This is a genomic window from Escherichia sp. WS568 (assembly GCF_046486085.1).
Classification (GTDB): Bacteria; Pseudomonadota; Gammaproteobacteria; order Enterobacterales; family Enterobacteriaceae; genus Escherichia; species Escherichia coli.
This window is the reverse complement of sequence record NZ_JBJQMC010000007.1, coordinates 57672-173014: the sequence shown is the minus strand read 5'-3', so window position 1 is coordinate 173014 and position 115343 is coordinate 57672. Positions and strand designations below refer to the sequence as shown.

98 protein-coding genes and 2 pseudogenes (2 of these 100 cut by a window edge) are annotated in these 115343 nt (G+C 51.2%); 37 read left to right on the top strand and 63 right to left on the bottom strand.

Annotated elements, in window-relative coordinates; genetic code table 11:
• Window positions 1-376, bottom strand: partial view of a two-component system sensor histidine kinase RcsC gene (rcsC, locus tag ACJHWR_RS10390; protein ID WP_000876060.1) — the start only. Its footprint begins 2474 nt before the window's first position; 376 of the gene's 2850 nt are visible here — the first part of the coding sequence; its start codon is at window positions 374-376; its stop codon lies off the left edge, out of view.
• A gap of 166 nt (window positions 377-542) precedes the next feature.
• On the opposite strand from rcsC, the gene atoS reads away from it, so the two are divergent.
• The 6 genes from atoS (at window position 543) to atoB (ending at window position 7793) form a co-directional block, all read left to right on the top strand.
• The gene (atoS, locus tag ACJHWR_RS10385; RefSeq protein WP_001361611.1) at window positions 543-2369 is read left to right on the top strand and encodes a two-component system sensor histidine kinase AtoS; all 1827 of its coding nucleotides are present in this window, start codon (window positions 543-545) and stop codon (window positions 2367-2369) included.
• A complete protein-coding gene (gene atoC, locus ACJHWR_RS10380) occupies window positions 2366-3751 on the top strand; it encodes an acetoacetate metabolism transcriptional regulator AtoC (protein ID WP_000125293.1) in 1386 nt (461 codons plus the stop codon). Before atoS ends, atoC begins: the two co-directional genes overlap by 4 nt.
• Before the next feature lie 195 nt (window positions 3752-3946).
• Window positions 3947-4609 (top strand): acetate CoA-transferase subunit alpha, encoded by a 663-nt coding sequence (gene atoD / locus ACJHWR_RS10375; protein WP_000850545.1) that lies wholly within the window; start codon window positions 3947-3949, stop codon window positions 4607-4609.
• Window positions 4609-5259 carry an acetate CoA-transferase subunit beta gene (gene atoA, locus ACJHWR_RS10370; protein ID WP_000339065.1) on the top strand — a complete coding sequence of 217 codons (651 nt, stop codon included), beginning with the start codon at window positions 4609-4611 and terminating at the stop codon, window positions 5257-5259. Before atoD ends, atoA begins: the two co-directional genes overlap by 1 nt.
• Window positions 5256-6578 carry a TIGR00366 family protein gene (locus ACJHWR_RS10365; RefSeq protein ID WP_000580275.1) on the top strand — a complete coding sequence of 441 codons (1323 nt, stop codon included), beginning with the start codon at window positions 5256-5258 and terminating at the stop codon, window positions 6576-6578. The genes atoA and ACJHWR_RS10365 overlap by 4 nt, the downstream gene beginning before the upstream one ends.
• A 30-nt stretch (window positions 6579-6608) precedes the next feature.
• Window positions 6609-7793, top strand: coding sequence for an acetyl-CoA acetyltransferase (gene atoB, locus ACJHWR_RS10360; RefSeq protein WP_000786519.1), 1185 nt, complete (start codon window positions 6609-6611; stop codon window positions 7791-7793).
• 73 nt (window positions 7794-7866) lie between these two features.
• On the opposite strand, the gene ACJHWR_RS10355 is transcribed toward atoB, so the two are convergent.
• The 8 genes from ACJHWR_RS10355 to ACJHWR_RS10320 all read right to left on the bottom strand — a co-directional run bounded on the left by ACJHWR_RS10355 (window position 7867) and on the right by ACJHWR_RS10320 (window position 22963).
• On the bottom strand, window positions 7867-8643 hold the full coding sequence (locus ACJHWR_RS10355) for a YfaP family protein (RefSeq protein ID WP_001225848.1): 777 nt from the start codon (window positions 8641-8643) through the stop codon (window positions 7867-7869).
• 4 nt (window positions 8644-8647) lie between these two features.
• The gene (locus ACJHWR_RS10350) at window positions 8648-10297 is read right to left on the bottom strand and encodes a YfaQ family protein (RefSeq protein WP_001104561.1); all 1650 of its coding nucleotides are present in this window, start codon (window positions 10295-10297) and stop codon (window positions 8648-8650) included.
• Window positions 10298-14812, bottom strand: coding sequence for an alpha-2-macroglobulin family protein (locus ACJHWR_RS10345; RefSeq protein WP_000536593.1), 4515 nt, complete (start codon window positions 14810-14812; stop codon window positions 10298-10300).
• Between the two features lie 23 nt (window positions 14813-14835).
• The gene (locus tag ACJHWR_RS10340; RefSeq protein ID WP_012311709.1) at window positions 14836-15459 is read right to left on the bottom strand and encodes a DUF1175 domain-containing protein; all 624 of its coding nucleotides are present in this window, start codon (window positions 15457-15459) and stop codon (window positions 14836-14838) included.
• Window positions 15456-17144 carry a DUF2138 domain-containing protein gene (locus ACJHWR_RS10335; RefSeq protein ID WP_000012344.1) on the bottom strand — a complete coding sequence of 563 codons (1689 nt, stop codon included), beginning with the start codon at window positions 17142-17144 and terminating at the stop codon, window positions 15456-15458. The genes ACJHWR_RS10340 and ACJHWR_RS10335 overlap by 4 nt, the downstream gene beginning before the upstream one ends.
• 148 nt (window positions 17145-17292) lie before the next feature.
• Window positions 17293-19920 (bottom strand): DNA topoisomerase (ATP-hydrolyzing) subunit A, encoded by a 2628-nt coding sequence (gene gyrA, locus ACJHWR_RS10330; RefSeq protein ID WP_001281225.1) that lies wholly within the window; start codon window positions 19918-19920, stop codon window positions 17293-17295.
• Between the two features lie 499 nt (window positions 19921-20419).
• A complete protein-coding gene (locus ACJHWR_RS10325) occupies window positions 20420-21622 on the bottom strand; it encodes a mandelate racemase/muconate lactonizing enzyme family protein (RefSeq protein WP_001571680.1) in 1203 nt (400 codons plus the stop codon).
• A gap of 12 nt (window positions 21623-21634) precedes the next feature.
• Window positions 21635-22963, bottom strand: a complete 1329-nt coding sequence (locus ACJHWR_RS10320; protein ID WP_000098093.1) for an MFS transporter — start codon at window positions 22961-22963, stop codon at window positions 21635-21637.
• Window positions 22964-23156: 193 nt separating this feature from the next.
• On the opposite strand from ACJHWR_RS10320, the pseudogene ACJHWR_RS10315 reads away from it, so the two are divergent.
• Window positions 23157-23899 (top strand): annotated as a pseudogene (locus tag ACJHWR_RS10315) (GntR family transcriptional regulator).
• A 77-nt stretch (window positions 23900-23976) separates the two neighbouring features.
• The gene (gene ubiG, locus ACJHWR_RS10310; RefSeq protein WP_001091058.1) at window positions 23977-24699 is read left to right on the top strand and encodes a bifunctional 2-polyprenyl-6-hydroxyphenol methylase/3-demethylubiquinol 3-O-methyltransferase UbiG; all 723 of its coding nucleotides are present in this window, start codon (window positions 23977-23979) and stop codon (window positions 24697-24699) included.
• Between the two features lie 138 nt (window positions 24700-24837).
• On the opposite strand, the gene yfaL is transcribed toward ubiG, so the two are convergent.
• Window positions 24838-28602 carry an AIDA-I family autotransporter adhesin YfaL/EhaC gene (gene yfaL, locus ACJHWR_RS10305; protein ID WP_001220092.1) on the bottom strand — a complete coding sequence of 1255 codons (3765 nt, stop codon included), beginning with the start codon at window positions 28600-28602 and terminating at the stop codon, window positions 24838-24840.
• 424 nt (window positions 28603-29026) lie between these two features.
• The gene (ypaB, locus tag ACJHWR_RS10300; protein WP_001300064.1) at window positions 29027-29170 is read right to left on the bottom strand and encodes a protein YpaB; all 144 of its coding nucleotides are present in this window, start codon (window positions 29168-29170) and stop codon (window positions 29027-29029) included.
• A 127-nt stretch (window positions 29171-29297) separates the two neighbouring features.
• Between ypaB and nrdA the strand changes: the two genes are divergently transcribed.
• The 3 genes from nrdA to yfaE all read left to right on the top strand — a co-directional run bounded on the left by nrdA (window position 29298) and on the right by yfaE (window position 33113).
• Window positions 29298-31583, top strand: coding sequence for a class 1a ribonucleoside-diphosphate reductase subunit alpha (gene nrdA / locus ACJHWR_RS10295; RefSeq protein ID WP_001075170.1), 2286 nt, complete (start codon window positions 29298-29300; stop codon window positions 31581-31583).
• Window positions 31584-31728: 145 nt separating this feature from the next.
• On the top strand, window positions 31729-32859 hold the full coding sequence (gene nrdB, locus ACJHWR_RS10290; protein WP_000332036.1) for a class Ia ribonucleoside-diphosphate reductase subunit beta: 1131 nt from the start codon (window positions 31729-31731) through the stop codon (window positions 32857-32859).
• A complete protein-coding gene (gene yfaE, locus ACJHWR_RS10285; protein ID WP_000135038.1) occupies window positions 32859-33113 on the top strand; it encodes a ferredoxin-like diferric-tyrosyl radical cofactor maintenance protein YfaE in 255 nt (84 codons plus the stop codon). The genes nrdB and yfaE overlap by 1 nt, the downstream gene beginning before the upstream one ends.
• A gap of 53 nt (window positions 33114-33166) precedes the next feature.
• On the opposite strand, the gene inaA is transcribed toward yfaE, so the two are convergent.
• Together inaA and ACJHWR_RS10275 are read right to left on the bottom strand one after the other, a co-directional pair.
• Window positions 33167-33817 (bottom strand): lipopolysaccharide kinase InaA, encoded by a 651-nt coding sequence (inaA, locus tag ACJHWR_RS10280; protein WP_000301031.1) that lies wholly within the window; start codon window positions 33815-33817, stop codon window positions 33167-33169.
• An 80-nt stretch (window positions 33818-33897) separates the two neighbouring features.
• A complete protein-coding gene (locus ACJHWR_RS10275; RefSeq protein ID WP_000660219.1) occupies window positions 33898-35088 on the bottom strand; it encodes an MFS transporter in 1191 nt (396 codons plus the stop codon).
• Between the two features lie 151 nt (window positions 35089-35239).
• On the opposite strand from ACJHWR_RS10275, the gene ACJHWR_RS10270 reads away from it, so the two are divergent.
• A complete protein-coding gene (locus ACJHWR_RS10270; RefSeq protein ID WP_000176733.1) occupies window positions 35240-36139 on the top strand; it encodes a LysR family transcriptional regulator in 900 nt (299 codons plus the stop codon).
• 19 nt (window positions 36140-36158) lie between these two features.
• Here the strand turns inward: ACJHWR_RS10270 and glpQ are convergent, their stop codons facing one another.
• Entirely contained in the window at window positions 36159-37235 is a 1077-nt protein-coding gene (gene glpQ, locus ACJHWR_RS10265; protein WP_000779074.1) for a glycerophosphodiester phosphodiesterase, read from the bottom strand.
• Window positions 37236-37239: 4 nt separating this feature from the next.
• Window positions 37240-38598, bottom strand: a complete 1359-nt coding sequence (gene glpT / locus ACJHWR_RS10260) for a glycerol-3-phosphate transporter (protein ID WP_000948724.1) — start codon at window positions 38596-38598, stop codon at window positions 37240-37242.
• 271 nt (window positions 38599-38869) lie between these two features.
• On the opposite strand from glpT, the gene glpA reads away from it, so the two are divergent.
• The 5 genes and pseudogenes from glpA to ACJHWR_RS10235 form a co-directional block, all read left to right on the top strand.
• A complete protein-coding gene (glpA, locus tag ACJHWR_RS10255; protein WP_000857245.1) occupies window positions 38870-40498 on the top strand; it encodes an anaerobic glycerol-3-phosphate dehydrogenase subunit A in 1629 nt (542 codons plus the stop codon).
• Entirely contained in the window at window positions 40488-41747 is a 1260-nt protein-coding gene (glpB, locus tag ACJHWR_RS10250) for a glycerol-3-phosphate dehydrogenase subunit GlpB (RefSeq protein WP_001209943.1), read from the top strand. Before glpA ends, glpB begins: the two co-directional genes overlap by 11 nt.
• Window positions 41744-42934 carry an anaerobic glycerol-3-phosphate dehydrogenase subunit GlpC gene (gene glpC / locus ACJHWR_RS10245; RefSeq protein ID WP_001000381.1) on the top strand — a complete coding sequence of 397 codons (1191 nt, stop codon included), beginning with the start codon at window positions 41744-41746 and terminating at the stop codon, window positions 42932-42934. The genes glpB and glpC overlap by 4 nt, the downstream gene beginning before the upstream one ends.
• Before the next feature lie 192 nt (window positions 42935-43126).
• Window positions 43127-44086: an ISNCY family transposase gene (locus ACJHWR_RS10240; RefSeq protein ID WP_000140536.1), complete on the top strand. Its 960-nt coding sequence runs from the start codon at window positions 43127-43129 to the stop codon at window positions 44084-44086.
• A pseudogene (locus tag ACJHWR_RS10235) lies at window positions 44087-44284 on the top strand (hypothetical protein); the annotation flags it as partial. It abuts the gene before it with no gap.
• 40 nt (window positions 44285-44324) lie between these two features.
• Here the strand turns inward: ACJHWR_RS10235 and yfaU are convergent.
• The 6 genes from yfaU to ACJHWR_RS10205 all read right to left on the bottom strand — a co-directional run bounded on the left by yfaU (window position 44325) and on the right by ACJHWR_RS10205 (window position 50558).
• Window positions 44325-45128 (bottom strand): 2-keto-3-deoxy-L-rhamnonate aldolase, encoded by an 804-nt coding sequence (gene yfaU, locus ACJHWR_RS10230; protein WP_000992957.1) that lies wholly within the window; start codon window positions 45126-45128, stop codon window positions 44325-44327.
• A gap of 17 nt (window positions 45129-45145) precedes the next feature.
• Window positions 45146-46435 carry an MFS transporter gene (locus ACJHWR_RS10225; protein ID WP_012311861.1) on the bottom strand — a complete coding sequence of 430 codons (1290 nt, stop codon included), beginning with the start codon at window positions 46433-46435 and terminating at the stop codon, window positions 45146-45148.
• A gap of 56 nt (window positions 46436-46491) precedes the next feature.
• On the bottom strand, window positions 46492-47697 hold the full coding sequence (rhmD, locus tag ACJHWR_RS10220; RefSeq protein ID WP_001361551.1) for an L-rhamnonate dehydratase: 1206 nt from the start codon (window positions 47695-47697) through the stop codon (window positions 46492-46494).
• A gap of 14 nt (window positions 47698-47711) precedes the next feature.
• Complete coding sequence (locus ACJHWR_RS10215; RefSeq protein WP_000894183.1) at window positions 47712-48494, bottom strand: IclR family transcriptional regulator; 783 nt, start codon at window positions 48492-48494, stop codon at window positions 47712-47714.
• A gap of 219 nt (window positions 48495-48713) precedes the next feature.
• Entirely contained in the window at window positions 48714-49916 is a 1203-nt protein-coding gene (locus ACJHWR_RS10210) for a nicotinamide mononucleotide deamidase-related protein YfaY (RefSeq protein ID WP_000921612.1), read from the bottom strand.
• A 99-nt stretch (window positions 49917-50015) separates the two neighbouring features.
• Window positions 50016-50558: a YfaZ family outer membrane protein gene (locus tag ACJHWR_RS10205; protein WP_000717009.1), complete on the bottom strand. Its 543-nt coding sequence runs from the start codon at window positions 50556-50558 to the stop codon at window positions 50016-50018.
• A 277-nt stretch (window positions 50559-50835) separates the two neighbouring features.
• Here ACJHWR_RS10205 and nudI point away from each other — a divergent pair, with 277 nt between their 5' ends.
• Complete coding sequence (gene nudI / locus ACJHWR_RS10200) at window positions 50836-51261, top strand: nucleoside triphosphatase NudI (protein ID WP_001249884.1); 426 nt, start codon at window positions 50836-50838, stop codon at window positions 51259-51261.
• Window positions 51262-51299: 38 nt separating this feature from the next.
• On the opposite strand, the gene ais is transcribed toward nudI, so the two are convergent.
• A complete protein-coding gene (gene ais / locus ACJHWR_RS10195) occupies window positions 51300-51902 on the bottom strand; it encodes a lipopolysaccharide core heptose(II)-phosphate phosphatase Ais (protein WP_001306469.1) in 603 nt (200 codons plus the stop codon).
• Window positions 51903-52209: 307 nt separating this feature from the next.
• Here ais and arnB point away from each other — a divergent pair, with 307 nt between their 5' ends.
• From arnB to arnF, 7 genes are read left to right on the top strand one after another with little or no spacing between them, the layout of a single operon-like run.
• Window positions 52210-53349, top strand: a complete 1140-nt coding sequence (arnB, locus tag ACJHWR_RS10190; RefSeq protein WP_001388277.1) for a UDP-4-amino-4-deoxy-L-arabinose aminotransferase — start codon at window positions 52210-52212, stop codon at window positions 53347-53349.
• Between the two features lie 3 nt (window positions 53350-53352).
• Window positions 53353-54321: an undecaprenyl-phosphate 4-deoxy-4-formamido-L-arabinose transferase gene (gene arnC / locus ACJHWR_RS10185; RefSeq protein WP_000461641.1), complete on the top strand. Its 969-nt coding sequence runs from the start codon at window positions 53353-53355 to the stop codon at window positions 54319-54321.
• Window positions 54321-56303 (top strand): bifunctional UDP-4-amino-4-deoxy-L-arabinose formyltransferase/UDP-glucuronic acid oxidase ArnA, encoded by a 1983-nt coding sequence (gene arnA, locus ACJHWR_RS10180; protein WP_000860265.1) that lies wholly within the window; start codon window positions 54321-54323, stop codon window positions 56301-56303. Before arnC ends, arnA begins: the two co-directional genes overlap by 1 nt.
• Window positions 56300-57190 (top strand): 4-deoxy-4-formamido-L-arabinose-phosphoundecaprenol deformylase, encoded by an 891-nt coding sequence (gene arnD / locus ACJHWR_RS10175; protein ID WP_000169739.1) that lies wholly within the window; start codon window positions 56300-56302, stop codon window positions 57188-57190. The genes arnA and arnD overlap by 4 nt, the downstream gene beginning before the upstream one ends.
• Complete coding sequence (gene arnT, locus ACJHWR_RS10170; RefSeq protein ID WP_000844018.1) at window positions 57190-58842, top strand: lipid IV(A) 4-amino-4-deoxy-L-arabinosyltransferase; 1653 nt, start codon at window positions 57190-57192, stop codon at window positions 58840-58842. The genes arnD and arnT overlap by 1 nt, the downstream gene beginning before the upstream one ends.
• Window positions 58839-59174: a 4-amino-4-deoxy-L-arabinose-phosphoundecaprenol flippase subunit ArnE gene (gene arnE / locus ACJHWR_RS10165; protein ID WP_000638031.1), complete on the top strand. Its 336-nt coding sequence runs from the start codon at window positions 58839-58841 to the stop codon at window positions 59172-59174. The genes arnT and arnE overlap by 4 nt, the downstream gene beginning before the upstream one ends.
• On the top strand, window positions 59174-59560 hold the full coding sequence (gene arnF / locus ACJHWR_RS10160; RefSeq protein WP_000523864.1) for a 4-amino-4-deoxy-L-arabinose-phosphoundecaprenol flippase subunit ArnF: 387 nt from the start codon (window positions 59174-59176) through the stop codon (window positions 59558-59560). The genes arnE and arnF overlap by 1 nt, the downstream gene beginning before the upstream one ends.
• On the opposite strand, the gene pmrD is transcribed toward arnF, so the two are convergent.
• From pmrD to ACJHWR_RS10115, 9 genes are all read right to left on the bottom strand, one after another.
• Window positions 59554-59820 (bottom strand): signal transduction protein PmrD, encoded by a 267-nt coding sequence (pmrD, locus tag ACJHWR_RS10155; protein ID WP_001295285.1) that lies wholly within the window; start codon window positions 59818-59820, stop codon window positions 59554-59556. The two genes, arnF and pmrD, sit on opposite strands and share 7 nt — an antisense overlap.
• 109 nt (window positions 59821-59929) lie before the next feature.
• A complete protein-coding gene (menE, locus tag ACJHWR_RS10150; protein ID WP_000577583.1) occupies window positions 59930-61285 on the bottom strand; it encodes an o-succinylbenzoate--CoA ligase in 1356 nt (451 codons plus the stop codon).
• Entirely contained in the window at window positions 61282-62244 is a 963-nt protein-coding gene (gene menC / locus ACJHWR_RS10145; RefSeq protein ID WP_001255644.1) for an o-succinylbenzoate synthase, read from the bottom strand. The genes menE and menC overlap by 4 nt, the downstream gene beginning before the upstream one ends.
• A complete protein-coding gene (gene menB, locus ACJHWR_RS10140; protein WP_000639989.1) occupies window positions 62244-63101 on the bottom strand; it encodes a 1,4-dihydroxy-2-naphthoyl-CoA synthase in 858 nt (285 codons plus the stop codon). The genes menC and menB overlap by 1 nt, the downstream gene beginning before the upstream one ends.
• Before the next feature lie 14 nt (window positions 63102-63115).
• Window positions 63116-63874 carry a 2-succinyl-6-hydroxy-2,4-cyclohexadiene-1-carboxylate synthase gene (menH, locus tag ACJHWR_RS10135; RefSeq protein ID WP_000600538.1) on the bottom strand — a complete coding sequence of 253 codons (759 nt, stop codon included), beginning with the start codon at window positions 63872-63874 and terminating at the stop codon, window positions 63116-63118.
• Window positions 63871-65541 carry a 2-succinyl-5-enolpyruvyl-6-hydroxy-3-cyclohexene-1-carboxylic-acid synthase gene (menD, locus tag ACJHWR_RS10130; protein ID WP_012311923.1) on the bottom strand — a complete coding sequence of 557 codons (1671 nt, stop codon included), beginning with the start codon at window positions 65539-65541 and terminating at the stop codon, window positions 63871-63873. Before menD ends, menH begins: the two co-directional genes overlap by 4 nt.
• 88 nt (window positions 65542-65629) lie before the next feature.
• Window positions 65630-66925, bottom strand: coding sequence for an isochorismate synthase MenF (menF, locus tag ACJHWR_RS10125; protein ID WP_001191376.1), 1296 nt, complete (start codon window positions 66923-66925; stop codon window positions 65630-65632).
• 78 nt (window positions 66926-67003) lie between these two features.
• A complete protein-coding gene (elaB, locus tag ACJHWR_RS10120) occupies window positions 67004-67309 on the bottom strand; it encodes a stress response protein ElaB (RefSeq protein ID WP_000070621.1) in 306 nt (101 codons plus the stop codon).
• Window positions 67310-67363: 54 nt separating this feature from the next.
• Window positions 67364-67825, bottom strand: a complete 462-nt coding sequence (locus ACJHWR_RS10115) for a GNAT family N-acetyltransferase (protein ID WP_000574097.1) — start codon at window positions 67823-67825, stop codon at window positions 67364-67366.
• Window positions 67826-67889: 64 nt separating this feature from the next.
• On the opposite strand from ACJHWR_RS10115, the gene rbn reads away from it, so the two are divergent.
• Both rbn and elaD read left to right on the top strand, forming a co-directional pair.
• Window positions 67890-68807 (top strand): ribonuclease BN, encoded by a 918-nt coding sequence (rbn, locus tag ACJHWR_RS10110; protein WP_001571697.1) that lies wholly within the window; start codon window positions 67890-67892, stop codon window positions 68805-68807.
• A gap of 190 nt (window positions 68808-68997) precedes the next feature.
• Window positions 68998-70206 (top strand): deubiquitinase ElaD, encoded by a 1209-nt coding sequence (gene elaD / locus ACJHWR_RS10105; protein ID WP_000259168.1) that lies wholly within the window; start codon window positions 68998-69000, stop codon window positions 70204-70206.
• A 70-nt stretch (window positions 70207-70276) separates the two neighbouring features.
• Here elaD and ACJHWR_RS10100 read toward each other — a convergent pair whose 3' ends face one another.
• The gene (locus tag ACJHWR_RS10100; RefSeq protein ID WP_001244800.1) at window positions 70277-72043 is read right to left on the bottom strand and encodes a vWA domain-containing protein; all 1767 of its coding nucleotides are present in this window, start codon (window positions 72041-72043) and stop codon (window positions 70277-70279) included.
• A gap of 147 nt (window positions 72044-72190) precedes the next feature.
• Here ACJHWR_RS10100 and ACJHWR_RS10095 point away from each other — a divergent pair, with 147 nt between their 5' ends.
• Together ACJHWR_RS10095 and ACJHWR_RS10090 are read left to right on the top strand one after the other, a co-directional pair.
• Window positions 72191-73156: a M28 family metallopeptidase gene (locus tag ACJHWR_RS10095; RefSeq protein ID WP_059327135.1), complete on the top strand. Its 966-nt coding sequence runs from the start codon at window positions 72191-72193 to the stop codon at window positions 73154-73156.
• Between the two features lie 99 nt (window positions 73157-73255).
• Window positions 73256-73759, top strand: coding sequence for a YfbM family protein (locus ACJHWR_RS10090; protein ID WP_000525343.1), 504 nt, complete (start codon window positions 73256-73258; stop codon window positions 73757-73759).
• Window positions 73760-73826: 67 nt separating this feature from the next.
• On the opposite strand, the gene nuoN is transcribed toward ACJHWR_RS10090, so the two are convergent.
• The 14 genes from nuoN to lrhA form a co-directional block, all read right to left on the bottom strand.
• Entirely contained in the window at window positions 73827-75284 is a 1458-nt protein-coding gene (gene nuoN, locus ACJHWR_RS10085; protein WP_000156701.1) for an NADH-quinone oxidoreductase subunit NuoN, read from the bottom strand.
• Between the two features lie 6 nt (window positions 75285-75290).
• Entirely contained in the window at window positions 75291-76820 is a 1530-nt protein-coding gene (gene nuoM / locus ACJHWR_RS10080) for an NADH-quinone oxidoreductase subunit M (protein WP_000926441.1), read from the bottom strand.
• A gap of 163 nt (window positions 76821-76983) precedes the next feature.
• The gene (gene nuoL, locus ACJHWR_RS10075) at window positions 76984-78825 is read right to left on the bottom strand and encodes an NADH-quinone oxidoreductase subunit L (protein ID WP_001056618.1); all 1842 of its coding nucleotides are present in this window, start codon (window positions 78823-78825) and stop codon (window positions 76984-76986) included.
• Window positions 78822-79124: an NADH-quinone oxidoreductase subunit NuoK gene (gene nuoK, locus ACJHWR_RS10070; RefSeq protein ID WP_000612644.1), complete on the bottom strand. Its 303-nt coding sequence runs from the start codon at window positions 79122-79124 to the stop codon at window positions 78822-78824. The genes nuoL and nuoK overlap by 4 nt, the downstream gene beginning before the upstream one ends.
• A complete protein-coding gene (gene nuoJ / locus ACJHWR_RS10065) occupies window positions 79121-79675 on the bottom strand; it encodes an NADH-quinone oxidoreductase subunit J (protein WP_000393511.1) in 555 nt (184 codons plus the stop codon). Before nuoJ ends, nuoK begins: the two co-directional genes overlap by 4 nt.
• A gap of 11 nt (window positions 79676-79686) precedes the next feature.
• Window positions 79687-80229 (bottom strand): NADH-quinone oxidoreductase subunit NuoI, encoded by a 543-nt coding sequence (nuoI, locus tag ACJHWR_RS10060; protein ID WP_000172749.1) that lies wholly within the window; start codon window positions 80227-80229, stop codon window positions 79687-79689.
• 14 nt (window positions 80230-80243) lie between these two features.
• A complete protein-coding gene (gene nuoH / locus ACJHWR_RS10055; protein ID WP_000118507.1) occupies window positions 80244-81221 on the bottom strand; it encodes an NADH-quinone oxidoreductase subunit NuoH in 978 nt (325 codons plus the stop codon).
• Window positions 81218-83944, bottom strand: coding sequence for an NADH-quinone oxidoreductase subunit NuoG (gene nuoG / locus ACJHWR_RS10050; protein ID WP_001296257.1), 2727 nt, complete (start codon window positions 83942-83944; stop codon window positions 81218-81220). The genes nuoH and nuoG overlap by 4 nt, the downstream gene beginning before the upstream one ends.
• Window positions 83945-83996: 52 nt before the next feature.
• Window positions 83997-85334 (bottom strand): NADH-quinone oxidoreductase subunit NuoF, encoded by a 1338-nt coding sequence (gene nuoF, locus ACJHWR_RS10045; RefSeq protein ID WP_000789500.1) that lies wholly within the window; start codon window positions 85332-85334, stop codon window positions 83997-83999.
• Window positions 85331-85831: an NADH-quinone oxidoreductase subunit NuoE gene (gene nuoE / locus ACJHWR_RS10040; protein ID WP_000545042.1), complete on the bottom strand. Its 501-nt coding sequence runs from the start codon at window positions 85829-85831 to the stop codon at window positions 85331-85333. The genes nuoF and nuoE overlap by 4 nt, the downstream gene beginning before the upstream one ends.
• Before the next feature lie 2 nt (window positions 85832-85833).
• Window positions 85834-87636: an NADH-quinone oxidoreductase subunit C/D gene (gene nuoC, locus ACJHWR_RS10035; protein ID WP_000247878.1), complete on the bottom strand. Its 1803-nt coding sequence runs from the start codon at window positions 87634-87636 to the stop codon at window positions 85834-85836.
• Window positions 87637-87729: 93 nt separating this feature from the next.
• Window positions 87730-88392, bottom strand: coding sequence for an NADH-quinone oxidoreductase subunit NuoB (gene nuoB, locus ACJHWR_RS10030; RefSeq protein WP_000386733.1), 663 nt, complete (start codon window positions 88390-88392; stop codon window positions 87730-87732).
• Between the two features lie 15 nt (window positions 88393-88407).
• A complete protein-coding gene (nuoA, locus tag ACJHWR_RS10025) occupies window positions 88408-88851 on the bottom strand; it encodes an NADH-quinone oxidoreductase subunit NuoA (protein WP_000062997.1) in 444 nt (147 codons plus the stop codon).
• 629 nt (window positions 88852-89480) lie between these two features.
• On the bottom strand, window positions 89481-90419 hold the full coding sequence (gene lrhA, locus ACJHWR_RS10020; RefSeq protein ID WP_000622290.1) for a transcriptional regulator LrhA: 939 nt from the start codon (window positions 90417-90419) through the stop codon (window positions 89481-89483).
• A gap of 919 nt (window positions 90420-91338) precedes the next feature.
• On the opposite strand from lrhA, the gene alaA reads away from it, so the two are divergent.
• Together alaA and yfbR are read left to right on the top strand one after the other, a co-directional pair.
• Window positions 91339-92556: an alanine transaminase AlaA gene (gene alaA / locus ACJHWR_RS10015; protein ID WP_000074527.1), complete on the top strand. Its 1218-nt coding sequence runs from the start codon at window positions 91339-91341 to the stop codon at window positions 92554-92556.
• An 83-nt stretch (window positions 92557-92639) separates the two neighbouring features.
• Window positions 92640-93239 carry a 5'-deoxynucleotidase gene (gene yfbR, locus ACJHWR_RS10010; protein ID WP_000813860.1) on the top strand — a complete coding sequence of 200 codons (600 nt, stop codon included), beginning with the start codon at window positions 92640-92642 and terminating at the stop codon, window positions 93237-93239.
• A gap of 58 nt (window positions 93240-93297) precedes the next feature.
• Here yfbR and ACJHWR_RS10005 read toward each other — a convergent pair whose 3' ends face one another.
• The 4 genes from ACJHWR_RS10005 to yfbV all read right to left on the bottom strand — a co-directional run bounded on the left by ACJHWR_RS10005 (window position 93298) and on the right by yfbV (window position 96910).
• On the bottom strand, window positions 93298-95130 hold the full coding sequence (locus tag ACJHWR_RS10005) for an SLC13 family permease (RefSeq protein WP_001012889.1): 1833 nt from the start codon (window positions 95128-95130) through the stop codon (window positions 93298-93300).
• Between the two features lie 86 nt (window positions 95131-95216).
• Entirely contained in the window at window positions 95217-95867 is a 651-nt protein-coding gene (hxpA, locus tag ACJHWR_RS10000; protein WP_001203403.1) for a hexitol phosphatase HxpA, read from the bottom strand.
• Between the two features lie 10 nt (window positions 95868-95877).
• The gene (locus ACJHWR_RS09995; protein ID WP_000426124.1) at window positions 95878-96372 is read right to left on the bottom strand and encodes a YfbU family protein; all 495 of its coding nucleotides are present in this window, start codon (window positions 96370-96372) and stop codon (window positions 95878-95880) included.
• A gap of 82 nt (window positions 96373-96454) precedes the next feature.
• Window positions 96455-96910, bottom strand: coding sequence for a terminus macrodomain insulation protein YfbV (yfbV, locus tag ACJHWR_RS09990; protein WP_000106627.1), 456 nt, complete (start codon window positions 96908-96910; stop codon window positions 96455-96457).
• Window positions 96911-97247: 337 nt separating this feature from the next.
• On the opposite strand from yfbV, the gene ackA reads away from it, so the two are divergent.
• From ackA to yfcC, 3 genes are all read left to right on the top strand, one after another.
• Window positions 97248-98450, top strand: a complete 1203-nt coding sequence (gene ackA / locus ACJHWR_RS09985; protein WP_000095707.1) for an acetate kinase — start codon at window positions 97248-97250, stop codon at window positions 98448-98450.
• Window positions 98451-98524: 74 nt separating this feature from the next.
• The gene (gene pta / locus ACJHWR_RS09980) at window positions 98525-100669 is read left to right on the top strand and encodes a phosphate acetyltransferase (protein WP_000086733.1); all 2145 of its coding nucleotides are present in this window, start codon (window positions 98525-98527) and stop codon (window positions 100667-100669) included.
• A gap of 189 nt (window positions 100670-100858) precedes the next feature.
• Window positions 100859-102379 (top strand): putative basic amino acid antiporter YfcC, encoded by a 1521-nt coding sequence (yfcC, locus tag ACJHWR_RS09975; RefSeq protein ID WP_001274493.1) that lies wholly within the window; start codon window positions 100859-100861, stop codon window positions 102377-102379.
• Between the two features lie 32 nt (window positions 102380-102411).
• Here the strand turns inward: yfcC and yfcD are convergent, their stop codons facing one another.
• The 3 genes from yfcD to yfcF are packed head-to-tail and all read right to left on the bottom strand — an operon-like array spanning window position 102412 to window position 104263.
• A complete protein-coding gene (gene yfcD, locus ACJHWR_RS09970) occupies window positions 102412-102954 on the bottom strand; it encodes an NUDIX hydrolase YfcD (protein ID WP_000437935.1) in 543 nt (180 codons plus the stop codon).
• Window positions 102955-103011: 57 nt separating this feature from the next.
• On the bottom strand, window positions 103012-103563 hold the full coding sequence (gene yfcE / locus ACJHWR_RS09965) for a phosphodiesterase (protein WP_000772452.1): 552 nt from the start codon (window positions 103561-103563) through the stop codon (window positions 103012-103014).
• Between the two features lie 55 nt (window positions 103564-103618).
• Entirely contained in the window at window positions 103619-104263 is a 645-nt protein-coding gene (gene yfcF / locus ACJHWR_RS09960; RefSeq protein WP_000042412.1) for a glutathione transferase, read from the bottom strand.
• A 136-nt stretch (window positions 104264-104399) separates the two neighbouring features.
• On the opposite strand from yfcF, the gene yfcG reads away from it, so the two are divergent.
• From yfcG to ACJHWR_RS09945, 3 genes are read left to right on the top strand one after another with little or no spacing between them, the layout of a single operon-like run.
• Window positions 104400-105047, top strand: coding sequence for a GSH-dependent disulfide bond oxidoreductase (gene yfcG, locus ACJHWR_RS09955; protein WP_000566499.1), 648 nt, complete (start codon window positions 104400-104402; stop codon window positions 105045-105047).
• A 56-nt stretch (window positions 105048-105103) separates the two neighbouring features.
• Window positions 105104-105466, top strand: coding sequence for a dihydroneopterin triphosphate 2'-epimerase (gene folX / locus ACJHWR_RS09950; RefSeq protein ID WP_000068457.1), 363 nt, complete (start codon window positions 105104-105106; stop codon window positions 105464-105466).
• Between the two features lie 20 nt (window positions 105467-105486).
• Window positions 105487-106380: a TIGR01777 family oxidoreductase gene (locus ACJHWR_RS09945; protein ID WP_000706592.1), complete on the top strand. Its 894-nt coding sequence runs from the start codon at window positions 105487-105489 to the stop codon at window positions 106378-106380.
• Window positions 106381-106427: 47 nt separating this feature from the next.
• Here ACJHWR_RS09945 and rpnB read toward each other — a convergent pair whose 3' ends face one another.
• From rpnB to dedD, 10 genes are all read right to left on the bottom strand, one after another.
• On the bottom strand, window positions 106428-107330 hold the full coding sequence (rpnB, locus tag ACJHWR_RS09940; protein WP_000156126.1) for a recombination-promoting nuclease RpnB: 903 nt from the start codon (window positions 107328-107330) through the stop codon (window positions 106428-106430).
• Window positions 107331-107526: 196 nt separating this feature from the next.
• Window positions 107527-108300, bottom strand: coding sequence for a histidine ABC transporter ATP-binding protein HisP (gene hisP, locus ACJHWR_RS09935; protein ID WP_001293612.1), 774 nt, complete (start codon window positions 108298-108300; stop codon window positions 107527-107529).
• Window positions 108301-108307: 7 nt separating this feature from the next.
• Window positions 108308-109024 carry an ABC transporter permease gene (locus ACJHWR_RS09930; protein ID WP_000569958.1) on the bottom strand — a complete coding sequence of 239 codons (717 nt, stop codon included), beginning with the start codon at window positions 109022-109024 and terminating at the stop codon, window positions 108308-108310.
• Window positions 109021-109707, bottom strand: coding sequence for a histidine ABC transporter permease HisQ (gene hisQ, locus ACJHWR_RS09925; protein ID WP_000965518.1), 687 nt, complete (start codon window positions 109705-109707; stop codon window positions 109021-109023). Before hisQ ends, ACJHWR_RS09930 begins: the two co-directional genes overlap by 4 nt.
• Before the next feature lie 89 nt (window positions 109708-109796).
• Complete coding sequence (gene hisJ, locus ACJHWR_RS09920) at window positions 109797-110579, bottom strand: histidine ABC transporter substrate-binding protein HisJ (RefSeq protein WP_000737621.1); 783 nt, start codon at window positions 110577-110579, stop codon at window positions 109797-109799.
• A 220-nt stretch (window positions 110580-110799) separates the two neighbouring features.
• The gene (gene argT, locus ACJHWR_RS09915; RefSeq protein WP_000748252.1) at window positions 110800-111582 is read right to left on the bottom strand and encodes a lysine/arginine/ornithine ABC transporter substrate-binding protein ArgT; all 783 of its coding nucleotides are present in this window, start codon (window positions 111580-111582) and stop codon (window positions 110800-110802) included.
• Window positions 111583-111847: 265 nt separating this feature from the next.
• Window positions 111848-112417 (bottom strand): flavin prenyltransferase UbiX, encoded by a 570-nt coding sequence (ubiX, locus tag ACJHWR_RS09910; protein WP_000825700.1) that lies wholly within the window; start codon window positions 112415-112417, stop codon window positions 111848-111850.
• 94 nt (window positions 112418-112511) lie between these two features.
• Window positions 112512-114029 carry an amidophosphoribosyltransferase gene (gene purF, locus ACJHWR_RS09905; RefSeq protein ID WP_000334226.1) on the bottom strand — a complete coding sequence of 506 codons (1518 nt, stop codon included), beginning with the start codon at window positions 114027-114029 and terminating at the stop codon, window positions 112512-112514.
• 36 nt (window positions 114030-114065) lie between these two features.
• On the bottom strand, window positions 114066-114554 hold the full coding sequence (cvpA, locus tag ACJHWR_RS09900) for a colicin V production protein (protein WP_000262113.1): 489 nt from the start codon (window positions 114552-114554) through the stop codon (window positions 114066-114068).
• A 235-nt stretch (window positions 114555-114789) separates the two neighbouring features.
• A protein-coding gene (dedD, locus tag ACJHWR_RS09895; RefSeq protein ID WP_000157003.1) for a cell division protein DedD crosses the window boundary here: on the bottom strand, window positions 114790-115343 show its 3' portion. 109 nt of this gene lie beyond the right edge of the window; the window shows 554 of its 663 coding nt (coding positions 110-663); its start codon lies beyond the right edge, outside the window; its stop codon occupies window positions 114790-114792.

Sequence of the window (115343 nt, the reverse complement as noted above, 5' to 3'; positions counted from 1 at the left end):
CCAATGACTCCAGAGAACCTCGCCAGGTGTTACTCATTGCGGAACAATCAGAGTCAGCAAACAGCGGTTCAAACGCAGGCACATCCGTCTGCGTTTCTCGTCCACGCGGGGAAAGCACACCGTTTTCTGCCGATAAGCGATTTTCGGCGATGTACTTCAGCTCTTTCATCACATCAGAGGTGCGTTGAATAAAGCGCTGAGCCTGATCGGAACTCAGATTAAATTCCTGACGAATTTCCGATTCTCGCTGATGTAACGCATTAACGATGTAAAAAACGGATGAAAAAGCAATCAACAGCCAGAGCACTAACGCCAATGCTCTGAACATGTAGCGCGAGGCTTTCAGGGTTGTACGAAAAGAAGCAAGGTATTTCAAAGGGGCGAAGCTCCGCCTCAGGTGACCGATGGAGTGTGGTTAAGGTAGCGGTAAAAGCGTGTTACCGCAATGTTCTCTCTTCTCTGGAATATGATACACCGCCGAGAAATCATCACCTTAACCTCTGATAATCGTCATATACCGGACAAGACTAGTGGATTTCAGCATGCATTATATGAAGTGGATTTATCCACGCCGCTTACGCAATCAAATGATCCTGATGGCAATCCTGATGGTCATTGTCCCAACGCTTACTATTGGTTATATCGTAGAAACGGAAGGACGTTCAGCAGTCTTATCTGAAAAAGAGAAAAAACTTTCTGCCGTGGTCAACCTGCTTAATCAGGCACTAGGCGATCGCTATGATCTCTACATCGACTTACCACGTGAGGAGCGTATCCGCGCATTAAATGCAGAACTTGCCCCCATTACCGAAAATATCACTCACGCCTTCCCTGGCATCGGCGCTGGTTATTACAACAAAACGCTGGATGCGATAATCACCTACGCGCCTTCAGCGCTATATCAGAATAATGTCGGCGTTACCATTGCCGCAGATCACCCTGGTCGCGAAGTCATGCGTACAAATACCCCTTTGGTTTATTCAGGCAGGCAGGTGCGCGGCGATATTTTGAATTCAATGATTCCCATTGAGCGTAATGGTGAAATCCTCGGCTATATCTGGGCCAATGAATTAACCGAAGATATTCGCCGCCAGGCCTGGAAAATGGATGTGAGGATTATCATTGTGCTCACCGCCGGTTTGCTGATAAGCCTGCTGTTGATTGTCCTTTTCTCCCGTCGCCTGAGCGCCAATATAGATATCATCACCGATGGCCTCTCGACTCTGGCACAAAATATTCCCACTCGATTACCACAATTGCCCGGTGAAATGGGGCAAATCAGTCAGAGTGTTAACAACCTCGCCCAGGCACTGCGTGAAACGCGGACACTTAACGATCTGATTATTGAAAACGCTGCCGATGGCGTCATTGCCATTGACCGCCAGGGTGATGTAACCACCATGAACCCGGCAGCAGAAGTCATCACTGGCTATCAACGTCATGAACTGGTAGGGCAGCCTTACTCCATGTTGTTCGACAATACTCAGTTCTACAGTCCAGTACTGGATACGCTGGAACATGGCACCGAACATGTGGCGCTGGAGATCAGTTTTCCAGGCCGTGACCGCACCATTGAACTCAGTGTCACGACCAGTCGTATTCATAACACGCACGGTGAAATGATAGGTGCTTTGGTGATTTTCTCTGATTTAACTGCCCGCAAAGAAACCCAGCGCCGCATGGCGCAAGCAGAACGCCTCGCCACACTGGGTGAGCTGATGGCTGGCGTGGCGCATGAAGTACGTAATCCGCTAACGGCTATTCGTGGTTATGTACAGATCTTGCGCCAACAAACCAGCGACCTAATACATCAGGAATATCTGTCCGTAGTACTCAAAGAAATTGATTCAATTAACAAAGTTATTCAGCAATTGCTCGAATTTTCACGTCCACGCCACAGTCAATGGCAACAAGTCAGCCTCAATGCATTGGTTGAAGAAACTCTGGTACTGGTACAAACCGCCGGCGTACAAGCGCGGGTCGACTTCATAAGCGAACTGGATAATGAATTAAGCCCGATTAACGCCGATCGTGAACTGCTCAAACAGGTACTACTGAATATCCTGATCAATGCCGTCCAGGCTATCAGTGCACGAGGGAAAATTCGCATTCGAACCTGGCAATACAGCGACTCACAACAGGCCATTTCGATAGAGGACAACGGCTGTGGCATTGATCTCTCGCTGCAAAAAAAGATCTTCGATCCCTTTTTCACCACCAAAGCCTCAGGAACCGGGCTTGGTCTGGCGTTAAGTCAACGCATCATTAATGCCCATCAGGGTGATATTCGCGTCGCCAGTTTGCCGGGCTACGGCGCAACCTTCACGCTTATTTTACCGATCAACCCGCAGGGAAATCAGACTGTATGACTGCTATTAATCGCATCCTTATTGTGGATGATGAAGATAATGTTCGCCGTATGCTGAGCACCGCTTTTGCACTACAAGGATTCGAAACACATTGTGCGAACAACGGGCGCACAGCATTACACCTGTTTGCCGATATTCACCCTGACGTGGTGTTGATGGATATCCGCATGCCAGAGATGGACGGCATCAAGGCACTCAAGGAGATGCGCAGCCATGAGACCCGGACACCCGTTATTCTGATGACGGCCTATGCTGAAGTGGAAACCGCCGTCGAAGCACTACGCTGCGGAGCCTTCGACTATGTTATCAAACCGTTTGATCTCGATGAGTTGAATTTAATCGTTCAGCGCACTTTACAACTCCAGTCAATGAAAAAAGAGATCCGTCATCTGCACCAGGCACTGAGCACCAGCTGGCAATGGGGGCACATTCTCACCAACAGCCCGGCGATGATGGACATCTGCAAAGACACCGCCAAAATTGCCCTTTCTCAGGCCAGCGTCTTGATTAGCGGTGAAAGCGGCACCGGGAAAGAGTTGATTGCCAGAGCGATTCACTACAATTCGCGGAGGGCAAAGGGGCCGTTCATTAAAGTCAACTGCGCGGCACTGCCGGAATCGTTGCTCGAAAGTGAACTGTTTGGTCATGAAAAAGGCGCATTTACTGGTGCACAAACCTTACGTCAGGGATTATTTGAACGTGCCAACGAAGGTACTCTGCTCCTCGACGAAATTGGCGAAATGCCGCTGGTACTGCAAGCCAAATTACTACGCATTCTGCAGGAACGGGAATTTGAACGGATTGGCGGTCATCAGACCATAAAAGTTGATATCCGCATCATTGCTGCCACCAACCGCGACTTGCAGGCAATGGTGAAAGAAGGCACCTTCCGTGAAGATCTCTTTTATCGCCTTAACGTTATTCATTTAATACTACCGCCTCTGCGCGATCGCCGGGAAGATATTTCCCTGTTAGCTAATCACTTTTTGCAAAAATTCAGTAGTGAGAATCAGCGCGATATTATCGACATCGATCCGATGGCAATGTCGCTGCTTACCGCCTGGTCATGGCCGGGTAATATTCGAGAGCTTTCCAACGTCATTGAACGCGCCGTCGTGATGAACTCAGGCCCGATCATTTTCTCTGAGGATCTTCCGCCGCAGATTCGTCAGCCAGTCTGTAATGCTGGTGAGGCAAAAACAGCCCCTGTCGGTGAGCGTAATTTAAAAGAGGAAATTAAACGCGTCGAAAAACGCATCATTATGGAAGTGCTGGAACAACAAGAAGGAAACCGAACCCGCACTGCGTTAATGCTGGGCATCAGTCGCCGTGCATTGATGTATAAACTCCAGGAATACGGTATCGATCCGGCGGATGTATAACGCCAAAACTTGCTATGCAGAAATTTGCACAGTGCGCAATTTTCTGCATAGCCGCTCATTCTCCTTATAAACCCCCATCTAATTTATCCTTTTCTATTCAATTAGTTAAATAACAACCCCCAATAATCTCATTCTGGCACTCCCCTTGCTATTCCCTGACTGTACCCACAACGGTGTATGCAAGAGGGATAAAAAATGAAAACAAAATTGATGACATTACAAGACGCCACCGGCTTCTTTCGTGACGGCATGACCATCATGGTGGGCGGATTTATGGGGATTGGCACTCCATCCCGCCTGGTTGAAGTATTACTGGAATCTGGTGTTCGCGACCTGACATTGATAGCCAATGATACCGCGTTTGTTGATACCGGCATCGGTCCGCTCATCGTCAATGGTCGAGTCCGCAAAGTGATTGCTTCACATATCGGTACCAACCCGGAAACAGGTCGGCGCATGATTTCTGGTGAGATGGACGTCGTTCTGGTGCCGCAAGGTACGCTAATCGAGCAAATTCGCTGTGGTGGAGCTGGACTTGGTGGTTTTCTCACCCCAACAGGTGTCGGTACCGTCGTAGAGGAAGGCAAACAGACACTGACACTCGACGGTAAAACCTGGCTGCTCGAACGCCCGCTGCGCGCCGACCTGGCGCTAATTCGCGCTCATCGTTGCGACACACTTGGCAACCTGACCTATCACCTTAGCGCCCGCAACTTTAACCCCCTGATAGCCCTTGCGGCTGATATCACGCTGGTAGAGCCAGATGAACTGGTCGAAACCGGCGAGCTGCAACCTGACCATATTGTCACCCCTGGTGCCGTTATCGACCACATCATCGTTTCACAGGAGAGCAAATAATGGATGCGAAACAACGTATTGCGCGCCGTGTGGCGCAAGAGCTTCGTGATGGTGACATCGTTAACTTAGGGATCGGTTTACCCACAATGGTCGCCAATTATTTACCGGAGGGTATTCATATCACTCTGCAATCGGAAAACGGCTTCCTCGGTTTAGGCCCGGTCACGACAGCGCATCCAGATCTGGTGAACGCTGGCGGACAACCGTGCGGTGTTTTACCCGGTGCAGCCATGTTTGATAGCGCCATGTCATTTGCGCTAATCCGTGGCGGTCATATTGATGCCTGCGTGCTCGGCGGTTTGCAAGTAGACGAAGAAGCAAACCTCGCGAACTGGGTAGTGCCTGGGAAAATGGTGCCCGGTATGGGTGGCGCGATGGATCTGGTGACCGGGTCGCGCAAAGTGATCATCGCCATGGAACATTGCGCCAAAGATGGTTCAGCAAAAATTTTGCGCCGCTGCACCATGCCTCTCACTGCGCAACATGCGGTGCATATGCTGGTTACTGAACTGGCTGTCTTTCGTTTTATTGACGGCAAAATGTGGCTCACCGAAATTGCCGACGGGTGTGATTTAGCCACCGTGCGTGCCAAAACAGAAGCTCGGTTTGAAGTAGCTGCCGATCTGAATACGCAACGGGGTGATTTATGATTGGTCGCATATCGCGTTTTATGACGCGTTTTGTCAGCCGGTGGCTTCCCGATCCACTGATCTTTGCCATGTTGCTGACATTGCTAACATTCGTGATCGCGCTTTGGTTAACACCACAAACGCCGATCAGCATGGTGAAAATGTGGGGTGACGGTTTCTGGAACTTGCTGGCGTTTGGTATGCAGATGGCGCTTATCATCGTTACCGGTCATGCCCTTGCCAGCTCTGCTCCGGTAAAAAGTTTGCTGCGTACTGCCGCCTCCGCCGCAAAGACGCCCGTACAGGGCGTCATGCTGGTTACTTTCTTCGGTTCAGTCGCTTGTGTCATCAACTGGGGATTTGGTTTGGTTGTCGGCGCAATGTTTGCCCGTGAAGTCGCCCGCCGAGTACCCGGTTCTGATTATCCGTTGCTCATTGCCTGCGCCTACATTGGTTTTCTCACCTGGGGTGGCGGTTTCTCTGGCTCAATGCCTCTGTTGGCTGCAACACCGGGCAACCCGGTTGAGCATATCGCCGGGCTGATCCCGGTGGGCGATACTCTGTTCAGTGGTTTTAACATTTTCATCACTGTGGCGTTGATTGTGGTGATGCCATTTATCACCCGCATGATGATGCCAAAACCGTCTGACGTGGTGAGTATCGATCCGAAACTACTCATGGAAGAGGCTGATTTCCAAAAGCAGCTACCGAAAGATGCCCCACCATCCGAGCGACTGGAAGAAAGCCGCATTCTGACGTTGATCATCGGCGCACTCGGTATCGCTTACCTTGCGATGTACTTCAGCGAACATGGCTTCAACATCACCATCAATACCGTCAACCTGATGTTTATGATTGCGGGTCTGCTGCTACATAAAACGCCAATGGCTTATATGCGTGCTATCAGCGCGGCAGCACGGAGTACTGCCGGTATTCTGGTGCAATTCCCCTTCTACGCTGGGATCCAACTGATGATGGAGCATTCCGGTCTGGGCGGACTCATTACCGAATTCTTCATCAATGTTGCGAACAAAGACACCTTCCCGGTAATGACCTTTTTTAGTTCTGCACTGATTAACTTCGCCGTTCCGTCTGGCGGCGGTCACTGGGTTATTCAGGGACCTTTCGTGATACCCGCAGCCCAGGCGCTGGGCGCTGATCTCGGTAAATCGGTAATGGCGATCGCCTACGGCGAGCAATGGATGAACATGGCACAACCGTTCTGGGCGCTGCCAGCACTGGCAATCGCCGGACTCGGTGTCCGCGACATCATGGGCTATTGCATCACTGCCCTGCTCTTCTCCGGCGTCATTTTCGTCATTGGTTTAACGCTGTTCTGACGGCAACCCTACAGACAGAAGGAATATAAAATGAAAAATTGTGTCATCGTCAGTGCGGTACGTACTGCTATCGGTAGTTTTAACGGTTCACTCGCTTCCACCAGCGCCATCGACCTGGGGGCGACAGTAATTAAAGCCGCCATTGAACGTGCAAAAATCGATTCACTACACATTGATGAAGTGATTATGGGTAACGTGTTGCAAGCCGGGCTGGGGCAAAATCCGGCGCGTCAGGCACTGTTAAAAAGCGGGCTGGCAGAAACGGTGTGCGGATTCACGGTCAATAAAGTGTGTGGTTCGGGTCTTAAAAGTGTGGCGCTTGCCGCCCAGGCAATTCAGGCAGGTCAGGCGCAAAGCATTGTGGCGGGGGGTATGGAAAATATGAGTTTAGCGCCCTACTTACTCGATGCAAAAGCACGCTCTGGTTATCGTCTTGGAGACGGACAGGTTTATGACGTAATCCTGCGCGATGGTCTGATGTGCGCCACTCATGGTTATCATATGGGGATTACCGCCGAGAACGTGGCCAAAGAGTACGGAATTACCCGAGAAATGCAGGATGAACTGGCGCTACATTCACAGCGTAAAGCGGCAGCCGCAATTGAGTCCGGTGCTTTTACAGCCGAAATCGTCCCGGTAAATATTGTCACCCGGAAGAAAACCTTCGTCTTCAGTCAAGACGAATTCCCGAAAGCGAATTCAACGGCTGAAGCGTTAGGTGCATTGCGCCCGGCCTTCGATAAAGCAGGAACAGTCACCGCCGGGAACGCGTCTGGTATTAATGACGGTGCTGCCGCTCTGGTGATTATGGAAGAATCTGCGGCGCTGGCAGCAGGCCTTACCCCCCTGGCTCGCATTAAAAGTTATGCCAGCGGTGGCGTGCCCCCCGCATTGATGGGTATGGGACCAGTACCTGCCACGCAAAAAGCGTTACAACTGGCGGGGCTGCAACTGGCGGATATTGATCTCATTGAGGCTAATGAAGCATTTGCCGCACAGTTCCTTGCCGTTGGGAAAACCCTGGGCTTTGATTCTGAGAAAGTGAATGTCAACGGCGGGGCCATCGCGCTCGGGCATCCTATCGGTGCCAGTGGTGCTCGTATTCTGGTCACACTATTACATGCCATGCAGGCACGCGATAAAACGCTGGGGCTGGCAACACTGTGCATTGGTGGCGGCCAGGGAATTGCGATGGTGATTGAACGGTTGAATTAACCAATAAAAACACCCGATAGCGAAAGTTATCGGGCGTTTTCTTGAACATCGACGGCGAAGGTAACCCCATTAATCACCAGTCAAAACTTTTCACCAGCGTCAGCTCGCCAGCATTACGCATCGGTACAATAAATGTTTCCTGTTTCTCATTGACCGATCCTTCATCGGTGATCAGCGTCAGTTGGGCGGTGGTTAATTCCGTTTCGCTGCGTCCGCCATAGTAGTTGATATACACCTGATAGCGCCCGTGAACTGGCGCTGGCATGGCGAAAATCTCGGGGCCGTACCCCGTCGTGACATCCATATCCAGTGCACCACTGTTGTTCAGCACGGTGTTACCGTACCAGGCGTGTTCGCCATCGGGCGTAACAACGTGAAGGTCGAGGTCGGTATCGTCCGTATCCCACGAGAGAACCAGTCGTAAACGCGCGCGGATCACTCCAGCACCCGGCGTTGAGTAAAACTGCATTTTTTGCCGGCTTTGCCCATCCGGGCTGATGACCTGCACGCTGTTGCTGCCTTCCGTGAAAATATAAGGGCGTGCAAATGAACCATCGGATTCAATTCTCTGCGGCATACTGGCACCGTTGACCACCAGCCGGCCCTGCTGAACTTTACCCGCCGCAGCATAATTCTTTATTTTGCCGCGGATCTGCGCTGAGATATTTTGATCATCTGCCATGTTGACGGACGACGCCGGGTAATTGATCGATTGTGAAAAACTGGCATCTTCGCCCTCTGCCGGATGCCAGCCAGAGAGCGGTGCATCAATCTCGACTTCCTGCACACCTTCACTGTGAGCGACAGGCGAAAGCGCCACCAGTAACAACGGAAGAAAAATCTTTCGCATAGCATTAGTCCATTAATAATTGTCGGGTCAGCGTTTCGATATAGTTCTCATCAAGCCCGGTGGGATAACCATCAAAGGCCAGGTGCAGATACTCATGGGTTAAATCCAGCCGATCCTGAAGCGTAAAGAAGTTACGAATAAACAGCCGTTTCTGCTGCCGATCGGTATAGGGGAAACCTGAGACTAAACGACAGACCGCAAACACGTCTGGTTCGTTGTAGCCCGTCTCGCCTTGCAATATACGCCGCCACTGCGGCATTTTTTTCGCCAGCCAGGCTTTCGCTTTGGGTAATAACTGACAGGTTGAGCGTGGCGCTCCCCAGCGGCTAAGGCTGTTATCGGGATAAGCAAACGCGAGTATCTGGTCGTAACGCTCTCCCTGCCCCGCCTGGGCCGTGGCTTGCCGCCAGGAAAGCGTCCCTTCGGTAGCGCGACTGCCGTGATAATGAACCGGATCGCCCGCATAGATAAGATCCTGCGTCCAGGCGGTCATCGTTCGCGCCCCCGTGGTCGCTGGCGAAGCCGAAACACGCTGTGTGGCGCTGCTGTCAGAGATGGTCAGGCAATCGCCTTCCCGATTGGCGTTTTGCTGTAAAAAAGTGCGTATCGCCACGGTCATGGCTTTCGCTGCCTCAGGGGGCGTACTTTTCGCCTCGCGATCCAGAACTCTGGCAACATACTCTTCACGATCGAGATGCGACTGCAATTTCAGTTTGCCCTTTTCGCTCAGTAAGGTCGTCTCACCGTGGCTGACAAACGTAATGTGGTTACCATTGGCGAACGTCACACGATAGCGCCCATTAAGTACGCCGGGTTTTACTGCCGTCGTACTCTTTTCCGCTGCGATTTTCTTCAGCGGATAGCGGGCAAACAGCTCCACCAGGACACATTGCCCACTGGCAACCTGCGTCGGCACTGGCAAAACCCGATTAAGCACCGTCGCATAACGGGTCAGTACCGTTTTGCTGGTGCCACTGCCAGTCACCCACAGCGGTGTACCATCGGTTAACCAGCCGGCAAAACCACCCTGACGGATTTCCTGTTTATCATCGGCAAACCAGCTCCAGGTTTTCACCCGTACCCGACTACCGAGCATGGATGCGACACCGATTTTCGCCTCGTCCAGCACCACATCCAGTAAAACTTCCTGAGCTTTGTTTTGCGCAGGTAACGTCGCTAATGAATCAAGCAGCGATTTAACCGTTACCGAGGTTTCTGGCTTCAGCGTAGTAAGAGACGCTAACCACGCAGGTGCCTGACGCTGTTGCCAATATTGCCCCCACACATCTGCGCCAATATGCAACCGCTGCGGCGCAAAATAGAGCCCACAGGAACGTACCAGCGCGGTATCGCGCGTTATACTCTCCCCAGCCTGACAACAATAAACCTCTTCCGGGGAGTTTCCGCGACACTGGTAGGGCTGCTCCGGTTGATGGGTATCCTCCAGCCAGGCGTAAACATACAGTTTCCACAAACTCCCTAACGGCGTGGTGAGCGTGTCAGGTAATGCCGAGACTTTGGTCACGCCTGACGACGATAACTGATACAGTTGGTCATGCTGCGCGCCCCGCAGCGCCAGTTGTAACGACGTCTCCTCCGCAAGCGTTGGCAGAGTAACCAACGCTAATAGCCAGACGATTCTGCGCCAGTTCACTTATTTCACCTGCATCCCGGTCCATTCGCTCCCTGCCGCAACACTTTGCTGTGCAGGTGCATAGGAACGCACATAACGAGCAGGAGGCAGAACGAATTGCCCTTTTTGCGAGAAGCGCAGCAAATGGCGGAAAGTGACCGTTCCCGTCAGTTCTTTCACCGGCACCATATAGGCCAGTTCGCCCATTTCATTTCGCGCTTTTTCCAGCAACTGCCCCTGCTGTTTTCCAGCGTTCGGTTTATTGACCGAAATGCCCCACGTAGTCCTCTCAACGTCAGCCCCTGGCGGGAGCGGTACTTCCACCTGACCGTAGCGCAGAACGGCATCCTGCTCGCTGGTAAGCGTAATTTCATCGAGATACAGCGCATCGCTGTCAATCTCATTGCTGGTCACCGGCTGCAGAGTAAAGCTCATCTCTTCTTCACCGGGGATAAGCCGATACAACTGGCGTTCAACGGTCACCGGAATGTTACTTTGTTGAGCCGTTTTTGCCGGTTCACGCCAGCGGACCTGCACATTTTGCGGCGACAATTCATCACCAAAAGAGAGAATGTCCGGCACGCCCTGACCAACCCAACGCCAGTATTCGCCCCCTCCAGTTAACTTATGTTTGGCCCATGCGCCCGCAGGCGCAGGCAACACAACCGGAGGCATTGTCGCCATATATTTCGCCAGCCAGTTCATGGCCAGCGCGCGCTCAATAGTGGATTGCTCAGCGGTCAAACCACTTAAAATAGCAGCAGCCTGGGTAGCGTCGCCCCCGCTATTGAGCAGCACAACCGTGTGCGCCAGCGGCTGATTGCTGTTTGCCGCTTTATCCCACGCATATTGCTGAACCTGTGGCATCACAGTGGACTTCAACTGCGCTTTTTTCAGCAACGTCATGGTTAAGACGTTTGCCACCGCATCTGCCAGTGGAGATTCAGGTGTATCGAGGATCAGACTGTCATTGATATCGCTGGTGTCTGCCTCAGAGAAATCTTTAGTTTTAGTTCCGCGCCGGGCGATAGCTTCATCCAACCCTTTCAACAACGTTTTGCACGGCAGATTCATCTCCTGCGCCCACGCCAGCACCAGCGCCCGATGCAATAACGGCATGTTATCTGCCTGCTCGGCATAACTGTCGAGCATATGCTGCCAGTATTCCGGTTGTTGCGTTACGCCGAGCGCCTGGCTGGCCTGCCAGTCGGCGTACCATGCCCATGCCGTGAGGAAGGCGTCACCATTGCCATCTTCACCCCACCAGGTAAAGCGCGCACCGGGCCCTGCCAGTTGCATCAGCCGCAGACGGTTATCCTGAATCATCTGACGAATGTCGTTAGCGGCGGCACTTTGATGATCGGCAAGCGAACGCCAGGCGAGACTGATCGGGATCAGACGGCTACCGGTGTTGATCACGCCACCCCACGGTTCATCGACTAACGCATCAAGATTGTTACGGAAAATCTCCTGCGGCGTTTCACTACTTTGTAGCCGGATATTGCTCGCCTGCTCGGGCAACATCAGCGCATTATCGCCACCGCCGAGCATGACATTTTTCTGCTGTTCAACGGGCCAGCTGTTATCCACAAAAGACAGTTTTGTGCTAATGCTGTCCTGCACTTGCCCATTTTGTTGCAGTTCTGCGCTTAACAAGCCAGATTGCTGAATATTCTGCGTCAGCGAAATATAATTCGCCCCTTTGTGCAGCGTCAGCGTCTGGCGCATCTCAGCGCCTGCAAATTTAGTCACCAGCGCCACCGGTTCGTTATCCTGCTGACTGAAGATAAACAGTCCTGCCGCCGGTTTGTCGCCCACGCGATACACCGTTGGCATACTCCACTTCATGTAGAGATTTTTTTCCGAACGCAGATAAGCACGCCCCTGCCCGACCAGCCCGTCGCCGTTCATCCCACGCGCGGTGATACGCCAGCGGGTTAACGAATCAGGCATCAGGAACGTGAAATACGCTTTGCCTTGTTTATCGGTTGTGAGTGACGGCATCCATGCCGCGGTATCCACCTCTTCACGCCGTGGACGTTCAAGCATTTTTACTCGCCGCTCGCTGCGGTTAGTTGCGCCAGGCGCAACCGGCTCGCTGGAGAGCGCCTGGTCGTAGCTGATAAACGACAAACTGGAGCTGGTACGCACATTGTTACGCCCCAGCGGATAGAAAAATTTGCCGATATTCGGCGCGATTTCCGGTTGCAGCGCGTAGATCATTTCATCGACCACGCCTACCGTTAACTGCGCAGAAACAGGTTTACCTTTCAGCGACGAGGTTAATTCGACATTGACCAGTTCACCAGGCTGGTAATGGGTTTTGTCCGTTTTCACCCGGATATCCAGCTGGGGAACGGCAACTTTGATCCCGGCGTTCTGAAAACTGTACTGACCGTTACGGGTATACAGCACCGAAAAAGTGATGTTAGGCGCAAAGGAATTGCTCACTGGAACCCGGGCTTCATACTGGGTATCGTTTAAACGTTGTAACGTCAGCCAGTTTGCCGGATGCGAAAGCAGCGACTGCTGTTCCACGCGATCGCGTTCCAGCGTCAATAATGCTTCATCAATTGGCTCCGGAAAGGTAATCAGCATCTTCGCAGTTTCGCCTGGCTGATACAGCGTTTTATCCGCCACGATATCTACCGTACCAGTATGCGCCGTGCTGCCCTTACCGCTGACGGCATGACTTAACCCAGCGAGAATTAAGCCGTCTTTATCGCGTAATGTCAGATTGTAGTTGCCAGGTTTAGCGAAATTGACGGTAAAGGATTGGCCGCCTGACGGTAGCTCTCCGCTATGGCTCGTGCGGTCTTCGAGACGCAACCATTCATACGTAACAGGAACCTGTTTTGAAGATTCCAGCGCGGCATAACGGAACACAACCGATTCACCGCTATTACTGTATTGTGCGGCAGTACTTAATGAGTAATGTGCCAGTCCACGTTCAATGAGGATCTCTTTGGTGGTGGTGACACGATACGCCGCACCGTCACTGGCGGAGACGGTTAACAAATAGCGGCTTGGTTTATCAGCGGCGGGGAGATTTAACGCCACATGACCGCTATCGTCGGATACCGTTTCACTGCCTTCCAGCGACACGGGAAAACGTCCGGCATAACGCAAATCGTTACCGACCATTGATAATTGCTGAGCGCGCAAACTTAACTGCACACGGGCATCTTTTACCGGCTCACCATCCGGGTAGAGCAGTTGCAGTTTGCCGCTGACCGCTTCGCCAGTTTTGAACTCTTTTTTGTCGAGAGCTAAGCCAATCTCGAAATGTGGCTTGATGTAGTTTGCCACGCGAAAACTACTGCTATAGACCTGATTGCGGTAAGCAAGACGCAACTCATAACCTCCGGCAACGGCATTTTCTGGCAGGCGGAAACTCCCCTGCCCGCCATTGCGCGCATCCAGCGTGACATTGATGGTTTGCAACAGACTGCCGTTAGCGTCCAGCACCGAAAGCTTCGCCGGGGCGCTGACGATGGGGGATGAATGCAACGGATCGTGGAACTCGCGCCCCATCACTTTAACATCGACACGATCGCCTGCGCGATATAGCGGGCGATCGGTAAAGATATACAAGCGGGTGTTGTAGATTTCACTTTCGTAGAAAAAGTTCTCGGAGACAAAAACGCCGCCTTCAGCATCCTTACCCAGAATGTATGAACGTTCTGGCGATATATGTTGTAACTGCAAGGTACCGCTGTCATCGGTCACACCGCGAGTCATCACGCCAAGACCGTCAGTCCACAGGATCTCTGAGCCTGGCTTCGCTTCACCCTGTTTTTTGCCCGCGGTCCACACCAGAAGTTCGTTGCCTGACACTTTGCTAAGCGCCACTGTATCGGAGACAAATACCACCGTCGTTGCCCGATACCCACCGACCATCGCTTCGACGAGATACAGTCCCGGCTCTTGTTTGCCGAGAGGAATATAGATGTTACCCGGCTGCGGCGAGATGAAATTGCTGGATGCGCCTTCCAGTTTTACCCCTTGCTGCGGCTCGACTGGTTTAGCCTGCCATAATGGGTAACGGAACTGTTCCACCAGTGGATATTTTTTCAGCGGTGAAAACTGGCTGTTCTGTACATAACGGGAAGGTTTAACAATGGCATTACCGAGCTGTAATTCGGGTAACGCCTGAGTCACATTCTGCCGTGACTGAGAAGAGAAAGTACGCTGCATTACACGGCGAGATTTGCCATACCAGTTATCCCACAGCCAGGTCAGCGTATTGTTTAGCCCGTCGCCCAGATATTTCGGTTGCACCACAATGCGATGCAGGTTTTTCTGCTGGCGCAAAAATGCCATCGGGTCAGGAATACGATACAGGCGAACGTCCACGCCACCGTACTCTTCCATCTGATAGCGTCGATAATCACGCCCCGGCGCTTCCAGTCGCACTTTCGCCTCTTCACTGCTGCTAAAACTGCTGTCAGCGAGCAAAAAGAATGTTCCCCCGCCGGGCGGCGCATAGTTACTGGAAGGAAGCGAATCATCAGCATTAGCAAGCCCTGTTCCCACAAGAGACAGGCAAAAGCACGCTGCTATCGCGCCAGAAAATTTAAACGATAAATGCCAATGAAATTGGGATTGGAATCGTTGGGTATCCATCGGGTGTCCTTCCATGTCATAAGTTGTTGCAGACTGACTGCGCGCATTCCGTTGTCAGTTTTCGTGGCGCTTCCGGTGTGGTAGATGACGTAACGCCCCATCCAGACCATTAAGTGCTGGGCATCGCCCTGATCGAAAAAAATCATATCGCCAGGCAGCGCCTGGTTTATGTCCTGGCCAATAAATTGGCTGTTGTACTGAATCAAATTAATCGCGGTCACATAGGGGCCAGTTTTTCCGTTCCCATGATTCCAGTTTTGCGCCAGTTGACGCTGTTCAGGTGTTAGCGTCATTTCAGGCGGCAAATATTGACTTGCTATACCGTTACTTTTTAGCCATTTGCTGTCGTGAATTTTCAGCGCCTCGTTCGCCGAAAATCGCACCAGGCCCGCACAATCCTGCTGATACCAGCGCGGACTTGGCCCCTGGCGGAGCTGTTCCTGTGCAATGCGTACAAACCACGCGCGAAACAGCCCGGATTGTTCGACATTCAGCATTTCGCTATGGGCAACAACACAACACAGCCAGCAAATCAGCGCCAGCAGTCCGTGCCTCATAGCGGCTGCCAGGTTATGGGTAGCCACTGCCAGGCGGCACCGGGTTCCATCTGGGCCAGCTTCATGACATAACGCGGTTGTTGAGATAAAGCGTCCAGCTTCGGCATTAATAAAGTTTGTGCGGCGTTATAAAAAACCGGTTCGAGATTCTTCGGCAAACTGGTCAGCGTTTCGTTACGCAGCAGTTTCGCCACGCCTTGTGGATTGATATAGAGCGGAACGATGCCTTCAGTGGGTATCACATCCACCATTGCCGGGCGGGTTTTATTCAGTGTTTGCAGCGCGTTATTAACCAGCGTGTCATCGAGGGAGAAAAGCAGCGTTTTGTTTTGCATCGCCAGCGACACGCGGAAAAAATAATCCGACATTAATTGATCGGGTTGCGCCGCCTGCGCTTTCGGATACTGGCCGTATCGGGAACTCACTTCGCGACGCCAGATTTGCGCTTCGCCCTGCTGAGTCTGGTTTACCGGCAAAACACCTTCTGGCGCTTTGCTTTCGTGCGCACCAATATTTTGCGTAAACAGTTTTCCTGGCAATTGCACTTGTTCGGCAGAACCATCAAACTGACCGACAAACAGCGGAGTTTGCAATTTTGAATCTTCATACCAGCACAGCCCGGCTGCACCATCTAACGCCCCGTTCAGCTTGTCGTTTTCCTGGCTGATGTGCGAAAGCATCTCTTCGGCAATACCATGCGAATACGGCACCGCCACACAGAAGCTGGCCCCGGCAGGCATACTGTTCCATACCGGCGTAAAATCGAAACTGGCATCTACGCTGGCGGATTCATCATTTAACGCCACAAAGCTATGCCAGCTGTCGTTGCTCATTTCGAAGCGTACGCCAGCAAAAGAAGGCATTAATCGCTGGTAGCCAAACCCCAGCAACCTGGCGCTGACCACGATGCGCTGGCGTACTGGCGTTTTTTCAGCAGCACGCTCTTCCAGGCCAAAGCTGGCTTGCCAGCGTTTTTTACCGCTCAACAAATCACTTGCGATCGCCGTGGCTTCGGTATCCTGCTGATCATCTTTAAACAGCATATCCGTGCTGGAAAATACCAGCATCTTGTCCTGATAAGTTGCGAACATCAGGGCGTTATTGCCGTTATAGCGCAACTGATAAACCGGGATGGTTTCACTATTTAGCTTAATACTACTGATTTCCGTTTTACTTAACTGGCTGTCGCTGGTAGCGGCAAACAGCAATGGCTCCAGCAGCTTGCTTAAACCACTTCGCTGGATCAGCACCATATAATGAGAAAGATGGCCTTGTTTATCGTGCCATAGCGCCGCCTGCGCGGGCTGATCTAAGAGTGACGAAAAGAGCTTATCTTTTAGTGTGAGATCGTGTTCGTAGACAATGCGGCGAATGCTGCCTTCAATGCCCAGACGATCGGCATGATTCTGATAATAGAAAACGAAATCTTCACTCAGAACATCGTGGAGAAACGGAATGGTAAGGAGGTCTTTGGGAAGCTGGCTCAGAGAGTCGCTGTCGAGAAAGAGGTCCGGCTCATTGAGATCGATTTGCAGATTGTTGTGCACCACCAGCGGCGACAACGTTTTTTCTGGCCCACTGCCAGCATATTGCAACGCCCAGACGCCAGCGGAAAGCAGTACTATTGCGCCCAAACCTACAAGACCATAGAACCGCCAGCCTTTCGCCTTTTTTTCACCACTCATTGCCACATTCCTTGTGTAAAGCCAGCCATTTTTTACGAGCACAGCAAAACTTTACCGCGCCCTAATACGACAAAAGCCCAGACTTTGCAGCCTGGACTTTTCAATTCAAACAAGGGAGATATCTCCCTTTTGGCATGAAGACGTAAAATTATTCTTCTTCTGGCTCGTCGTCAACGTCCACTTCCGGAGCGATTTCATCGTCCCCTTCCGCGGCACTGCCGTCGATGGTATCCAGATCTTCCTCGTCAACCGGTTCAGCAACACGTTGCAGACCCACTACGTTTTCATCTTCCGCAGTACGGATGAGGATCACGCCCTGGGTGTTACGGCCCACGATGCTGATTTCTGAAACGCGAGTACGTACCAGCGTACCGGCATCGGTGATCATCATGATCTGGTCGCAGTCATCTACCTGCACCGCGCCAACCACTAAACCGTTACGTTCGGTAACCTTGATGGAGATAACCCCTTTCGTCGCACGCGACTTGGTTGGGTATTCCGCCACTGCGGTACGTTTACCATAACCGTTCTGCGTTGCGGTGAGGATTGCGCCATCACCACGAGGTACGATCAGAGAGACGACTTTATCGCCTTCGCCTAAACGAATACCGCGAACACCGGTGGTGTTGCAGCCCATCGCACGGACAGAAGACTCTTTAAAGCGCACCACTTTACCTTCGGCGGAGAACAGCATTACTTCATCTTCGCCGCTGGTCAGGTCAACGCCGATCAGCTCATCGCCATCAACCAGTTTGATCGCCACTTTACCGGCGGTACGCAGACGGTTGAATTCGGTGAGGACGGTTTTCTTCACGGTCCCGTTAGCGGTGGCCATGAAGACTTTCACGCCTTCTTCAAACTCGGTCACCGGCAGGATCGCGGTGATACGTTCGTCCTGCTCCAGCGGCAGCAGGTTGACGATCGGACGACCGCGCGCGCCACGAGTAGCTTCTGGCAACTGGTAAACCTTCATCGAATAGACGCGACCACGGCTGGAGAAGCACAGAATATGGTCGTGGGTATTCGCCACCAGCAGTCGGTCGATAAAGTCTTCTTCTTTAATACGTGCGGCAGATTTACCTTTCCCGCCACGACGCTGCGCTTCGTATTCAGAAAGCGGCTGATATTTAACGTAGCCCTGGTGAGAGAGCGTCACGACCACATCTTCCTGGGTGATCAGATCTTCCAGGTTGATGTCTGCGCTGTTGGCGGTGATTTCAGTACGACGTTTGTCACCGAACTGTTCACGAACCAGCTCCAGCTCTTCGCGGATCACTTCCATCAGACGATCGGCGCTACCAAGAATACGCAACAGTTCCGCGATCTGATCCAGCAGCTCTTTGTATTCGTCGAGCAGTTTTTCGTGCTCAAGGCCGGTCAGTTTCTGCAAACGCAGATCCAGAATCGCCTGAGCTTGCTGTTCGGTCAGGTAGTACAGACCGTCACGCACGCCGAACTCTGGCTCCAGCCATTCCGGACGCGCAGCATCGTCGCCGGCTCGTTCCAGCATCGCGGCAACGTTGCCCAGCTGCCACGGATTAGCAACCAGCGCCGTTTTCGCTTCTGCAGGCGTCGGCGCATGACGGATCAGTTCGATGATCGGGTCAATGTTTGCCAGCGCGACGGCTAATGCTTCAAGGATATGAGCACGATCGCGCGCTTTACGCAGTTCGAAAATAGTACGACGGGTCACCACTTCACGGCGGTGACGAACAAACGCCGCGATGATGTCTTTCAGGTTCATGATCTTCGGCTGACCATGGTGCAATGCCACCATGTTAATACCGAAAGAAACCTGCAACTGGGTCTGGGAATAGAGGTTGTTGAGCACCACTTCACCGACCGCATCGCGTTTCACTTCAATCACGATGCGCATACCGTCTTTGTCAGACTCGTCACGCAGCGCGCTGATACCTTCCACGCGTTTTTCTTTTACCAGTTCCGCAATTTTTTCGATCAGGCGAGCTTTGTTCACCTGATACGGAATTTCGTGGACGATAATGGTTTCACGCCCGGTTTTGGCGTCAACTTCCACTTCCGCACGGGCGCGGATATACACCTTGCCACGACCGGTACGGTAAGCTTCTTCAATACCGCGACGACCGTTAATGATTGCCGCCGTCGGGAAGTCCGGCCCCGGGATGTGTTCCATCAGCCCTTCAATGCTGATGTCTTCATCATCGATATACGCCAGACAACCGTTGATGACTTCCGTCAGGTTGTGCGGCGGGATGTTGGTTGCCATACCTACGGCGATACCGGAAGAACCGTTCACCAGCAGGTTAGGAATTTTGGTTGGCATGACGTCCGGAATTTTTTCCGTGCCGTCATAGTTATCAACGAAATCGACCGTCTCTTTTTCGAGATCGGCCATCAGTTCATGGGCAATTTTCGCCAGACGGATTTCCGTATAACGCATTGCCGCCGCAGAGTCGCCGTCGATGGAACCGAAGTTACCCTGACCGTCTACCAGCATGTAACGCAGCGAGAATGGCTGCGCCATACGGACGATCGTGTTATAAACCGCCAAGTCACCATGGGGATGGTATTTACCGATTACGTCACCAACGACACGGGCAGATTTTTTATAGGCTTTGTTCCAGTCATTGCCTAGTACGTTCATGGCGTAAAGTACGCGACGGTGTACCGGCTTCAGGCCATCTCGGACATCCGGCAGCGCACGGCCAACAATGACCGACATCGCATAATCCAGATAGGAGCTCTTCAGCTCTTCCTCAATGTTGACCGGTGTAATTTCTCTCGCAAGGTCGCTCATCTAACCGCTATCCCTCTACTGTATCCCGGATTCAAAGGTCGGAGATTATAACACAATCGCTTGCGGACGGGTAAACGTAATGCAGGCTTCCGGGCGCTGTAGATCTACTGCGTTTTACCCCACCGCCAGCACACATCGCGCTGGCGGTGAACGACAAAGGAACAAAGACCGCAACACGCTTCCTGTGCCTCAATAAACACCAGAAATAATGGCTATACTCGTCATACTTCAAGTTGCATGTGCTGCGTCTGCGGGTTATTCGGCCCATCCATGGACCTCACCCCTTACGGGGCCGCTGCAAGCAGCGTTCAAATCCGCTCCATGCGGATTTGTCGCTCACCCCAGTCACTTACTTATGTAAGCTCCTGGGGATTAATGAGAGACATCCATGTCTCTCACCGAAGGCCAGCCTGCGGCTGGGCAAATTCGTTCCTGACGAATTTGTCACTCGCTTGTCGCCTTCCTGCAACTCGAATTATTTAGAGTATATAAATCGCCGTTATTTGATCACATAGGCAAGATATTGTTGTACGATTTCATCGTTTAATTCCTGACCAAGCCCAGGCAACTCTGGCGCGACATAATAGCCATTCTCGGGTTGATAATCGTAAGTACAAAGTTCCCGAATACATGCTTTCATCGCATTGGTATGATGTTCATGAATAATAAAGTTAGGTATTGCAGTTTCCATATGCAGCGCCGCTACTGTTGAAACAGGCCCGCCACAAACATGTACCTGAACGGTTGTGTCATATATATTGGCATAATCACAAATTTTCTTTCCCTCTGTAATGCCACCACAAAGACACAAATCAGGTTGAGCTACCGCAATTGATTGTTTTTCCAGTAAATCACGATATCCCCAGCGAGTATAAGAACGCTCACCTGTTGCTATCGGAATCGATGTTGAACGGGCAACTTTCTGCATATTATCCGAATTTAATGGATGAATTGGCTCCTCATAGAGAAAAATACGATATTTCTCTATTGCTTTGGCAAACTGGATCGCTGAATTTGTTCCTAGAAGAGAATGAATCTCTACAATAATATCAGCATCGTCGCCCATTGCTTCACGCATAGCGGCAATTCTTGCCTCGCCCATTTTTAATTGTTCGGCCAGTAATAAGCCAGAGTAATTTCTATTTTTGTTCTGAAAGACACAATCGCCGCCATGCAGATCGATTTCAAGCGGATCAACTTTTATCGCATTATAACCTTCTGCAATAGCGGCACGCGCTGCCTCTGCATACTCTTCAGGCGTTACTAATATTTGCCTTTTTTCGCCCCAACCAAATTGTAACTGACTGGCGTAAGTTCTCAATTTATCGTTAGTCTTTCCCCCCAGTAGTTGATAAACCGGCACGTTTAAATATTTACCTTTAATATCCCATAAGGCAATATCAATAGCGCTCATACCTGCGTAAAAAACATTACCACCGCCCATTCCCCAAAATGTTTTCCTGAAGAGGAATTCCCAAATCTTCTCAATGTTCAACGGATCTTCACCAATGATGAGAGGGGCTAAATCTCTGATAATACCAACACCAGATTTTGCACCTGCACCATAGGCTAATCCTACTTCGCCAACACCACTTATTCCAGCATCGGTATTAACCCGAATAAGTACTGGATTATAAGAGGCCATAGTTTGATCTCTTTTTTTGAGTTCGCAGTCAAAAATTTCTACAGATGTAATCTTCATAAATAACCTCATTTATTTAGCATGTGAAATAACATTGTCTTTCTGGGCGTTATCTTTTTTATTATCAATTTTCATTGATAACAAAATAGCTACGGCGATAAAGCAAAGAATCGCCTCAACAATAAATATCCCCGTGGCTCCATAATGTGTAGAAACATAGCCAAGTGATTTATTGATCAGAAAACCACCCAAACTTGAACAAGAGTTAATAAACGCAATACTGATTGCCAGGCCTGATGGTGAAAGTAAAGCTGAGGGTAAAGCCCAGTACGGACCGTAATAACTGAGAATGCCTACACCGTATAATGTTAATCCCATCATGCGCAGCGTCATCGAAGGTACAAGTGCGATCATTAAAAAACCGCAACCTGCAACCAACATCGGTAGTGCGGCATGCCATTTCCTTTCATTCTTTTTATCGGAATGCCATCCCCATAATGGCATACTGAACATCGCGAAAATAAACGGAATACTCATAATCAAACCGACATCGGTATCTGTGAAATCCGATGAAAATCCTTTAACCAACCCCGGTAACCAGTAATTTGCCGCCAACGCCGCTGCCTGAATAAACATATAAGCAAATGAGAGTTGTAGTAATACTGGATTTTTAATGATTGACAGAAAAGATGCATTTGTATTTTTATTTAATGCTGCGGCTTTTTCGTTATCAGAATTAAGTTTATCGACCAATGCGGTGACTTGCGATGGTGTAAGCCAGCGGGCTTTTTCCGGACGATCTGGCAGTAAATAAAAGGTCAGCGCCCCCAATAACACCGTAGGAATGCCTTCAATAGCAAAAAGCCAGCGCCATCCTTCATAGTTACCGGTATTCATATGTTCAATAATCCAACCAGACATTGGTGCCGCCAGCACAGATGCAACTGCGATTGATAACATAAAAAAGCTATTCACTTTTCCACGTTCACGCGCCGGGAACCAACATGCCAGGTAGTAAACCATGCCAGGGAAAAACCCCGCTTCAAATATTCCCAAAAAGACCCGAGCGAGCAATATATGCTGGGTGTCTTTGGCAAAGAAAATTAACGTTGTTACTGTTCCCCAACCAACAATAATGGCGCTAATCCATTTTCTTGCACCTAACTTTTGCAATCCAATACTGCTCGGAATTTGAAAAATCAAATAGGACACAAAAAATATTGAAGATATATTAGCAAAATCCTCTGGTGTAATACCAAGGGATTCATTCATGCGTAAAGCGGCAAATCCGATGTTAACACGATCCATATAGTTAAAAAAATACAGAATAAATGCTAACGGAATAATCTTCCTTTTCACAATAGAAATGGCTTCATACAAATCTTTCTGAGGACTGCTCATTTTGTTTCACCTTTTGTGGTTCAATGAATAAGAGTACTGCCCGAAGTGGATATTACGTAAAAAATAATCCAGTTCAAAAGGTGATGTGTTATATCTGATATATCAGCTTGATCATTGATTGAAACACTAAGCTACAACAATAAGATATATCATTTTTGTCATATCTGATATATTAGATACCTTCATTGATAAAATGATTACATATAATGGACCAGCAGCTTAATAAGGGGCAAAGGAATGAGAGATAAAGCGAAACGTGACTTAAGTCACATATCAATTGAGATACCAAAATCCGTAACACAGGTCATCAAAGAAAAAATCAGGGATATGATAATTCATGGCGATCTCAGTCTTGGGCAACCGATAAGTGAAAATGAACTTTCGAATATTCTGGCGGTAAGTAAAACACCTATTCGTGAAGCTTTTATTTTACTTAGTCACAATGAAAATCTGATCAATATCATTCCACGCAGCGGAACATTCGTTTTTTCCGTAACAGATAAAGATATTAATGACCTCATAAAAATGCGAGTAATTCTGGAGCAGGGTGCAATTAGTGAAGCAATGGAAAAGAATGCAAACAATGTCATCATTGAACTAAATAGTATACTATCAAAATCAGCAAAAATTAATGCCGAGCGCGATACTCAGGCTTATCTTAAACTGGATCATGATTTTCATTATGTGTTTGTTAAATACGCTGATAATAAATACATCTCTCAGGCACACCAATTGATATCCGCACGTTTACTTGCTATCCGTTATCGACTGGATTTCACTACGGAATATATCACCAATTCAAATCGTGGCCATGCGACTATTTTAGATATGCTAAAAAATAATAACGTTGAAGGTGTTTGTAATTTTATTACTCATCACGTAAGTAGTGGATTTACCGAGCGCGCACGAAAAATTCTCTCGTTATCTACACAGTAAAATGTGAATGAGTTTATAACACTGGCACTTTTCACCTGCTATACTGCCCGACAACCTTTATAGACTCTTATGTAACAATGAACACTGAAAATCTCCTTAAAAACAATAACGTAGACCACGAAGAGATCGCTAAATTTGAAGCCGTCGCCTCCCGCTGGTGGGATCTGGAAGGTGAGTTCAAACCGCTGCACCGTATTAACCCGCTGCGTCTGGGCTATATTGCCGAGCGTGCTGGCGGTTTATTTGGCAAAAAGGTGCTCGATGTCGGTTGTGGCGGCGGCATTCTGGCCGAGAGTATGGCGCGCGAAGGTGCGACGGTGACCGGTCTGGATATGGGCTTTGAGCCATTGCAGGTGGCAAAACTGCACGCACTGGAAAGCGGCATTCAGGTGGATTACGTGCAGGAAACCGTGGAAGAGCACGCGGCAAAACATGCCGGGCAGTATGATGTGGTGACCTGCATGGAGATGCTGGAGCACGTCCCCGATCCTCAGTCAGTGGTCAGAGCCTGTGCGCAACTGGTGAAACCGGGCGGCGATGTCTTTTTCTCGACGCTCAACCGCAACGGCAAGTCATGGCTGATGGCGGTGGTTGGTGCTGAATATATTTTGCGCATGGTGCCTAAAGGTACACATGATGTGAAGAAGTTTATTAAACCGGCAGAATTGCTGGGCTGGGTGGATCAGACCAGTCTTAAAGAACGGCATATGACCGGGCTGCATTACAACCCTATAACTAATTCCTTTAAGCTCGGCCCCGGCGTTGATGTGAACTATATGCTGCATACGCAGAATAAGTGAGGTTGTTGTTTGGATTCATCCGACGACCGAGCCAAGCCTGATGCGACGCTTGCCGCGTCTTATCAGGCCTACAAATGCTCCCGTAGGCCAGATAAGGCGTTTACGCCGCATCCGGCAACAGTGCCGGTCAGACAGCGATTACCATTTCACTGTCATCGACAAAAACCCTGCCGTCTGGGCAAAATCATCACTCCCTTTCTGCCACGCCACGCTACCACGCAGCGAAACTCGCTGACTGATATTGCCCGTTATTCCCACTTTTATTTCACCCCGTTGCTTCACCGCATCGTCACTGATAGTGCTGCCATCTTCTTCAATTTCCGTCGCATGGGGATCGTGATAATAATTCAGATCTAATGTTGGTATGACACCAACCGCGGTACGCCATTCGCTGTGTAAACCCAGCCGCGTTTGAATATCATCACCCTGCGATTGTGACACCCGCGCATGGTTAGCGGCGGTAAAATCATCCTGCTGCACGCCCTGATAAATCACCTGCGCCTGTGGTTCAATCACCACTCCATGCCCCGGTAACCACTGATACCCGGCTTCCAGCGAGGCGATAATCCCCGATGAGTGGTAATGATCCGCGCCATCTTCATGTTCGGAAACATCATTGTTAAACCACGCGTATTGCAGCCAGCTATCCAGCCAGGCCCCCTGCTTCTGATTACCGTGCTGGAACCAGCTTGAGGTCAGACCAACGGCATAACCGTGGTTCTGGTTATCGGCGCGAGTTCCGGTCATATTCGAGCGGCTGTCGCCCTGGTTATCACTGTAGCCACCAACCGCCCCAAGCATCCACTCGCCATCCATGCCCCAGCGCCCGCTAAACAAGTCGCCGCTAAGCTGCACCGTAGAAGTGTCTTCATGCTGAGCCAGTTGCCCCGCTGCTGTGTAATGATAATCTCCGCCGATAACACGTAAATTCAGCGTCTGACCATCGCCACCAGCGTGATCGCGTCGCTCCATCACAAATGCCTGATTTGCCGCACGTAGGTTATTGAGATAGCCACCAACTTTGGCATTCAGCACCGGCTGGTAGGCAGGCGTAGGGGCTGGAGCCGGGTCGGGTGTTGGATCAGGATCCGGCGTAGGATCAGGATCTGGAGTCGGGTCTGGATCAGGTGGCGATGGTGGCGTTACTTCTTGCGATCGCAGATACCAGTCGTTGTTATCTTCCACCAGCGTGTAGTCATACGCTCCCATATTGACGTAGCCGCTGCCCGCCAGACTGAACTGCGCATTGTTTTGAAATTGCGTTGGATCGGCTGCGAAATCAACCACTTTAATGCCCGTAGATGTCGGCTCACCAATACCCGTAATGGGATTAATTACCACGGTCGTATTGCCAGCAGTATTACCGTTCAACACCAGTTGGTCGCTTGCCGAGTCATCGCCGTTTAATTCGCTGTCGAGAAACAACGTACCGCCACCGGTGTAATCACCGTTTACCGTGAGCGTGTCGCCAGCAACGCCATTTTGCAGACTGACAGCACCGGAAGTATTAGTTAGATCACCATTGACCGTCACGTCTGAAAGATAAGTCAGGCTGTCAGTTTCAAGGTTGGTATTAAGCTCGCCTGTCAGCGTCACACCATCGGTGGCATTCACCAACGTACCGTCGCCGCTAAACAGCGAGGCATCCAGCGCCTGGTTCGTATCCTGCTGCGTCAATCGCAACACAGTACCATCGGTTATGTCGATATCGCCGCCAGAGGTGGCATCGATTGAACGAATATCCTGATTTTTCCCGGTTTCAAAAACACCGTCTTCCCCCACCCACAGTGAAGAAACATAAGGAATAATATTCTCCGCTTCACCTTTTAGCGTTCCGTCCTCCACACGTACCGCAGACGTCGCAGTGCCGCTGGCGGTCAACTCCAGCGTCCCGCCGCCACTTTTAGTCAACGTGCTTACGCTATCCAGTTGTTGCCCGGTACTATCCGCCATCAACCCGCCCCATTGCGTATCTACGCCATCCTCAACGTGTATTTCGCCATCAGCGCGCATTTCAATATTCCTGCCCTGACCTGTTGTAGCCGAGCGAGTGTCAACATCAGTCGTCACATCCATTTCACTGTGTTGTTGGGGATCTGTGAAGATCACTGAACGGTTGTAACTTGTGTCCCCCAATTGCGAATTATCGCTGACTTCAAGCGTACCGGAGGCGATTTGCGTATTACCGAGATAACCGTTGTTATTCGCCAGCGTTACGCGCTGATCCCCCGCATTAATGACGACATAAACGCCATTCTGGCTGGCATCACTGCCGCCAATATGTAAATCATCGCCACTGCTGATATCAACGACATCATTACTGCCAATCACTGTCCCCCCACTGCCGCTGATTTGCAGACCGTCATTGTATGAGCTATCGCCATCCCAAGTGGTGAAATCAGAGAGATCCAATACTCCGCCATTTAGCACGATCGATTGCGGATCGCTCTGCATTGCCCGTAAATCGGCCTGATTCCCCGCTAGCGACAATACGGCGTTATCTTCCACCACAATATCGCCGGTTAATGCCATCGACTGCTCCCCTGTCAGGAGATAGCTGCCATCTTGCGCTACCGTCAACTGTCCTTCACCCTGAATCGAGCCGGAAAAACCGCCCTGGTTTACGGTAACATTGCCGCCTGCGTCGATATTCAAAATGCCATTAGCAAAACCGGTTAATGAGTGCACAAACGTTTGTTGTGTATTGCCAACATTCAGTTCTGCCTGATACTCAGAATGAACAGTGCTGCCGACCATCAGACCAAAGCAATCCTGCGGATCGCTCTGACAGTGCGTGTCGCCGACATTCATTAACTCATCGCTGCGCCCCAGCGTCACCTCGCCATTCTGGATACTCATCTCGCCGGTAAACGCATTATTGTCGGCATTGAGGACTAACTCTCCCGCTCCCTCTTTCACGATGACTCCCGTTCCGGCAAGAGAATCAATCGCGCCATCGTTGCTGGTATTGCCTATTACCAGCGTTTTATCGGCGGCAATGTTAAATTCAGCCACACTATGACCGATATACATAAAGCCCCCCGCCGCTGCCGTCGCCGAATGGTCATATCCCGAGGCGCTGTTATTTTCATCAATCATCACACCATTGTTTTGGTCATAATTATCATCAACAGAAATATCAATAAGATACGGGGATGTGGTGCTGCTGGTATAAATTGCTCCGCCATAACCTTCTGCATAGTTATTGGTAAAGGAGGTATTATTAATTATCGTTTTTCCTGAAAGATGTGTGTTATCCGTACTATTATCCGTAACATCAATGGCACCGCCGTCCCCATCACTATAGCTGGTTGATGTATATGCCTGATTATTATCAAAAATGACATCACTTAAATAAATATCATTATTGATAGAATAAATAGCGCCACCTTTACCATCATTGGCGATATTATTCGCAAATATTGCATTAGTGATATTTAAATCCATATCACCGGCATCGTTTGTTCCCGCAGAATAGATTGCTCCGCCATAGCCTCCTGCAACGTTACTGTCGAAAATAACATTCGCAAGATTTATCGTTGAGTTTTCTTTAGCAAAGATAGCTCCGCCATTATTATATTCGCCACTAATCGAGTTATTAGCAAACAGGGTCATCCCTGTTTCATTTTGTGGTGATATCGTAAATTCAGCACTTTGCTGCAAAAATACGGCACCACCGCTGGCATTATTGGCCATACCCGAAAAAATCACCCATTGCCCATCGGCGATGCTCCAGTCCTGCGTAATGCCTGAAAGGCTTTGCCTGCTGGCCTGACAACTCGCTTTGATATCATATCCCTGGCATGAATCCAAAACCTCCGCGACACTGTTAACAGAGAAAAGAGATGCAATCATTGACGGGAGTAAAGATAAATACTCCTTGCGTAGAAAAATAATCCGCATATTAATCTGACCATCATTTTCTATAAGACGGCATATTTAATCGCATTATACGATATGGGTTATTTTTCTTTTGTAAATTGTTCAACCCGGTGCAATGGCTATTTTGTTATTATTTCATGAATAATATCAGTGCGTCATAATTCAAGTTAATCACCTTAAGGGATATCAGTTATGTTTAAACTGAATTAAAGTAATGAATAATTTTCTTATAATATAAGGTAAATTAACAAAATGGCTTCGCATTTAACAACAACCGAAGAGAAAACAACCATTTCGACATCAACAATCGCTTACATTCGCTTATATATTGACCATAACTGATACATCAGATTATGTGATGACTCGTGCTTAGATCAATTTTTGCAATCATTAGCAAAAAGATTAATAAACCATCTATATCAATTTATCTAACCTATTCTTCCGTTCAAGAAATCGCCGAACAGTTATTTTTAACAAATTTTTCTCTTCCCATTGACTTTCCCGGACACCTTGTCTGACCTAAGGTGCGCGAAAGCCACTTTTTCCTTCCTGAGTTATCCACAAAGTTATGCACTTGCAAGAGGGCCATTTTCACACTATCTTGCAGTGAATCCCAAACATACCCCCTATATATAGTGTTCTAAGCAGCTTCCCTCACTACAGGTAGTCTGCATGAAACTATTGCGGAAAGAATTCCAAAAACAGGTACGACATACATGAATCAGAATCTGCTGGTGACAAAGCGCGACGGTAGCACAGAGCGCATCAATCTCGACAAAATCCATCGCGTTCTGGATTGGGCGGCAGAAGGACTGCATAACGTTTCGATTTCCCAGGTCGAACTGCGCTCCCACATTCAGTTTTATGACGGTATCAAGACCTCTGACATCCACGAAACCATTATCAAGGCTGCCGCAGACCTGATCTCCCGTGATGCGCCGGATTATCAGTATCTCGCCGCGCGCCTGGCGATCTTCCACCTGCGTAAAAAAGCCTACGGCCAGTTTGAGCCGCCTGCGCTGTACGACCACGTGGTGAAAATGGTCGAGATGGGCAAATACGATAATCATCTGCTGGAAGACTACACGGAAGAAGAGTTCAAGCAGATGGACACGTTTATCGATCACGACCGTGATATGACCTTCTCTTATGCTGCCGTTAAGCAGCTGGAAGGCAAATATCTGGTGCAGAACCGTGTGACCGGCGAAATCTACGAAAGCGCCCAGTTCCTTTATATTCTGGTTGCCGCGTGCCTGTTCTCGAACTACCCGCGTGAAACGCGCCTGCAATACGTGAAGCGTTTTTACGACGCGGTTTCCACATTTAAAATTTCGCTGCCGACGCCAATCATGTCCGGCGTGCGTACCCCGACTCGTCAGTTCAGCTCCTGCGTACTGATCGAGTGCGGCGACAGCCTGGATTCCATCAACGCCACCTCCAGCGCGATTGTTAAATACGTTTCCCAGCGTGCCGGGATCGGCATCAACGCCGGGCGTATTCGTGCGCTGGGTAGCCCGATTCGCGGTGGCGAAGCGTTCCATACCGGTTGTATTCCGTTCTATAAGCATTTCCAGACAGCGGTGAAATCCTGCTCTCAGGGCGGTGTGCGCGGCGGTGCGGCAACACTGTTCTACCCGATGTGGCATCTGGAAGTTGAAAGCCTGCTGGTGTTGAAAAACAACCGTGGGGTGGAAGGCAACCGCGTGCGTCATATGGACTACGGGGTACAAATCAACAAACTGATGTATACCCGTCTGCTGAAAGGTGAAGATATCACTCTGTTCAGCCCGTCCGACGTACCGGGGCTGTACGACGCGTTCTTCGCCGATCAGGAAGAGTTTGAACGCCTGTACACCAAATATGAGAAAGATGACAGCATCCGCAAGCAGCGTGTGAAAGCCGTTGAGCTGTTCTCGCTGATGATGCAGGAACGTGCGTCTACCGGTCGTATCTATATTCAGAACGTAGACCACTGCAACACCCACAGCCCGTTTGATCCGGCTATTGCACCAGTGCGCCAGTCTAACCTGTGCCTGGAAATCGCCCTACCGACCAAACCACTGAACGACGTCAACGACGAGAACGGTGAAATCGCGCTGTGTACGCTGTCTGCTTTCAACCTGGGCGCAATTAACAGCCTGGATGAACTGGAAGAGCTGGCAATTCTGGCGGTTCGCGCACTCGACGCACTGCTGGATTATCAGGATTACCCGATCCCGGCCGCTAAACGTGGAGCGATGGGGCGTCGTACGCTGGGTATTGGTGTGATCAACTTCGCTTACTACCTGGCGAAGCACGGTAAACGCTACTCCGACGGCAGCGCCAACAACCTGACGCATAAAACCTTCGAAGCCATTCAGTATTACCTGCTGAAAGCGTCTAATGAGCTGGCGAAAGAGCAAGGCGCGTGCCCGTGGTTTAACGAAACCACTTACGCGAAAGGGATCCTGCCGATCGATACCTATAAGAAAGATCTGGATGCCATCGCTAATGAGCCGCTGCATTACGACTGGGAAGCACTGCGTGAGTCAATCAAAACGCACGGCCTGCGTAACTCCACGCTTTCTGCTCTGATGCCGTCAGAGACCTCTTCGCAGATCTCTAACGCCACTAACGGTATTGAACCGCCGCGTGGTTACGTCAGCATCAAAGCGTCGAAAGACGGTATTCTGCGCCAGGTGGTGCCGGACTACGAGCATCTGCACGACGCCTATGAACTGCTGTGGGAAATGCCGGGTAACGATGGCTATCTGCAACTGGTGGGTATCATGCAGAAATTTATCGATCAGTCGATCTCTGCTAACACCAACTACGATCCGTCACGCTTCCCGTCAGGAAAAGTGCCGATGCAGCAACTGCTGAAAGACCTGCTCACCGCCTACAAATTCGGGGTTAAAACGCTGTATTATCAGAACACCCGTGACGGTGCAGAAGACGCACAAGACGATCTGGTGCCGTCAATCCAGGACGATGGCTGCGAAAGCGGCGCATGTAAGATCTGATATTGAGATGCCGGATGCGGCGTGAACGCCTTATCCGGCATACGGCTCGGTTTGTAGGCCTGATAAGACGCGCCAGCGTCGCATCAGGCACAGGATGCGGCGTAAAATGCCTTATCCGGCATTAAACTCCCAACAGGACACATTCATGGCATATACCACCTTTTCACAGACGAAAAATGATCAGCTGAAAGAACCGATGTTCTTTGGTCAGCCGGTTAACGTGGCTCGCTACGATCAGCAAAAATATGACATCTTCGAAAAGCTGATCGAAAAGCAGCTCTCTTTCTTCTGGCGTCCGGAAGAAGTTGACGTTTCTCGTGACCGTATCGATTACCAGGCACTACCTGAACACGAAAAACACATCTTTATCAGCAACCTGAAATATCAGACGCTGCTGGACTCCATTCAGGGTCGCAGCCCGAACGTGGCACTGCTGCCGCTGATCTCGATCCCGGAACTGGAAACCTGGGTAGAAACCTGGGCGTTCTCAGAAACGATTCATTCCCGCTCCTATACCCATATCATCCGTAATATCGTTAACGATCCGTCAGTTGTCTTTGACGATATCGTCACCAACGAGCAGATCCAGAAACGTGCGGAAGGGATCTCCAGCTATTACGATGAACTGATCGAAATGACCAGCTACTGGCATCTGCTGGGCGAAGGTACCCACACCGTTAACGGTAAAACCGTAACCGTTAGCCTGCGCGAGCTGAAGAAAAAACTGTATCTCTGCCTGATGAGCGTTAACGCGCTGGAAGCGATCCGCTTCTACGTCAGCTTTGCTTGTTCCTTTGCCTTTGCAGAACGCGAACTGATGGAAGGTAACGCCAAAATTATTCGCCTGATTGCCCGCGACGAAGCCCTGCACCTGACCGGCACCCAGCATATGCTGAATCTGCTGCGCAGCGGCGCGGATGATCCGGAGATGGCGGAAATTGCCGAAGAATGTAAGCAGGAGTGCTATGACCTGTTTGTCCAGGCGGCACAGCAAGAGAAAGACTGGGCGGATTATCTGTTCCGTGATGGTTCGATGATTGGTCTGAATAAAGACATCCTCTGCCAGTACGTTGAATACATCACCAATATCCGTATGCAGGCAGTCGGTTTGGATCTGCCGTTCCAGACGCGCTCCAACCCGATCCCGTGGATCAACACTTGGTTGGTGTCTGATAACGTACAGGTTGCTCCGCAGGAAGTGGAAGTGAGTTCTTATCTGGTCGGGCAGATTGACGCGGAAGTGGACACCGACGATTTGAGTAACTTCCAGCTCTGATGGCCCGCGTTACCCTGCGCATCACTGGCACACAGCTGCTGTGCCAGGATGAACACCTTTCCCTTCTGGCGGCGCTGGAATCCCACAATGTGGCGGTTGAGTATCAGTGCCGCGAAGGTTACTGCGGTTCCTGTCGCACACGCCTTGTTGCAGGCCAGGTGGACTGGATTGCCGAACCGTTAGCCTTTATTCAGCCGGGGGAAATTTTGCCCTGTTGTTGCCGGGCAAAAGGCGATATTGAAATCGAGTTGTGATCGGGTACTAGCGCCAGATACGACGCTTACGCGTATTATCTGGCCTACAACGATTACATGGCGTAGTAATACGCTTTCACCTGCTCCCAGTCCGCTTTAGGGATCGGCTCCAGATATTTTTCCAGCTGGCGGAAGTCATGATTAATCGCTTTATCACGACGCAAACGGCGACGACTTTTCTCCAGGTCAAGAAATCCAGCTTCTGCCTTACCTTCTGTTTTCACATAGATATGGCGAACATAACAACAGCCATGCTGACGATTAACGCTATGCATTTTCTTAAACGCCAGCGCCACTGCTTTCAACATGGCTTGCCGTACTTCGTCAGAATAAGGCGATACTGCATGCCGGGCATACCAGTCAGCAATGCTGATGAACCCCGCCATATCTTCAGTCACCAGCAACGCGCGCCATTCCCCCTCAATTTTCACCGCTTCACCAAAAACGATCTTCGGCACGATGACACCAGCCCGTTCCAGTTCTTTAATTACCGCAACCTCACGGACAATCGTTGGTCGACCGAACGGATAACGTACGGAATGAAACAGATGATGCGTCATGCGCTTTACATATAGCTTTTTGCCGTTGCGCTCGACGCATTGCACCCCGCTCATACCATTACGGCGATAGTTAGGCTCTTCAACCCAGTCGCCCTCTGTTGCCCACCAGTGATTAAATTCGTCGTGCTTTGCTGAAACTGCCATACCCTATCGCCTGTCATTTTTTATTTACGACAATGACTATAGGTGGTTACCTGCGAAAAATCTTAATGAAACGTGTCGTATTAATGAATTTCTTTTGCCGCTACTAGCATGACACCGCTTTTGCCCTTCATTTGCAGCTCATAGACTCCACCAGCCACTACCACTAATAGTGCACCCAGCAGATAAATCATTCGGTAGCCAGTATGTGCAACCATCATCCCCATCACACAGGCTCCCAGCGCCAGGCCTGCATCCATCGCATTGAAGAAGAGGGAGTTTGCGACACCGATTTTATGCGGTTCCACTGAACTGATAATCTGCGTCTGAAAAACTGGCGTCACGGAACCATACCCGATACCAATCAACGCGCCAGAAACAACCATCATTATGCTTCCCTGGGTGTAGCCGAGAACCACCAGTCCAACCGTAAAGAACACAAGGCAAGGGTAAACCACATATTTCGGTCCTTTTTTGTCGCAGACATTGCCGGTAAAGGTACGGCAGATCATCAGGAAGATAGCGTAGCAAAGCAGGAAATTACTGGCTGCCGACATCAGGTTAAGTTCGCGTGCATAAAGCGCCAGAAAAGCAGAAACCCCGGCATACGAAAAGGTCATAAAAAAGGTGACCATCGCAAATGGCAACGCCGCGCGATCGAACATGGCGGCGAAGCCCATTTTCGGCGTTGAACCATCAGCATGGCTGATAACCGGCGGCACTGTCATAATCAGCGACAGAATAATCCCCACCGCTGCCACGCCGGTGCATAACCAGAAAGCCATATTAAAGGCCTCCCAGCGCGCCATATTCAGGCCAATCCACGGCCCGACCACCATTGCCAGCCCCATTGCCAGAGAGAAAAAACTGATGCCCTCCCCACGTCGGGAGGCCGGGATCAGCCGCGCGGAAATCGTTCCTTTTACCGTAGTGATAACCCCGAAGGTAATACCATGAAGCACCCGAATAAAAAGCAGTGATTCAATTGAGTGGCAAAAAGGATACAGCGCAGTGACCACCAAGAAGGCCAGAGAAGAGAGCCCCAGAATAGTTTTATTCGAATATTTACCCACCCATTGCCCGGCAAAGGGGCGAATAACAATGGCGGCAATTAAAAATAAAGTCACCAACAAACCTGCTTTATCAGGAGAGGCATGCAAGCGGTCTGAGATATAAATTGGCAACAATGTTAGTAAAACATAAAAGACGAAGAAAATAATAAAACTGATGATGGTTATTGCCCAAAAATCCTTCGTCCATAACTTCTCTTTCATACCCTACCGCCTGTCAGGATGACGCACGCAGACAACACTCCCGTTACTGCGGTTACGTCAAATTGTGATGTACTTTGCAGAACAGAAGTATAAATGGCGGCATGCTATTAGAGAAATTAATCGTTTTAATATTATTGATTAGCAAACTCTAATGACTCTTACCCAAATAAATTCTTTACTCGCCGTGCTGGATTACGGTGGCTTTACTGAAGCCAGCAAGCGATTGTTCATGACGCAGTCGGCGGTAAGTCAGGCAATTGCTGCCCTCGAACAAGAACTTGGCGTGAATATACTGTTACGCGATCGCCGTAAAGCTATACAACTGACCTCTGCAGGTCACCGCATTATGCATCATCTGCGCGCCATTAATCGGGAAGTGAACGCAGTAAAAGAGATAGCCGAGCAGGAAAAGCAGAACCCTCAAAGAACGCTGAGACTTGGTTGTTTCCCCAGCGTCTGTGCCTGTATCTTACCGGCTGTGATTCGCTACTTTGAAATTCATCATCCGAATATAAAAATTATTCCTTTTGAGGAAAATAGCACAGCGATTATTGATTCCCTTCAGAATGAATCCATTGATGCCGGTTTTGTTCATTTTCCGGTGAGCGGAATGTACTCCGTGCCCATTTATCAGGATAAATTCACCGTAGTGTTACCGCCCAACCATGCTCTGGCAAAAAACAGCACTATTACAGTGGAAGAGTTAATGGGTGAACCATTAATTATTAGTAAAGGACGCTATGAATTAAGCATTATGGCACTATTTAAAGAAAAGAATATTACCCCACAGATAAAATATGAATTTAATCACCCGGATACAGCGATCAGTTTTATTCGACAGGGATTAGGCATCGCCTTATTACCAGAGTTAACGCTGAAAACCATTGCAGATGAATTGTGTTCCGTTCCTCTCGAACCAACCTTCTATCGACAGATTTCGTTGCTGGCTAAAGAAAAGCCGGTAGAAGGCAGTCCACTGTTTTTACTACAAATGTGCACAGAACAATTAGTGGAGAGTGGAAAATTTGATATGAGACAGGATGGCGCATGAACGCCATCCTGCAGTAGCATTACTCTTTATTAAGGAATTTTACTGCCTTATCAGGGAAATCAGTAAACAGCCCATTTACACCCGCTTTGTTATACAGAGCATCATATAACTGATTCACATCAGTAGTGTATTCAGGCAGCTTATCTGACCGCACGGTGTAAGGATGCACTACCAGTTTATTCTGCTGAGCATCTTGCACCATGCCAGTGAGTTTGATATTACCTGGCTGCGATGTCTCCTCAATCAACATATGGTAATCCGGACCAATACCATCAGCATATTCCGCCACCTGTTTCATGGCCCCCGGCTTAAACATCCAGTCGTAGTTGTAATTAACCCAGCTTCCGTCCGGCTGTTTCTGCTGAGTTTCGTTCCAGTCGGTATAGGCAATCAGCTGTACCAGATTGAGGTCCATGCCCATTTTAGGTTCCAGCTCATTCTTAATACGCTTCAGTTCATCGGCATCAAAACATTGCAAATAAACTTTGTCGTCCTTACCGGTGTAACCATATTTCTTCAGCACTTCCAGCGTTTTTGCCGCAATATCCTTCCCTTCCTGATGATGGAACCACGGCGCTTTAATCTCCGGGTAGATACCAATATTTTTCCCGGTAGAGTGATTTAACCCCTGAACAAATTCAATCTCTTCTTCAAAGGTGTGCACCCGGAAGTCGGACTTACCCATTGGGAAACGCCCCGGATAAGTCTGTACTTTCTTACCGTTTTCAATATCGAAACCTTCGGTAAATTTCAGTGACTTAATTTCATCGAGCGTGAAATCTATCGCGTAGTAACGACCGTCTTTGCGCGCCCGATCCGGGAAACGATCGGCAACATCAGTAACACGATCGAGATAATGGTCATGCAGAACAACCAGATGGTCGTCTTTGGTCATCACCAAATCCTGTTCCAGATAATCCGCTCCCTGCGCATACGCCATCGCTTTTGCTGGCAGCGTATGCTCCGGCAAATATCCACTGGCACCGCGATGGGCGATGACTATTTTTTCGTTGCTGTCCGCCGCCATTGCACTGCTTCCCATGATCATTCCACTCATCATGATCGCCATGCTAAGGTTTTTCAGCGTCAATTTCATGCCATTAGCCTCCGTTGCGTTTTTGCAGTAATTCCTGATGGCGACGTTTTTCGCCAATCATCACAACAATCAATAAGATAACCGCCAGAATGCTGCCGCCAATCATTACCATAAAGCCGCCATCCCAGCCGAAGAAGTCCACGGTGTAGCCAACAATCGCGCTCGCCGCCACCGAACCGCCGAGGTAACCAAACAGCCCGGTAAAACCCGCTGCCGTACCTGCCGCTTTTTTCGGTGCCAGTTCCAGCGCATGTAGACCGATCAGCATCACAGGGCCATAGATCAGGAAGCCGATAACAATCATACAAATCATATCGACGGTTGGGTTACCTGCCGGGTTCATCCAGTAAACGATAGTCGCGATGGTCACCAGTGTCATAAAGAAGACACCGGTGGCCCCACGGTTGCCACGGAAGACTTTATCCGACATCCAGCCGCACAGCAGGGTGCCCGGAATGCCCGCATACTCATAGAAGAAGTAGGCCCAGGAGGATTTATCCAGCGCGAAGTGTTTCACCTCTTTCAGATAAGTCGGTGACCAGTCGAGGATGCCGTAACGCAGCAGATAAACGAACACGTTGGCGATAGCGATGTACCACAGCAGTTTGTTCGGCAGCACGTACTGCATGAAGATTTGCTTCGCCGTCAGCTCCTGTTCCGCTTTTTCGTTATAGTCGTCCGGATAATCATTTTTGTACTCTTCGATCGGCGGCAGGCCACAGGATTGCGGGGTATCGCGCATCATCGCAAAGGCGAACAGTGCCACCAGAATGGCGCAGAAAGCGGGCATATAGAGCGCCGCGTGCCAGTCATTGAACCAGGCCATCCCCAGCAGGAACAGCAGCGGCGGAATACCACCACCGACGTTGTGCGCACAGTTCCACACTGACACAATGCCGCCACGTTCTTTCTGCGACCACCAGTGCACCATAGTACGACCGCACGGCGGCCATCCCATCCCCTGGAACCAACCGCAGAGGAACAACAGTACAAACATCACCGCAATGCTCGACGTCGCCCACGGCACAAAGCCCATAAACAACATCACTGCCGCCGCCAGAATCAAACCTGCGGGCAGGAAAACGCGCGGATTCGAGCGATCCGATACCGAACCCATGATGAATTTCGAAAATCCATAAGCAATCGAGATCCCCGAAAGGGCAAAACCTAAATCACCGCGTGAGAATCCCTGCTCAACCAGATAAGGCATAGCGAGCGCAAAGTTCTTACGAACCAAATAGTAAGCAGCATAGCCAAAGAATATCCCCAGGAAAATTTGCCAGCGCAATCGACGATAAGTCGGATCGATCTCCGCAGCAGGTAAGCGCGCTTTGTGTGGCGCTGGTTTAAAAATACTCAACATTGAAAGCCTCCGTGGCCCGTGGTCTTATTTATGATTAACAGACTGATTCAGTGGGAGAACCTGCCGTTTCTTGAGTTGCCGCGATGTTAAGAAAACATTCATAAATTAAATGTGAATTACCGCACACATTATTAAATACGATGGTTTAAATGTTCAGAATGACGCATGAAATCACGTTTCACTTTCGAATTATGAGCGAATATGCGCGAAATCAAACAATTCATGTTTTTACTATGGCTAAATGGTAAAAACGAACTTCAGAGGGATAACAATGAAAACTCGCGACTCGCAATCAAGTGACGTGATTATCATTGGCGGCGGCGCAACGGGAGCCGGGATTGCCCGCGACTGTGCCCTGCGCGGGCTGCGCGTGATTTTGGTAGAGCGCCACGACATCGCAACCGGTGCCACCGGGCGTAACCACGGCCTGCTACACAGCGGTGCGCGCTATGCGGTAACCGATGCGGAATCGGCCCGCGAATGTATTAGTGAAAACCAGATCCTGAAACGCATTGCGCGTCACTGCGTTGAACCGACCAACGGCCTGTTTATCACCCTGCCGGAAGATGACCTCTCCTTCCAGGCCACTTTTATCCGCGCCTGCGAAGAAGCAGGGATCAGCGCAGAAGCTATAGACCCGCAGCAAGCGCGCATTATCGAACCTGCCGTTAACCCGGCACTGATTGGCGCGGTGAAAGTTCCGGATGGCACCGTTGATCCATTTCGTCTGACCGCAGCAAATATGCTTGATGCCAAAGAACACGGTGCCGTTATCCTTACTGCTCATGAAGTCACGGGGCTGATTCGTGAAGGCGCGACGGTGTGCGGTGTTCGTGTACGTAACCATCTCACCGGCGAAATTCAGGCACTTCATGCGCCTGTCGTAGTTAATGCCGCCGGGATCTGGGGGCAACACATTGCCGAATATGCCGATCTGCGCATTCGCATGTTCCCGGCGAAAGGATCGCTGCTGATCATGGATCACCGCATTAATCAGCATGTGATCAACCGCTGCCGCAAACCTTCCGACGCCGATATTCTGGTGCCTGGCGATACCATTTCGCTAATTGGCACCACCTCTTTACGTATTGATTACAGCGAGATTGACGATAATCGAGTGACGGCAGAAGAAGTTGATATTCTGCTGCGTGAAGGGGAAAAACTGGCCCCCGTGATGGCGAAAACGCGCATTTTGCGAGCCTACTCTGGCGTACGCCCGCTGGTTGCCAGCGATGACGATCCGAGCGGACGTAACGTCAGCCGTGGCATCGTGCTGCTCGACCATGCTGAACGCGATGGTCTGGACGGGTTTATCACCATCACCGGTGGCAAACTGATGACCTACCGCCTGATGGCGGAATGGGCTACTGACGCGGTGTGTCGCAAGCTGGGCAACACGCGCCCCTGTACCACTGCCGACACGCCGTTGCCTGGCTCACAGGAACCGGCAGAAGTCACGCTGCGCAAAGTGATCTCCCTGCCCGCTCCGCTGCGCGGTTCCGCAGTTTACCGGCACGGCGATCGCACACCAGCCTGGCTGAGCGAAGGCCGCCTGCACCGCAGCCTGGTATGTGAGTGCGAAGCGGTAACTGCGGGTGAAGTGCAGTACGCAGTAGAAAATTTAAACGTTAACAGCCTGCTGGATTTACGCCGTCGTACCCGTGTAGGGATGGGTACCTGCCAGGGCGAACTCTGCGCCTGCCGGGCTGCCGGACTGCTGCAACGTTTTAACGTCACGACGTCCGCGCAATCTATCGAGCAACTTTCCACCTTCCTTAACGAACGCTGGAAAGGCGTGCAACCCATAGCATGGGGAGACGCACTGCGCGAAAGCGAATTTACCCGCTGGGTTTATCAGGGACTGTGTGGTCTGGAGAAGGAGCAGAAAGATGCGCTTTGATACTGTCATTATGGGCGGCGGCCTCGCCGGATTACTCTGTGGCCTGCAACTGCAAAAACACGGCCTGCGCTGTGCCATTGTCACTCGTGGTCAAAGCGCGCTGCATTTCTCATCCGGTTCGCTGGATTTGCTGAGCCATCTGCCGGATGGTCAACCGGTGACAGACATTCACAGTGGACTGGAATCTTTGCGTCAGCAGGCTCCAGCCCATCCTTACACTCTTCTCGGGCCACAACGCGTACTCGATCTCGCTTGCCAGGCGCAGGCATTAATCGCTGAAAGCGGTGCGCAATTACAGGGCAGCGTAGAACTGGCCCACCAGCGTGTTACCCCGCTCGGTACCCTGCGTTCTACCTGGCTAAGTGCGCCAGAAGTCCCCGTCTGGCCGCTGCCCGCGAAGAAAATATGTGTAGTAGGAATTAGCGGTCTGATGGATTTTCAGGCGCATCTTGCGGCGGCTTCGTTGCGCGAACTCGACCTTGCCGTTGAAACCGCAGAAATTGAACTGCCGGAACTGGATGTGCTGCGCAACAACGCCACCGAGTTTCGCGCGGTGAATATCGCCCGTTTCCTTGATAACGAAGAGAACTGGCCGCTGTTACTTGATGCGCTTATTCCTGTCGCCAATACCTGCGAAATGATCCTGATGCCCGCCTGCTTCGGCCTGGCCGATGACAAACTGTGGCATTGGTTGAATGAAAAACTACCTTGTTCACTGATGCTTTTGCCAACGCTGCCGCCTTCCGTGCTGGGCATTCGTCTGCAAAACCAGTTACAGCGCCAGTTTGTGCGCCAGGGTGGCGTGTGGATGCCAGGCGATGAAGTGAAAAAAGTGACCTGTAAAAATGGCGTAGTAAATGAAATCTGGACGCGCAATCACGCCGATATCCCGCTGCGTCCACGCTTTGCCGTGCTCGCCAGCGGCAGTTTCTTTAGCGGCGGACTGGTGGCGGAACGTAACGGCATTCGAGAGCCGATTCTCGGCCTTGATGTGCTACAAACCGCCACGCGGGGTGAATGGTATAAGGGCGATTTTTTTGCGCCGCAACCGTGGCAGCAGTTCGGTGTAACCACTGATGAGGCACTACGCCCGTCGCAGGCAGGGCAAACCATTGAGAACCTGTTTGCCATCGGTTCGGTGCTGGGCGGATTTGATCCCATCGCCCAGGGATGCGGCGGCGGTGTTTGTGCCGTCAGTGCTTTACATGCCGCTCAACAGATTGCCCAACGCGCAGGAGGTCAACAATGAACGACACCAGCTTCGAAAACTGCATTAAGTGCACCGTCTGCACCACCGCCTGCCCGGTGAGCCGGGTGAATCCGGGATATCCGGGGCCAAAACAAGCCGGGCCGGATGGCGAGCGTCTGCGTTTGAAAGATGGCGCACTGTATGACGAGGCACTGAAATATTGCATCAACTGCAAACGTTGCGAAGTCGCCTGCCCGTCCGATGTGAAGATTGGCGATATCATCCAGCGCGCGCGGGCGAAATATGACACCACACGCCCGTCGCTGCGCAATTTTGTGTTGAGTCATACCGACCTGATGGGTAGCGTTTCCACGCCATTCGCACCAATCGTCAATACCGCTACCTCGCTGAAACCAGTGCGGCAGCTGCTTGATGCGGCGTTAAAAATCGATCATCGCCGCACGCTACCGAAATACTCCTTCGGTACGTTCCGTCGCTGGTATCGCAGCGTGGCGGCTCAGCAAGCGCAGTATAAAGACCAGGTCGCTTTCTTTCACGGCTGCTTCGTTAACTACAACCATCCGCAGTTAGGTAAAGATTTAATTAAAGTGCTCAACGCAATGGGTACCGGTGTACAACTGCTCAGCAAAGAAAAATGCTGCGGCGTACCGCTGATCGCCAACGGCTTTACCGATAAAGCACGTAAACAGGCAATTACGAATGTAGAGTCGATCCGCGAAGCTGTGGGAGTAAAAGGCATTCCGGTGATTGCCACCTCCTCAACTTGTACATTTGCCCTGCGCGACGAATACCCAGAAGTGCTGAATGTAGACAACAAAGGCTTGCGCGATCATATCGAACTGGCGACCCGCTGGCTGTGGCGCAAGCTGGACGAAGGCAAAACGTTACCGCTGAAAACGCTGCCGCTGAAAGTGGTTTATCACACTCCGTGCCATATGGAAAAAATGGGCTGGACGCTCTACACCCTGGAGCTGTTGCGTAAAATCCCGGGGCTTGAGTTAACGGTGCTGGATTCCCAGTGCTGCGGTATTGCGGGAACTTACGGTTTCAAAAAAGAGAACTACCCCACTTCACAAGCCATCGGCGCACCACTGTTCCGCCAGATAGAAGAGAGCGGCGCAGATCTGGTGGTCACCGACTGCGAAACCTGTAAATGGCAGATTGAGATGTCCACAAGTCTTCGCTGCGAACATCCGATTACGCTGCTGGCCCAGGCACTGGCTTAAACTCCCTTCTGATGCCCGGTAAGCATGTGGTTACCGGGCATTTTTGCGCACACGATTCCGTGCCCAATGTATACGTTGCAACGCAGTGAAAATTCCTCTGAAAACGTCTCGCAAAGGCTGAAACTGGCAGATGTCAAAGGCCCGGGATAACCGTAATGTCGCGTCATCATAAATATCAGGTGACGGACAACCATGACCGAATCAACAACCTCCTCCCCGCATGATGCGGTATTTAAAACCTTTATGTTCTCGCCCGATACGGCGCGAGATTTTCTGGAAATACATCTACCAGAGCCGCTGCGCAAGCTTTGCAACCTGCAAACCTTACGCCTGGAACCCACCAGCTTTATTGAAAAAAGTTTACGCGCTTACTACTCGGATGTTTTGTGGTCTGTGGAAACCAGCGAGGGTGACGGTTATATCTACTGCGTGATTGAACATCAAAGCTCTGCAGAAAAGAATATGGCTTTTCGGCTAATGCGCTATGCCACTGCCGCCATGCAGCGTCACCTGGACAAAGGCTATGACAGAGTCCCGCTGGTGGTACCATTGCTGTTTTATCATGGCGAAACCTCGCCCTACCCGTACTCACTCAACTGGCTGGATGAGTTTGACGATCCGCAACTTGCCCGGCAGTTGTACACCGAAGCTTTTCCGTTGGTGGATATCACCATCGTACCTGACGATGAGATCATGCAACATCGGCGTATAGCTCTGCTGGAACTGATTCAAAAGCATATTCGCGACCGCGATTTAATCGGTATGGTCGACAGGATCACCACGCTTTTGGTTAGAGGCTTCACTAATGACAGCCAGCTACAAACGCTGTTTAATTATCTGCTGCAATGCGGCGATACCTCCCGTTTCACCCGTTTTATTGAGGAGATTGCCGAACGTTCACCACTACAAAAGGAGAGATTAATGACTATTGCTGAACGGCTGCGGCAGGAAGGGCATCAAATTGGCTGGCAGAAGGGTAAGATTGAAGGTTGGCAGGAGGGGAAGTTGGAGGGTTTGCAGAAAGGCAAAGTAGAAGGTATGCATGAACAAGCCATTAAAATTGCCTTGCGCATGCTGGAACAGGGCTTTGAACGTGAGATTGTGCTGGCGACAACCCAACTCACTGATGCTGATATTCCGAACTGTTATTAAAAGGAGAGATTAATGACTATTGCTGAACGGCTACGGCAGGAAGGACACCAAATTGGCTGGCAGGAGGGTAAATTAGAAGGCATGCATGAACAAGCCATTAAAATTGCCTTGCGCATGCTGGAACAGGGCATTGATCGTGACCAGGTGCTCGCGGCCACTCAGCTAAGCGAAGCCGATCTGGCAGCGAATAACCACTAATTAACACAGGCCCACAGCCGATCCCCATGGGCCTTTGATATCAATAACTACCTTTTACGCGTGGCCCATTTTTGCCTGATTTAAACATCGCCAGTCGTTGATCCAGGGCATCGCTGTAGAGCATCGTGTCAACGCCAACAGCGACAAAGTTCGCTCCCCACGCCAGGCATTGCTGCGCCATATCAGGAGCCACAGCCAGAAAACCAGCAGCTTTACCCGCAGCACGGATCCGCCGAATGCTGGTTTCAATAATTCGCTGCACTTCCGGGTGCCCGGCGTTATCCGGGTAGCCCAACGAGGCAGAAAGATCCGCAGGTCCAATAAACACGCCATCAATTCCTTCGACGCCGAGGATTTCGTCCAGGTTATCCAGTGCCGTCTTACTTTCCACCTGCACCAACAGACAAAGCGAATCGTTGACGTGCGCCATGTAATTCTCAATGCGTCCCCAGCGAGCAGCCCGTGCCACACTGGCCCCAACACCACGCTCACCGTAGGGAGGATAGCGCGTGGCAGACACCACCTGACGTGCCTGATCGGCAGTATCGACCATCGGGATCAGTAGAGTTTGCGCGCCAATATCCAGGACTTGTTTAATCAGCGACTTACTGGCTTCCACCGGACGGATCACGGGTTGGCTGGCATAGGGCGCTACCGCCTGTAGCTGGTGATAAAGATCCTGAATGGTGTTTGGCGCGTGCTCCCCGTCAATCAGCAACCAGTCATAACCGGAGGTGGCGGCAATTTCTGCCATATAAGAAGTAGTCGAGCTTAACCACAGACCAATTTGCACTTCGCCCTTGCGTAAACGTTCTTTAAAGGGATTGCTTAATAATGCGTTCATCGTGTTCCTTAACCTATTTAATGATGTGCCACGTCGGTCTGCGCAACAGTGCGATTTACACGCAGAGTGAAAATAATCAGCGAACCGATGACCGCCACCGCTGCCAGCGTCAGTAATCCCGCCGCATCGCTGGAAAATAACGTTTCTGCTTTCACGCGCAGGATCGGGGCAATAAACCCGCCCACTGCACCAAACAGGTTTACAAAACCAATCCCCGCAGCCAGCGCCGTACCGGAAAGCAGTTGTGTCGGCATCGTCCAGAACACCGGCTGCACGGCAATAAACCCGATGGCTGCAACACACAGCGCTACGATCGCCAGTACTGGAGAAAGCAGCCCGGACAGACCAATACCAATGCCCGCCGCCAGTAATGTCAGCGCTGCGACATTACGCCGTTCGCCGGTTTTATCGGAATAGCGCGGAATAAGCCAGGTTCCAAACAAGGCCGCAACCCACGGAATGGCGGTGACCACCGACGCCGTAAAGCCCACTTTTGTCCCCAGCAATGCAGCAACCTGGGTCGGCAGGAAGAAAATTAATCCGTAAACCGCTACCTGAATGGTCAGGTAGATAATCGCCAGTTGCCAGACTCGCCCATTACGCAGCGCATCGCTCAGTCGGGAAGTCACTTTCTGTTGTTCTTCACTTGCCAGTTGGTTGATAAGCAACGTTTTTTCTTCTTTACTCAGAAAACGTGCCTGCTCCGGTGTGTCATCAAGCCAAAAGAATGTGAATACCCCAGCGCCGACTGCCAACAATCCTTCAATAACAAACATCCAGAACCAGCCGGGATGCCCCATAAATCCATGCATCTCCAGCAGCGCGCCAGAAAGCGGTGATCCCAGTGTTAACGCCAGCGGTGCGCCCATATAGAACAGCCCCATAATGCTGGCGCGATTACGCTGCGGAAACCATTGCGAGGTGAGATAAATCATACCAGGGAAAAACCCAGCCTCCGCAGCACCAAGCAGAGTGCGAACAATCAGAAATTTCGCTTCAGTATCGGCCCATGCCATGGCAGCCGAAAGAAATCCCCACAGCAGTGTTGTCGTACCAATCCAGGTTCTTGCCCCCAGTTTGCGCATCAAAAGATTCGCCGGAACCCCCAGAAACGCGTATACCACAAAGAAAATGCCTGCTCCCAGCGCATAAGCTTCATTACTCAGCCCGGTATCAATCTGGTAGGTCTGTTTGGCAAAACCAATATTCGAACGGTCGAGAAACGCCAGCACATACAGCGCCAACATAAACGGAATTAAACGCGCGCGGTTTTTCTTCACCACGGCGTCAAGCAAAGCGGTGCTCATAAAAAGCTCCTTAGAATATGTGGGCGTTACCGTTGTCACAGCAACGCCCGGAGTGATTAGTGGCTGTAGGGGCGTTTCAAATTGCAGTCACGATTGAGTTCAACGCCGAAACCGGGTTTATCAAGCACTGATTTATGAATACGACCATTCACCGGAACCGGCTCATTAAGCAGAATCGGATCAAATTGCGGACGCATCGTTGAACAATCCGGGCTGGTCATCAGGAATTCACTGAATGGCGTATTGGTGAAGGTGATCACCGCATGGTGGGAGTAAACAGACGAACCGTGCGGCACCACCAGTTGCCCCCTGGATTTGGCGATTGCGGCAATTTCCACCAGCGTGGTTAAGCCACCGCACCAGCCAACATCCGGCTGCATAATGTCGATACCGGTTTCTGAAAGCGTACGGAAAGATTGCAATGTGCCGTGGTGCTCACCGCTGGTGACCATCATCCCCGCTGGTGCGTTGCGTTTCAGTTCGCGATAACCTTCATACTGCTGTGGCGGCAGGCACTCTTCGATCCATTTCAGGTTATAGGGCGCGCAAGCGTGGGCCAGTTTGGTGGCATAGTTCACGTCCTGACTCATCCAGCAGTCGAGCATTAACCAGAAATCCTCACCGCATTTTTCACGCATATCCGCGACCATAGCGGCATCTTTGCGGATCCCCGCATCGCCATCATGTGGCCCCCAGTGCGTCGGCATTTTGCCACCGATAAAGCCCATCTCTTTTGCCAGATCCGGACGCGCACCTGTGGCGTAGAACTGAATCTCATCACGAACTGCGCCGCCTAAAAGTTTATAAACCGGAAGCCCGACCACTTTGCCGAACAGATCCCACAGAGCCAGATCGACACAGGAAATCGTATTCATCACCAGGCCACCAGAGCCGGAGTAATACAGGGTGGCATTGAGCATTTGATCGTGGATCAGTTTGATATCACTGACACATTTACCCTCAATGAAACGGTTAAGGTGTTTTTCGACAATAAAACAGCCCATTTCACCGGCTGTCGAAACGGCGAATCCGGTCTGGCCGTTTTCTGCTTCGACTTCAACAATCAACGTGCCAAGAACGTTAATGCCAAATGACTGGCGTGACTGCTCGTAATCGCGGTATTTACTCATCGGGGTGGCAATATGATCGTCAATCCAGTGATTCGCCCCCTGGTCGTGATAATCACCACCGCCAGCGCCTTTTTCTGCTGTCGCACCGCCAGTAAACCAGGCGCGAACCTGTTTGATTTTTGGTAGGGTCATGCTGTTCTCCATTGTTATGAGGCCTGTAAGTCAAAGGGACTTTTCCATCCCAACAGACGTGAAATATCCCTGGCGCAGGCAATGGCCTTGCCCGCCAGATAATCACGGTATTCTTCATTGATTTGTAAGCGGGTACCGACCACCGAGATCGCAGCGGTAAGCTCGTTATTGGCGTTAAAAACCGGCGCAGCGACACAACGGACATCGGCGTAATCTTCGCCGTTGTCATAGCTCCAGCCCTGACGGCGAATACGCGCCAGTTCTTCGTGAAGTTGCTGTGGATGAGTAATCGTTGTGGGTGTCGCCTGCTCCCAGATCAGCCCTTCGATAATACTTTGCTGTACAGCTGCAGGTTGCCAGGCAAGCAGGCATTTACCTATTCCGGAGCGATAAAGCGAAAGGCTTTTTCCTTCATGGGAACGCACGCTGATAGTGGCTGATGACTCCACTTTCAAAATGTAATAAGCGCTGCCGTTATCAATAATCCCCAGGTGACATAACAGCCCGGTGGTATCCATCAGTTGCGTCAAACGCGGTCGAGCCAGTTCCCGGAGATCCATCTTGCTTAACGCATGACCGGAAAGCTCCACCAGCCTGGTCCACAAACAAAAATTTTCCTGGTGATCAAGGCTAAGAAAACGCTGACGCCTGAGTTCATTAAGCAGCAAATAGGCCGTGCTTTTAGGGATCCCCAATGTGTCAATGATCGTCGCAGCACTACAGGGGCCAATGCGGGCAATCAAATTGAGAATATCAATAGCCCGTGTCAGGGCGGGAACTTTGCTTGATTCCAACATACTGGACTCCAGTCTTAGATACTGGAATCAGTCTCGTTGCTCAGGGGGAGTAAAATTGTGAAGCGCATCAAATCCCGCTCCTCGTCCAGCGGACTGGAGAAATTACGCACAAATTTGTGAATTAGCGCACGGATTTTTTCTTATTGAGTACAACAGGTTGGACAAATTTTGCCGGAGGGGGAATGTGCCGGTGCAGTAAACCGGCACAGAGTGGCGGAATCAGACAGATAAGGTCATGGACTCAACAACCTCAATCCAGCCATGCTCACTGGCGATGTCCTGGTCGTTTAACCAACGGCGCAGCATATTCAGTGCCATCATTGCGCACACTTCCTGACGGATAGCCTGGCTGTAGCGCGTAGTGCTGAAACGCACACGCAGAGCGAAAGTGCCGTCTGGCGTGGCTAGCGCAAAGTTGAGATGCTCGTTCTCGAAACCCGAAACAGCCAGTGCCAGCCCGGCAAAATGGTTGGCCCGCCGTTCTGTAATCCAGTGCGCAGTTTGCGCCAGGGTTTCTTCCTGTGAAGGAACCACTTCACACGCCAGCAATGGAGCACCTGCGCGAGAAAGTTGCAAAGCCAATAAACCACCGGTGAATTGCTCGCTCAACGTCAGGCTGAACTGGCGGCTCTGCAATTCGCGACTGATCTGCGCGGGCAGTCCTTCGGTGCCTTCGAAAATCACGCTCTGTCCGGCAACACGTTTAACGTCCAGCCACAGTTTTTCCATCGCCTGTTCCTCGCTTGCCGGTCCGGTGAGTTTCAGTTCGATAATCGGCATTGAGGAGCGATAGCCCATTGTTACGCCCGGCGGCAGTTGCAGGGAGTCCAGGCTTTGCGCCAGATCGCTTTCCGAACGACCAAAGGTAGTTAAACGCAGACAAACCGGCGGCTGCGGTAAAGAAAAACGCTCGCGCAGGCGCGGCAGGATTTCGTGCTCGACCATCACCTTAAATTCTGACGGTACGCCGGGGGTAAAGAACATCAGGCAACGATTGAGCTGCACGGCAAAACCACAGGCGGTGCCTACCGGGTTATTGATAAATTCAGCACTGGCAGGTAGCTCCGCTTGTTTACGGTTGCTCGGTGCCATTACTCGTCCACGTTCGTGGAAATAGCGTTCCATCTCTTTGAGCCAGGCTTCATGCAACACCAGGCCTTCACCTTTTGCTGTCGCAGCGGCGAGTGCGCTTAAATCATCACTGGTCGGCCCCAGCCCGCCGTTAACGATCAGCACATCGGCGTGCTGACTCCGTTCGCGAAGAATGGTGACTAAGTCATCAAGGTTATCCCCCACCGTATTGCGGCGAGATAATGGCAACCCCTGATGAAAGAAAAAATCGGCCAGCCAGGCAGCGTTAGTGTCAACGATTTGCCCGTGTAACACTTCATCCCCGGTGGATAACATTTCCACTTTTAACATGGTTATCTCCTGCTTTTGTTATCGAATCACTATAACGCAAAGGGAGATAAGGCGTAGTAAGAAACTGAATGGCGCGGCAGAATGCCGCGCCGGAAGGGATCAGAAACTGGCGTTAACCCCAACATACGGGCCGTCAGCCACGGCGTTGTCGCGGTTACCGTCTTTACCAGAAAGGTTCAGGTAGCGATAGCCCGCCTCAATACTGACTGGACGCATAATGGTGTAACGCGCGCCCGCATTCGCTTCCTCATAACTTTGAATACCGCTGGAGAGCGAATCCGGGGAGTAATAATACTCGCCAAACAGACGGAAACTGTTGCCAATTTTCCACTGCAAACCACCTCCTACCGCTGCGGCATAACCTTCATCGCCGTAATTCGGGTTGGTGTAAACGCCTTTTCCGCCAACGGTCGCCATTAACGGCCCGAGAGGCAGATTCAACCCCAGCCCCACGCCCGCGACGTCACCGTCGTCGTCGTTATGTGTCCAGTTACCGCTTAACGCCAGGCCCGTCGATTCAGTCCCAAAACCGACACCAATATTGGTGTATTCTTTACCCGCCTGACCGCTGATGCTCATTGCATTGACCGATGCAGAAACCAACAGCATTCCGGCCAGACCTGCTAGCGCAATTTTTTTCATATCCCCTTTCCCACAAGCAATTAATCAAAATTCCCAAAGCTGCGGGATTGTACTGCCTGGCGCAGAGGATTCAATGAGCGAAAAAAGGGATCTAGTCACTTATTGTAACTAAATACTTCTTAAATAATTAAACGCCGCAAAAATAAACACACTTTATCGATACACACAAAAATAATAATAAGTACAGTTATCATCGCAAAAGAGATTACTGTCACTTTCACATATTTCTGAGTTACCGTATTCTCATGGTTTCTTTTTATTTATAAGGAATACCCCTGTGCGACAACGGACTATTGTATGCCCTTTGATTCAAAATGATGGTGCTTATTTGCTGTGTAAAATGGCCGACGATCGCGGCGTTTTCCCCGGTCAATGGGCGCTTTCGGGTGGCGGCGTAGAGCCTGGCGAACGAATTGAAGAGGCACTACGCCGCGAAATTCGCGAAGAACTGGGAGAACAGCTGCTTTTGACAGAAATCACGCCGTGGACCTTCAGCGATGATATTCGCACCAAGACGTATGCAGATGGTCGCAAGGAAGAGATTTATATGATTTACCTGATTTTTGACTGCGTTTCTGCCAACCGAGAAGTGAAAATAAACGAAGAGTTTCAGGACTACGCGTGGGTAAAACCTGAAGATCTAGTGCACTATGATTTGAATGTCGCCACCCGAAAAACGTTACGTTTGAAAGGTCTTCTGTAACAATGATGACAGCCATTACTGGCTGTCAGATTGAAAATTTAGTGGTTAACGAATTCCCCATCCAGATAAACTTTGCCTTTTTCCACATGCATGACTAAACCATCCAGATAATCAGGTTTAAATGTCGCATCACGCTTATCTTTAGCAATATATGTCAGGCAATGATTATGGGTAAAAATAACGATATTTTTATCAGGTGCTTTGCTTTGTAAGTCCTTAATTGCACTATAAATCTCATTACCGCATTGAAGAAGTCGTTTATCTACCGTCAATTTTTTACCCGCTGAAAACCAGGTCGCCGACTGAATGGTCCGGACGGTATTACTGGAATAAAGATCGAAATCAGGGATATCAGCACTAAAAGCGTTGCCCAGTTCACGGGCATCCTGGGTACCTTTGACCGTAATACCTGTTTTATCTGACAAGCATTGATTGGTTGAACGATCGCAACGTTCAGCATGGCGAAACAAAACGACAACCGGGTGCTGCTGTGCCAGTCTGGCCAGCGTTTTATTGTCGATACGTGGCAAACCATTGCTACTCCAGGCGGCATGAGTACCCAGTCCGGCAATTGCAGCGAGCGCCAGTAAAATGATGAAATATTTTTTTGACTTCAACGAAGAGCGGCAAAAAGCTAACACGTAAACTCCACCTATAGACAAGCGCAACCAGACAATTACCGTGAAATTGAGCGACATTTCTGGCGATAATTAGCAGTTGGTGTAATATTAAAAATCCTGCGATGCCGGCAAAATGCCTCAAAATTTTGCCAAATGCAAAGCCTAAATAAGAAAAAATATAAAAATTTCAATATTTACGTCTAATATTAGTTTCTTAAGGTTAAGTTAATATTCTATCCTTAAAATTTTGCTCCAAATGGCAAAATATACACAACACTCTTTATAGCAAATATAAGTGGACAGGTATTCAATGGCGGAAGGAAAAGCAATGTCAGAATTTTTGCCTTTTTCGCGACCAGCAATGGGCGTGGAGGAACTCGCTGCAGTTAAAGAGGTTCTCGAATCCGGTTGGATCACAACCGGTCCGAAGAATCAGGCGCTTGAACAAGCCTTTTGCCAGTTGACGGGAAATCAGCATGCCATCGCGGTCAGTTCAGCCACCGCCGGAATGCATATCACGCTAATGGCGTTGGAAATAGGCAAGGGCGATGAAGTGATTACGCCTTCCCTGACCTGGGTTTCAACCCTCAATATGATCTCCTTGTTGGGTGCAACGCCGGTAATGGTGGATGTCGACCGCGATACGCTGATGGTCACGCCTGAAGCGATCGAGTCAGCCATTACGCCACGCACTAAAGCCATCATTCCGGTGCATTATGCCGGTGCGCCAGCAGATATTGACGCCATTCGCGCCATTGGCGAACGTTACGGCATCGCAGTTATCGAAGATGCTGCCCATGCCGTCGGTACGTATTACAAAGGGCGACATATTGGCGCAAAAGGTACCGCTATTTTTTCATTTCATGCCATTAAAAATATTACCTGTGCTGAAGGTGGCCTGATTGTAACTGATAATGAAAACCTTGCCCGCCAGCTACGGATGCTGAAATTTCACGGTCTGGGTGTCGATGCCTATGACAGACAAACCTGGGGCCGTGCACCGCAAGCTGAAGTCTTAACACCGGGCTATAAGTACAATCTGACCGATATTAACGCCGCGATTGCCCTGACACAGTTAGCAAAATTAGAGCACCTCAACACCCGTCGGCGCGAAATTGCCCAGCAATATCAGCAAGCACTGGCAGCTCTCCCCTTTCAGCCATTAAGCCTTCCCGCCTGGCCGCACGTTCACGCCTGGCATCTGTTTATTATTCGTGTCGATGAACAACGTTGTGGTATCAGTCGCGATGCGTTGATGGAAGCGTTAAAAGAAAGAGGTATTGGTACCGGGTTACATTTCCGCGCCGCTCACACACAAAAATATTATCGCGAGCGTTTTCCCACGCTGTCGTTACCGAATACCGAATGGAATAGCGAACGCATCTGTTCGTTGCCGCTGTTCCCGGATATGACTACCGCCGATGCCGACCGCGTCATCACAGCCCTTCAGCAACTCGCAGGACAATAAGCCATGTTTGAAATCCACCCTGTTAAGAAAGTCTCGGTGGTTATTCCCGTTTATAACGAGCAGGAAAGCTTACCGGAATTAATCAGGCGCACCACAAAAGCCTGTGAATCACTGGGGAAAGAGTATGAGATCCTGCTGATTGATGACGGCAGTAGCGATAATTCCGCGCATATGCTGGTCGAAGCCTCACAAGCGGAGGGCAGCCATATTGTGTCTATTTTGCTTAACCGCAATTACGGGCAACATTCAGCGATTATGGCGGGATTCAGTCACGTCACCGGCGACTTAATTATTACCCTCGATGCCGATCTCCAGAATCCGCCAGAGGAAATCCCCCGTCTGGTGGCAAAAGCCGATGAAGGTTACGACGTGGTAGGGACTGTACGCCAGAACCGCCAGGACAGCTGGTTTCGTAAAACCGCTTCGAAGATGATTAACCGGCTTATTCAGCGCACCACTGGCAAAGCGATGGGTGACTATGGTTGTATGCTGCGCGCCTATCGCCGTCATATTGTCGATGCGATGTTGCACTGCCATGAACGCAGCACCTTTATCCCGATTCTGGCGAATATCTTCGCCCGCCGTGCCATTGAAATTCCAGTGCATCATGCCGAGCGTGAGTTTGGTGAATCCAAATACAGCTTTATGCGCCTGATTAATTTGATGTACGACCTGGTGACCTGCCTTACCACTACGCCGCTACGTATGCTGAGTCTGCTCGGCAGCATTATTGCGATTGGCGGTTTTAGCATTGCGGTGCTGTTGGTGATTTTACGCCTGACCTTCGGACCCCAATGGGCGGCAGAAGGCGTCTTTATGCTATTTGCCGTGCTGTTTACTTTTATTGGCGCTCAGTTTATCGGCATGGGATTGCTCGGTGAATATATCGGCAGGATCTACACCGATGTCCGCGCCCGCCCCCGCTATTTTGTTCAGCAAGTTATCCGTCCATCCAGCAAGGAAAATGAATAATGAAAACCGTCGTTTTTGCCTACCACGATATGGGATGCCTCGGTATTGAAGCCCTGCTGGCTGCCGGTTACGAAATTAGCGCCATTTTTACCCATACTGATAATCCCGGTGAAAAAGCCTTTTATGGTTCGGTGGCTCGTCTGGCAGCGGAAAGAGGCATTCCGGTTTATGCGCCGGATGACGTTAACCATCCGCTGTGGGTGGAACGCATTGCCCAACTATCACCAGATGTGATTTTCTCTTTTTATTATCGCCATCTTATTCACGACAAGATTTTGCAGCTCGCTCCTGCAGGCGCATTTAATCTGCATGGTTCACTGTTACCAAAATATCGTGGTCGCGCGCCGCTGAACTGGGTGCTGGTGAACGGTGAAACGGAAACTGGCGTGACATTGCACCGAATGGTGAAACGTGCCGATGCTGGGGCCATTGTAGCCCAACTGCGCATTGCCATTGCGCCAGACGATATCGCCATTACGCTGCATCATAAGTTATGCCATGCCGCGCGACAGCTACTGGAGCAGACATTACCCGCCATTAAAGACGGTAATATTCTGGAAATCGCCCAGTGCGAAAACGAAGCCACCTGTTTTGGTCGCAGAACGCCAGAAGACAGCTTCCTCGAGTGGCACAAATCGGCAGCAGTATTGCATAACATGGTGCGTGCAGTCGCCGATCCGTGGCCGGGTGCCTTCAGCTATGTTGGTAATCAAAAATTTACCGTCTGGTCGTCACGCGTACATTCTCATGCGCCCGCAGCACAACCGGGGAGCGTGATTTCTGTTGCGCCACTGCTGATTGCCTGTGGCGATGGCGCGCTGGAAATCGTCACTGGACAGGCGGGCGGCGGCATTACTATGCAGGGCTCGCAATTAGCGCAGACGCTGGGCCTGGTGCAAGGTTCACGCTTGAATAGCCAGCCTGCCTGTGCCGCCCGACGCCGTACCCGGGTACTCATCCTCGGGGTGAATGGCTTTATTGGCAACCATCTGACAGAACGCCTGCTGCGCGAAGATCATTATGAAGTTTACGGTCTGGATATTGGCAGCGATGCGATAAGCCGTTTTCTGAATCATCCGCATTTTCACTTTGTCGAAGGCGATATCAGTATTCATTCCGAATGGATTGAGTATCACGTCAAAAAATGTGATGTCGTCTTGCCTTTGGTGGCGATAGCCACGCCGATTGAATATACCCGCAACCCGCTGCGCGTATTTGAACTCGATTTCGAAGAGAATCTGCGCATTATCCGCTACTGCGTGAAGTACCGTAAGCGAATCATCTTCCCGTCGACTTCAGAAGTTTATGGGATGTGTAGCGATAAATACTTCGATGAGGACCATTCTAATTTAATCGTCGGCCCGGTGAATAAACCACGCTGGATTTATTCGGTGTCTAAACAATTACTTGATCGAGTGATCTGGGCCTATGGCGAAAAAGAAGGTTTACAGTTCACCCTCTTCCGCCCGTTTAACTGGATGGGGCCACGACTGGATAACCTTAATGCAGCGCGAATTGGCAGCTCCCGCGCTATTACGCAACTCATTCTCAATCTGGTAGAAGGTTCACCGATTAAGCTGATTGATGGCGGAAAACAAAAACGCTGCTTTACTGATATTCGGGATGGTATCGAGGCGTTATACCGCATTATCGAAAATGCGGGAAATCGCTGCGATGGCGAAATTATCAACATTGGCAATCCTGAGAACGAAGCGAGCATTGAAGAACTGGGGGAGATGCTGCTGGCGAGCTTCGAAAAACATCCGCTGCGCCATTACTTCCCACCGTTTGCGGGCTTTCGTGTTGTCGAAAGTAGCAGCTACTACGGCAAAGGATATCAGGACGTAGAGCATCGTAAACCGAGCATCCGCAATGCCCGCCGCTGCCTGGACTGGGAACCGAAAATTGATATGCAGGAAACCATCGACGAAACGCTGGATTTCTTCCTGCGCACCGTTGATCTTACGGATAAACCATCATGACCAAAGTCGGCTTACGCATTGATGTCGATACCTTTCGTGGCACCCGTGAAGGCGTGCCGCGTCTGCTGGAAATCTTGAGTAAGCATAATATTCAGGCCAGCATTTTTTTCAGCGTCGGCCCGGACAATATGGGCCGCCATCTCTGGCGACTGGTGAAGCCACAGTTTTTGTGGAAGATGCTGCGCTCAAACGCGGCATCGCTTTATGGCTGGGATATTTTACTGGCAGGTACGGCCTGGCCAGGTAAAGAGATTGGTCATGCCAATGCCGATATCATTCGTGAAGCGGCTAAATACCACGAAGTCGGCCTGCACGCCTGGGATCACCACGCCTGGCAAGCCCATAGCGGCAACTGGGATCGGCAAACGATGGTCGACGATATTGCACGAGGCCTTCGTACCCTGGAAGAGATTATCGGCCAACCAATAACCTGCTCCGCTGCCGCTGGCTGGCGTGCCGACCAACAGGTGATCGAAGCAAAAGAAGGGTTCCATTTGCGCTACAACAGCGATTGTCGTGGGGTGATGCCGTTTCGTCCCTTGCTCGACTCAGGAAAACCCGGCACTGCGCAAATCCCGGTGACCTTACCCACCTGGGATGAAGTGATTGGTCGGGATGTGAAAGCAGAAGATTTTAACGGTTGGTTACTCAACCGCATCCTGCGAGATAAAGGCACGCCGGTTTATACCATTCATGCAGAAGTTGAAGGCTGCGCTTATCAGCATAATTTTGTGGATCTCCTCAAACGCGCAGCTCAGGAAGGCGTGACATTTTGCCCTTTAAGCGAACTGTTATCAGGGATGTTGCCGCTCGGACAAGTTGTTCGCGGAAATATTGCCGGACGTGAAGGCTGGCTGGGTTGCCAACAAATTGCGGGTAGTCGCTGATGAAATCGGTACGTTACCTTATCGGCCTCTTCGCGTTTATTGCCTGCTATTACCTGTTACCGATCAGCACGCGTCTGCTATGGCAACCCGATGAAACGCGTTATGCGGAAATCAGTCGAGAAATGCTGGCATCCGGCGACTGGATTGTGCCCCATCTGTTAGGGCTACGTTATTTCGAAAAACCCATTGCTGGATACTGGATTAACAGCATTGGGCAATGGCTATTTGGCGCGAATAACTTTGGTGTGCGGGCAGGCGTTATCTTTGCGACCCTGTTAACTGCCGCGCTTGTGACCTGGTTTACTCTGCGCTTATGGCGCGATAAACGTCTGGCATTACTCGCCGCAGTGATTTACCTCTCATTGTTCATTGTCTATGCCATCGGCACTTATGCCGTGCTCGATCCGTTTATTGCCTTCTGGCTGGTGGCGGGAATGTGCAGCTTCTGGCTGGCAATGCAGGCACAGACGTGGAAAGGCAAAAGCGCGGGATTTTTACTGCTGGGAATCACCTGCGGCATGGGGGTGATGACCAAAGGTTTTCTCGCCCTTGCCGTGCCGGTATTAAGCGTGCTTCCATGGGTTGCAACGCAAAAACGCTGGAAAGATCTCTTTATTTACGGCTGGCTGGCGGTTATCAGTTGCGTACTGACGGTTCTCCCCTGGGGACTGGCGATAGCGCAGCGGGAGCCTGACTTCTGGCACTATTTTTTCTGGGTTGAGCATATTCAACGCTTTGCAATGGATGATGCTCAGCATAGAGCTCCGTTCTGGTACTACTTGCCGGTCATCATTGCCGGTAGCCTGCCGTGGCTGGGATTACTCCCCGGAGCACTGTACGCAGGCTGGAAAAACCGCAAGCATTCCGCAACCGTCTATTTGTTGAGCTGGACGATAATGCCGCTGCTGTTTTTCTCCGTCGCTAAAGGCAAATTGCCCACCTATATTCTTTCCTGCTTTGCACCTCTGGCAATGCTGATGGCGCATTACGCTTTGCTGGCAGCAAAAAATAATCCTCTGGCGCTGCGGATTAATGGCTGGATTAACATCGCTTTTGGTGTCACTGGCATTATTGCTACGTTTGTGGTCTCCCCATGGGGACCAATGAACACGCCAGTGTGGCAAACCTTCGAGAGCTATAAAGTCTTTTGTGCCTGGTCGATTTTTTCGCTATGGGCATTTTTCGGCTGGTACACCTTAACAAACGTCGAAAAGACCTGGTCTTTTGCCGCGCTTTGCCCGCTGGGGCTGGCGTTGCTGGTAGGATTTTCAATTCCTGACAGAGTCATGGAAGGAAAACATCCGCAATTTTTTGTCGAGATGACACAAGAATCACTGCAGCCAAGCCGCTATATTCTTACTGACAGCGTGGGCGTTGCCGCAGGTCTGGCATGGAGCCTGCAACGCGATGACATCATCATGTATCGCCAGACGGGTGAGTTGAAATACGGCCTTAATTATCCGGATGCGAAAGGGAGGTTTGTCAGCGGTGATGAGTTCGCAAACTGGCTTAATCAACATCGTCAGGAGGGGATTATTACACTCGTGCTTTCGGTTGACCGCGATGAAGATATCAACAGTCTCGCCATTCCGCCCGCAGATGCCATCGATCGTCAGGAGCGTCTGGTGCTGATTCAGTATCGTCCCAAATGATCTGGCTAACATTAGTCTTTGCCAGCTTGCTTAGCGTTGCCGGGCAGTTGTGTCAGAAACAAGCAACCTGCTTTGTGGCGATAAACAAACGGCGCAAACATATCGTGCTGTGGCTGGGACTGGCGCTGGCTTGTCTTGGTCTTGCCATGGTGCTCTGGCTGCTGGTCTTGCAGAACGTACCGGTAGGCATTGCCTACCCGATGTTAAGTCTGAATTTTGTCTGGGTGACGCTGGCTGCAGTAAAACTGTGGCACGAACCGGTATCGCCGCGTCACTGGTGTGGGGTGGCGTTCATTATTGGTGGCATTGTGATCCTCGGGAGTACCGTGTAATGGGCCTGATGTGGGGATTATTCAGCGTCATTATCGCCTCCGCTGCGCAATTAAGCCTGGGTTTTGCGGCGAGTCATCTGCCGCCGATGACGCACTTATGGGATTTTATCGCGGCGCTGTTAGCTTTTGGCCTGGATGCCCGGATACTGTTACTCGGGCTGCTGGGTTATCTGCTTTCCGTTTTTTGTTGGTATAAAACACTACATAAACTTGCACTAAGCAAAGCCTATGCCTTGCTCAGTATGAGTTATGTGCTGGTATGGATTGCTTCAATGGTACTTCCCGGCTGGGAAGGAACTTTTTCGCTGAAAGCACTACTGGGAGTAGCCTGTATTATGAGCGGGTTGATGCTGATTTTCCTGCCCACGACAAAACAACGTTACTGAGTTTTCCCTGCCACTTTACACTGCCGTTCCCACTCATCGGGGCTATAACTGCTTGCCGAGAGGACTTTCACCGTATGCAGCTTTTCACGATTAATACAATAAAGCGCATTCTGCAAAGGCGAGAGTAAATCCCCCACTTTCACGGCGAAGTCACTCTTCACTTCGGCGATCATTTTTATCGCGCCGCCAGCATCGCAGAGCATAAGTACATGTCTGTTATCTTGTTTATTGCAGCACGATTTTTTGACCAGCCATTCCATTGCATTATCCTGTTTGATAAGAGTTTTCACATCAATTTACAGATTAACAGATAAACCTATTATCAACGGCAATGGAATGGCAAAATTGCGAAGTGAAACTAATGATTTCTTAATCCTGGCGTTGCACCCACTCTTTTAACGCCTGACGTGAAATTTTAATACCGCCGTTTTTCAGCTCCGGCGGCAAAGTCAGCCAGCGCACCGGTTGTTGAAAACGAGCCAACTTGTCTTTCACCCATTCGTCAAGATCAACGGTTTGCTGGTCATACTCCACCACCGCTACCGGCCGATGACCAAACTCCTTGTCGGCAACGGGGACGATAAACACCTGCAAAACCGCAGGATGTGCAGCAATAACGCGCTCGACTTCTTCCGGCTGAATACCCTCACCGCCACTGAAGAATAGATTGTCTAAACGTCCGACAATGGTCAGCTTGCCATTATGCATCTCACCGCGATCGCGCGTGGCGTACCAGCCTTCGTCATTAACCAGTGGAACCCGTTGCCCGTTACGCCAGTAACCTTCTGCCATACTGGCAGCCCGCAGCCACACTTCATCATTAACGATTTTCACTTCCCGACCCGGCAGCGGCGAACCAACGTCTGCCAGACCGTCGGCTTCTTTCGCACACACCGTGGAGGCAAACTCGGTCAGACCATAGCCGCAAAAGCAACGAATCCCCTGCTCGCGCGCCTGTTCCGTCAACTCGACCGGGATAGCCGCGCCGCCAAGTAAAACCGCTTTCAGGGAAACGGAACTACGGTTAACCAGCAAACGCCAGAGTTGTGTTGGTACCAGTGAAGCGTGAGTACAGCCTGCCAGCATTTGCTCCAGGGGCTGTTTATCACGTACCGTCATCCGCGCACCAGCGTATAACCAGCGCCACATAATTCCCTGACCGGAGACGTGAAACAGCGGTAAAGAGAGCAACCAGTCATCGTGCTCGCCAAACGGTATCAGCGATAACACACCTTGCGCACTGGCAAGATGGGCCTGATAAGTATGAACAGCGGCTTTCGGCAAACCGGTAGAGCCGGAGGTCAACGTCATTGAGCACAGACGCGTCGGCTGCCACGCAGCGGCATGTGCGCCTTCAACCAGCTGAATGTGCAGCGACGTTAACGCCGGAAACGTGTTTTCCCCATCCGGCACCAGCGCAAATTGCAGCGTCAGATTGGGCAGCAATTCTTCAAGCAACGGTTGCGGCAGCTGAGGGTTCACGGGCAACACCCGCGCCCCGCATTGCAGTAACGCCAGCCAGGCGAGCAGCGTTTGCGGCGTATTCCACGCCCGCAACATCACGCCGCTGCCCTCAACAACGCCCTGCGCCACAAAGCCGGAGGCTAATTCATCGACGCGAGCACAAAGCTCGCGCCAGTTAAGTTGCTCGTCATTAAGACGTAAGGCGATGGCTTCTCCCCGCACTTGCCGCCAGTGACGCCACGGCCAGTCAGAGAAGATCATAACAGCCGCTCCAGTGCATCAACTTCCACTAACGGTAGCGGGCTACCCGGCCAGCGACGAACCTGCTGCGCCTGCATCAGATCCAGCGTGTCCAGCCCCGGAATGGTGTCTGGCGTTAACCAGGCGGCAATCCGCGCCAGTTGCGTTAAGCCTAAGCTCGACTCAATAGAAGAACTGATCACCGCCGTCAGCCCCAACGCGTGCGCCGCCTGCACCTGCTCGCGTACTTTATCCAGGCTGCCCGTGAGCGTGGGTTTGATAACTACCGCGCGCACACCTTTTTCCGCCACAAAGGCAAAATCCGGCTCACGCAGGCTTTCATCCCAGGCAATGGCAATGCCGGTTTCACGGGCAAACGCACGCGAATCATCGCGGGTTTTGCACGGCTCTTCGAGAAAAGCAATGCGGTGGCGATAATCCGGGTTAACGTATTTGGCAAACTGCTGGCCTTTCAGCGGTGTCCAGGCGCGATTCGCGTCAAGACGCAAATGCAGATCCGGAATTGCCTCCAGCAACAGATTCACCACCATGCCGTCGCGCACGGCTTCGTACAATCCCACTTTGACCTTCGCCACTTTCTCACCAGGCATATCGGCAAGTTTGAGGATCAGATCGTCAGGATCGCCATTACACAGTGGTGCCGCACGGTAATTGGCCGCCTGCGGGAGCGTATCTGCCAGCTCCGCCAATGCACAGCTTACGCCAAAGGCCACGGAAGGCATCTGCGGTAATTCGCAATCGCCTGCCAGCCAGTTATTTACCCAGGCAAGCAGCACGCTTTGCGCCTCTTCCCAGGTTTCCTGGCTGAAGCCCGGCAGTGGGGAGATCTCCCCCCACCCTTCGCGCTCGCCCTCACGCAGGCAAACGTACAGCCCTTCGCGGGTTTTTAACCGCCTGTCGCGCAGAACCACCCCCGCGTCCATGGGGATCTGCCAGCGGTATACCTGCGCGCTACGCATTACGGATTCCGTTTAAATTTGCTGAAGTCAGGCTGACGTTTCTGGTTGAAGGCGTTGCGACCTTCCTGACCTTCTTCCGTCATGTAGAACAGCATGGTGGCGTTGCCCGCCAGCTCCTGCAGACCTGCCTGACCGTCACAGTCGGCGTTCAGTGCAGCTTTCAGGCAGCGCAGCGCCATCGGGCTGTTTTGCAGCATTTCACGGCACCAGCGCACGGTTTCTTTTTCCAGATCCGCCAGCGGTACCACGGTGTTTACAAGGCCCATATCCAGCGCCTGTTTCGCGTCGTACTGACGGCACAGGAACCAGATTTCACGCGCTTTTTTCTGTCCGACGATGCGAGCCATGTAGGAAGCGCCCCAGCCGCCGTCGAAGGAACCGACTTTCGGGCCAGTCTGACCGAAGATGGCATTATCTGCCGCGATAGTCAGATCGCACATCATGTGCAGAACGTGACCGCCGCCGATGGAGTAGCCAGCCACCATCGCGACAACTGGTTTCGGACAGGTACGAATCTGACGCTGGAAGTCCAGCACGTTCAGGTGATGTACGCCGGAATCATCTTTATAGCCGCCGTAATCACCACGCACTTTCTGGTCACCACCGGAGCAGAACGCTTTATCGCCTGCGCCAGTCAGAATGATCACGCCGATGTTGTCGTCATAACGCGCATCTGCCAGTGCCTGGATCATCTCTTTTACCGTCAGAGGACGGAAGGCATTGCGCACCTGCGGACGATTAATGGTGATTTTTGCGATACCGTCGGCAGATTTTTCATAACGAATGTCCTCGAAACCTTCGGAGCAGTCGTGCCATTCAACCGGTGCGTAAAGCATTGCTTCATCAGGATAAATCATATTGTGTCCTTTAGTCAGAAACGCAAGATCTGCGCCAGACTTGCGATTACGCCAGCGGGATTTTCCCGATGCGCGTTATGTCCGGCGCGAGGAATGACATGGCATTCGGCAGCCAGTTCCGCCGCCAGGGCGCGGAATTTGCTGTCACGTTCACCACATAAATAATAAAACGCAAATGTGCGGGCGCTAAGGTTAGCACGTAAATCGGGCTGGACGGCGAGAGAAGTCGCCTCCAGCATGGCGGCAAGCGTTGCGCCATTATTGTTGCTGCGCAGCGCAACCAGCTCCCGGCGTTGTTCGTCATTGAGTGAGGCAAAAACAGGCTGTTGATACCAATCAGCAAATACCGCCGTTAACGGTTCTGTGCGAAAACGCTGCGCCCATTGGCGATCGGAACGCTGACGTTGCGTGCGTTGTTCAGCATTTTGCAACCCAGGATGCCCGCCTTCGACAACAACCCCACAAAGCCCCGCCAGCCCCTGGCAAGCCGCCATCATCGCCACCCGTCCGCCAAGCGAGTACCCCACCAGCCAGAAGTCAAGGATGTTGTAACTAACCAAGGTTTTACACAGTAAGCCGGTGACATCATCAAATCCATCGACGCTAATCGCCGCCGAACCACCGTGACCAGGGAGATCAACATACAACCGTGAGTAGTCGGCAAACACCTCGCCCACTTCTTGCCATTCATGGCAATCGCCGGAAAAACCGTGCAAAAACACCAGCCAGGGTAAACCTGGTTTACCGTGTTTTGCCTGCGCGTGCAGGATCATAAATGGCTTACCTGCGCCAGCAGTTGCTGGAGGGTTTGCGCACCATCGGTGTCGTTAACCACCATTTCAATTACCGTGGTGGTCGGCGTGCGCCAGGCGTCGACAAGTGCCGTTTCAAGTTCCTGCCAGTTTTGCGGACGATGATATTTCAGCTCGAACATCGCGGCGGCGTGCTCAAAATGGACGTTTTGCGGCATCAGATAGAAACGCTCGCGCTCGTTTTTCGGCGTTGGCAACAGCGAGAAAATTTGCCCGCCATTGTTGTTCACCACAATTAATACCAGCGGCGCGGAAACCTGACGTAATAACGCCAGCGCGTTGAGATCGTAAAGTGCTGAGAGATCGCCCACAATCGCCAGCGTCGGTTTGCCACTGGCCCGCTGAACGCCAGCGGCGGTCGAGAGCAGCCCGTCGATACCGCTGGCACCTCGGTTGCTGTACACCGGGTAACCTGCCGGAAGTTGCGAAAGCGCATCAATCAGACGTACTACCAGGCTGTTACCGACAAACAATTGCCCCTGTTCAGGCAGATAGTCGCTGATGCGATGCGCCAGTTGGGCTTCGCCAAACGCATCGCGACGGGCAATAACCGCCTGCATTGCCTGTTCCGCCAGGCGCGGGATTTCAACGCACCAGGGCTGGCGTTTTTCTGCCGGATGTTGCTCCAGCCAGTCGGCAATATTGGCAATTAAGCGACGTCCGCGATGGTGTGCCGGATCAAGTCGCCCTTCAATGTCATCAACAATCCAGTACTCTTCGGGTTCACAGCTTGCCTGCCATTGCAGGAGCCGTTTGCCCGTCAGGCTGCTTCCCAGTTGCACCACAATTTGCGCCTGTTGCAGTTCGCTGGTCGCTTTGGCATTGCCTAACCAGAGATCGGCACACGGCAGCGGCTGTCCGGTTTGCGACAGCACATCGCCAATCAGCGGCCAGCCAAGAGTTTGCGCCCACAGTGCGACTTTTTTGCCCTCTTCCGCACTCATGCGCCCGGCAACCACCACGCCGCGCTTTTGTCGCCAGAAGAACCAGTCGCGCTGTTTTTCACTTTCCAGACGAGGCGCTTCACGCAGCCACGGCTTATCGTCCTGCCACCAGTCGCCCAGACGCTGTTGCCAGCTAAGCCCGGTGTCGTCCATTTCGCCATACAGCGGTTCAGCAAACGGGCAGTTGATATGGACTCCGCCCGCATGAAGCGTACCGAGAGCATGGTCGATGGTAGAAACCAGCCAACGTGCGGGGATATCCTGGGTCGGGCGCGGCAGTGAAATACTGTGCGTGGGGTGAGAGGCGAACATTCCCGGCTGACGAATTGCCTGATTCGCGCCGCAGTCAATGAGCTCCGGCGGGCGATCGGCGGTTAACAGGATCAGTTTTTCTCCGGTTAACCCGGCTTCAATCAGTGCCGGATAGAGATTTGCTACCGCCGTGCCGGAGGTCACAATCACCGCCACCGGCTGCTTGCTGACTTTCGCCAGCCCCAGCGCCAGATGCCCCAGTCCACGCTCATCGAAATGGGTGTGGTGAATGAATGCGGAATTCTCCGCCGCCGCTAACGTTAACGGTGTAGAACGCGAGCCAGGGGCGATACAGATGTGTCTGACGCCTTGACGCGTTAATGCTTCCAGAATGACCGCCGCCCAGCGTCGGTTAAATGCGCTTACTGACATGAGTTTGTCCGGTATCAATATTGCGGCTAAGTATAAGGAGCTACAAAAATAGATTATTGATATGAATCGGTAATGATGCGACTCATTACTATTCCATTTGTAATAAAGTACGCAGCCCTGCCGCTTTGTTGTCGATTTCCTGCCACTCTTGCTCGGGGTCGGAACCACGGACAATGCCCGCGCCAGCATATAGACGCACGACATTGCCGCTAATTTTTGCTGAGCGCAGGGAAACGCAGAATTCGCTTTGTTGTAATGAGAGATAGCCCGCAGAACCGGCGTACCATTCTCGGGTGAACGGTTCGTGACGGGCGATAAACTGTCGCGCCAGATCGCGCGGTAAGCCAGCAACTGCTGCCGTTGGCTGCAACTGATGTAAACAGATCACATCATCCGCTTTGTTGAGTGCAGTCCAGATACAGCGGCGAAGATGCTGCACTTTACGCAGACGCAGTACCTGCGGCGGTAAAACATCCAACGTCTGGGTATCGGCCTGCAATCGTTGGCAGATATCCTCCACCACCAACATGTTCTCGCGCTGGTTTTTATCATCCGCCATCAGCCACTCACCCAACCGCTGCGCCTGCTTATCATCAGGATGATTTGCTACCGTTCCCGCCAGCGCTTCAGTACGCAGCGCTTTGTCACGCCGCCACCATAATCGTTCCGGTGAAGAGCCAAGAAAAGCATTTTCGCCATCAAAGGCCATGTAAAAATGGTAGCAATTCAGATTCAGTCGACGACTGGCAGCCATCATCGCCGCCGCATTGACCGGACTTGCGAAATGCAGGTCAGTTGCCCGAGCAAGCACCACTTTGTCGAGCTCGCCTTCGGCGATGGTTTTCGTTGCCAGTTCGATTAATTGCGTCCAGCCCGTTTTGTCCGGCCAGTGTTGTTCTCGGGTGGTGGTTAAATGTAACCCAGGCAAGGGTTTAATACTCACCAGTGTGGCGATAAATTCTTTTGCCTTAATCGCATCATGCTGAAGGGATCTTTCGCTGAATAGCGTCAGCCGCAGCGTGGCTTTACCGCCACAGCGTCGCCATTCGAGGCGTGGTAAAAGTAAATTGCCCTGCGACGGGTCAAACGCATTCAACCCCCAGATGCGTAAGTCGGCGTGTTCCGGGTGCTGGCGAAGAAAACGTTGTGCCTGGTCCAACGACGTAAAACGGGTTATCGCACCCAGGACGGCAGCTTCTTCATCACCATTACGTTGTTGCCAGTAGAATTGCGGATACACCTGCTGACTGGCCAGCCAGTTCAAGGCATCAAAAGCGTCTTTGAGAGGGAAAGGAATATCGATAACCCGAATGCCGGGTGTCGCCGGAATCTCTTGCGACAAATGGCGCAGTAGATTTTCCAGCGCCGTAGTAAGTGATTGCACGCGGACCTCTCCCTGTTAAAAGCCTCACATTATACGGGGTACGACAAAAAAAATGCAGTACCCCGGTGTAGGGAGGTTTTAACGGCGTGCCAGCAACAGTCCTAGTACCAGCCCAACGGCCGCACCCACACCAATTCCTTGCCAGGGTTTTTCGTGGACGTAGTCATCAGCACGATAAACTGCCTGCTTCGCCCGATAGTAATAACTGTCTGAAGCCTGGCTAACCCGTTTTTTCACATCATCCAGCGCTTTTTCTGCACGCGCTTTCAGCTCAACATATTTCTGATCGGCGGGATCGCCAGAGGAGCGGAGCACCTCTTCCAGTGTTTCACTAAGCAGCGTCAGGTCGTCATCGATACGTGTATCACCAAACTGATTAGACATTCTCGTTCTCCATTTGCGTAAAACCTGTCACTAACTATAGACAATGGTTATTGATTACGCCTGAATTACCTCGCGTGCCATCCCAATGTGTGGGATACCATCTTCTTCATAGACCTCCGTCACAGGGATAAAGCCAAAACTTTGGTAGAAGTTTTGCAGATGCGCCTGCGCCCCGAGGTAAACAGGCTTATCAGGCCAGTGGTGCGCGCATGTTTCGAGTGTTTTACTCATCAGCTGCTGCCCCACTTTTTCGCCACGCAACGCTTCACTGACAATCACCCGACCAATAACGACCGGTTCAAGATCATCATCACTTTTCAGAATCCTCGCATACGCCACCAGTTCATCATTTTTCCAACCGAGAATATGGCGATTATCCCTCGTCAAATCATCACCATCGATATCCTGATAAGGGCAATTCTGCTCAACAACAAACACCGCGCAACGCAGTTGTAATAAGGCATAAAGCTGGGAAACCGATAATTCAGAGTGATGCAGATCTTGCCATTCAATCATAATGCTCTCCTTTTAGATGTATGCCTTATACTAGCCGGAATATTTTTTGAAACGTGATGAACTCATGGAATTAATTTTTTTAGGTACTTCAGCCGGTGTGCCAACCCGTACGCGCAATGTCACGGCAATATTGCTTAACCTGCAACATCCGACCCAGAGCGGTCTTTGGTTGTTTGACTGCGGTGAAGGCACCCAGCATCAGCTACTGCATACCGCCTTTAACCCTGGAAAACTGGACAAGATTTTTATCAGTCACCTTCATGGCGATCATCTCTTTGGTTTACCCGGCTTGCTGTGCAGTCGTTCTATGTCTGGTATTGTCCAACCCTTAACGATTTATGGTCCGCAAGGTATCCGTGAATTTGTGGAGACCGCGCTGCGGATTAGCGGCTCATGGACCGATTATCCGCTGGAAATTGTCGAAATTGGCGCTGGCGAAATTTTCGATGATGGCCTGCGCAAAGTGACCGCTTATCCGCTGGAACACCCACTGGAATGCTATGGCTATCGTATTGAAGAACATGATAAACCGGGTGCATTAAATGCCCAGGCATTAAAAGCTGCTGGCGTACCGCCTGGCCCACTGTTTCAGGCATTAAAAGCGGGCAAAACAATCATGCTGGAAGATGGAAGGCAGATTAACGGCGCAGATTACTTAGCCGCTCCAGTGCCAGGTAAAGCGCTCGCTATTTTCGGCGATACCGGCCCCTGCGATGCCGCACTTGACCTGGCTAAAGGTGTCAATGTCATGGTGCACGAAGCGACGCTGGATATAACCATGGAAGCCAAAGCCAATAGTCGCGGCCACAGCTCTACACGCCAGGCTGCGACACTGGCCCGTGAGGCTGGAGTCGGTAAGCTAATCATTACCCACGTCAGCTCGCGCTATGATGACAAAGGTTGTCAGCACCTGTTACGTGAATGTCGGTCAATTTTCCCGGCGACTGAACTGGCGAATGATTTCACCGTGTTTAACGTTTAACTCTGCTTATTATTAAAAACAGGGCTAAACTTGCCCTGTTATCGCAACCCACGCCACATATATCCACCCACACGGGCATATTGAGCGATTTTTGATATTTATTCATCTCCTTACGCACTATATTCAGAGCAATAAGTTGCCTCTTTTTATCTTCATTCAGCACAACCTTTGCAACTAAAAGGAGCCTATAATGGTTACAGTTGTCAGCAATTATTGTCAATTATCTCAAACCCAACTCAGTCAGACATTTGCAGAAAAATTTACTGTGACCGATGAATTACTGCAGTCTTTAAAAAAAACAGCGTTATCCGGAGATGAAGAAAGTATTGAGTTACTGCATAACATTGCGTTAGGTTATGATGAATTTGGGAAAAAAGCTGAAGATATTCTTTACCATATTGTTAGAAACCCAACAAATGAGACCCTATCGATTATCCGACTTATTAAAAATGCCTGTTTAAAATTATATAATTTGGCACATACCGCAACCAAACACCCCCTCAAATCACATGATTCAGATGATCTCTTGTTCAAAAAACTATTCTCCCCTTCGAAATTAATGACAATTATCGGTGAGGACATTCCTCTTATATCAGAAAAACAGTCGCTTTCAAAGGTACTTTTAAATGATAAGAATAATGAACTGAGCGATGGGACAAACTTCTGGGATAAAAATCGTCAATTAACCACAGATGAAATAGCTTGCTATCTTAAAAAGATAGCCGCTAATGCAAAAAATACTCAAGTCAATTATCCTACTGATTTCTACCTCCCCGATTCCAACAGCACTTACCTGGAAATCGCTCTCAATGATAATATTAAGAGCGATCCATCATGGCCGAAAGCAGTCCAGTTATTCCCCATAAATACTGGCGGACACTGGATATTAGTTTCGCTACAAAAAATAGTTAATGAAAAAAATAACACACAACAAATAAAATGCATCATATTCAATTCATTACGTGCACTAGGCCATGAAAAAGAAAATTCACTTAAGCGCATCATTAATAGTTTTAATTCTGAACTCATGGGAGAAATGTCGAATAATAATATAAAAGTTCATTTAACTGAACCCGAGATAATATTTTTACATGCCGATCTTCAGCAATACTTAAGCCAAAGTTGCGGTGCATTTGTGTGCATGTCAGCCAAAGAAGTAATTGAACAAAGGGAAAGCAATTCTGACAGCGCTCCCTATACGTTATTAAAAAACTATGCTGACAGATTTAAAAAATATTCAGCAGAAGAGCAGTACGAAATTGATTTTCAACATCGACAGGTAAACAGAAATTGTTATTTAGATAAATATGGCGATGCAAATATCAATGATTATTATAGAGACTTAGAAATAAAACACTCACAACCCCAAAATAGAGCATCAGGCAAAAGAGTAAGTTAACATCATTGTTAATTAATTCGACCAGTCAGCAAATATGCTGACTGGTCGAACATAGTTTGCTAAAAAGTCATCACTGACTGATGTCAGTCACACCACCCGCCAGTTCAACCAGGCGAATAAATTCCGCCCTGTAACCCTGTGGATCTTCCCCTTTTGCCTGCTGAGCCCACTGTTTTATCTGCTGCCATGAGATTTCATCCAGGTATTCAGAACCGCGTAACTTTTGCCCATATGCAGCTACTGCTGCGCGAAAACGCATATCTTCAGAGGGCGCGTTTATTGTTGGCCCCAGCGGGAATTCAACTAACTGACTTTCTTTTCCCTGCGGGTATTTCCAACGAATCTTTAACCAGGCAAGTTCTTTTGTTTTGTCCGATTTCGCTGATTTGTTATCCGGGGCATAGCGTAACTTATCAATTGATGCTTTTTGCCCTTTCAGCGTTAATTCGAATAACAACGTTATATGTTTACCTGCGCCAATATCACCCGCATCAACGTTGTCGTTATTAAAATCTTCCGCCCGAAGTTGACGCTTTTCATAACCAATCTGACGGTATTCCGTTACCCACGCGGGGTTAAACTCAATTTGCGCTTTGACATCTTTTGCTACGCTAATCAACGTCTGCCGCATTTCACTGTTCAATACTTTCTGTGCTTCAGCGAGGGTATCAATGTAGCTGTAGTTACCGTTGCCAACATCGGCGATTCGCACCATCATTGCCTCGTTGTAATTGCTATCCCCCACGCCAAACGTGGACAGAGAAACACCGGACTCCCGCTGTTTTTTGACCATTGATTCAATCGATTTAGGATCGTCAATGCCGACGTTAAAATCACCATCAGTGGCCAATAAAATGCGATTGATGCCACCCTTAATAAACCCCTTCGCCGCCTGCTGATAAGCCAGTTCCAGCCCGGCACCGCCATTGGTACTGCCATCGGCATCCAGCGAATCAATTGCGGCATTAATTTCCGCCTTGTGACTCCCGGAGATAGAAGGCAACGCAATACGGGAGTCGCCAGCATAGGTCACGATGGCAATGTTATCCTGCTCACGAAGTTCTTTGACCAATAATTTCAACGAAGACTGGATAAGTGGCAAACGTTCATCAGAAATCATTGAACCAGAAGTGTCGATAAGAAAGACCAGATTAGAAGCTGGTAACTCTTCACTTTTGCGATCTTTCGCCAGGATATCAACTTTCAGCAATGTTCGCTGTTCATTCCACGGCGCAGGTGCCAGTTCGTAGCGCATAGCGAAAGGTATTGGCTTACTGGCGGGAACAGGTTCTTTATTATTACTTTTATCATTAATAACCCAGTCTGACGGAAAATAATTCACCATCTCCTCCACCCGCACTGCATCTGGCGGAGGCAACTGCCCATGATTGAGAAAACGGCGTACATTCGCATAACTGCCGGTGTCGACGTCAAGGCTAAATGTCGCCAACGGGTTTTGCGCTACCTGCTTAACCGGATTATCATCGAACTGCTGATAGCGAGCGGTTCCTGGATTTGCGATTTGGGAGGCTGCTTTTTCTCTGGCTGCATGTTGATATTTTGGAGCCGCCTGTAAGCGCCCCTGCAAAGCCTGTTTGTCTGAATATTGTTGCGCTTCTTGCTGGGCTAAGGCTTTTGCTTTCGCGTCTGCAGTGGCTTTAGCGGCGACGGATCTTTGCTCGGCCTCTTTTATTGCAGCATGTTGCGCGGCAAGCACTTGCTGGTCCGTGGGAGTACTGGGTTGTTGTTGCAGACTTTCCTTATTCTCAGATTCCGGCCCACATCCTGACAAAATCAAACTACTCATAAGCAACATGATTATATTTTTATTTCGCATATAAAATCCTTTTAAATAAACTCAGGCACCAGACATAAAATACACTCTTTGTATCATCCTGCTGATCTTGATAAAATACAATATCGAAACCTATAACAAATAATGATTCAATAACGCAACCCATTAATAATTTGCATATGAAAAAAAATAAACTTTGCTTTTATTATATTAATTCTGTTTTCACTCCCTCTGATTATTTTTTACCAACCCTGGGTCAATGCATTACCGCCAACGCCCCGACACGCAAGTCCTGAGCAATTAGAAAAAACAGTTCGTTATCTTACACAAACTGTGCATCCCCGTAGTGCCGACAATATTGATAATCTGAAAAGGTCCGCAGAGTATATAAAAGAGGTCTTTGTCAGTAGCGGTGCCAGAGTTACCTCGCAGGACGCCCCCATTACGGGTGGCCCCTACAAAAACATTGTTGCTGATTATGGTCCTGCCGATGGACCGCTGATTATTATTGGTGCGCACTATGACTCTGCCAGCAGTTATGAAAACGATCAATTGACCTATACGCCGGGCGCGGATGATAACGCCAGTGGCGTGGCAGGATTACTCGAACTGGCACGTTTGTTACAGCAGCAAGCACCGAAAACTGGCGTGCAGCTGGTCGCCTATGCGTCGGAAGAACCGCCCTTCTTTCGTAGCGATGAAATGGGGAGCGCGGTACATGCAGCTTCGCTTGAGCGTCCAGTTAGATTAATGATAGCGCTGGAGATGATTGGCTATTACGACTCTGCGCCTGGTAGTCAGGATTACCCTTACCCGGCAATGTCCTGGCTTTATCCCGATCGGGGAGACTTTATTGCCGTGGTCGGCAGAATGCAGGATATCAACGCCGTTCGTCAGCTAAAAGCGGCATTGTTGTCATCTCAGGATTTATCTGTTTATTCTATGAATGCCCCAGGGTTTATTCCCGGCATTGATTTCTCTGACCACCTTAATTATTGGCAACACGATATTCCCGCCGTAATGATTACCGACACCGCTTTTTATCGTAATAAACAATACCACTTGCCCGGTGATACCGCAGACAGATTGAATTATCAGAAAATGGCCCAGGTCGTGGATGGCGTTATCACCTTGTTATACAACAGTAAACAATAAAATTTTCTCGAGGCGGGTCCAGAAAAAGCAACATGCGCATTTTATTTTCCCTCATCTGTTTTAAGATGCGAAACATGAAATTCAACGGAGGAAAAATAAATGGGAATGATTGGCTATTTTGCGGAAATCGACTCAGAAAAGATTAACCAACTGCTTGAGTCAGCTGAAAAACCTTTAATGGACAATATTCATGACACGCTTTCAGGATTACGCCGACTGGATATTGATAAACGCTGGGATTTTTTACATTTTGGCCTGACAGGCACCTCTGCGTTCGATCCAGCGAAGAATGATCCGTTGAGTCGTGCCGTGCTTGGTGAACACAGCCTCGAAGATGGCATAGATGGTTTCCTGGGGTTGACCTGGAATCAGGAGTTAGCTGCGACAATCGACCGCCTGGAAGCTCTTGACCGAAATGTGCTGCGTAAACAGTTTTCCATTCAGCGACTCAATGAAATGGAGATTTATCCGGGAGTAACCTTTTCAGAAGAGTTAGAGGGGCAACTCTTTGCATCCATCATGCTTGATATGGAAAAATTAATTAGCGCTTATCGGCGTATACTGCGACAGGGGAATCATGCGCTGACGGTTATTGTTGGGTGATGGGGTCAGGGCACCAAAAAAAAACCGCCGAACATGTCGGCGGCTTTCTGAATTACGAACTGACAGCTTACATCAGCGGCATGGCTAACCGCACAATGCTAATCAGCGGTTGTGGCCATACACCCAGCACCAGTACCAACAGTGCAGAGATCAGCACCACGATACCGCCCGCGCTGTACTGCCAGTTTGACGGCGCATCACGACCCGGTTGTTCCGGGGCGTGAAGATACAGGCTCACCGCCACGCGCAGGTAGTAGTAGAGGCCGATTGCCGAACCGACAACCACGGCGCCCACCAGCCACCACAAGTGTGCCTGAACACCGACTGCCAGCACGTAGAACTTACCGATAAAGCCCAGCGTCATCGGAATACCGGCCAGAGACAGCATCATCACCGTCATCACTGCCGCGAGGATCGGACGATGCCAGAACAGACCGCGGTAAGAGAACAGGGAATCAGCATCCGGGCCACGATACGGGCTGGACATCAGGCTGACCACGCCGAACGCGCCGAGGCTGCTGAACAGATAACCGGCCAGGTAAACCCCTACCGCTTCCATCGACATCTCGCCCGTTTGCAGCGCAATCAGCGCCACCAGCAGATAGCCGAGGTGAGAGATAGATGAGTAACCGAGCAGACGTTTGATATTGGTCTGGCTCAGCGCCATCAGGTTACCGAAGATGATGGAGGCAAAGGCGATAATCGCCAGCACCACCCGAATCGCTTCGCTGTCACCCACCGGTGCGTAGAGGAACAGACGCATCACCACACCGAAGATAGCGATTTTGCTCGCCGTCGCCAGGAAAGTGGAAACCGGCGCAGGCGCGCCCTGGTATACGTCTGGCGTCCACAGGTGGAACGGCACCAGAGAGAGTTTGAAGCCGAGGCCAACAATCATCAGGCCGAAACCTGCCAGCAACAGCGGCTCGTTGAGCATACCGTCGCCGAGGTTTTTACCCAGCGCGACAAACGACAGGTCGCCAGACTGCGCATACACCAGCGCCATACCGAACAGCAGGAAAGAAGACGCTGCGGCAGAGAGAATGGTGTATTTGATACTGGCTTCCAGCGAACGTTTCTGGCGGAAAGCGTAACCGACCAGGCCAAACAGCGGCAAAGAGATCAGTTCGATACCGAGGAACAGAGACGCCAGATGGTTGGCATTCGCCAGCAGGATCCCGCCCAGGGCGGCAATTAACACCAACAGGTAGAACTCGTCCTTGTTGTCGTTATAGCCTTCAAGCCACGGGTAGGCGAAAGTACAGGTGGCGAGGCTCGCCAACAATACCAGCCCGGTGTAAAGCATGGCGAAACCATCAACGCGCATCAGCGGCGTAACGTCCATAGCGCCCGCCTGGCCGACAAACCAGAGCGAAACCAGCGCCGCGTTAAGCCCAATAACCGAGAGCGTAGCGTTGAGGAAATGATTGCGTCGCCACGCAATGGAGAGCATCACAACCACCACCGTCAAGCCGACGATCAGCAACGGTAGCAGTGCGATCAGGTTTTGTGGAGTTATTGTCATGGCGATTTACGGCCTTGTAGTAGTAACGGAATTAACAAACCACTGCTGGATATTGCCAATCGCGGAGTGCGAGGTATCCAGAATCGGCTGCGGATAGAAGCCCAGCAGTACCAGCAGCACCACCAGCAACAGGATCATAAACAGCTCACGCAGCGACATCCCTGGCAGTTCCTGGCTGGCAATCTGGCTTTTCGCTTTACCGAAGTAAGCGCGATGCAACATCGCCAGCGAATAAACAGATGCAAAGACCAGCCCAAAGGTAGAGATAACGGTAATCACCGGGACAACCTGGAAGCTGCCGAACAGAATCATAAATTCGCCGACGAAGTTACCGGTGCCTGGCATCCCAAGCGTTGCCACCGCAAAGAACAGCGACAGTGCTGGCAGCCATTTCATCTTGCTCCACAGACCGCCCATCATGCGCATGTCGCGGGTATGGATACGTTCATAAAGCTGACCACAAAGAATAAACAGACCCGCCGCTGACAAGCCGTGCGCAATCATCTGGATTACCGCGCCCTGGTAGGCCAACTGGCTGCCGGTATAGATAGCAATCAGCACGAAGCCCATGTGGGAAACCGAGGTGTAGGCGATCAGACGTTTGATATCGGTCTGGGCGAAGGCCATCCACGCACCGTAGAAGATGCCGATAACACCCAGCCACATAGCGATTGGCGCGAACTCTGCCGACGCGTTCGGGAACAGCGGCAGGGAGAAACGCAGCAGACCGTAAGCAGCGGTTTTCAGCAAGATCCCCGCGAGGTCCACGGAACCGGCGGTCGGAGCCTGTGAGTGCGCATCCGGCAGCCAGCCATGCAGCGGTACCACCGGCATTTTCACCGCAAACGCGATGAAGAAGCCCAGCATCAACAGATATTCCACACCACTGGACATTGGCGTATTCAACAGCTCTTCATAGTTGAAGGTCCAGACGCCAGTCGCATTGTAGTGAACAAATACCAGCGCCAGGATGGCGATCAACATCACCAGACCACTCGCCTGGGTGTAAATGAAGAACTTGGTTGCCGCCGTGATACGCGTTTTACCGTCAGAGGCTTTATGCCCCCACAGTGCGATCAGGAAGTACATCGGCACCAGCATCATTTCCCAGAAGAAGAAGAACAGGAACATGTCGATGGCAAGGAACACGCCGATAACGCCGCCCAGGATCCACATCAGGTTGAGGTGGAAGAAGCCCTGGTATTTTTCGATCTCTTTCCACGAACAGAGTACCGCCAGCACACCGAGCAGACCGGTCAGCACGACCATCAGCAGCGATAGCCCGTCAATGGCGAGATGGATAGAGATACCAAAACGCGGGATCCACGGCATGTCGAATTCAGACTGCCACTGCGGAATTCCGGCGGATTGCGTCAGTGAATAACCGCCCTGCAACCACAGTTGCAGCGACAGCGCCAGCGTCAATCCCATGGTGATCAGCGCGATCCAGCGCGGCACCTTGACGCCAAAGCGTTCGGTCTGCCAGCACAGGAAGCCGCCGATAAAGGGAATTAATATTAGCCAGGGTAGTAACATGGCGATCTTTATTCCTTGTAAAAGTCCCGTCAGGACCGGATTTTCAACGAATTCTCACGACAGAAAATTCTCTTCGGACTGGGGGTAGTGTCGGATGCACCGCGAATGCGGCTTATCCGACCTACGTTCTTATATGCCCAGGGGCAATCCCACAATCCTTAACTCAACGCAGTACCATCAACAGTGCCAGCACCACGACCGCACCGATGCTCATGGATGCCACATACCAGCGCAGATAACCGTTCTCGCTTAACAGCAGACCTTTACCTGCAAAGCGGGAAAGGACAGCCGGGATGTTCATCATTGAGTTCAGCGGATCGCGTTTCAGCAACCAGGCAATACCCAGGAACGGCTTGACGAACACTTTGTCGTACAGCCAGTCAAAGCCCCAGGCGTTGTACCACCAGGTGCCCAGCAGACGGCCCGGCGCACTGTTGGCGATGGAGGTCACCAGAGTACGTTTACCCAGCCACAGCCAGGCAGCCAGCAGAATGCCGACCACCGCGACCACGCCAGAAGTAATTTCCAGGGTCAACATGCTGCCGTGCGCCAGCTCCGTCGTTTGCGGAAGCACGCCCTGCAGCGGCGGTACAATCAGTGCGCCAACGAAGGTGGAAAGGATCAGCAGCACAATCAGCGGCAGGCTGTGAGTTACCCCTTTCACGGCGTGAGCGTGAATTTGTTCTTTTCCGTGGAAGACGATGAAAATCATACGGAAGGTGTAAAGCGAGGTCATAAACGCACCGACCAGACCTGCCACCATCAGATTGATATGTCCATTCGCCATCGCACCCGCGAGGATCTCATCCTTACTGAAGAAGCCCGCAGTGACCAGCGGCAGTGCCGACAGTGCTGCGCCGCCCACCAGGAAGCAGAGATAAACCAGCGGAATAGATTTACGCAGACCGCCCATCTTGAAGATGTTCTGTTCGTGATGGCAGGCCAGAATGACGGAACCGGATGCCAGGAACAGCAGCGCTTTAAAGAACGCGTGAGTCATCAAGTGGAAAATCGCCGCATCCCATGCCTGCACGCCAAGCGCGAGGAACATGTAGCCAATCTGGCTCATGGTAGAGTAAGCGAGAACACGTTTGATATCGGTCTGTACCAGCGCGGCAAAACCGGCCAGCAGCAGCGTAACCGCCCCAACAATGCCCACCAGATGCAGAACTTCCGGCGTCATCAGGAACAGGCCGTGGGTACGGGCGATCAGGTAGACACCCGCGGTTACCATCGTTGCGGCGTGGATCAGCGCGGAGACAGGCGTCGGGCCCGCCATCGCGTCGGCAAGCCATGTCTGCAACGGCAACTGCGCAGATTTACCGACCGCACCGCCCAGCAGCATCAGCGTCGCCCACATCAGCATGTTATTGCCATCAGCAAAGTGCGCTGGTGCCAGTTCCACCATTTCGCGGAAGTTCAGGGTGCCCAGTTCGTTGTAGAGAATGAACAGCGCGAAAGCGAGGAACACGTCACCCACACGGGTCACGACGAACGCTTTCATTGCCGCTGCGCCATTCTTCGGATCGGTGTAATAGAACCCGATCAGCAGATAGGAGCACAGGCCCACGCCTTCCCAGCCGAGGTACATCAGCAGCAGGTTGTCGGCAAGAACCAGAACTACCATGCTGGCGATGAACAGGTTGGTGTAAGCGAAGAAGCGAGAGTAGCCCTCTTCACCGCGCATATACCAGGAGGCGTACATGTGAATAAGGAAACCCACACCAGTGACCACCGAGAGCATGGTCAGCGACAGGCCGTCCAGCACCAGGTTAAAACCGATGTTAAAGTCGCCTACCGACATCCACGTCCACAGCGGCTGGCTGTATGCCTGCTCACCGTTAGCGAAGAAGTCAACGCCGATAAAGGCAGTTACCAGCGCCGCCAGGCCCACAGAGCCAACGCCCACGATCGCCGAGACGTTTTCAGACCAGCGCCCACGGGAGAACGCCAGCAGGACAAAGCCAATCAATGGCAAAATAATGGTTAAGGCAAGCATGTTCATCCGCGCATCTCACTTACTGAATCGATGTTCAGGTTCTGGCGACGACGGTGAAGTTGCAGCAGCAGCGCAAGGCCGATACTTGCTTCTGCCGCCGCGAGGCTGATGGCGAGAATGTACATCACCTGACCGTCGGTCTGGCCCCAGTAGCTTCCGGCGACCACAAAGGCCAGCGCGGAGGCGTTAATCATGATTTCCAGACCAATCAGCATAAACAGCAGATTGCGACGGATAACCAGACCGGTTAAGCCAAGAACGAATAAGATTGCCGCGAGGATCAGTCCATGTTGTAAGGGGATCATGCGTGCTCCTCCGTTTTTCTTTTCGCGCTGTCGTCTTTACGATTGCTCAGCACTTCACCCGCACGCTCTTCACGACCAACGTGGAAGGCCACAACCAGACCCGCGAGCAGCAGCATAGAAGCCAGTTCCACCGCCAGTACGTAAGGCCCGAACAGCGTAATACCCACTGCTTTAGCACTGATTGGCGTACCGTCGATACCCTGATCATTAACACCAAGGATGGCGTAAACAATCACCACCAGCATGATGGCCGACAAAATCGCCGGACCAATCCACACCTGCGGTTTCAGCCACTGGCGTTCCTGTTCGATTTCTGAACCGCCCAGGTTGAGCATCATCACCACGAACACGAACAGCACCATAATGGCACCCGCGTAGACGATAATTTCCAGCGCACCGGCGAAGTAAGCGCCCAGTGAGAAGAACACCCCAGAAATCGCCAGCAGCGAAATAATCAGGTACAGCAGTGCGTGTACCGGATTGGTATGGGTGATCACTCGCAAGGTCGCAAGTATGGCTATCAGGCCACAGATATAAAAAGCGAACTCCATTGCCCCTCTCCTTACGGTAACAGGCTCTTGACGTCGATAGGCTTGGCTTCGTTCTCTGCTTCACCCTTATCTTTGCCGTCGATTGCCATACCTGCCATCCGGTAGAAGTTATATTCCGGGTATTTGCCCGGACCGGAGATCAGCAGATCCTCTTTTTCGTAAACCAGATCCTGGCGCTTGTATTCCCCCATTTCGAAATCCGGGGTTAACTGAATCGCCGTGGTCGGACAGGCTTCTTCGCACAGACCACAGAAAATGCAGCGTGAGAAGTTGATGCGGAAAAATTCCGGATACCAGCGACCGTCTTTGGTTTCTGCCTTTTGCAGCGAGATACAGCCGACCGGGCAGGCTACCGCACAGAGGTTACAGGCTACGCAACGCTCTTCGCCGTCCGGGTCGCGGGTCAGAACGATACGACCACGATAACGGGGCGGCAGATAGACCGGCTCTTCCGGGTACATTCGCGTTTCGCGTTTGGCGAACGCGTGCAGGCCGATCATCCAGATACTACGAACCTGAGTGCCGAAACCTACTAACAATTCTTTTAAGGTCATGGTCTTATTGCCCCTTATTGCGCCTGCCAGAGAATGACAGCCGCCGTTACCAGCAAGTTGATCAGCGTCAGCGGCAGGCAGATTTTCCAGCCGAAGGACATTACCTGGTCATAACGCGGACGCGGTAACGACGCACGAATCAAAATGAACATCATCATAAAGAACGCGGTTTTCAGCGCGAACCAGATGAATGGCGGTAACAACGGGCCTTGCCAGCCACCGAAGAACAGCGTCACCATCAATGCAGAGATGGTCACAATCCCGATGTATTCGCCCACGAAGAACAGACCGAACTTCATACCGGAATATTCAATGTGGTAACCATCCGCCAGTTCCTGCTCGGCTTCCGGCTGGTCAAACGGGTGACGGTGACACACCGCCACGCCCGCGATGGCAAAGGTAATAAAACCAAAGAATTGCGGGATGACGTTCCACACGTGCGCCTGGCTGTTGACGATGTCGGTCATGTTGAATGAACCGGCCTGCGCCACCACGCCCATCAGGGAAAGCCCGAGGAACACTTCGTAGCTCAGGGTCTGCGCAGAAGCACGCATCGCCCCCAGCAACGAGTATTTGTTGTTACTTGACCAGCCCGCAAACAGCACCGCGTAGACCGCCAGACCGGCCATCATCAGGAAGAACAAAATCCCGATGTTCAGGTCGGCAACCACCCAACCTGGGCTGACTGGCACAATCGCAAAGGCCAGCAGCAGCGAGGTAAAGGCAATCATCGGTGCCAGGGTAAAGATGACGCGATCCGAGAATTTCGGGATCCAGTCTTCTTTAAAGAACATCTTGATCATGTCCGCGACCAGCTGGAGCGAACCGCCCCAGCCAACACGGTTAGGTCCGTAACGGTTCTGGAACAGACCCAGCAGGCGACGTTCGCCAAAGCTCATGAATGCCCCACAGGTGACTACCACCAGCAGGATCACCACCGCTTTGAGGATGGTCAGCAGGATCTCAATCAGTTCCGGTGATATCCAACTCATTGTTGTGCCTCCTTGAGATCCTCAAGATGCGCGCCAGCCAGCACCGGAGCAATACCGGACATGCCCATCGGCAAGCCCACCTGCCCTGCCGTCAGTCCTTCGGCGATTTCAACCGGCAGCGTGACCGTGTTGCCATCGTAACTAAAGGAGACGCGTGTACCTGCGTTCACACCCAACTTCGCGGCATCCGCTGGGTTGAGTTTGATGTACGGCTGCGGCATACGGCTCTGGAAGACCGGAGCACGCTGTGACAATTCATCGCTGCCAAACAGGTGGTAATACGGCGCGATACGCCATTTCCCGTCCTGCGGCTGGAAGCGTGCCGGTACGCTGGTGAAGTAATCCAGACCATTTTCGCTGGTTTCAAACAGACGCACGCCCGGATCGCCAAAGCGCAGTTTGCCGCCCACTTCGTCCTGGAATTTGTTCCACGCCTGCGGGGAGTTCCAGCCCGGTGCCCAGGCAAACGGCACTTGCGAACGGTGCGCGGTCGGCTGGTTGTTACCTTCCATCGAGAAGGTGAACATGGTGTCAATATCCTGCGGCTGACGCGGCTCATGAACGCTGATATTGGCGCGCATGGCGGTACGACCGCTGTAACGGTGCGGCTCACGGGCCAGTTTCTGCCCACGAATACGGAATGTCGCATCCGGCGCAGCATCTTTGATACCCGCCAGTTCCGGGATTTTCGCCACAACAGCGTCAATCACATGGTCGAGCTGCGTCCAGTCCACTTCACGGCTCAGCAGGGTGCTATGCAGCGAGTGCAGCCAGCGCCAGCTTTCCAGCATGACAGTTTTGCTGTCGTAATAAGCCGGATCGTAAACCTGGAAGAAACGTTGGGCACGGCCTTCGTTGTTAATCACCGTACCGTCGCTTTCAGCAAAGCTGGCAGCAGAAAGTACCAGATGGGCGTTTTCCATAATCGCTGTGCGTTGATGGTCAACCACCATCACCAGCGGCGCTTTAGCCAGCGCAGCATTCACGCGGGTAGCAGAAGCGTGACGATGCAGATCGTTTTCCAACACCACCACCGCGTCGGCGCGTCCGGTTTCCAGTTCGGTTAACGCTTCTTCAAGCGAACCGCCACCCATAATGCCCAGCCCCATGCTGTTGACGGAACGGGCAATCATGGTGATACCAACGTCAGCGCCGCGACCTTTCAGGGCTTTCGCCACGTTAGCCGCCGCCTGAATCACTTCAGCGCTACCAGCGTTCGTCCCGGAGATAATCAACGGTTTCTTCGCACCAGCCAGTGCCTGCACGATGACGTCGATTTTGCTTTGCAGCTCAGGTTCGATACCGTCAACCGCTGGCGCGGAGTTATCCAGCGCATGGGCGATGGCAAAACCTAAACGCGCCTGATCTTCAACCGGTGCGCGGTAAGTCCACGCCGCGATATCATCCAGACGGGTGTCATCAACGTTGGTAACAAACAGCGGATGCTTAGCACGTTGACCGATGTTGAGGATTGCCGCAATCTGCCAGTCAGCCACTTTCTGTGCTGCCGCCATTTCGCGCGCTTTACCTTTTACCGCCTGACGAACTGCCAGCGCGACGCGCGCGCCGGTCTGGGTAACGTCTTCGCCCAGCACCAGTACCGCATCGTAAGATTCGATTTCGCGCAGTGCCGGCGTATAAATGCCGCCTTCACGCAGCACTTTCAGCGCCAGTTGCAGACGTTCCTGCTCACCGTGAGCGATACCGGTGTAGAAGTTTTCTTCGCCCACCAGCTCACGCAGCGCAAAGTTGCTTTCCACGCTGGCACGCGGAGAACCAATACCGATCACTTTCTTCGACTGACGCAGAATATCTGCTGCGCCCTGCATTGCCTGTTCGGCGTTGAGGGTAATGAAATCATCGCCACGACGCTGTACTGGCTGACGCGGACGATCTTTCAGGTTCACGTAACCGTAACCGAAACGACCACGGTCGCAGAGGAAGTAGTGGTTTACTGTACCGTTGTAACGGTTTTCGATTCGACGCAGTTCGCCATAACGCTCGCCGGGGCTGATGTTACAGCCGATGGAACATTGCTGGCAGATGCTCGGCGCAAACTGCATATCCCATTTACGGTTGTAACGCTCGGAGTGCGTTTTGTCGGTGAATACGCCGGTCGGGCAAATTTCGACCAGGTTACCGGAAAATTCGCTTTCCAGCGTGCCGTCTTCCGGGCGACCGAAGTAGACGTTGTCGTGCGCACCGTAAACGCCCAGGTCCGTGCCGTCAGCGTAATCTTTGTAGTAACGCACGCAGCGGTAGCAGGCGATGCAGCGGTTCATTTCGTGAGAGATGAACGGCCCCAAATCCTGATTACGGTGGGTACGTTTGGTGAAACGGTAGCGACGGAAGCTGTGTCCGGTCATCACGGTCATATCCTGAAGATGACAGTTACCGCCTTCTTCACATACCGGACAATCGTGCGGGTGGTTGGTCATTAACCACTCGACCACACTTTCACGGAACTGTTTCGCTTCTTCGTCGTCAATGGAAATAAAGGTGCCATCGGAAGCCGGTGTCATACAGGACATCACCAGGCGACCACGCGTGTCTTCCGCGTTTTGGTATTGCTTCACCGCACACTGGCGGCAAGCACCGACGCTTCCCAGCGCCGGATGCCAGCAAAAGTAAGGAATATCAAGGCCCAGAGACAGACAAGCTTCCAGCAGGTTGTCCGCTCCGTTAACCTCGTATTCTTTGCCGTCTACATGAATTGTAGCCATTAGCATGCTTCCAGTTTTCTCAGTCAGAGACTGAGCGTTAATCGAAATTCGGTTACCAGCGCTCTTTCAGCAGGTTCGGCTGAATCCCATTAATCAAATGGGTATTGCTGAACGGCTGTTTAATTCCCGCTTCAAATTCTTCGCGGAAATATTTGATGGCGCTCTGTAACGGCTCCACTGCACCAGGTGCGTGGGCACAGAAAGTTTTACCCGGACCTAAGAATCGACACAGTTGCTCAAGTGTTTCGATATCGCCCGGCTGACCTTCGCCACGCTCCAGCGCGCGCAGAATTTTCACGCTCCACGGCAGACCGTCGCGGCACGGCGTACACCAGCCGCAGGACTCACGGGCGAAAAACTCTTCCAGGTTACGCACCAGCGACACCATGTTGATCTCGTGGTCAACAGCCATCGCCAGCGCCGTACCCAGACGGCTTCCCGCTTTACCGATACTTTCGAATTCCATCGGCAGGTCAAGGTGCGCTTCGGTCAGGAAGTCGGTGCCCGCGCCGCCTGGCTGCCAGGCTTTGAATTTCAGACCGTCACGCATACCACCGGCGTAATCTTCGAGGATCTCGCGTGCGGTGGTGCCAAACGGCAGTTCCCACAGACCCGGATTTTTCACCCGACCGGAGAAGCCCATCAGCTTGGTGCCAGCATCTTTACTTTTCGAGATGTTCTGATACCACTCCACGCCGTTAGCAAGGATCGCCGGAACGTTACACAGGGTTTCGACGTTATTGACACAGGTCGGTTTGCCCCATGCACCGGAGGTTGCCGGGAATGGAGGCTTCGAGCGTGGGTTAGCGCGACGCCCTTCCAGGGAGTTGATTAACGCTGTTTCTTCACCGCAGATGTAGCGCCCTGCCCCGGTATGGACGAACAATTCGAAGTCGAAACCTGTTCCCATAATGTTTTTGCCAAGCAGACCCGCTTCGGTGGCTTCGGCAATGGCACGGCGCAGATTCACTGCCGCTTCAATATATTCGCCGCGCAGGAAGATGTAGCCACGGTAAGCTTTCAGCGCAAACGCGGAGATAAGCATACCTTCCACCAGCAGGTGCGGCAGTTGCTCCATCAGCAGGCGGTCTTTATAGGTGCCCGGCTCCATTTCATCAGCGTTACACAGCAGGTAACGGATGTTCATGGATTCGTCTTTCGGCATCAGGCTCCACTTCAGGCCCGTCGAGAAGCCTGCGCCGCCGCGCCCTTTCAGGCCAGCATCTTTCACCTGGTTGACGATCTCGTCAGGCGACAGCCCGGTCAGCGCTTTACGTGCCCCTTCGTAACCGTTTTTGCTGCGGTATTCGTCCAGCCACACTGGCTGTTTGTCATCGCGCAGACGCCAGGTCAGCGGATGCGTTTCGGGAGTACGGATAATGTTTTTCATTTATACCGCTCCAGCAGTTCAGGGATCGCTTCCGGGGTCAGATGTGCGTGAGTATCCTCATCGATCATCATGTTTGGCCCTTTATCACAGTTCCCCAGGCAGCAAGTTGGCAGCAGCGTAAAGCGACCGTCAAATGTCGTTTGTCCTGGTTTGATGTTCAGCTTTTTCTCGAGCGCCGCCTGGATGCCCTGGTAACCGTTGATATGACAGACCACGCTGTCGCAATAACGGATCACATGGCGGCCAACCGGCTGGCGGAAGATCTGGCTATAAAACGTTGCCACACCTTCGACGTCGCTCGCCGGAATACCCAGCACATCGGCGATCGCGTGGATCGCGCCATCCGGCACCCAGCCACGCTGCTTCTGAACGATTTTCAGCGCTTCAATGGACGCCGCACGCGGGTCTTCGTAGTGGTGCATCTCGTGCTCAATCGCTTCACGCTCTGCCGCACTCAGCTCAAAAGCCTCGGTTTGTGGTTGTTGATTCTCGTGCATAATTAGCGGTCCACATCTGACATAACAAAATCGATACTGCCCAGATAAACAATCAGGTCAGACACCAGGCTGCCGCGGATCGCCGCCGGAATTTGCTGCAAATGCGCATAACTCGGCGTACGGATACGGGTGCGATAACTCATGGTGCTACCGTCGCTGGTCAGGTAGTAACTGTTGATCCCCTTGGTCGCCTCAATCATCTGGAAAGATTCATTGGCTGGCATCACCGGACCCCACGACACTTGCAGGAAGTGGGTGATCAGGGTTTCGATATGTTGCAACGTGCGCTCTTTCGGCGGCGGCGTGGTCAGCGGGTGATCCGCTTTGAACGGGCCTTCCGGCATGTTGTTGAGGCACTGCTCAAGAATGCGCAGACTCTGGCGCAGCTCTTCCACTTTCAGCATTACGCGGGTGTAGCAGTCAGAAACACCACCACCCACCGGGATTTCAAAGTCGAAGTTTTCATAGCCAGAATACGGACGCGCCTTACGCACGTCGAAGTCGATCCCGGTAGCACGCAGGCCCGCGCCAGTGGTGCCCCACTCCAGTGCCTCTTTCGCGCCATAGGCGGCAACGCCCTGGGAACGACCTTTCAGAATGGTATTTTGCAGCGCCGCTTTCTCGTAAGACGCCAGACGTTTCGGCATCCAGTCGAGGAACTCACGCAGCAGGCGATCCCAGCCGCGCGGCAGGTCGTGCGCTACGCCGCCAATACGGAACCACGCCGGGTGCATACGAAAACCCGTGATTGCTTCCACCAGATCGTAAATTTTCTGACGATCGGTAAAGGCGAAGAACACTGGCGTCATCGCGCCGACGTCCTGAATAAAGGTGGAGATATACAGCAGATGGCTGTTGATGCGGAACAGCTCAGAAAGCATTACGCGAATGACGTTAACGCGATCCGGCACGGTGATCCCGGCCAGTTTCTCTACCGCCAGCACGTAAGGCATTTCGTTAACGCAGCCGCCGAGGTATTCGATACGGTCGGTATACGGAATGTAGCTATGCCAGGACTGGCGTTCGCCCATTTTCTCCGCACCACGGTGGTGGTAGCCGATGTCTGGTACGCAGTCGACAATCTCTTCGCCATCGAGCTGCAAAACGATACGGAAAGCACCGTGCGCAGACGGGTGGTTCGGACCGAGGTTGAGGAACATGAAGTCCTCGTTTTCGGTGCCGCGCTTCATCCCCCACTCTTCCGGTTTGAAGGTCAGGGCTTCCATTTCCAGATCCTGTTTGGCTTTGGTCAGCTCAAACGGCGAGAATTCGGTAGCGCGTGCCGGGTAATCTTTACGCAGCGGATGACCTTTCCAGGTTTGCGGCATCATGATGCGGCGCAAATTAGGATGACCGTCGAAAGTAATGCCAAACAGATCCCAGGTCTCACGCTCATACCAGTTAGCGTTCGGGAACAGTTTGGTGAAGGTCGGTACGTGCAGGTCGTTTTCTGCCAGCGCCACCTTCAGCATGATGTCGCGGTTACGATCGATAGAAATCAGATGGTAGAAAACGGAAAAATCCGCGGCAGGTAACCCTTCGCGGTGTGTGCGCAGACGTTCGTCCATGCCGTGTAAGTCAAACAGCATGACGTAAGGTTTCGGCAGTTTCTTTAAGAAATCGCCAACTTCCAGTAATTGTTCACGCTTGATCCACACAACGGGAACCCCGGTGCGAGTCGCCTGAACAGTAAAGGCATCCGGCCCAAAACGGTTGCGCAGTTCGCCAATCACCGGATCATCAAGATGATCGCGGGTCTGCCAGGCGGGTTCTTGCGCGGTTAAGTCGGTCATATTGTTCACCATTGCAAATGGTCCGTGGTGACTGTCGGCGCAGTAAGCTTCGCGAAATAGATTTAGGAATAAGCGAAGAAAAATCCCTTTGCCGACAGGCGCAAATTAAATCTCGTCAGGTGTACGCAGGTTGGTTACGGCAATGCGTTCACCGCGCTTGCGTTCGCGCTCTGATTGCATATTGGCGCGATAAACGCCCTGATCGCCAACCACCCAGGAGAGCGGACGACGTTCTTTGCCGATAGATTCCTGCAACAGCATCAGTGCCTGCATGTACGCTTCAGGACGCGGCGGGCAGCCCGGGATATACACATCAACCGGGATGAATTTATCAACGCCCTGCACAACGGAATAAATATCGTACATACCGCCAGAGTTGGCACAGGCACCCATTGAGATAACCCATTTGGGTTCCAGCATCTGGTCATACAGACGCTGAATAACCGGTGCCATTTTGGTAAAGCAGGTTCCTGCCACCACCATCAGGTCAGCCTGACGCGGCGAAGCACGCAATACTTCTGCGCCAAAACGCGCCACGTCATGCACCGCGGTAAACGAAGTCACCATCTCAACGTAACAGCAGGAAAGACCGAAGTTATACGGCCAAATTGAGTTTTTACGACCCCAGTTAACCATGTCATTGAGCTTGCCCATAAACACGTTTTTGTTAACTTCTTGCTCCAGAGGGTCGGTTACGATCTCCTGCTTTTGCAGGGGGTAACGGTCGTTCTCACCGTTGGGATCTATGCGGGTGAGCGTATAATCCATCTTAATGCCTCGCGGTTAGCGTTGACGATTAGCGATACTGTTCGTTTCCGGGTTCATACGCTCGCGGCGTGAACGCGCGGGCGTCCAGTCCAGCGCGCCAATACGCACCAGATAAACCAGACCTGCCAGTAACACAAAAATAAAAATTGCAGCTTCCACAAAGCCTACCCAGCCGCTTTCGCGGATAGAGGTTGACCATGCGAACAGATACAGCGCTTCAACGTCGAAGATAACGAAGAACATGGCCACCAGATAAAACTTGGCGGACAGGCGTAAGCGGGCGGAGCCGACCGAGTCGATACCGGATTCAAACGGAACGTTTTTCGACCTTGCGCGTGCGCGACCGCCTAAAAACCAACCGCCTACCAGCATCAGGCAACACAGGCCAATGGCAACGATAAGAAAGATAGCGAATGCCCAGTGATGAGCGATGACTTCAGTGGATGTTGACATACTCATTGCTTACTCATCAAAAGTAGCGCCAGATTCACTGCTCTTCACGGCAGATGGACGCCACATCGATTCATGGGGAGGAATAAAAAAAACCTTACAATCACTGTAGAAATTCTTTTATACAGCTAATTGATGTGGTCTTTTACTCCTTTCTATAACCTTTTGTCAACTTTAACAAAAGTTTCTTCACATTAGTTTACATAATATCAACACCATTAGCATTTAATGCCCTTTCACCCCAGATCCTTGACGACTCCAGGATAATTAGATGTTGTTGAATCGTGTCCGTTGTGAAGCAATGGAAAAAATACGGGTCTATTTTGACAGGAATTTGTGTCGATTCCTCCCCCCAAAAGAGAGTATTTTCTTGATCTGTGACACGCTTTTGTCATTCCATAACAAAAACGCAGCAACAAATTTACGTATTTTTTAACATCATTGTAGCAGGTGATTTTTTTCAGGCGATTATTTGTGCGTTCGGGACGTGAATCTCTGGTGATTGAAAAACGAACAGTTTTGTACGTTCTGCACGATACGAGGAAGGCTTTTTACTAAAAAAAAGCCGCTGGGGTTTAAAACACCCCCAGCGGCTCGTTTTTACACTATTGTCTCAGAAATTATCTATGGTCCGTCGATTACTCGATATCCCTTTCAATCAACAATGAGTCATCGCCTTCCGGAGCAGACATTGGGCTGTATTGCCACGGATTATGGTAGCTCTCCATCGCCTGATAGATCACCTGGGCCAGCTCATTATTACTGGACGGGTCATAGCACAGCAAATATTCGGTATCGGGTAGCGGCGGTAAGCCATCTACTCCACTCAGCACACGCAGGTCCGGACTCATCATCTCGACCGGCCTTGCCGTCACGCCAAGACCGGCTTTTACTGCCGCACGAACTGCCGGAAGCGTCGAGGCGACATAAGCCAGTCGCCAGGGAATATCTGCTTTATTAAGCGTCGCCAGCACCATATCGCGAAACGGGCTAGGATCATCCAGCAATACAAGAGGGATCGGCTCGCCTTTTTGCAATACGTATTCCGCTGCGCAGTACCAGTGTGTTGGCGAGGTACGCAGGTTCAATGCCTTAAACGTTGAAGGACGATGGGTGGTTACCATCAAATCCACTTCCTGGGATTCCAGCATTTCTGCCATATAGGCATTACGTTTAACGCGGACATCCAGCGCTAGTTTCGGATAAACCGAACTCACGCGATTTAACAGGAAAGGTAAGATCGTATCGGCAGATTCATCTGAAGCACCGATAGTTAACACGCCCTGAAGATTACTGAACATTAATGATGAGCAGGCCTCATCATTAAAACGCAGAATTTTTCTGGCGTAACCAAGAAGTTGAATGCCATGTTCAGTTAACAGTTTGTTGCGACCGTGACGAGCGAACAGCTCTTTCCCAACGAGTTGTTCCAGACGCTGCATTTGCTGACTTACGGCGGACTGAGTACGACACACAGCGGCAGCTGCGGCAGCAAAAGTGTTCAGATCGGCAACAGCAACAAATGTTCTCAGCAGATCGAGGTCGAGGTTAATTATCGGACGATTTGCACTTATCATATATTATCACTTACTGGCGGCTCATACTGAGCTGGTTAATGCTGTGCACACACAAACAAGCAATTCCATTTGTAATGTGCCTCCCTGGCAGTTTCATCCGGAACCCGGACGAAAGTAAAAATGCATATGAGTTGCACTAAAAAAGCGACTCACATTGTTCCGTTATAATGCCTGAAGTAGATCACAGAATATATCTTCAGGAATCGCATATCTATTAAGTTACTCACTCTTTTGTATTTATGACATGCGCGTGTTTGTATAAATGTAAATGTGAGTCCTTGTTCCACTCTCGTGCAGCATCGCTGGTCATACGCGAACACGTACAAACAGCAATGGTGAGGCGGCATCAAGAGCAGGGATCCGTCATTTATGCGAGCATTTTACCCCAAAAACCTTTTATTTATAAGGGTCATTGCGAATTATCTGATGCAAAGTTATGTTATGTTAGGCAAAGTAATCTTCTATTATTAATAAGCACAACAAAACCTTTTTGAATATTAAATAATAATTAATTAGCATCATCCTCATTCATTAATCCCGCTTAACAATAGTTTCACACCTTGCACCCATTACGACACCTCGGAAATCATCACGCTGTTAAACTCTCCGTAATGCGGAAATATCATCATCACGATTCATTAGTGAATTCTTAAACGAGGCATTTTCAAACAATTATCTTACAGATAAAAAAACCACACTCACAATTAAGAATCAGAACAATTCACTACATAACATTAATTATTAAGCATATACACCTCATTATTTTGCCATTATTAAGTTATTAACAGCACAATCAAGCCTTCCACTCTGGCAAAATCTTATTCTGCAGACCTTCAAAACGCCGTCCTGGGGGAGTACATTGTTCTAAGCTGACTTCCACGGCAGGGAGTGGCGATAACAGCAAAAAAGGTCAAGATTCATGTCCCCCATTGAAAAATCCAGCAAATTAGAGAATGTCTGTTACGACATCCGTGGTCCGGTGCTGAAAGAAGCAAAACGCCTGGAAGAAGAAGGTAACAAGGTACTGAAACTGAACATCGGCAATCCTGCCCCGTTCGGTTTTGACGCGCCAGATGAAATCCTCGTTGACGTGATTCGCAACCTGCCTACCGCTCAAGGGTATTGCGATTCCAAAGGGCTTTACTCCGCACGTAAAGCCATCATGCAGCACTACCAGGCTCGTGGCATGCGTGATGTTACCGTGGAAGATATTTACATCGGCAATGGTGTATCGGAGCTTATCGTTCAGGCAATGCAGGCATTGCTGAACAGCGGGGACGAAATGTTGGTTCCTGCACCTGATTACCCACTATGGACCGCGGCGGTTTCGCTCTCCAGCGGTAAAGCGGTGCATTATCTTTGCGATGAATCCTCTGACTGGTTCCCGGACCTTGATGATATTCGCGCTAAAATTACGCCTCGTACGCGTGGGATCGTTATTATCAACCCAAATAACCCAACCGGCGCGGTATATTCCAAAGAGCTTTTAATGGAGATAGTGGAGATTGCACGTCAGCATAATCTCATTATCTTCGCCGATGAAATTTATGACAAAATTCTCTACGACGACGCTGAGCATCACTCAATTGCGCCGCTGGCACCTGATCTGCTGACCATTACCTTTAACGGACTGTCGAAAACGTACCGCGTTGCTGGCTTCCGTCAGGGGTGGATGGTGTTGAACGGGCCGAAAAAACACGCCAAAGGTTACATCGAAGGTCTGGAAATGCTGGCTTCAATGCGCCTGTGTGCTAACGTTCCTGCGCAACACGCCATTCAGACCGCGCTGGGCGGTTATCAGAGCATCAGTGAATTTATTACCCCTGGCGGTCGTCTTTATGAGCAGCGTAACCGCGCATGGGAATTGATCAATGATATTCCGGGCGTTTCCTGCGTGAAACCTCGTGGTGCGCTGTACATGTTCCCGAAAATCGACGCCAAACGCTTTAATATTCACGACGATCAGAAAATGGTGCTGGATTTCCTGTTGCAGGAAAAAGTTCTGTTGGTGCAAGGGACGGCATTCAACTGGCCGTGGCCGGATCACTTCCGCATTGTCACGCTACCGCGTGTCGATGATATCGAGCTGTCTTTGAGTAAGTTCGCGCGTTTCCTTTCTGGTTATCATCAGCTGTAATCTTAATTTCACTGCCGGAGATTGCATCCGGCAGTGTTATCCCGCCACAATGACCTGATGATGTCATCATACGTAAGGTCACTATGAAACAGAGCCATTTTTTTGCCCATCTCTCCCGCCTGAAACTCATTAACCGCTGGCCGCTAATGCGCAACGTGCGGACGGAAAATGTGTCCGAACACAGTTTGCAGGTAGCGATGGTCGCCCATGCGCTGGCTGCTATCAAAAATCGGAAATTTGGCGGTAATGTCAACGCCGAACGTATCGCTTTACTGGCGATGTACCACGATGCCTCAGAAGTGCTTACCGGCGATCTCCCTACCCCGGTGAAATACTTCAATTCGCAAATCGCTCAGGAGTACAAGGCGATTGAAAAAATCGCTCAGCAAAAACTGGTCGATATGGTTCCGGAAGAGCTGCGGGATATCTTTGCGCCGTTAATTGACGAGCATGCATATAGCGATGAAGAAAAATCGCTGGTGAAACAGGCAGATGCACTCTGTGCATATCTGAAATGTCTGGAAGAACTCGCGGCGGGAAATAATGAATTCTTGCTGGCAAAAACGCGACTGGAAGCGACGCTTGAAGCGCGCCGCAGCCAGGAGATGGACTACTTCATGGAAGTCTTTGTTCCCAGCTTCCATCTTTCGCTCGATGAGATTAGCCAGGATTCACCGCTGTAAGCAGCCGGAGTCTGCGTCGCATCGGGCAATAAGCGCCGGATGCGACATCAGCCTCTTGTCAAAACGGAAACAGCATCGGGATCATCACCACACAAACCGCCATCACGATAATGGTGAACGGTACCCCCAACTTCACAAAGTCACTGAAGCTGTAATTTCCCGGGCCTAAAACCAGTGTGTTAACCGGTGAAGAAACCGGTGTCATAAAGGCGGCGGATGCTGCCATCGCCACGACCATCGCAAATGGATAAGGCGACACACCCATCGTTTTGGCAGCAGCCAGCGCAATCGGAGCCATCAACACCGCCGTCGCGGTATTAGAAATAAATAGCCCAATAACCGCCGACAAGACAAACAAACACCCCAGCATCATATGTGGCCCATAACCGCCGCCAATGTCCATCAGCCCTTTCACCGCCAGCGCGACACCTCCCGTTTTCTGTAATGCCACAGCAAATGGCATCATCCCAACGATCAAAATAATGCTCGGCCAGTGAATGGATTTATAGGCGCTTTCAGCATCTATACAGCGGAATTTCCCCATCAGCAGGCAGGCGATGATAGCGGCAACAGGATTAGGAATTTCATCGGTCAGCATTAACGCCACCATCAACACCAGGCAAAAAATGGCATGAGGTGCCTGACTGTGTGCTGGCGATGCTTCACTCACTTCTTCTGGTAAGTTCAGCGCCACAAAGTCACGCCCCTGTTTTGCCAGCATACCGATCAGTTTCCAGTTACCCACAACCAGGATGATATCGCCCAGCAGCAGAGGCTCATCCGCCAGCGAACCTTCCATCGCCTCGCCATTGCGCTTTAGCCCCACCACATTCAGTCCGTAGCGGGTACGAAAACCAATTTCGCGCACCGATTTACCAATAAGTTCAGACTCAGGAATTAATGAAATCTCTGCCATGCCCACATCAAGGGCCTGGTCAGAAAAATACTCGCCGCGCAGTACCATCGGCTCCAGCAATTGCTCACTACAAAATTGCCGGAGATCGACATCAGCCGCAGACATATCAATAAGCAAAACGTCACGCGCGCGAAATTCAGAAACCCCATTAACGTTCACGATAACGCGACGAAAACGCCGCCAGCGTTCAACACCGATGACGTTAGCGCCATAACGCTCACGTAATTTGAGATCGTCCAGCCGTTGACCAATCATTGGCGAACCGGGGCGAATAGCCAGACGACGCGCACGCCCGGTCAGTCGATATTCACGGATAAGATCGCGAAAGGTTCGACGCGTCCAGCCTTCGCGCTGCGGGGTCTGGGTATCCCCTTTCAGCATGAAACGCATCACTAACATATACAAAATACCCAGCACCAGCACGACCAGGCCAATAGGTGTTACGCTAAAGAAACTGAAGCCGTGATAGCCTTCACGCAGCAATTCACTGTTGACTACCAGGTTCGGCGGCGTCGCCACCAGCGTCATCATGCCGCTAATCAGCCCGGCAAAACTCAACGGCATCATCAGGCGCGACGGCGAAGTTTGCATACGCATGGCAACGCTTAACACCACGGGAATAAAGATAGCGACAACGCCGGTTGAACTCATAAACGCGCCAAGCCCCGCGACGGTCAGCATCAACAAAACCAACATTTTGATTTCACTGTTGCCCGCCACTTTGACCAGCCATGTCCCCATTACAGTGGCAACACCGGTACGGACCAAACCATCGCCAATAATGAACAAGGCGGCAATCAGGACAACGTTAGGATCGGAAAAGCCGGAAAATACTTCGGGGACCGTCAGCGTTCCGCTTAATGCAAACGCGACAATAACAAACAAAGCGACCGCATCCATACGCACTCTGCCCGTCGCAAACAAGACGATGGCAACGGCCAGTAATGAAAGAACCCAAATCAATTCACCGTTCACAACTTATCCTTGTTAATTGAGGGGGATGACTTGATTCTGCCATAAAAAAGCCCCGACGAGACGGGGCTAAATCATGATCAGGTGTTTCACTGAATAATAACATCGCCATTTGGCTGTTTGGTCACAGTAATTTGCTCCAGACTGTGGAGGACTAAATCGACCTCATTCAGGCGCGGGGTATCTGCCGGAGCGTTAACCGCAATGACATGACACCCCGCCGCCAGGCCAGAAAGCACGCCAGCGGGAGCATCTTCCACCACCACACACTCCTGCGGCGCAAGCCCCAGCAGCTGCGCGCCTAACAGATACGCATCAGGTTCTGGTTTTCCGCGCTTCACTCGCTCAGCGGTTACAAACACCTCTGGTGCGGGAAGCCCAGCTACTTTATGGCGCGCTCGCGCTACCGGCATGGAGCCAGAAGTCACAATGGCCCACGGAATACCTGCTTTATTCAAATGATTGAGTAAGGCGATTGCCCCCGGAAGCGCGGTAATACCCTCGGTTTCCGTGGCCTCGATTTGCTCCAGACGCGTAAACTCGGCGGCAATATCAGCCTCGGATTTGCCCGCCATAAAATGGCGCAGAGAGGTGATCGCCTGTTTACCGTGAATGAAAGCCAGCACCTCTTCCGGCGCTAACCCATGACGTCTGGCCCAGTTGCTCCACGCCCGCTCTACCGCAGGCAGGGAATCCACCAGCGTTCCATCAAGATCAAACAGAAAACCTTTGCACCGCACGCGGGCCTCCTCAGGCGTTGATAATTTGATTAATTTCGTTGGCGCTCAAATGGTACTGACGCGGGCAGGCATGCCACACATTAAGCATGCGCTGATATTTTTCCCACATTGGCGTCTGGGCGTTAAAACCGTGAGTTCCGGCGTCAAAATGGGTATAGCGCCCTTCCACATTAACCATAAAGCGGACATAACCGAGGTAACGTGCTTCAGTGGCGGCGTCAAAGCCGAGGAAGGTGACACGACGTTCATCGATGGATTGCTGGTCCTGCAAATTAGACCAGGAAACATGCAACGCATGATACATCTCCATAATGTCGATGATAGTGCGGCAGGTTTCTTCTTTCAGCTCGCCAAACTCGCGATCCAGTTCACGCATCTGTAATCCATAACCACGCTCAATGATTGTTTGCAGGCGACGGTAACGTTCAGCATTTGCCGGATCGAGCATAGTCATCATCTTGTACTGGTTAGACAAAATAAGACGTTGCGCGTTGGTCATTTCCATTGTTGACTCCTGTATCACTCTACTACGGTGAAAAAAAAGAAGGCTGAGTATGCCTTCTTTTATATGCGTAATCAGGGGTCAATTACAAATCATCAAGGAAAGTTTTATCCAGTTGTTTGAAGGCGCGCTTAAGCGTGTCAGCTAATGCCTGGTAATCAGGCTTGCCTTCAACGGGTGCCAACACCTGTCCAGACTCCTGCAATTTACCGCGAACTTCATAAAACCAGTTGAGGATAGCAGGGGGTAATGGCGTTACAGAACGCTTGCCCAGCCACCACAATCCCTGCATGGGTAAACTTAAGGCGAACAGCGCAGTGGCAACTGCCGGCCCAAGCTGACCGCCCAGGGCAATCTGCCAGCAGAGAGTAAATACGGCGATCGGCGGCATAAAACGGATCGCATAACGCGTCATCTTGATAACGCGATTTTCGACAAAGACTGGGGCAAGGCGTTTTTCCAGCGGCCACGTCTTTGAGTAATGCTGTCCCCGGCGAAACAAGCTAAAAAAATTAACAGAACGATTATCCGGCGTTGACATGCTTCACCTCAACTTCACATATAAAGATTCAAAAATTTGTGCAAATTCACAACTCAGCGGGACAACGTTCAAAACATTTTGTCTTCCATACCCACTATCAGGTATCCTTTAGCAGCCTGAAGGCCTAAGTAGTACATATTCATTGAGTCGTCAAATTCATATACATTATGCCATTGGCTGAAAATTACGCAAAATGGCATAGACTCAAGATATTTCTTCCATCATGCAAAAAAAATTTGCAGTGCATGATGTTAATCATAAATGTCGGTGTCATCATGCGCTACGCTCTATGGCTCCCTGACGTTTTTTTAGCCACGTATCAATTATAGGTACTTCCATGTCGAGTAAGTTAGTACTGGTTCTGAACTGCGGTAGTTCTTCACTGAAATTTGCCATCATCGATGCAGTAAATGGTGAAGAGTACCTTTCTGGTTTAGCCGAATGTTTCCACCTGCCCGAAGCACGTATCAAATGGAAAATGGACGGCAATAAACAGGAAGCGGCTTTAGGTGCAGGCGCCGCTCACAGCGAAGCGCTCAACTTTATCGTTAATACTATTCTGGCACAAAAACCAGAACTGTCTGCGCAGCTGACTGCTATCGGTCACCGTATCGTACACGGCGGCGAAAAGTATACCAGCTCCGTAGTGATCGATGAGTCTGTTATTCAGGGTATCAAAGATGCAGCTTCTTTTGCACCGCTGCACAACCCGGCTCACCTGATCGGTATCGAAGAAGCTCTGAAATCTTTCCCACAGCTGAAAGACAAAAACGTTGCTGTATTTGACACCGCGTTCCACCAGACTATGCCGGAAGAGTCTTACCTCTACGCCCTGCCGTACAACCTGTACAAAGAGCACGGCATCCGTCGTTACGGCGCGCACGGCACCAGCCACTTCTATGTAACCCAGGAAGCGGCAAAAATGCTGAACAAACCGGTAGAAGAACTGAACATCATCACCTGCCACCTGGGCAACGGTGGTTCCGTTTCTGCTATCCGCAACGGTAAATGCGTTGACACCTCTATGGGCCTGACCCCGCTGGAAGGTCTGGTCATGGGTACCCGTTCTGGTGATATCGATCCGGCGATCATCTTCCACCTGCACGACACCCTGGGCATGAGCGTTGACGCAATCAACAAACTGCTGACCAAAGAGTCTGGCCTGCTGGGTCTGACCGAAGTGACCAGCGACTGCCGCTATGTTGAAGACAACTACGCGACGAAAGAAGACGCGAAGCGCGCAATGGACGTTTACTGCCACCGCCTGGCGAAATACATCGGTGCCTACACTGCGCTGATGGATGGTCGTCTGGACGCTGTTGTATTCACCGGTGGTATCGGTGAAAATGCCGCGATGGTTCGTGAACTGTCTCTGGGCAAACTGGGCGTGCTGGGCTTTGAAGTTGATCATGAACGCAACCTGGCTGCACGTTTCGGCAAATCTGGTTTCATCAACAAAGAAGGTACCCGTCCTGCGGTGGTTATCCCAACCAACGAAGAACTGGTTATCGCGCAAGACGCGAGCCGCCTGACTGCCTGATTTCACACCGCCAGCTAAGCTGGCGGTGCTGTTTTGTAACCCGCCAAATCGGCGGTAACGAAAGAGGATAAACCGTGTCCCGTATTATTATGCTGATCCCTACCGGAACCAGCGTCGGTCTGACCAGCGTCAGCCTTGGCGTGATCCGTGCAATGGAACGCAAAGGCGTTCGTCTGAGCGTTTTCAAACCTATCGCTCAGCCGCGTACCGGTGGCGATGCGCCCGATCAGACTACGACTATCGTGCGTGCGAACTCTTCCACCACGACGGCCGCTGAACCGCTGAAAATGAGCTACGTTGAAGGTCTGCTTTCCAGCAATCAGAAAGATGTGCTGATGGAAGAGATCGTCGCGAACTACCACGCTAACACCAAAGACGCTGAAGTCGTTCTGGTTGAAGGTCTGGTCCCGACACGTAAACACCAGTTTGCCCAGTCTCTGAACTACGAAATCGCTAAAACGCTGAATGCGGAAATCGTCTTCGTTATGTCTCAGGGCACTGATACTCCGGAACAGTTGAAAGAGCGTATCGAACTGACTCGCAACAGCTTCGGCGGTGCAAAAAACACCAATATTACCGGCGTTATCGTTAACAAACTGAACGCTCCGGTTGATGAGCAGGGTCGTACCCGTCCGGATCTGTCCGAGATTTTTGACGACTCCACCAAAGCAAAAGTGAACAACGTTGATCCGGCGAAGCTGCAAGAATCCAGCCCGCTGCCGGTTCTCGGCGCTGTGCCGTGGAGCTTTGACCTGATCGCGACTCGTGCGATCGATATGGCTCGCCACCTGAATGCGACCATCATCAACGAAGGTGACATCAATACTCGCCGCGTTAAATCCGTCACTTTCTGCGCACGCAGCATTCCACACATGCTGGAGCACTTCCGTGCTGGTTCTCTGCTGGTGACTTCCGCAGACCGTCCTGACGTGCTGGTTGCCGCGTGCCTGGCTGCCATGAACGGCGTAGAAATCGGTGCCCTGCTGCTGACTGGCGGCTACGAAATGGACGCGCGCATTTCTAAACTGTGCGAACGTGCTTTCGCTACCGGCCTGCCGGTATTTATGGTGAACACCAACACCTGGCAGACTTCTCTGAGCCTGCAGAGCTTCAACCTGGAAGTTCCGGTTGACGATCACGAGCGTATCGAGAAAGTTCAGGAATACGTTGCTAACTACATCAACGCTGACTGGATCGATTCTCTGACTGCCACTTCTGAGCGCAGCCGCCGTCTGTCTCCGCCAGCGTTCCGTTATCAGCTGACTGAACTTGCGCGCAAAGCGGGCAAACGTATCGTTCTGCCGGAAGGTGACGAACCGCGTACCGTTAAAGCAGCCGCTATCTGTGCTGAACGTGGTATCGCAACTTGCGTACTGCTGGGTAATCCGGCAGAGATCAACCGTGTTGCAGCGTCTCAGGGTGTAGAACTGGGTGCAGGCATTGAAATCGTTGATCCAGAAGTGGTTCGCGAAAGCTATGTTGGTCGTCTGGTCGAACTGCGTAAGAACAAAGGCATGACCGAAACCGTTGCCCGCGAACAGCTGGAAGACAACGTGGTTCTCGGTACGCTGATGCTGGAACAAGATGAAGTTGATGGTCTGGTTTCCGGTGCTGTTCACACCACCGCAAACACCATCCGTCCGCCGCTGCAGCTGATCAAAACTGCACCGGGCAGCTCCCTGGTATCTTCCGTGTTCTTCATGCTGTTGCCGGAACAGGTTTACGTTTACGGTGACTGTGCGATCAACCCGGATCCGACTGCAGAACAGCTGGCAGAAATCGCGATTCAGTCCGCTGATTCCGCTGCGGCCTTCGGTATCGAACCGCGCGTTGCTATGCTCTCCTACTCCACCGGTACTTCTGGTGCTGGTAGCGACGTAGAAAAAGTTCGCGAAGCAACTCGTCTGGCGCAGGAAAAACGTCCTGACCTGATGATCGACGGTCCGCTGCAGTACGACGCTGCGGTAATGGCTGACGTTGCGAAATCCAAAGCGCCGAACTCTCCGGTTGCAGGTCGCGCTACCGTGTTCATCTTCCCGGATCTGAACACCGGTAACACCACCTACAAAGCGGTACAGCGTTCTGCCGATCTGATCTCCATCGGGCCGATGCTGCAGGGTATGCGCAAGCCGGTTAACGATCTGTCCCGTGGCGCACTGGTTGACGATATCGTCTACACCATCGCGCTGACTGCGATTCAGTCTGCACAGCAGCAGTAATCTCGTCATCATCCGCAGCTTTGCGCTGCGGATATCGGAACCGGAAATAGTCACTATTTCCGGTTTTTTATTCTCTTAATTTGCATTAATCCTTTCTGATTATCTTGCTTAACTGCGCTGCATCAATGAATTGCGCCATCTCACTTTGCATACTTACCACTTTGTTTTGTGCAAGGGAATATTTGCGCTATGTCCGCAATCACTGAATCTAAACCAACAAGAAGATGGGCAATGCCCGATACGTTGGTGATTATCTTTTTTGTTGCCATTTTAACCAGCCTTGCCACCTGGGTAGTTCCGGTGGGCATGTTTGACAGTCAGGAAGTGCAGTATCAGGTTGATGGTCAAACAAAAACACGCAAAGTCGTAGATCCACACTCATTCCGCATTCTGACTAACGAAGCAGGCGAACCTGAGTATCACCGCGTACAACTGTTCACGACGGGCGATGAACGCCCGGGTCTGATGAACTTCCCGTTTGAAGGGTTAACCTCAGGATCGAAATACGGGACAGCCGTTGGCATCATCATGTTTATGCTGGTGATTGGCGGCGCGTTTGGCATTGTGATGCGTACAGGAACCATTGATAACGGTATCCTGGCGCTTATTCGCCATACTCGCGGGAATGAAATTCTCTTTATTCCTGCGCTGTTTATTCTGTTTTCACTTGGCGGTGCGGTATTTGGTATGGGGGAAGAGGCCGTCGCCTTTGCCATTATCATCGCACCGCTAATGGTCCGGCTGGGCTATGACAGTATTACCACCGTCCTGGTGACTTATATTGCCACGCAAATCGGTTTTGCCAGTTCGTGGATGAACCCGTTTTGTGTGGTCGTTGCTCAGGGGATTGCCGGCGTTCCGGTGCTTTCTGGCTCCGGGTTGCGCATCGTGGTATGGGTTATCGCCACTCTGATTGGCCTGATCTTTACCATGGTGTACGCCTCACGAGTGAAAAAGAATCCTCTTCTGTCACGCGTGCATGAGTCCGACCGCTTCTTTCGTGAAAAGCAGGCGGATGTTGAACAACGTCCGTTTACCTTTGGTGACTGGCTGGTATTGATTGTCCTGACCGCCGTAATGGTCTGGGTGATTTGGGGCGTGATCGTTAATGCCTGGTTTATTCCAGAAATTGCCAGCCAGTTCTTCACCATGGGTCTGGTGATTGGCATCATCGGCGTCGTTTTCCGCCTTAACGGCATGACGGTTAATACCATGGCTTCATCCTTTACCGAAGGGGCGCGAATGATGATCGCCCCTGCCCTGCTGGTGGGTTTCGCCAAAGGGATTTTGCTGCTGGTCGGTAATGGTGAAGCGGGTGATGCCAGCGTGTTAAATACCATCCTCAACAGCATTGCCAATGCCATTAGCGGTCTGGATAACGCGGTCGCGGCCTGGTTTATGTTGCTCTTCCAGGCAGTATTTAATTTCTTCGTGACGTCCGGTTCTGGTCAGGCGGCGTTAACCATGCCGTTACTGGCACCGCTTGGCGATCTGGTCGGTGTTAACCGTCAGGTTACCGTGCTGGCGTTCCAGTTTGGTGATGGCTTCAGCCACATCATTTACCCGACCTCAGCTTCGTTAATGGCAACGCTCGGTGTTTGCCGGGTGGACTTCCGTAACTGGCTGAAGGTGGGCGCGACACTGCTTGGACTGCTGTTTATTATGTCCAGCGTCGTGGTGATCGGCGCTCAGTTGATGGGCTACCACTAAAAATGTTAAGAGCCGCAATTGCGGCTCTTTTTTCATTCTGCCGTTTCAGTTTCTACGGCTTCATTTTTGGCATTGCGCTTCATCCACAACGCCAGCGCTTTCAGCGAGTCTGGAGTGAACTCATCGCAGCGTGCGGTGATTTCTTCCGGCGTCAGCCAGCAAACTTCACTGACTTCATCTTCCTGTAGGGCGAAGGGACCGTGAGAGACGCAACTGAACAACGCGCCCCAGACACGGCAATTTTTATCTTCGAAATAGAACTGCCCGTGCTCGGCAAAGGGGACACCGGCAATGCCCAACTCTTCTTCCGCTTCGCGACGCGCGGATTCCAGCAGTTGCTCATCGGCCTGGACCACACCGCCTGCGGTCGCATCTAACATGCCGGGTAAAAAGTCTTTTGTCTCGGTACGACGCTGGACCAGAATTTTGCCCATGCCATCATGCACGACGATGTAAGTTGCACGATGACGCAGACACTGTGCCCGCATTTGTTCCCGGCTGGCTTGTGCAATGACTTCGTTCTCTTCATTGACAATATCCACCCATTCAGTACTTGCCAAACGACGCTGTTCCATTATCAGGAAACCTTCTTTTTCTGGCGCTCTTACGGCGCATTTTGAGTTGTGGGTAAATTACGGATTAATCGCGACCTGCGCAATGATACTTTGATCATTGAGTGCGATTACACTAAGTACGTCATTATCCAGCATGCCATAACTCGCCGGATTACCGCCTTTAGGAATACTCACCGAGCCGGGGTTGAAGTGGAAAATCTCCCCCCGCTGTTCTGCCACTGGCAGATGGGTATGACCGTACACCAGCACATCGTTCTGGTTTAAAGCAGGTAGGTTTTCCGGGCCAAAAAGATGACCATGCGTCAAAAACAGACGTTGTTTTTCCAGTAATACCTGTTGCCACGGCGCGGTTATCGGGAAATGCAGCAGCATTTGATCCACTTCGCTGTCGCAGTTGCCGCGCACAGCGATAACCTTATGTGCCACTTCATTAAGCCGTTCAGCGACTTTGGCTGGCGCGTAACCCTCCGGTAAAGCATTACGCGGGCCGTGATTCAACACGTCGCCAAGGATCACCAGCCACTGGGCACCGCTTTGGGCAAACAACTCCAGAACACGTTCCGTCGCCGGTAACGACCCATGAATGTCCGATGCAAACATCAGTTTCATCACTCACTCCTCGTCGAAAAAACGTAAGCTATGATACTGGATTCTTTCGTTGCTATCAGCCAGATTGCTTCGCCGAAAGAGCAATAAAACGCTGGACAGACGCTCGCTGCCACTGGAATGTCGCATAATCCACCAGGCGTTCCGGCACCTCATCGCCATGTAGTACCAGGCGGTTAATCATTAGCGCCAGATCAGTATCAGCAATGCACCATTCACCAAATAAATTCGGCCGCCCCAGTGCTAACAAATGTTTTGCCATCGCGAACAGTTTCTCTGCACTGGCTTTTCCCTCGGCCGTTAGTGGCGCTTTTTTCGCCCCCGCAAAGACAACATCCGTCGGACGCTCTTCGCGGATGGGCATCAGATCGCTGCGCAACCAGGCCTGAATCTGTCGTGCACGCGCACGATTTTCTAAATCAAGCGGATAAATACGTTCCCAGGTCGGTGGCGCAAATCGATCTTCCAGATACTCCGCAATGGCAGAAGATTCACTCAACTCAAAATCATCGATTTGTAATAACGGCACACGGCGTGTCTGACCGTAACCTTGCCACGTCGGTTGCAAATGTTCACCGCTGTCGAGGTCGATGGTCTTGATATGAAACGACAGGCCTTTTTCCTGCAACGCCACCCAGGCGGATAACACATAAGGGGAGAAACAGTGGGCATCTGACCAAAGCGTGATAGCGGGTTTACTCATTATGTCCTCGGCAATAAAGGGGGGCTGGCTATCAAACTATAGAGCCTTTTTGTCACTGTCACGTGACGAATACTCACGTAAGTCGCCGCGCTTTCTATACTTGTGGTGTTCAGATGATTAGACAACCGGAGCTGCAATGATCGATCTCTATTTCGCCCCGACACCAAATGGTCACAAAATTACGCTGTTTCTCGAAGAAGCAGGGCTGGATTATCGCTTGATAAAGGTAGACCTGGGGAAAGGCGGTCAGTTTCGCCCGGAATTTTTGCGCATTTCGCCTAACAACAAAATTCCGGCAATTGTTGATCATTCTCCAGCCGATGGCGGCGAACCGCTAAGCCTCTTTGAATCTGGTGCCATTTTGTTGTATCTGGCTGAGAAAACGGGGCTCTTTTTGAGTCATGAAACGCGTGAACGCGCCGCCACATTACAGTGGTTATTCTGGCAGGTAGGCGGACTGGGGCCGATGCTTGGGCAAAATCATCATTTTAATCACGCAGCCCCCCAAACCATTCCTTACGCTATTGAACGTTATCAGGTTGAAACTCAGCGTCTGTACCATGTACTGAACAAGCGGCTGGAAAACTCGCCCTGGCTGGGTGGCGAGAACTACAGCATTGCGGATATTGCCTGCTGGCCGTGGGTTAATGCCTGGACTCGCCAGCGAATTGACCTCGCAATGTATCCGGCAGTCAAGAACTGGCATGAGCGGATCCGTTCGCGCCCTGCCACCGGGCAGGCACTGCTAAAAGCACAACTCGGTGATGAGCGTTCGGATAGTTAACAGAAACAGGTTCTCGTGTATTATTTCATCCTAAGTAAAACAACGGAGAACCTGCAATGGCACAACCTGCCGCTATTATTCGTATAAAGAACCTTCGTTTACGTACGTTTATCGGAATTAAGGAAGAAGAAATTAACAACCGTCAGGATATTGTTATCAATGTGACGATCCACTACCCCGCCGATAAAGCGCGCACTAGCGAAGATATCAACGATGCGCTGAATTATCGCACCGTAACGAAAAACATTATTCAGCATGTAGAGAATAACCGTTTCTCTTTGCTGGAAAAATTAACTCAGGATGTGCTCGATATCGCACGTGAACATCACTGGGTGACGTATGCTGAAGTGGAGATCGATAAACTGCACGCGCTGCGCTACGCCGATTCGGTATCCATGACCTTAAGCTGGCAGCGTTAACCGCCATATCGGGAGGCTGCATGAAGATAGTGATCACCGGAGGGACGGGATTAATTGGTCGCCATTTGATTCCGCGTTTGCTGGATCTGGGCCATCAAATCACGGTAGTGACGCGTAACCCGCAGAAAGCCAGTTCCGTTCTCGGCCCTCGGGTGACACTATGGCAAGGGCTTGCCGATCAAAGTAACCTCAACGGCTTTGATGCGGTAATCAACCTGGCCGGAGAGCCGATTGCTGATAAACGCTGGACTCACGAGCAAAAAGAGCGTCTCTGCCAAAGCCGCTGGAATATCACGCAAAAACTGGTCGATTTGATTAATGCCAGCGACACGCCACCGTCGGTACTCATTTCCGGCTCGGCAACGGGCTATTATGGCGACTTAGGTGAAGTGGTGGTTACCGAAGAGGAACCGCCGCATAACGAATTTACCCATAAACTCTGCGCCCGCTGGGAAGAAATTGCCTGTCGGGCACAAAGTGACAAAACGCGAGTGTGCCTGCTGCGTACCGGCGTAGTGCTGGCACCGGATGGCGGTATTCTCGGTAAAATGCTGCCGCCGTTTCGTCTTGGCCTGGGCGGGCCGATTGGTTCCGGTCGGCAGTATCTGGCCTGGATTCATATTGATGATATGGTCAACGGCATTCTCTGGCTGCTGGATAACGAGCTGCGCGGGCCATTTAATATGGTTTCGCCCTACCCGGTACGCAATGAACAATTTGCCCATGCGCTCGGTCATGCGCTGCATCGCCCGGCTATTTTGCGCGTCCCCGCAACCGCCATTCGGCTGTTAATGGGCGAATCTTCAGTACTGGTATTAGGTGGACAACGCGCGCTGCCTAAACGGCTGGAAGAAGCGGGATTTGCGTTTCGCTGGTACGATTTAGAAGAGGCGCTGGCGGATGTTGTTCGCTGATGTGGTTTACTGCAAACATCCGCCAGTTAACTCCCGGTGTTACAGGATTAGTGGCTTTGCGCGATAAGATCGTCTGGTGAAAGTCGGGTCACCATCATAACTAACTCTCTGTCTAAACCTCTCTCCAGCATCTCCTGAGCAATACGCAGGGCTTCTTCGCGTTTGCCCAGAATTAATCCATCATTCCGCCCTTCTTCACGTAATCTGTCAGCAATAGTCATCAGTTTCTCCTTTTCTTGTGGTGCGCGTTCCGCTATCTCACCAATAAATGCACGGAAACGCTGGGCATCTCCCGTTTGTAATACGTAATTAAACAGGGCTTTTAGCTGCCTGTCATTAGTGTTTCCTGTAACTAGCAGCGAAACAATTTGGTCGACTAATCCCAACAGATCGCGCTGACGAATATGTTTCTGAATTAACTCCAACAGCGCCATTTTGCGATGTTGCATAATCTCGTCATCCGGCACCACGGTAATATCCACCAGCGGAAAAGCTGATGAATATATTTTGCGGGCTATAGCAGGCTCGGCAAATTCATCAAGCCAGCAGAGTGAATAAGGATAAGGACTTCTGCAACCATGATAAAACAGCATCGGGATCACCAATGGAAGCTCTTTATAGCCTGCATCAAGATGGTTTTGCATCGCCGCAATGGAATAGCGCATCATGCGAAAAGCCATTAATTCTTCCGGCTTACTTTGGTGCTCTATCACCACATAAATATAACCCGCTCCCTCCTGCGTTTTCACAGACCACAAGAGGTCGGAATAATATTGCCGCAGGTCTTCATCAATAAAACTGTTTGGTTCCAGTTTAAGCGTCGTTAAATCACACAGTTTGCGCAGCGGCGCGGGGAGATGAATATCAATAAAATCCCGGGCGGTGTCTGGATGGCGTAAAAAAGATTTAAATACCGCATCATGCGGCGTGGAAGTTGTCGATATTGTCATGGCGTTCCGTCACCCCTCAAATTTAAGATGACGCGACAATAACCACGATTAACACCCAATGCAGCAGGCAGTTTTTATCTTTGGACAGCGAATTCAGAAGTATTTTTAGCGGGCTGCAACTTTTACATTTCAGCGGAAGCGGACTCGCAAATTTCCCTTGAAAATACTCCGGCAGCGTTAGCTACCGGAGGGGGAATTATTTCAGCGATCCCTTAAGGAACTGTTGCAGACGAGGGCTTTGCGGGTTGCCAAATAACTGCTCCGGCGCGCCTTCTTCCTCTATTTTCCCCTGATGGAGAAAAATGACGTGAGTAGAAACATGGCGAGCAAAGCCCATTTCGTGGGTCACCACCACCATGGTTTTCCCCTCTTCTGCCAGTTGCTGCATAATACGCAACACTTCGCCTACCAGTTCAGGATCGAGCGCCGAGGTAGGTTCATCAAACAGTAAAACTTCCGGTTCCATTGCCAGCGCCCTTGCGATGGAAACACGCTGTTGCTGACCGCCGGAAAGATGCACCGGATATTTCCCCTGCGCACGTTCGTCTATCCCGACTTTCGCCAGATACTTCACCGCCCGCTCGCGCGCTTCCTGCTTGCTCAGGCCCAACACCTGAATCGGCGCTTCCATGACGTTTTCCAGCACCGTCATATGGCTCCAGAGATTGAAGTGCTGGAATACCATCGTCAGGCGTGTGCGCAGTAAGCGCAGCTGATTTTTATCGGCGACTTTGAGTTGACCATCTTTGTCGCGCACCAGATTGATCGTCTGGCCATTGACCACGATCGATCCTTCGCTCGGTTTTTCGAGGAAGTTAATGCAGCGCAGAAAGGTACTTTTCCCCGATCCCGACGATCCGATGATGCTAATTACATCTCCGGCATTCGCTTGCAGTGAAACCCCTTTCAGCACTTCGTGTTCGCCGTAGCGTTTGTGCAAATCGATAACGTTTAATTTATTCTCGGACATCGTATTCTCAGTGCGTTGAAGAAGGTTTCACATGCTGCAACCAGCGTTTTTCCGCTCTGCGAAAGAGGCTGATCAGGACATAAGAGATGATTAAATAGAGCACCGCGGCAATGCCGAAGGCGGTAAAAGGTTGATACGTGGCGGCGTTAATATCGCGGGCTATTTTCAGCAGATCCGGCACAGTGGCCGTAAACGCCAGCGCAGTAGAGTGCAGCATCAGGATCACTTCGTTGCTGTATGCCGGTAACGCAATACGCAGCGCAGAAGGCAAAATAATGCAGCGATACATTTTAAAGGTCGAGAAGCCATAGGCTCTGGCGGCTTCGATTTCCCCATGCGGCACTGAACGGATCGCTCCGGCAAAAATCTCGGTGGTGTAAGCACAGGTGTTAAGCGTCAGCGCCAGCACGGTACAGTTCAGGCCACTGCGAAAAAAGGCGTTAAGGAACTCGGTTCCCTTAACAATCTCCAGCGTGTACATGCCGGAATAGAACACCAGCAACTGAACATACAGCGGCGTACCGCGAAAAATATAGGTAAATAACCAGATTGGAAACTGGATGTATTTATTACTTGAGACGCGACCAATCGCCAGAAACAGCGCCAGAACTCCGCCTATCACTACCGACAAAATCAGCAGCCACAGGGTGATCGCCACGCCAGTAAAGCGATAACCGTCAGTCCACAGCAGTGGTTTCCAGTATTCATGTAAGATTTCGATCACAGGTCAGCCCTCTTCACACCCACGGAGTAGCGGCGCTCAAGGAACAGCAGCACACCATTGGAAACGGTGGTGAAAACAAGATAAATCACGCCACAGACGATAGCGAAATAGAACGGTTCCCAGGTACTTTTGCCTGCCAGCTGCGTGGCTTTGACCACATCTTCCAGGCCGAGTAACGAAACCAGTGCGGTAGATTTGAGGATCACCTGCCAGTTGTTGCCAATGCCTGGCAGGGCGTAACGCATCATCGCCGGAAACATGATCCGCCGAAACACTTGCCCACGAGTAAAACCGAACGCCGTCGCCGCCTCTATATGTCCTTTCGGCACTGCCATAAACGCGCCACGAAACGTTTCGGTAAAGTAAGCTCCGTAGATAAAACCGAGAGTGATAATACCTGCGACCATCGGATCAATATCAATCTGCCCGACGCCCATCGCCTCCGTCACCGTGTTTAGTGCAATCTGCAAACCGTAGAAAATTAGCAGCATCAACACCAAGTCCGGCACGCCTCGAATCAGCGTGGTGTACCCTTCGAAAATCAGCCCCGAAAGCCGATTTTGCGAGAGCTTACCGCCAGCGCCAATTAAACCGATGATTACAGCGAGCACTACAGAGCTGATAGCCAGCTCCAGCGTGACGAGCGCCCCCTGTAAAATAACACCTGAAAACCCATACAACATGCTGCCTGTCCTGTCGTGTGTGGTGAATTACCGCCTCTTGTCTCCCTCCGGTTACCCGAAGGGAGCGGACTTTCTTTCACCGATGGCGATTAACCACCATAAACATCAAAATCGAAGTACTTTTTCGCTAATTTCTCGTAAGTACCGTCAGCGCGCATTTCGGCAAAGGCTTTGTTCAGTGCCTCGCGCAGTTCGTTATCTTCTTTACGCAGGCCCATGCCTGTCCCTACGCCAAACAGTTTTTCATCTTTAACAGACGGGCCACCGAATTTGTAATCTTTGCCGACTGGCTGCTTGAGGAAACCTTCGCTGGCAGCGACCTCATCCTGGAACGCGGCATCAATACGTCCGGCAGTCAGGTCAGAATAAATGTTGTCCTGCCCCTGATACGAGACGATTTCAATGCCTTTTGGTGCCCAGTGTTCGTTACCGAACGTCTCCTGGGTGGTGCCCTGCAATACGCCTACCCGTTTGCCTTTCAGCGATTCGACTGTCGGCTGAATGTCGGAATTTTTCGCCACCACCAGACGAGAATCGGCAGCGTACAGTTTGTCGGTGAAGGCTATTTCTTGCTGACGTTTTTCCGTAATGGAAAGCGATGACATGATGGCGTCAATCTTCTTCGCTTTTAAGGACGGGATTAACGCATCCAGTGGGTTTTCGACAAACGTACATTGCGTATTGATGCGTTTGCACAACTCCTTCGCCAGATCGATATCGAAGCCAACCAGTTCACCTTGTGAATTTTTTGATTCAAATGGCGCATAGGTCGGATCGGTACCGATGCGGATGTTTTGCGGAATCGCAGCAAACGCCGCAGTTGCGCTGGAGAAGGCCAGAACCAGAGAGAGCGATAGCACCAGTTTTTTCATAATGTCCTCAACTGACTGTCTTTTTATAGGGAATATTTACAGGTTTGTTACACTTATCGTGCCATAAAATTGACCATCAAGGCAAAATATCCCGCCCCGTTAGACGTATTATTTTTCATTAAAAATGCTTAAGTATGCATTTCAATGCACCACGATAGTGCAACAAACCTGGCGTGCACCATGATGATCATTCCATCAGGTACAGCTTCCCTGCGACGTATCAGTCACCGTAGACATTAAAGTCGAAATACTTTTTCGCCATCTTGTCGTAGGTGCCGTCCTGACGCAGCTCGTTAAGCGCCTTATTGAAGGCCGCCGTCAGTTCAGCATCATCTTTACGCAGCCCTACACCGGTGCCGTCACCGAAGTATTTTTTGTCTTTCACTGATGGGCCTGCAAAGGCGAAATCTTTACCGGCGGGTTGCTTAAGGAAACCTTCGCTGGCAGCAACCTCATCTTGTAACGCAGCATCCAGGCGTCCTGCAGCCAGATCGGAATAGACCAAATCCTGGTTAGCATAGGCCACCACATCGACCCCCTTACTGCGCCAGTTATCATTGGCATACGCTTCCTGGGTTGATCCCTGCAGCACACCAACATGTTTACCTTTCAGTGAATCCAGCGTTGGCTGAATCGGTGAACCTTTGGCAGCAATCAGACGAGAGTCTGCGGCGTACAGCTTGTCGGAGAAAGCAATCTCCTGCTGACGTTTATCGGTAATGGAGAGCGACGAAATAATGGCGTCGATTTTTTTCGCTTTCAGTGAGGGGATCAGCGCGTCAAAGTCGCTGGCAACCCAGGTACATTTCACCTGCATCCGTTTGCACATCTCGTTACCGAGATCGATATCAAAGCCAACAAAATCACCTTTAGCATCTTTCGACGAGAACGGCGCATAGGTGGTATCGGTTCCGATACGTACCGTCTCCGGTAGCGCCGCATAGCTGGAAGCCGCTGCGGAGAGACCGACTAACAAAGACAGAGCGAGAATCGACTTCTTCATACATAACCCTCAAGTGAAAATGGCTTTTTTATGTTGTGTATTGTGTTGTGTGTTTGCAGGCTCTTTCATGCAGGTCTTATGCCATCTTGACGACAGCAGTAACATTCAACGTTAAATATGTTAATAAGACGTTGCATTATTGTCATGAAGTTGAAGATAGCAGGTATAGCGGTTGAATCGCAGCGTTTCGATTGAATGGCAGAAACAAAATGTCGAGGATTTGATCGCGGTTGCAAAATTGCCCTGAAACAGGGCAACAGCGGAGTTATGCGCCCTGCCAGCGGGCAAAGAGATCTTCAGGAAGGGTTATTGCAAACTGGTCAAGAACACGATTAACCGTCTGATTTATCACATCATCAAGGGATTGTGGGCGATGATAAAACGCCGGAACGGGAGGCATAATCACCGCACCGATTTCTGCCGCCTGAGTCATTAAACGCAGATGGCCTAAGTGCAGTGGCGTTTCACGCACGCAGAGCACCAACGGGCGACGCTCTTTCAGCACCACATCTGCCGCACGGGTCAGTAAGCCATCAGTATAGCTATGGACAATGCCGGACAGGGTTTTGATTGAACAGGGTAAAATCACCATCCCCAACGTCTGGAAAGAACCGGAAGAAATGCTGGCAGCAATATCGCGCGCATCGTGCGTCACATCGGCTAATGCCTGCACTTCGCGCAGGGAAAAATCCGTTTCGAGGGATAAGGTCTGGCGCGCTGCCTGGCTCATTACCAGATGCGTTTCGATATCTGTGACATCGCGCAGAACCTGTAATAAACGCACGCCATAAATCGCGCCGCTGGCACCGCTGATGCCTACAATGAGTCGTTTCATAAATAGTTGCCCTGTCAGACTTGCAGGCAGACTTTGCAGGATTTCGGCGGGAGTTGCAAGTCAGGGTGCCAGAACGGCACCCTGAGCGAAGGCATCATCCTTCGTTATGCATTTCGAGATTTTCCACTTCGTTCTGACGTTGCACTGCTTTGGCGTCGTCATTACGTAACGTATCGAGGAAATCGAGGTAGCCCTGATCAACATCTTTGGTGACGTAGACGCCGTTGAATACCGAGCATTCAAACTGCTGGATATCCGGGTTTTCAGCGCGAACAGCTTCGATCAGATCGTTCAGATCCTGGAAAATCAACCCGTCAGCACCGATGATCTGGCGAATTTCATCTACTTCGCGACCGTGAGCGATCAGTTCCGTGGCGCTCGGCATATCGATACCGTAAACGTTCGGGAAGCGAATTTCCGGTGCCGCAGAAGCGAGGTACACTTTCTTCGCTCCGGCTTCGCGTGCCATCTCGATAATCTGCTCAGAAGTGGTGCCACGGACGATGGAGTCGTCGACCAGCAGGACGTTTTTATCGCGGAACTCGGCGCGGTTGGCGTTCAGTTTACGGCGCACGGACTTACGACGCAGCTGCTGGCCCGGCATGATAAAGGTGCGGCCAACATAGCGGTTTTTAACGAAGCCCTGGCGGTACGGCTTGCCTAGAATACGCGCAATTTCCAGCGCGATATCACACGAGGTTTCCGGGATCGGGATCACCACGTCGATTTCCAGATCTTCCCATTCGCGGGCAATTTTCTCGCCCAGTTTCGTACCCATATTCACACGCGCGCTGTAAACGGAAATTTTGTCGATGAACGAGTCCGGGCGAGCAAAGTATACATACTCAAACAGGCACGGATTGCTGACCGGATTGTCAGCACATTGACGGGTAAACAACTGCCCTTCTTCAGTGATGTAAATCGCTTCGCCCGGCGCGACGTCACGCAGGAAATCAAAGCCCAGCGTATCGAGCGCTACGCTTTCGGAAGCGACCATATATTCTGTACGGTTCTCGTCAATATCACGTTTTCCCAGTACCAGCGGACGAATCCCGTTAGGATCGCGGAAAGCAACCATACCGTGGCCGATGATCATCGCCACACAGGCATACGCGCCGCGGATTAAGCGGTTTGTAGCAGCGATGGCAGCGAAAATATTGTCGGCTTCCAGCGGGTAGTGGCGGAAGTTGTCCAGTTCGCTGGCAAAGATATTAAGCAGAATTTCCGAGTCGGAAGTGGTGTTGATGTGGCGGCGTTTTTCTTCAAACAGTTTTTTACGCAACTCGTGAGCGTTGGTCAGATTGCCGTTGTGGGCAAGCGTAATGCCATACGGGGAGTTAACGTAAAACGGCTGCGCTTCAGAGGCGCTGGAGCTGCCAGCCGTAGGGTAACGCACATGACCAATGCCCATATTGCCCTGCAAACGCTGCATATGGCGAGCTTCAAATACATCGCTCACCAGCCCGTTCGCTTTACGCAAACGGAAGCAGTTATTGGCATCTATGGTGATGATGCCGGCGGCATCCTGACCGCGATGCTGAAGCACCGTTAAGGCATCATAAATCGACTGGTTAACCGGCATAACACCGGCGATACCGACAATACCGCACATACGTCTTTTTCCTCGTTAAGCCACATCTCAGAGCACTTACGCTCTGGGCAAGAAACTTGACGAGCTTTGCAGATAATCAAAAAACCATCTGATGATAAAACTGAACTGCGGGATCAGCTGTGATTTGCTCCAGTCTTCGCTTTTCGACACCCCGGTAAAGGAGTCGAGAAAGAAGAGAATGGCAGCAACAATCAACACACCGCGCAACGCACCGAAACAGACGCCCAGCACCCGATCGGTGCCTGACAACCCCGTTTTCTCCACCAACTGGCCTATCACGAAGTTCACGATAGCACCAACAATCAGGGTAGCGATAAACAGTACCGCGATGGCAATCCCATTTCGAACCAGTTCGTCTTCAAAGCCCGTAAACCAGACTGACAGGTAAGTGTAGTAATGACTGGCAACAAAGAAAGCACAACCCCATGTCACCAGCGATAACGCTTCACGAACAAAGCCGCGGATCAGGCTAACCAGAGAGGAAAAAGCAATCACCGCGATTATGGCGTAATCAATCCAGACCATATGTGTCCCACGATTTTACGCCCTGTCATCCTGTTCGGGGCGCATTCTAACAGAAAAAGAAAACGTTTGCGTAGGGATTTCCTTCCCGCGCATCAATAAAAATGGCGCTGAAAAAATATTCAACGCCATCGACTTTTTATGCCTTTGCGGCATCGGGCAATGCGTGTCGGATGCGGCGTGAACGCCTTATCTGTACCAGATAAGACGCGTTAGTATCGCATCAGGCAAGACCATATTAATTCGGTGTATAACCCATTACCACGCCGCTTAAGCCAGAAAGTTGCTTCAACTCACCCAGCGAACCTTTCAGCTTATCTTTCGAGGCATCCGGCCCAACCAGAATACGGGTAATTTTACCCTGCACTGGCGTGGATGGCGACGTATAAACCCGATAACCGGCACCGCGCAGCTTACCGACAATCTCATTCACTTTATCGGCATTTTTCAGCGCGCCCAGTTGCACAACATAAGCTTTACCCGTTGGCGCTGCTTTTTCTTCCACGACCGGCTTCGGTTCTGGCTTCGGCGCAGGTGGTGCTTCAACCTTTGGCTTAGGCGGCTCTACCGGTTTCGGCTTCGGTGGGACGACCGGTGCAGGTTCCGGTTCAAACTCGGTGTTATTGGCTGCAATAGTGGCCGGATCGAGCGACGGTGCTGCGGCATCACCTGCCCGCACCTCTTCCGCTGCGCCTTCCGGCGGCTGCGTCGGCAACGCCTGAGTGGCTGCTGGCATCATATCAGGCTCATCGCGATCGCCCGCTTTCGGCACCAGCGGGATAGCCGCGAACT

Bases quoted from the DNA above. Each gene is read 5' to 3' on its own strand.
- atoS (WP_001361611.1), top strand. From the start codon at position 543: ATGCATTATATGAAGTGGATTTATCCACGCCGCTTACGCAATCAAATG.
- atoC (WP_000125293.1), top strand. From the start codon at position 2,366: ATGACTGCTATTAATCGCATCCTTATTGTGGATGATGAAGATAATGTT.
- atoD (WP_000850545.1), top strand. From the start codon at position 3,947: ATGAAAACAAAATTGATGACATTACAAGACGCCACCGGCTTCTTTCGT.
- atoA (WP_000339065.1), top strand. From the start codon at position 4,609: ATGGATGCGAAACAACGTATTGCGCGCCGTGTGGCGCAAGAGCTTCGT.
- ACJHWR_RS10365 (WP_000580275.1), top strand. From the start codon at position 5,256: ATGATTGGTCGCATATCGCGTTTTATGACGCGTTTTGTCAGCCGGTGG.
- atoB (WP_000786519.1), top strand. From the start codon at position 6,609: ATGAAAAATTGTGTCATCGTCAGTGCGGTACGTACTGCTATCGGTAGT.
- ACJHWR_RS10355 (WP_001225848.1), bottom strand. From the start codon at position 8,643: ATGCGAAAGATTTTTCTTCCGTTGTTACTGGTGGCGCTTTCGCCTGTC.
- ACJHWR_RS10340 (WP_012311709.1), bottom strand. From the start codon at position 15,459: ATGAGGCACGGACTGCTGGCGCTGATTTGCTGGCTGTGTTGTGTTGTT.
- ACJHWR_RS10335 (WP_000012344.1), bottom strand. From the start codon at position 17,144: ATGAGTGGTGAAAAAAAGGCGAAAGGCTGGCGGTTCTATGGTCTTGTA.
- gyrA (WP_001281225.1), bottom strand. From the start codon at position 19,920: ATGAGCGACCTTGCGAGAGAAATTACACCGGTCAACATTGAGGAAGAG.
- ACJHWR_RS10325 (WP_001571680.1), bottom strand. From the start codon at position 21,622: ATGAAGATTACATCTGTAGAAATTTTTGACTGCGAACTCAAAAAAAGA.
- ACJHWR_RS10320 (WP_000098093.1), bottom strand. From the start codon at position 22,963: ATGAGCAGTCCTCAGAAAGATTTGTATGAAGCCATTTCTATTGTGAAA.
- ubiG (WP_001091058.1), top strand. From the start codon at position 23,977: ATGAACACTGAAAATCTCCTTAAAAACAATAACGTAGACCACGAAGAG.
- yfaL (WP_001220092.1), bottom strand. From the start codon at position 28,602: ATGCGGATTATTTTTCTACGCAAGGAGTATTTATCTTTACTCCCGTCA.
- ypaB (WP_001300064.1), bottom strand. From the start codon at position 29,170: ATGGCCCTCTTGCAAGTGCATAACTTTGTGGATAACTCAGGAAGGAAA.
- nrdA (WP_001075170.1), top strand. From the start codon at position 29,298: ATGAATCAGAATCTGCTGGTGACAAAGCGCGACGGTAGCACAGAGCGC.
- nrdB (WP_000332036.1), top strand. From the start codon at position 31,729: ATGGCATATACCACCTTTTCACAGACGAAAAATGATCAGCTGAAAGAA.
- yfaE (WP_000135038.1), top strand. From the start codon at position 32,859: ATGGCCCGCGTTACCCTGCGCATCACTGGCACACAGCTGCTGTGCCAG.
- inaA (WP_000301031.1), bottom strand. From the start codon at position 33,817: ATGGCAGTTTCAGCAAAGCACGACGAATTTAATCACTGGTGGGCAACA.
- ACJHWR_RS10275 (WP_000660219.1), bottom strand. From the start codon at position 35,088: ATGAAAGAGAAGTTATGGACGAAGGATTTTTGGGCAATAACCATCATC.
- ACJHWR_RS10270 (WP_000176733.1), top strand. From the start codon at position 35,240: ATGACTCTTACCCAAATAAATTCTTTACTCGCCGTGCTGGATTACGGT.
- glpQ (WP_000779074.1), bottom strand. From the start codon at position 37,235: ATGAAATTGACGCTGAAAAACCTTAGCATGGCGATCATGATGAGTGGA.
- glpT (WP_000948724.1), bottom strand. From the start codon at position 38,598: ATGTTGAGTATTTTTAAACCAGCGCCACACAAAGCGCGCTTACCTGCT.
- glpA (WP_000857245.1), top strand. From the start codon at position 38,870: ATGAAAACTCGCGACTCGCAATCAAGTGACGTGATTATCATTGGCGGC.
- glpB (WP_001209943.1), top strand. From the start codon at position 40,488: ATGCGCTTTGATACTGTCATTATGGGCGGCGGCCTCGCCGGATTACTC.
- glpC (WP_001000381.1), top strand. From the start codon at position 41,744: ATGAACGACACCAGCTTCGAAAACTGCATTAAGTGCACCGTCTGCACC.
- ACJHWR_RS10240 (WP_000140536.1), top strand. From the start codon at position 43,127: ATGACCGAATCAACAACCTCCTCCCCGCATGATGCGGTATTTAAAACC.
- yfaU (WP_000992957.1), bottom strand. From the start codon at position 45,128: ATGAACGCATTATTAAGCAATCCCTTTAAAGAACGTTTACGCAAGGGC.
- ACJHWR_RS10225 (WP_012311861.1), bottom strand. From the start codon at position 46,435: ATGAGCACCGCTTTGCTTGACGCCGTGGTGAAGAAAAACCGCGCGCGT.
- rhmD (WP_001361551.1), bottom strand. From the start codon at position 47,697: ATGACCCTACCAAAAATCAAACAGGTTCGCGCCTGGTTTACTGGCGGT.
- ACJHWR_RS10215 (WP_000894183.1), bottom strand. From the start codon at position 48,494: ATGTTGGAATCAAGCAAAGTTCCCGCCCTGACACGGGCTATTGATATT.
- ACJHWR_RS10210 (WP_000921612.1), bottom strand. From the start codon at position 49,916: ATGTTAAAAGTGGAAATGTTATCCACCGGGGATGAAGTGTTACACGGG.
- ACJHWR_RS10205 (WP_000717009.1), bottom strand. From the start codon at position 50,558: ATGAAAAAAATTGCGCTAGCAGGTCTGGCCGGAATGCTGTTGGTTTCT.
- arnB (WP_001388277.1), top strand. From the start codon at position 52,210: ATGTCAGAATTTTTGCCTTTTTCGCGACCAGCAATGGGCGTGGAGGAA.
- arnC (WP_000461641.1), top strand. From the start codon at position 53,353: ATGTTTGAAATCCACCCTGTTAAGAAAGTCTCGGTGGTTATTCCCGTT.
- arnA (WP_000860265.1), top strand. From the start codon at position 54,321: ATGAAAACCGTCGTTTTTGCCTACCACGATATGGGATGCCTCGGTATT.
- arnD (WP_000169739.1), top strand. From the start codon at position 56,300: ATGACCAAAGTCGGCTTACGCATTGATGTCGATACCTTTCGTGGCACC.
- arnT (WP_000844018.1), top strand. From the start codon at position 57,190: ATGAAATCGGTACGTTACCTTATCGGCCTCTTCGCGTTTATTGCCTGC.
- arnE (WP_000638031.1), top strand. From the start codon at position 58,839: ATGATCTGGCTAACATTAGTCTTTGCCAGCTTGCTTAGCGTTGCCGGG.
- arnF (WP_000523864.1), top strand. From the start codon at position 59,174: ATGGGCCTGATGTGGGGATTATTCAGCGTCATTATCGCCTCCGCTGCG.
- pmrD (WP_001295285.1), bottom strand. From the start codon at position 59,820: ATGGAATGGCTGGTCAAAAAATCGTGCTGCAATAAACAAGATAACAGA.
- menE (WP_000577583.1), bottom strand. From the start codon at position 61,285: ATGATCTTCTCTGACTGGCCGTGGCGTCACTGGCGGCAAGTGCGGGGA.
- menC (WP_001255644.1), bottom strand. From the start codon at position 62,244: ATGCGTAGCGCGCAGGTATACCGCTGGCAGATCCCCATGGACGCGGGG.
- menB (WP_000639989.1), bottom strand. From the start codon at position 63,101: ATGATTTATCCTGATGAAGCAATGCTTTACGCACCGGTTGAATGGCAC.
- menH (WP_000600538.1), bottom strand. From the start codon at position 63,874: ATGATCCTGCACGCGCAGGCAAAACACGGTAAACCAGGTTTACCCTGG.
- menD (WP_012311923.1), bottom strand. From the start codon at position 65,541: ATGTCAGTAAGCGCATTTAACCGACGCTGGGCGGCGGTCATTCTGGAA.
- elaB (WP_000070621.1), bottom strand. From the start codon at position 67,309: ATGTCTAATCAGTTTGGTGATACACGTATCGATGACGACCTGACGCTG.
- ACJHWR_RS10115 (WP_000574097.1), bottom strand. From the start codon at position 67,825: ATGATTGAATGGCAAGATCTGCATCACTCTGAATTATCGGTTTCCCAG.
- rbn (WP_001571697.1), top strand. From the start codon at position 67,890: ATGGAATTAATTTTTTTAGGTACTTCAGCCGGTGTGCCAACCCGTACG.
- elaD (WP_000259168.1), top strand. From the start codon at position 68,998: ATGGTTACAGTTGTCAGCAATTATTGTCAATTATCTCAAACCCAACTC.
- ACJHWR_RS10100 (WP_001244800.1), bottom strand. From the start codon at position 72,043: ATGCGAAATAAAAATATAATCATGTTGCTTATGAGTAGTTTGATTTTG.
- ACJHWR_RS10090 (WP_000525343.1), top strand. From the start codon at position 73,256: ATGGGAATGATTGGCTATTTTGCGGAAATCGACTCAGAAAAGATTAAC.
- nuoN (WP_000156701.1), bottom strand. From the start codon at position 75,284: ATGACAATAACTCCACAAAACCTGATCGCACTGCTACCGTTGCTGATC.
- nuoM (WP_000926441.1), bottom strand. From the start codon at position 76,820: ATGTTACTACCCTGGCTAATATTAATTCCCTTTATCGGCGGCTTCCTG.
- nuoL (WP_001056618.1), bottom strand. From the start codon at position 78,825: ATGAACATGCTTGCCTTAACCATTATTTTGCCATTGATTGGCTTTGTC.
- nuoK (WP_000612644.1), bottom strand. From the start codon at position 79,124: ATGATCCCCTTACAACATGGACTGATCCTCGCGGCAATCTTATTCGTT.
- nuoJ (WP_000393511.1), bottom strand. From the start codon at position 79,675: ATGGAGTTCGCTTTTTATATCTGTGGCCTGATAGCCATACTTGCGACC.
- nuoI (WP_000172749.1), bottom strand. From the start codon at position 80,229: ATGACCTTAAAAGAATTGTTAGTAGGTTTCGGCACTCAGGTTCGTAGT.
- nuoH (WP_000118507.1), bottom strand. From the start codon at position 81,221: ATGAGTTGGATATCACCGGAACTGATTGAGATCCTGCTGACCATCCTC.
- nuoG (WP_001296257.1), bottom strand. From the start codon at position 83,944: ATGGCTACAATTCATGTAGACGGCAAAGAATACGAGGTTAACGGAGCG.
- nuoF (WP_000789500.1), bottom strand. From the start codon at position 85,334: ATGAAAAACATTATCCGTACTCCCGAAACGCATCCGCTGACCTGGCGT.
- nuoE (WP_000545042.1), bottom strand. From the start codon at position 85,831: ATGCACGAGAATCAACAACCACAAACCGAGGCTTTTGAGCTGAGTGCG.
- nuoC (WP_000247878.1), bottom strand. From the start codon at position 87,636: ATGGTGAACAATATGACCGACTTAACCGCGCAAGAACCCGCCTGGCAG.
- nuoB (WP_000386733.1), bottom strand. From the start codon at position 88,392: ATGGATTATACGCTCACCCGCATAGATCCCAACGGTGAGAACGACCGT.
- nuoA (WP_000062997.1), bottom strand. From the start codon at position 88,851: ATGAGTATGTCAACATCCACTGAAGTCATCGCTCATCACTGGGCATTC.
- lrhA (WP_000622290.1), bottom strand. From the start codon at position 90,419: ATGATAAGTGCAAATCGTCCGATAATTAACCTCGACCTCGATCTGCTG.
- alaA (WP_000074527.1), top strand. From the start codon at position 91,339: ATGTCCCCCATTGAAAAATCCAGCAAATTAGAGAATGTCTGTTACGAC.
- yfbR (WP_000813860.1), top strand. From the start codon at position 92,640: ATGAAACAGAGCCATTTTTTTGCCCATCTCTCCCGCCTGAAACTCATT.
- ACJHWR_RS09995 (WP_000426124.1), bottom strand. From the start codon at position 96,372: ATGGAAATGACCAACGCGCAACGTCTTATTTTGTCTAACCAGTACAAG.
- yfbV (WP_000106627.1), bottom strand. From the start codon at position 96,910: ATGTCAACGCCGGATAATCGTTCTGTTAATTTTTTTAGCTTGTTTCGC.
- ackA (WP_000095707.1), top strand. From the start codon at position 97,248: ATGTCGAGTAAGTTAGTACTGGTTCTGAACTGCGGTAGTTCTTCACTG.
- yfcC (WP_001274493.1), top strand. From the start codon at position 100,859: ATGTCCGCAATCACTGAATCTAAACCAACAAGAAGATGGGCAATGCCC.
- yfcD (WP_000437935.1), bottom strand. From the start codon at position 102,954: ATGGAACAGCGTCGTTTGGCAAGTACTGAATGGGTGGATATTGTCAAT.
- yfcE (WP_000772452.1), bottom strand. From the start codon at position 103,563: ATGAAACTGATGTTTGCATCGGACATTCATGGGTCGTTACCGGCGACG.
- yfcF (WP_000042412.1), bottom strand. From the start codon at position 104,263: ATGAGTAAACCCGCTATCACGCTTTGGTCAGATGCCCACTGTTTCTCC.
- yfcG (WP_000566499.1), top strand. From the start codon at position 104,400: ATGATCGATCTCTATTTCGCCCCGACACCAAATGGTCACAAAATTACG.
- folX (WP_000068457.1), top strand. From the start codon at position 105,104: ATGGCACAACCTGCCGCTATTATTCGTATAAAGAACCTTCGTTTACGT.
- ACJHWR_RS09945 (WP_000706592.1), top strand. From the start codon at position 105,487: ATGAAGATAGTGATCACCGGAGGGACGGGATTAATTGGTCGCCATTTG.
- rpnB (WP_000156126.1), bottom strand. From the start codon at position 107,330: ATGACAATATCGACAACTTCCACGCCGCATGATGCGGTATTTAAATCT.
- hisP (WP_001293612.1), bottom strand. From the start codon at position 108,300: ATGTCCGAGAATAAATTAAACGTTATCGATTTGCACAAACGCTACGGC.
- hisQ (WP_000965518.1), bottom strand. From the start codon at position 109,707: ATGTTGTATGGGTTTTCAGGTGTTATTTTACAGGGGGCGCTCGTCACG.
- hisJ (WP_000737621.1), bottom strand. From the start codon at position 110,579: ATGAAAAAACTGGTGCTATCGCTCTCTCTGGTTCTGGCCTTCTCCAGC.
- argT (WP_000748252.1), bottom strand. From the start codon at position 111,582: ATGAAGAAGTCGATTCTCGCTCTGTCTTTGTTAGTCGGTCTCTCCGCA.
- ubiX (WP_000825700.1), bottom strand. From the start codon at position 112,417: ATGAAACGACTCATTGTAGGCATCAGCGGTGCCAGCGGCGCGATTTAT.
- purF (WP_000334226.1), bottom strand. From the start codon at position 114,029: ATGTGCGGTATTGTCGGTATCGCCGGTGTTATGCCGGTTAACCAGTCG.
- cvpA (WP_000262113.1), bottom strand. From the start codon at position 114,554: ATGGTCTGGATTGATTACGCCATAATCGCGGTGATTGCTTTTTCCTCT.